The organism is Streptomyces sp. SAJ15, assembly GCF_007595705.1.
GTDB lineage: Bacteria > Actinomycetota > Actinomycetes > Streptomycetales > Streptomycetaceae > Streptomyces.
On sequence record NZ_NISY01000006.1, the window covers coordinates 344,507 to 459,849 of the forward strand.

75 protein-coding genes and 9 pseudogenes (2 of these 84 running past the window's edge) are annotated in these 115,343 nt (G+C 70.6%); 55 read left to right on the plus strand and 29 right to left on the minus strand.

Annotated elements, in window-relative coordinates; translation table 11 throughout:
- From CD790_RS36880 to CD790_RS18645, 7 genes and pseudogenes are all read left to right on the plus strand, one after another.
- Positions 1-12,773, plus strand: a pseudogene (locus tag CD790_RS36880) (type I polyketide synthase) (its annotated part extends 6,499 nt beyond the left edge of the window); the annotation flags it as partial.
- 44 nt (positions 12,774-12,817) lie between these two features.
- Positions 12,818-15,666: pseudogene (locus tag CD790_RS36885) on the plus strand (type I polyketide synthase); the annotation flags it as partial.
- Positions 15,658-15,852 (plus strand): annotated as a pseudogene (locus tag CD790_RS36890) (hypothetical protein); the annotation flags it as partial. The pseudogenes CD790_RS36885 and CD790_RS36890, both read left to right, overlap by 9 nt.
- A 189-nt stretch (positions 15,853-16,041) precedes the next feature.
- Positions 16,042-23,457, plus strand: coding sequence for an SDR family NAD(P)-dependent oxidoreductase (locus tag CD790_RS18630; protein WP_399217819.1), 7,416 nt, complete (start codon positions 16,042-16,044; stop codon positions 23,455-23,457).
- Positions 23,458-23,553: 96 nt separating this feature from the next.
- A pseudogene (locus tag CD790_RS36895) lies at positions 23,554-25,518 on the plus strand (type I polyketide synthase); the annotation flags it as partial.
- Between the two features lie 70 nt (positions 25,519-25,588).
- Positions 25,589-40,522 (plus strand): SDR family NAD(P)-dependent oxidoreductase, encoded by a 14,934-nt coding sequence (locus tag CD790_RS34680; RefSeq protein WP_399217784.1) that lies wholly within the window; start codon positions 25,589-25,591, stop codon positions 40,520-40,522.
- Between the two features lie 162 nt (positions 40,523-40,684).
- Positions 40,685-41,533, plus strand: coding sequence for a methyltransferase domain-containing protein (locus tag CD790_RS18645; RefSeq protein ID WP_144384401.1), 849 nt, complete (start codon positions 40,685-40,687; stop codon positions 41,531-41,533).
- Between the two features lie 389 nt (positions 41,534-41,922).
- Here the strand turns inward: CD790_RS18645 and CD790_RS18650 are convergent, their stop codons facing one another.
- Complete coding sequence (locus CD790_RS18650) at positions 41,923-43,041, minus strand: IS701 family transposase (RefSeq protein ID WP_260867687.1); 1,119 nt, start codon at positions 43,039-43,041, stop codon at positions 41,923-41,925.
- Positions 43,042-43,539: 498 nt separating this feature from the next.
- On the opposite strand from CD790_RS18650, the gene CD790_RS18655 reads away from it, so the two are divergent.
- Together CD790_RS18655 and infA are read left to right on the plus strand one after the other, a co-directional pair.
- The gene (locus CD790_RS18655; protein WP_144384504.1) at positions 43,540-44,331 is read left to right on the plus strand and encodes an N-acetyltransferase; all 792 of its coding nucleotides are present in this window, start codon (positions 43,540-43,542) and stop codon (positions 44,329-44,331) included.
- Positions 44,328-44,552, plus strand: a complete 225-nt coding sequence (gene infA / locus CD790_RS18660; RefSeq protein ID WP_010981942.1) for a translation initiation factor IF-1 — start codon at positions 44,328-44,330, stop codon at positions 44,550-44,552. Before CD790_RS18655 ends, infA begins: the two co-directional genes overlap by 4 nt.
- Positions 44,553-45,692: 1,140 nt before the next feature.
- Here the strand turns inward: infA and CD790_RS18665 are convergent.
- The 5 genes from CD790_RS18665 to CD790_RS18685 are packed head-to-tail and all read right to left on the minus strand — an operon-like array spanning position 45,693 to position 52,025.
- Positions 45,693-46,829, minus strand: coding sequence for an N-acetylmuramoyl-L-alanine amidase (locus CD790_RS18665; protein WP_144384403.1), 1,137 nt, complete (start codon positions 46,827-46,829; stop codon positions 45,693-45,695).
- Positions 46,826-48,142 (minus strand): hypothetical protein, encoded by a 1,317-nt coding sequence (locus tag CD790_RS18670; RefSeq protein ID WP_144384404.1) that lies wholly within the window; start codon positions 48,140-48,142, stop codon positions 46,826-46,828. Before CD790_RS18670 ends, CD790_RS18665 begins: the two co-directional genes overlap by 4 nt.
- An 11-nt stretch (positions 48,143-48,153) precedes the next feature.
- The gene (locus tag CD790_RS18675; protein ID WP_144384405.1) at positions 48,154-48,612 is read right to left on the minus strand and encodes a hypothetical protein; all 459 of its coding nucleotides are present in this window, start codon (positions 48,610-48,612) and stop codon (positions 48,154-48,156) included.
- The gene (locus tag CD790_RS18680) at positions 48,605-49,891 is read right to left on the minus strand and encodes a hypothetical protein (RefSeq protein ID WP_144384406.1); all 1,287 of its coding nucleotides are present in this window, start codon (positions 49,889-49,891) and stop codon (positions 48,605-48,607) included. The genes CD790_RS18675 and CD790_RS18680 overlap by 8 nt, the downstream gene beginning before the upstream one ends.
- Complete coding sequence (locus tag CD790_RS18685) at positions 49,884-52,025, minus strand: hypothetical protein (RefSeq protein WP_144384407.1); 2,142 nt, start codon at positions 52,023-52,025, stop codon at positions 49,884-49,886. Before CD790_RS18685 ends, CD790_RS18680 begins: the two co-directional genes overlap by 8 nt.
- A 267-nt stretch (positions 52,026-52,292) precedes the next feature.
- Here CD790_RS18685 and CD790_RS18690 point away from each other — a divergent pair, with 267 nt between their 5' ends.
- The 7 genes and pseudogenes from CD790_RS18690 to CD790_RS35915 form a co-directional block, all read left to right on the plus strand.
- Entirely contained in the window at positions 52,293-52,508 is a 216-nt protein-coding gene (locus CD790_RS18690) for a transposase (RefSeq protein ID WP_144384408.1), read from the plus strand.
- An 807-nt stretch (positions 52,509-53,315) separates the two neighbouring features.
- Positions 53,316-53,852 (plus strand): MauE/DoxX family redox-associated membrane protein, encoded by a 537-nt coding sequence (locus CD790_RS18695; protein ID WP_144384409.1) that lies wholly within the window; start codon positions 53,316-53,318, stop codon positions 53,850-53,852.
- Positions 53,853-53,877: 25 nt separating this feature from the next.
- On the plus strand, positions 53,878-54,432 hold the full coding sequence (locus CD790_RS18700) for a redoxin domain-containing protein (RefSeq protein ID WP_144384410.1): 555 nt from the start codon (positions 53,878-53,880) through the stop codon (positions 54,430-54,432).
- Positions 54,429-56,342, plus strand: a complete 1,914-nt coding sequence (locus tag CD790_RS18705) for an ABC transporter ATP-binding protein (RefSeq protein ID WP_144384411.1) — start codon at positions 54,429-54,431, stop codon at positions 56,340-56,342. Before CD790_RS18700 ends, CD790_RS18705 begins: the two co-directional genes overlap by 4 nt.
- Positions 56,343-56,370: 28 nt before the next feature.
- Complete coding sequence (locus tag CD790_RS18710; protein WP_144384412.1) at positions 56,371-56,883, plus strand: S26 family signal peptidase; 513 nt, start codon at positions 56,371-56,373, stop codon at positions 56,881-56,883.
- A gap of 134 nt (positions 56,884-57,017) precedes the next feature.
- The gene (locus CD790_RS18715) at positions 57,018-58,037 is read left to right on the plus strand and encodes a helix-turn-helix domain-containing protein (protein ID WP_144384413.1); all 1,020 of its coding nucleotides are present in this window, start codon (positions 57,018-57,020) and stop codon (positions 58,035-58,037) included.
- Positions 58,038-58,520: 483 nt separating this feature from the next.
- A pseudogene (locus tag CD790_RS35915) lies at positions 58,521-58,655 on the plus strand (hypothetical protein); the annotation flags it as partial.
- A gap of 290 nt (positions 58,656-58,945) precedes the next feature.
- Here the strand turns inward: CD790_RS35915 and CD790_RS18725 are convergent.
- Positions 58,946-59,797, minus strand: coding sequence for an SDR family NAD(P)-dependent oxidoreductase (locus CD790_RS18725; RefSeq protein ID WP_144384414.1), 852 nt, complete (start codon positions 59,795-59,797; stop codon positions 58,946-58,948).
- Between the two features lie 103 nt (positions 59,798-59,900).
- On the opposite strand from CD790_RS18725, the gene CD790_RS18730 reads away from it, so the two are divergent.
- Positions 59,901-60,512, plus strand: a complete 612-nt coding sequence (locus tag CD790_RS18730; protein WP_260867688.1) for a CGNR zinc finger domain-containing protein — start codon at positions 59,901-59,903, stop codon at positions 60,510-60,512.
- 287 nt (positions 60,513-60,799) lie between these two features.
- Here CD790_RS18730 and CD790_RS18735 read toward each other — a convergent pair whose 3' ends face one another.
- The 4 genes and pseudogenes from CD790_RS18735 to CD790_RS18750 all read right to left on the minus strand — a co-directional run bounded on the left by CD790_RS18735 (position 60,800) and on the right by CD790_RS18750 (position 64,191).
- On the minus strand, positions 60,800-62,065 hold the full coding sequence (locus CD790_RS18735) for an MFS transporter (protein ID WP_399217821.1): 1,266 nt from the start codon (positions 62,063-62,065) through the stop codon (positions 60,800-60,802).
- A 17-nt stretch (positions 62,066-62,082) separates the two neighbouring features.
- A complete protein-coding gene (locus CD790_RS18740) occupies positions 62,083-62,622 on the minus strand; it encodes a transcriptional regulator (RefSeq protein ID WP_144384417.1) in 540 nt (179 codons plus the stop codon).
- Positions 62,623-62,750: 128 nt separating this feature from the next.
- Positions 62,751-63,221 (minus strand): annotated as a pseudogene (locus tag CD790_RS18745) (transposase); the annotation flags it as partial.
- Positions 63,222-63,312: 91 nt separating this feature from the next.
- On the minus strand, positions 63,313-64,191 hold the full coding sequence (locus tag CD790_RS18750) for a LysR family transcriptional regulator (protein ID WP_144384418.1): 879 nt from the start codon (positions 64,189-64,191) through the stop codon (positions 63,313-63,315).
- A gap of 122 nt (positions 64,192-64,313) precedes the next feature.
- On the opposite strand from CD790_RS18750, the gene CD790_RS18755 reads away from it, so the two are divergent.
- Positions 64,314-64,922, plus strand: a complete 609-nt coding sequence (locus CD790_RS18755) for a short chain dehydrogenase (RefSeq protein ID WP_144384419.1) — start codon at positions 64,314-64,316, stop codon at positions 64,920-64,922.
- A gap of 42 nt (positions 64,923-64,964) precedes the next feature.
- Here CD790_RS18755 and CD790_RS35920 read toward each other — a convergent pair.
- Positions 64,965-65,160 (minus strand): annotated as a pseudogene (locus CD790_RS35920) (IS630 family transposase); the annotation flags it as partial.
- 336 nt (positions 65,161-65,496) lie between these two features.
- Here CD790_RS35920 and CD790_RS18765 point away from each other — a divergent pair.
- Positions 65,497-66,078 carry a restriction endonuclease gene (locus tag CD790_RS18765; RefSeq protein ID WP_144384420.1) on the plus strand — a complete coding sequence of 194 codons (582 nt, stop codon included), beginning with the start codon at positions 65,497-65,499 and terminating at the stop codon, positions 66,076-66,078.
- A 474-nt stretch (positions 66,079-66,552) separates the two neighbouring features.
- Positions 66,553-66,810, plus strand: a complete 258-nt coding sequence (locus tag CD790_RS18770) for a hypothetical protein (protein ID WP_144384421.1) — start codon at positions 66,553-66,555, stop codon at positions 66,808-66,810.
- Between the two features lie 386 nt (positions 66,811-67,196).
- Here CD790_RS18770 and CD790_RS18775 read toward each other — a convergent pair whose 3' ends face one another.
- Together CD790_RS18775 and CD790_RS18780 are read right to left on the minus strand one after the other, a co-directional pair.
- Complete coding sequence (locus tag CD790_RS18775; RefSeq protein ID WP_144384422.1) at positions 67,197-67,862, minus strand: response regulator transcription factor; 666 nt, start codon at positions 67,860-67,862, stop codon at positions 67,197-67,199.
- Positions 67,829-69,115, minus strand: coding sequence for a sensor histidine kinase (locus CD790_RS18780; RefSeq protein ID WP_144384423.1), 1,287 nt, complete (start codon positions 69,113-69,115; stop codon positions 67,829-67,831). Before CD790_RS18780 ends, CD790_RS18775 begins: the two co-directional genes overlap by 34 nt.
- 124 nt (positions 69,116-69,239) lie before the next feature.
- On the opposite strand from CD790_RS18780, the gene CD790_RS18785 reads away from it, so the two are divergent.
- The 3 genes from CD790_RS18785 (at position 69,240) to CD790_RS18795 (ending at position 73,883) form a co-directional block, all read left to right on the plus strand.
- On the plus strand, positions 69,240-71,135 hold the full coding sequence (locus CD790_RS18785) for an FtsX-like permease family protein (protein WP_144384424.1): 1,896 nt from the start codon (positions 69,240-69,242) through the stop codon (positions 71,133-71,135).
- Between the two features lie 335 nt (positions 71,136-71,470).
- Positions 71,471-72,679 (plus strand): RNA repair domain-containing protein, encoded by a 1,209-nt coding sequence (locus CD790_RS18790; RefSeq protein WP_186319102.1) that lies wholly within the window; start codon positions 71,471-71,473, stop codon positions 72,677-72,679.
- Positions 72,680-73,139: 460 nt separating this feature from the next.
- Complete coding sequence (locus CD790_RS18795; protein WP_144384425.1) at positions 73,140-73,883, plus strand: alpha/beta hydrolase; 744 nt, start codon at positions 73,140-73,142, stop codon at positions 73,881-73,883.
- A 275-nt stretch (positions 73,884-74,158) separates the two neighbouring features.
- Here CD790_RS18795 and CD790_RS18800 read toward each other — a convergent pair whose 3' ends face one another.
- A complete protein-coding gene (locus tag CD790_RS18800; protein ID WP_144384426.1) occupies positions 74,159-74,893 on the minus strand; it encodes a dienelactone hydrolase family protein in 735 nt (244 codons plus the stop codon).
- Between the two features lie 679 nt (positions 74,894-75,572).
- Between CD790_RS18800 and CD790_RS18805 the strand changes: the two genes are divergently transcribed.
- The 12 genes and pseudogenes from CD790_RS18805 to CD790_RS18865 all read left to right on the plus strand — a co-directional run.
- Positions 75,573-75,983 carry a VOC family protein gene (locus CD790_RS18805; RefSeq protein WP_144384427.1) on the plus strand — a complete coding sequence of 137 codons (411 nt, stop codon included), beginning with the start codon at positions 75,573-75,575 and terminating at the stop codon, positions 75,981-75,983.
- A gap of 292 nt (positions 75,984-76,275) precedes the next feature.
- The gene (locus CD790_RS18810) at positions 76,276-76,797 is read left to right on the plus strand and encodes a helix-turn-helix transcriptional regulator (protein ID WP_144384428.1); all 522 of its coding nucleotides are present in this window, start codon (positions 76,276-76,278) and stop codon (positions 76,795-76,797) included.
- The gene (locus CD790_RS18815; protein ID WP_222108274.1) at positions 76,797-77,462 is read left to right on the plus strand and encodes a glyoxalase; all 666 of its coding nucleotides are present in this window, start codon (positions 76,797-76,799) and stop codon (positions 77,460-77,462) included. Before CD790_RS18810 ends, CD790_RS18815 begins: the two co-directional genes overlap by 1 nt.
- Positions 77,463-77,531: 69 nt before the next feature.
- Positions 77,532-77,684: pseudogene (locus tag CD790_RS18820) on the plus strand (YdeI/OmpD-associated family protein); the annotation flags it as partial.
- A gap of 47 nt (positions 77,685-77,731) precedes the next feature.
- Positions 77,732-77,917 (plus strand): winged helix-turn-helix domain-containing protein, encoded by a 186-nt coding sequence (locus tag CD790_RS18825; RefSeq protein WP_186319104.1) that lies wholly within the window; start codon positions 77,732-77,734, stop codon positions 77,915-77,917.
- 30 nt (positions 77,918-77,947) lie between these two features.
- Positions 77,948-78,241 (plus strand): hypothetical protein, encoded by a 294-nt coding sequence (locus CD790_RS18830; RefSeq protein ID WP_144384431.1) that lies wholly within the window; start codon positions 77,948-77,950, stop codon positions 78,239-78,241.
- A gap of 161 nt (positions 78,242-78,402) precedes the next feature.
- Positions 78,403-79,104 (plus strand): aspartate/glutamate racemase family protein, encoded by a 702-nt coding sequence (locus tag CD790_RS18835; protein WP_144384432.1) that lies wholly within the window; start codon positions 78,403-78,405, stop codon positions 79,102-79,104.
- A 783-nt stretch (positions 79,105-79,887) separates the two neighbouring features.
- On the plus strand, positions 79,888-80,034 hold the full coding sequence (locus tag CD790_RS36900) for a Tn3 family transposase (protein ID WP_222108275.1): 147 nt from the start codon (positions 79,888-79,890) through the stop codon (positions 80,032-80,034).
- 445 nt (positions 80,035-80,479) lie between these two features.
- Positions 80,480-81,001, plus strand: coding sequence for a MarR family winged helix-turn-helix transcriptional regulator (locus tag CD790_RS18850; RefSeq protein ID WP_144384434.1), 522 nt, complete (start codon positions 80,480-80,482; stop codon positions 80,999-81,001).
- Between the two features lie 118 nt (positions 81,002-81,119).
- Entirely contained in the window at positions 81,120-81,581 is a 462-nt protein-coding gene (locus CD790_RS18855) for a hypothetical protein (protein WP_144384435.1), read from the plus strand.
- Between the two features lie 52 nt (positions 81,582-81,633).
- The gene (locus CD790_RS18860) at positions 81,634-82,500 is read left to right on the plus strand and encodes an NmrA family NAD(P)-binding protein (RefSeq protein ID WP_144384436.1); all 867 of its coding nucleotides are present in this window, start codon (positions 81,634-81,636) and stop codon (positions 82,498-82,500) included.
- A 67-nt stretch (positions 82,501-82,567) separates the two neighbouring features.
- Positions 82,568-83,248 (plus strand): annotated as a pseudogene (locus CD790_RS18865) (Tn3 family transposase); the annotation flags it as partial.
- 19 nt (positions 83,249-83,267) lie between these two features.
- Here the strand turns inward: CD790_RS18865 and CD790_RS18870 are convergent.
- A complete protein-coding gene (locus CD790_RS18870; protein ID WP_144384437.1) occupies positions 83,268-83,993 on the minus strand; it encodes a dienelactone hydrolase family protein in 726 nt (241 codons plus the stop codon).
- A 320-nt stretch (positions 83,994-84,313) separates the two neighbouring features.
- Between CD790_RS18870 and CD790_RS35930 the strand changes: the two genes are divergently transcribed.
- On the plus strand, positions 84,314-84,502 hold the full coding sequence (locus tag CD790_RS35930; protein WP_260867689.1) for an LOG family protein: 189 nt from the start codon (positions 84,314-84,316) through the stop codon (positions 84,500-84,502).
- Between the two features lie 69 nt (positions 84,503-84,571).
- Here the strand turns inward: CD790_RS35930 and CD790_RS34690 are convergent, their stop codons facing one another.
- The 6 genes from CD790_RS34690 to dnaK form a co-directional block, all read right to left on the minus strand.
- Entirely contained in the window at positions 84,572-84,949 is a 378-nt protein-coding gene (locus tag CD790_RS34690) for a hypothetical protein (protein WP_186319123.1), read from the minus strand.
- Positions 84,950-85,050: 101 nt separating this feature from the next.
- Positions 85,051-87,690: an ATP-dependent chaperone ClpB gene (gene clpB, locus CD790_RS18880; RefSeq protein WP_144384438.1), complete on the minus strand. Its 2,640-nt coding sequence runs from the start codon at positions 87,688-87,690 to the stop codon at positions 85,051-85,053.
- A 6-nt stretch (positions 87,691-87,696) separates the two neighbouring features.
- Positions 87,697-88,038, minus strand: coding sequence for a chaperone modulator CbpM (locus CD790_RS18885; protein ID WP_222108276.1), 342 nt, complete (start codon positions 88,036-88,038; stop codon positions 87,697-87,699).
- 6 nt (positions 88,039-88,044) lie between these two features.
- Positions 88,045-89,037 carry a DnaJ C-terminal domain-containing protein gene (locus tag CD790_RS18890; protein ID WP_144384439.1) on the minus strand — a complete coding sequence of 331 codons (993 nt, stop codon included), beginning with the start codon at positions 89,035-89,037 and terminating at the stop codon, positions 88,045-88,047.
- Between the two features lie 45 nt (positions 89,038-89,082).
- Entirely contained in the window at positions 89,083-89,589 is a 507-nt protein-coding gene (locus CD790_RS18895) for a nucleotide exchange factor GrpE (RefSeq protein ID WP_144384440.1), read from the minus strand.
- Positions 89,590-89,784: 195 nt separating this feature from the next.
- Positions 89,785-91,710, minus strand: coding sequence for a molecular chaperone DnaK (gene dnaK, locus CD790_RS18900; RefSeq protein WP_144384441.1), 1,926 nt, complete (start codon positions 91,708-91,710; stop codon positions 89,785-89,787).
- A gap of 251 nt (positions 91,711-91,961) precedes the next feature.
- Here dnaK and CD790_RS18905 point away from each other — a divergent pair, with 251 nt between their 5' ends.
- On the plus strand, positions 91,962-92,213 hold the full coding sequence (locus tag CD790_RS18905; protein ID WP_144384442.1) for a hypothetical protein: 252 nt from the start codon (positions 91,962-91,964) through the stop codon (positions 92,211-92,213).
- A 49-nt stretch (positions 92,214-92,262) separates the two neighbouring features.
- Here the strand turns inward: CD790_RS18905 and CD790_RS18910 are convergent, their stop codons facing one another.
- Complete coding sequence (locus CD790_RS18910) at positions 92,263-92,511, minus strand: hypothetical protein (protein WP_186319105.1); 249 nt, start codon at positions 92,509-92,511, stop codon at positions 92,263-92,265.
- Positions 92,512-92,719: 208 nt separating this feature from the next.
- The gene (locus CD790_RS18915; RefSeq protein ID WP_144384444.1) at positions 92,720-93,082 is read right to left on the minus strand and encodes a DUF5335 family protein; all 363 of its coding nucleotides are present in this window, start codon (positions 93,080-93,082) and stop codon (positions 92,720-92,722) included.
- A 408-nt stretch (positions 93,083-93,490) separates the two neighbouring features.
- On the opposite strand from CD790_RS18915, the gene CD790_RS18920 reads away from it, so the two are divergent.
- The 3 genes from CD790_RS18920 (at position 93,491) to CD790_RS18930 (ending at position 95,284) form a co-directional block, all read left to right on the plus strand.
- The gene (locus tag CD790_RS18920; protein WP_144384445.1) at positions 93,491-93,883 is read left to right on the plus strand and encodes a DUF2267 domain-containing protein; all 393 of its coding nucleotides are present in this window, start codon (positions 93,491-93,493) and stop codon (positions 93,881-93,883) included.
- A gap of 125 nt (positions 93,884-94,008) precedes the next feature.
- The gene (locus tag CD790_RS18925) at positions 94,009-94,854 is read left to right on the plus strand and encodes an alpha/beta fold hydrolase (protein ID WP_399217800.1); all 846 of its coding nucleotides are present in this window, start codon (positions 94,009-94,011) and stop codon (positions 94,852-94,854) included.
- A complete protein-coding gene (locus tag CD790_RS18930; RefSeq protein ID WP_144384447.1) occupies positions 94,832-95,284 on the plus strand; it encodes an Hsp20/alpha crystallin family protein in 453 nt (150 codons plus the stop codon). The genes CD790_RS18925 and CD790_RS18930 overlap by 23 nt, the downstream gene beginning before the upstream one ends.
- Before the next feature lie 47 nt (positions 95,285-95,331).
- Here CD790_RS18930 and CD790_RS18935 read toward each other — a convergent pair whose 3' ends face one another.
- On the minus strand, positions 95,332-95,787 hold the full coding sequence (locus CD790_RS18935; protein WP_144384448.1) for a co-chaperone YbbN: 456 nt from the start codon (positions 95,785-95,787) through the stop codon (positions 95,332-95,334).
- 143 nt (positions 95,788-95,930) lie between these two features.
- On the opposite strand from CD790_RS18935, the gene CD790_RS34695 reads away from it, so the two are divergent.
- Positions 95,931-96,080, plus strand: coding sequence for a hypothetical protein (locus tag CD790_RS34695; RefSeq protein WP_186319107.1), 150 nt, complete (start codon positions 95,931-95,933; stop codon positions 96,078-96,080).
- Positions 96,081-96,461: 381 nt separating this feature from the next.
- Here CD790_RS34695 and CD790_RS35935 read toward each other — a convergent pair whose 3' ends face one another.
- Positions 96,462-97,118 carry a hypothetical protein gene (locus CD790_RS35935; protein ID WP_186319108.1) on the minus strand — a complete coding sequence of 219 codons (657 nt, stop codon included), beginning with the start codon at positions 97,116-97,118 and terminating at the stop codon, positions 96,462-96,464.
- On the opposite strand from CD790_RS35935, the gene CD790_RS34700 reads away from it, so the two are divergent.
- The 5 genes from CD790_RS34700 (at position 97,080) to CD790_RS34705 (ending at position 103,121) form a co-directional block, all read left to right on the plus strand.
- Positions 97,080-97,994: a hypothetical protein gene (locus CD790_RS34700; RefSeq protein WP_186319109.1), complete on the plus strand. Its 915-nt coding sequence runs from the start codon at positions 97,080-97,082 to the stop codon at positions 97,992-97,994. The genes CD790_RS35935 and CD790_RS34700 overlap by 39 nt on opposite strands.
- A 282-nt stretch (positions 97,995-98,276) precedes the next feature.
- Positions 98,277-98,543, plus strand: a complete 267-nt coding sequence (locus CD790_RS18945; RefSeq protein WP_260867691.1) for a hypothetical protein — start codon at positions 98,277-98,279, stop codon at positions 98,541-98,543.
- A 126-nt stretch (positions 98,544-98,669) separates the two neighbouring features.
- Positions 98,670-99,323, plus strand: a complete 654-nt coding sequence (locus CD790_RS18950; RefSeq protein WP_260867692.1) for a GNAT family N-acetyltransferase — start codon at positions 98,670-98,672, stop codon at positions 99,321-99,323.
- Positions 99,324-99,414: 91 nt separating this feature from the next.
- Positions 99,415-101,748: an Orn/Lys/Arg decarboxylase N-terminal domain-containing protein gene (locus CD790_RS18955; protein ID WP_144384449.1), complete on the plus strand. Its 2,334-nt coding sequence runs from the start codon at positions 99,415-99,417 to the stop codon at positions 101,746-101,748.
- An 851-nt stretch (positions 101,749-102,599) separates the two neighbouring features.
- A complete protein-coding gene (locus CD790_RS34705) occupies positions 102,600-103,121 on the plus strand; it encodes a hypothetical protein (protein WP_186319110.1) in 522 nt (173 codons plus the stop codon).
- A 250-nt stretch (positions 103,122-103,371) separates the two neighbouring features.
- Here CD790_RS34705 and CD790_RS18970 read toward each other — a convergent pair whose 3' ends face one another.
- Positions 103,372-103,509, minus strand: coding sequence for a helicase associated domain-containing protein (locus CD790_RS18970; protein ID WP_313956519.1), 138 nt, complete (start codon positions 103,507-103,509; stop codon positions 103,372-103,374).
- 440 nt (positions 103,510-103,949) lie between these two features.
- The gene (locus CD790_RS18975; RefSeq protein ID WP_144384450.1) at positions 103,950-104,888 is read right to left on the minus strand and encodes an AraC family transcriptional regulator; all 939 of its coding nucleotides are present in this window, start codon (positions 104,886-104,888) and stop codon (positions 103,950-103,952) included.
- A 104-nt stretch (positions 104,889-104,992) separates the two neighbouring features.
- Here CD790_RS18975 and CD790_RS18980 point away from each other — a divergent pair, with 104 nt between their 5' ends.
- The 3 genes from CD790_RS18980 (at position 104,993) to CD790_RS18995 (ending at position 108,723) form a co-directional block, all read left to right on the plus strand.
- Positions 104,993-105,673, plus strand: a complete 681-nt coding sequence (locus CD790_RS18980) for an NAD(P)H oxidoreductase (RefSeq protein ID WP_186319111.1) — start codon at positions 104,993-104,995, stop codon at positions 105,671-105,673.
- Positions 105,674-106,616: 943 nt separating this feature from the next.
- Positions 106,617-107,237 (plus strand): replication-relaxation family protein, encoded by a 621-nt coding sequence (locus tag CD790_RS18990; RefSeq protein ID WP_260867710.1) that lies wholly within the window; start codon positions 106,617-106,619, stop codon positions 107,235-107,237.
- A 451-nt stretch (positions 107,238-107,688) separates the two neighbouring features.
- Positions 107,689-108,723 (plus strand): protein kinase domain-containing protein, encoded by a 1,035-nt coding sequence (locus tag CD790_RS18995; RefSeq protein WP_260867711.1) that lies wholly within the window; start codon positions 107,689-107,691, stop codon positions 108,721-108,723.
- A gap of 125 nt (positions 108,724-108,848) precedes the next feature.
- Here CD790_RS18995 and CD790_RS19000 read toward each other — a convergent pair whose 3' ends face one another.
- Positions 108,849-109,157, minus strand: a complete 309-nt coding sequence (locus tag CD790_RS19000) for a hypothetical protein (protein ID WP_260867693.1) — start codon at positions 109,155-109,157, stop codon at positions 108,849-108,851.
- Positions 109,158-109,496: 339 nt separating this feature from the next.
- Here CD790_RS19000 and CD790_RS19005 point away from each other — a divergent pair, with 339 nt between their 5' ends.
- The 6 genes from CD790_RS19005 to CD790_RS19030 form a co-directional block, all read left to right on the plus strand.
- Positions 109,497-109,709 (plus strand): putative ATP-grasp-modified RiPP, encoded by a 213-nt coding sequence (locus CD790_RS19005; protein WP_260867712.1) that lies wholly within the window; start codon positions 109,497-109,499, stop codon positions 109,707-109,709.
- A complete protein-coding gene (gene tgmB, locus CD790_RS19010; RefSeq protein WP_144384454.1) occupies positions 109,706-110,674 on the plus strand; it encodes an ATP-grasp ribosomal peptide maturase in 969 nt (322 codons plus the stop codon). The genes CD790_RS19005 and tgmB overlap by 4 nt, the downstream gene beginning before the upstream one ends.
- The gene (tgmC, locus tag CD790_RS19015) at positions 110,671-111,804 is read left to right on the plus strand and encodes an ATP-grasp peptide maturase system methyltransferase (RefSeq protein ID WP_144384455.1); all 1,134 of its coding nucleotides are present in this window, start codon (positions 110,671-110,673) and stop codon (positions 111,802-111,804) included. The genes tgmB and tgmC overlap by 4 nt, the downstream gene beginning before the upstream one ends.
- A gap of 324 nt (positions 111,805-112,128) precedes the next feature.
- Positions 112,129-112,710 carry a hypothetical protein gene (locus CD790_RS19020; RefSeq protein ID WP_144384456.1) on the plus strand — a complete coding sequence of 194 codons (582 nt, stop codon included), beginning with the start codon at positions 112,129-112,131 and terminating at the stop codon, positions 112,708-112,710.
- Complete coding sequence (locus tag CD790_RS35945; RefSeq protein WP_260867694.1) at positions 112,710-113,669, plus strand: hypothetical protein; 960 nt, start codon at positions 112,710-112,712, stop codon at positions 113,667-113,669. Before CD790_RS19020 ends, CD790_RS35945 begins: the two co-directional genes overlap by 1 nt.
- A gap of 1,262 nt (positions 113,670-114,931) precedes the next feature.
- Positions 114,932-115,343, plus strand: partial view of a Cmx/CmrA family chloramphenicol efflux MFS transporter gene (locus tag CD790_RS19030; protein WP_144384457.1) — the beginning only. The gene runs 785 nt beyond the window's last position; only the first 412 of its 1,197 coding nucleotides appear in the window; it begins with the start codon at positions 114,932-114,934; the stop codon falls past the right edge of the window.

A 115,343-nucleotide genomic window follows, 5' to 3' on the forward strand; every position in this document is an offset into this window, starting at 1 on the left:
GTCTTCGAGGGTGGCGATGCTTTGGACGCGACGGGGTTCACGCAGTGTGGTCTGTTCGCTCTGGAGGTGGCGCTTTACCGGCTGACGTCGTCGTGGGGTGTGACGCCCGATTTTGTGGCCGGTCACTCGATCGGTGAGATCGCTGCGGCGTATGTGGCGGGGGTGTGGTCGCTGGAGGACGCGTGTGCTCTGGTGGCGGCGCGTGGTCGGTTGATGCAGGCGCTGCCTTCGGGTGGTGTGATGGTGTCGGTGCGGGCGTCGGAAGCCGATGTTCTGCCGTTGGTGGAAGGCCACGGTGAGGTGGGTGTGGCGGCGGTCAACGGTCCGTCGTCCGTGGTGATCTCGGGCGCTGAGGCCGCGGTGGCCGTTGTGGTGGAGCGGCTGGAGCAGCGGGGTGTGAGGACACGGAAGCTGCGGGTGTCGCACGCCTTCCACTCCCCGTTGATGGAGCCGATGCTGGCGGAGTTCCGGCAGGTCGTCGAGGGGTTGTCGTACGAGGTGCCGCGGATCCCGTTGGTCTCGAACCTGACCGGAGAGCTGGCCACCGCGCAGGAGGTGTGTGACCCGGAGTACTGGGTGCGGCACGTCCGTGAAGCGGTCCGCTTCGCCGATGGCATCTCCGACCTCACCACCCACGGTGTGACGGCTTGTCTGGAGCTGGGCCCGGACGGCGTCCTGTCCTCGATGGGCCAGGACAGTGCCCCGGAGACGTTGTTCGCCCCGGTGCTGCGCAAGGATCGCGACGAAACCACCTCTCTGGTGGAGGCGCTGGCCGGAATCTACGTCCAGGGCCACAGTGTGGACTGGGCCGCTTACCTCGCCCCTTCCCGTCCTCGGCGGGTGGACCTGCCCACCTACGCCTTCCAGCGGGACCGGTACTGGATGGGATCGGCCGCGCAGACCGGCGATGACATCCCCGAGACGGTTGATTCCGGTTTCTGGGACGCGGTGGAGCGTGGGGATGTGTCGGGGCTGGCGGATCTGCTGGCGTTGCCGGGGGATGAGTCGCTGTCGGCGGTGTTGCCCGCGTTGTCGGCCTGGCGTCGTCGGGGTCGTGAGCGGTCGACGGTCGACGGTTGGCGTTATCGGGTGGCGTGGTCGCCGTTGGTTGGGGTTTCTGGTGTGTTGTCGGGGGCGTGGTTGGTGGTTGTGCCGGCCGGGCTCGCTGGCGATGTGTGGGTGGGTGAGTGTGTGGCGGGTCTGGCGCGTGGTGGTGCCCGGCCGGTGGCGTTGGAACTCGACGTGGATGAGTGTGGTCGTGAGCGGGTCGCTGAGCGGCTGCGTGGGGTGTTGGAGGGTGAGGCGGGGTTCGCGGGTGTGGTCTCGCTCCTCGCGTTGGCGTCGGGTCGGGACGCTGTGTTCGGGTCCGTGCCTGCCGGGCTCGCCCTGACGCTCGGCTTGGTCCAGGCGTTGGGTGATGTCGGTGTTGAGGCTCCGTTGTGGTGTGTGACCCGGGGTGCGGTCGCGGTGACGGACTCGGAGCGTGTGACGGATCTCGATCAGGCTCAGTTGTGGGGTCTGGGGCGGGTGGCTGGTTTGGAGTTGGCCGGTCGTTGGGGTGGTGTGGTTGACCTTCCTGAGGTGGTGGATGCGCGTTTGGTGGGGCGTCTGGCCGGTGTGCTCGCCTCGGGCGAGGCTGAGGGGGAGGTCGCACTGCGCGCCGCCGGGGTGTTCGGTCGGCGTGTGGTCCGTTCCGCGGGGTCTGGCGGCGGTTCCTGGCAGGCGTCGGGGACGGTGTTGGTGACCGGTGGTACCGGTGGTGTGGGTCGGCATGTGGCGCGGTGGTTGGCGCGGGCGGGGGCGGAGCATGTGGTGTTGGCTTCGCGGCGTGGTCCCGCTGCTGATGGTGTGGCGGAGTTGCGGGCTGAGATCGCGGAGTTGGGAGCGCGGTTGTCGGTGGTGGCCTGTGATATCGGCGATCGTGATGCGGTGGCTGCTCTGTTGGCGGGTGTTCCGGCTGAGGTGCCGTTGACGGCGGTGGTGCATGCGGCGGGTGTGTTGACGGGCTGAGGGGCTGCCGGCGACCTCGATCGCGTGGGGCCCCTGGGCCGAAGACGGCATGGCAGTGAGCAGTGCCGAGGTCAGTCGTACTCTCCGGCGTACCGGCATGCTCCCCATGAACCCGGACCTTGCGGTGAAGGCTCTGGAGCAGGCCCTGGTCGTGGACGACACCGCCATCGCCGTCGTCGACGCCGATTGGAAGCACTTCGCCGGCACCTTTGAGGCCCGGCAGCTGTCCCGCATGCTCAGCGGAATCCCGGAAGTCGTCCGAGTGACCGAGGCAGCCGAAACCACGCCGGTGGACACGCCGCACGCCGAAGGGGCGTCCGCTCTCGTACGGAAGCTGGCAGGGCTGCCCGAGGCCGAGCGGCACCGCGTCGTGCTGGAACTCGTGCGTGCCCACGTGGCCGCCGTACTCGGGTACGCCGGAGCTGATGTGATCGCGCCCGCCCGCGCGTTCATGGAGATCGGATTCGACTCCCTGACAGCCGTCAATCTGCGCAACAGGCTCATCGAAGCCACTGACATGCAGCTGTCGGCCACCCTGGTCTTCGACTACCCCACGCCGGCCGCGCTGGCCGACCACCTGCTCACCGAGCTGCTCGGTTCGCGCGATGAGGAAGCCGTCCCGACGCTCCCCGCGACGGTGGCCGCCGCTGACGAGCCACTGGCGATCGTCGCGATGAGCTGCCGCTTCCCCGGAGGCGTGGGGACCGCGGAAGAACTGTGGGATCTGCTCGCCGTCGGCAAGGACGCCATCTCCGACTTCCCGACGGACCGCGGCTGGGATCTCGACGGCCTGTACGACGCCGACCCGGACGCGCTCGGCAAGAGCTACGTCCGCGAAGGCGCCTTCCTCTCCGAAGTGAGCGGATTCGACGCCGACTTCTTCGGCATCTCGCCGCGTGAGGCGCTGGCGATGGACCCGCAGCAGCGGCTGCTGCTTGAGACCGCCTGGGAGCTGTGGGAGCGGGCCGGGGTCGACCCCGAGTCCGTGCGCGGCAGCCGGACGGGTGTGTTCATCGGCACCAACGGCCAGGAGTATGTCTCCCTCGTCGACCAGGGCCCGAACGTGACCGAGGGCTATGTCGCCACCGGTAACGCGGCCAGTGTCGTATCGGGGCGTATCTCGTACACGTTCGGCCTCGAAGGCCCCGCGGTCAGTGTGGACACCGCGTGCTCGTCGTCCCTGGTCGCGCTGCACCTGGCTGCGCAGTCCCTGCGTCAGGGCGAGTGCTCCCGCGCGATCGTCGGCGGTGTCTCGCTGATGGTCTCGCCGCGTGGTTTCGTGGAGTTCAGCCGTCAGCGGGGTCTCGCTCCGGACGGTCGTTGCAAGGCGTTCGCGGCGGGCGCGGACGGCACCGGGTGGGGTGAGGGCGTCGGCCTGCTCCTGTTGGAGCGGTTGTCGGACGCGGAGCGTAACGGTCACCGGGTGCTGGCGGTGGTGCGTGGTTCGGCCGTCAATCAGGATGGTGCGAGCAACGGTCTGACGGCACCGAATGGCCCGTCGCAGCAGCGGGTGATCCGGGCCGCGCTCGCGAGTGCTGGGCTCACCGCCGGCCAGGTGGATGTGGTCGAGGCGCACGGTACGGGCACGAAGCTCGGCGACCCCATCGAGGCGCAGGCGCTGCTGGCGACCTACGGCCAGGACCGGCCGGAGGACCGGCCACTGTGGCTGGGTTCGATCAAGTCGAACATCGGGCACACCCAGGCCGCGGCCGGCGTCGCCGGGATCATCAAGATGGTCCTGGCGATGCGGAACGGATTGCTGCCGCAGACGCTGCATGTGGACGAGCCCACCCCGCACGTCGACTGGTCGTCCGGCAGCCTGCGGCTGCTGACCGAGGCCACTCCGTGGCCGGAGGCCGAGGAGCCCCGTCGGGCCGGTGTGTCGGCGTTCGGCGTCAGCGGCACGAACGCGCACGTGATCCTTGAGCAGGCTCCGGCCTCGGTTTCGGAGGAGGAGCCTTCGCAGGGTGTGCCGCCGGTGGTGGTGCCGTGGGTGGTGTCGGCGAAGTCCGAGGCCGCGCTGAGGGCGCAGGCCGAACGACTGGCCTCGTTCCTCGGGGAGCGTCCGGAACGTCCGGAGCTCGGGGCTGCGGGCGTGGCGTCGTCACTGGTGACTGGACGTTCGGTGTTCGAGCATCGGGCTGTGGTGGTCGGAACCACGCTGGGCGGTCTGGCCGGCGGGCTGGAGGCGCTGGCCGAGGGCCGTGAGGCCGCGGGTGTGGTGCGGGGGAGTGCCGGCGGCTCGGATGGGCGTGCCGTGTTCGTCTTCCCTGGTCAGGGCTCGCAGTGGGTCGGTATGGCGGCTGAGCTGTTGGATTCGTCGCCGGTGTTCGCTCAGCGGATCGGTGAGTGCGCTGCCGCCCTGTCGCCGTACGTGGACTGGTCGCTGACGGACATCCTGCGGGACACCGAGAGCGAGGCATGGCTGGAGCGGGTCGATGTCGTGCAGCCCGTGCTGTGGGCGGTGATGGTCTCCCTGGCCGAGGTGTGGCGGTCGTACGGTGTCGAGCCGGCCGCGGTGATCGGTCACTCGCAGGGTGAGATCGCTGCCGCTGCTGTGGCGGGTGCGTTGTCGCTTGAGGACGCGGCGAAGGTGGTGGCTCTGCGGAGTAAGGCCATTCGGGCGTTGTCCGGGCGTGGCGGCATGGTGTCCGTCTCGCTCGGCGTGGAAGAAGTTCAGGAGCGTCTGGGGGCTTGGGAGGGTCGTCTGGCGGTCGCGGCGGTCAACGGCCCGGCCGTGGTGGTCGTGTCCGGTGACGCCGACGCTCTGGACGAGCTGCTCGCTGCGTGTGAGGCCGAGGGGGTGCGGGCTCGCCGGGTCGCGGTGGACTACGCCTCCCACTGCGCGCACGTGGAGGAGATCGAGGACGTTCTCCTGCGCGACCTGGCGGACATCGCTCCCCGAGCCGCGTCGGTGCCCTTCTACTCGACGGTGACCACTGAGGTCCTGGACACCACCGGCTTGGACGCGGGCTACTGGTATCGCAACCTGCGCCAGACGGTCCGCTTCGCCGACACCGTCCGTGCCCTGCTCGACGACGGCTTCCGCCTCTTCATCGAGTCCAGCGCGCACCCGGTGCTCACGATGGGCATCGAGCAGACCGCCGAGACGCACACCAACACCCCGGTCACCGCGGTCGGGTCGCTGCGCCGCGATGAGGGTGGACTGGAACGCTTCGTGGTCTCGGTGGCGGAGGCGTTCGTCGGTGGCGCGGCTGTCGACTGGGCCGGAGTGTTCGAGGGCACGGGCGCCACTCGCGTCGACCTCCCCACCTACGCCTTCCAGCACCAGCGCTACTGGATCGAGCCGTCCACCGCCCGCCAGGGAGACGTCACATCGCTCGGTCTCTCGTCCGCCGATCACCCGTTGCTCGGCGCGGCCGTCACTCTGCCGGATTCCGGCGGACACCTCTTCACCGGGCGACTCGCGATGCGGTCGCACCCCTGGCTCGCGGATCACGTTCTCCACGGCAAGGCGGTGCTCCCGGCCTCCGTCTTCGTCGAGTTGGCGCTGCGAGCGGGTGACGCGGTCGGTTGCGACCGGTTGGACGAGCTGATGCCTCAAGCGCCGCTGGCGCTGCCAGACAGTGGGGCGGTCCAGCTCCAGCTCACGGTGAGCGGACCGGACGATTCCGGCCGCCGTACGGTGAGGGTCTACTCGCGCCACGAGGAGGGCGCGGCGGATCTCCCGTGGACCCTGCATGCCCGTGGTGTGCTGGCGATGGGGGCGCCGGTGGGTTCGGAGACGGCACGTGCGCTCGGCCAGTGGCCTCCGGCTGACGCCGACCAGATCGACGCGGCGGCGCTGTACGACGACGGCGAGGAAGGTGTCGGCCTCGTCCGCGGCTCCGCGTTCCAGGGGCTGCGCCAGGCGTGGCGCCGGGGTGAGGAGATCTTCGCCGAGGTGACGCTGCCGGAGGAGCAGCGCGCGGACGCCGGGCGCTATGGCCTGCACCCGGCGCTGCTGGACGCCGCTCTCCACGCCGCAGCGGGAAGGACGGCCGACATTGCCGAGGGCACGGTCGCGCTCCCACACGCGTGGAGCGGCGTGTCCCTGTACGCAACCGGTGCGACCACACTGCGCGTGCGTCTCTCGCCGGGGGTCGGGGACGGTGTCGTGGTGCTGTTGGCCGACGAGTCCGGCCAGGTGGTGGCCACCGTGGAGACCGTGACGACCCGGAGCTTCACACCGGACGACGTGACCGGTCGGGAACGGGTGCCGTACGAGTCGCTGTTCCACGTGGAGTGGGCGGCTCTCCCGGCCGCCTCCATGGCCGCGGTGGAGGACGACGGAGCCCGCCTTGCGGTCGTCGGTCCCGACGCGGCCGAGCTTCGCCGTCTGTTCGCGGACGCCGACCAGCACATCGATGTGTACGCCGGTATCCGTGACGCGGCGATGTCCGGCGAGGCCGCGCCCCCGTGCTTGTTGCTGCCGTTCCTCTCCGGCTCCCGCCCCGGTGGGTGCGTCGTCGATCCGGTGGGTGTGCGCTTGGCGACACACCGTGCCTTGGAGGCGTTGCAGGAGTGGCTGGCGGAGGAGCGGTTCGCCGGTTCGCGGTTGGTCGTGGTGACCCGGGGCGCGGTGTCCGCCGATGCCGGGGAGGACGTGACCGATCTGGCGGCGGCGGCCGTGTGGGGTCTGGTGCGCTCGGCGCAGGCCGAGCACCCGGACCGGTTCGTCCTGCTCGACCTGGATGGGAATGACGTGTCCGGCGCCGCGCTCGAGGCGGTACTCGCCGGTGGGGAGTCGCAGGTCGCCGTACGCGAGGGGCGGGTGTACATCCCGCGCCTGGCCAGGGCGATGGTCCCTGCCGTCCGCACAGCGCCGGCCGTGTGGGACGCCGACGGGTCCGTGCTGATCACCGGCGCGAGCGGTGTGCTGGGCCGACTGGTGGCGCGGCACCTGGTCGCCGAACACGGGGTCAGGAGCGTGGTCCTGGCCTCACGACGCGGGCGCGATGTGTCCGGCGCGACCGAACTCGAAGCAGAACTCGGCGCGTTGGGTGCCGCGGTGATGTTCGAGGCGTGTGACGTGACGGACCGCGACGCGCTGGCCGGCCTGCTGGCACGGATTCCCGTGCACCGCCCACTGCGCGGCGTGGTACACGCGGCGGGTGTCCTGGACGACGGCCTCATCGAGTCGCAGACGCCGGAACGGTTGGACGCCGTGCTGCGGCCCAAGGTGGACGCCGCCGTGCATCTGCACGAGTTGACCCGGGACCTGGGGCTGACGGCCTTCGTCCTGTTCTCCTCCGCGGCCGCGACGTTCGGCGCCGCCGGCCAGGGCAACTACGCCGCGGCCAACATGTTCCTGGACGGCCTGGCGGCGCACCGGCGGGCGCACGGCCTGCCGGCGATCTCGTTGGCCTGGGGTTTCTGGGCCGAACGTAGCGAGATGACCGGCCACCTGGGTGATGTCGACATGGCCCGCATGGCCCGCTTCGGCATGACGCCACTGCACGCCGACGAGGGACTGGCGCTGTTCGACGCGGCGCCCACGACGGACGAGTTCCTCCTCGTGCCGACGCGCATGGACGTCGCCGTGCTGCGCGCCAACGCGCGGCCCGGGACCGTACCCCCGATCCTGCGGCACCTCATCGGAGCCCCGGTCCGCCGGGTCGTCGAGTCGGCCGCCGCCGACGACGGAACCCCCGCCCTCGTGCGGCGCCTCGTCGGCCTCACGCCGGACGAGCGCCAGGAGGTACTGCTGGAGCTGGTGGCCGAGAGCGTGGCGGCCGTCCTGGGCCACACGGACGCGGTCGCGGCCGAGCGTGCCTTCAAGGACCTCGGGTTCGACTCGCTCACGGCGGTCGAACTCCGGAACCGCCTGAACGCGGCGACCGGCCTGCGGCTCTCGGCCACGCTCGTGTTCGACTACCCGACCCCGGCCGCTGCCGCCCGCCACATCGCCGGCGAGCTGCTGGGCTCGGACCAGACGGACGGCGAGCAGCGGGCCGCCGCCCCGAACCTGGCGACGACGACGCCACGGACCGTTCCCAACGACGAACCGATTGCCATCGTGGGCATGGGCTGCCGCTTCCCCGGCGGCGTACGTACCCCCGAGGAGCTGTGGCAACTGCTTGTCAACGACGGCGACGCGGTGTCCGGCCTGCCCACCGACCGTGGCTGGGACCTGGAGGCGCTGTATCACCCGGACCCCGAGCACAAGGGCACGGCGTACGCCCGCGAGGGCGGTTTCCTCTACGACGCGGGCGAGTTCGATCCGGCGTTCTTCGGGATCTCGCCGCGTGAGGCGTTGGCGATGGATCCGCAGCAGCGGTTGTTGCTGGAGACGTCGTGGGAGGCGCTGGAGCGGGCGGGTATCGACCCGGCGACCGTGCGCGGCAGCCAGACCGGCGTGTTCTGCGGCCTGACCTACCACGACTACGGCGACCTGGTCCACCAGGCGGGGGAGGCGTCGGAGGGTTACCTGATGACCGGCAATGCCGGCAGCGTCGCCTCGGGCCGCATCTCGTACACCTTCGGCTTCGAGGGGCCCGCGGTGACCGTGGACACCGCGTGCTCGTCGTCGCTGGTCGCCCTGCACTGGGCAGCTCAGGCGCTGCGCCAGGGCGAGTGCACGCTCGCTCTCGCCGGCGGGGCGACGGTCATGGCCAGCCCCGTCGCCTTCGTGGAGTTCAGCCGTCAGCGGGGCCTCGCTCCGGACGGCCGCTGCAAGGCGTTCGCGGCGGGCGCGGACGGCACCGGCTGGGCCGAGGGCGTCGGCATGCTCCTGCTGGAGCGCCTGTCGGACGCGCGCCGCAACGGACACCCGGTCCTGGCCGTGGTCCGAGGCTCCGCCCTGAACCAGGACGGTGCGAGCAACGGCCTGTCCGCGCCGAATGGTCCGTCGCAGCAGCGGGTGATTCGGGCGGCGCTGGCGAATGCCCGGGTGTCGGCTGCCGATGTGGATGTGGTGGAGGCGCACGGTACGGGTACGAAGTTGGGTGATCCGATCGAGGCGCAGGCGTTGCTGGCGACGTATGGGCAGGATCGGCCGGAGGGCCGGCCGCTGTGGCTGGGGTCGATCAAGTCGAACATCGGGCACACGCAGGCGGCGGCCGGTGTCGCCGGTGTGATGAAGATGGTGCTGGCGATGCGGCACGGTGTGCTGCCGCGGACGCTGCATGTGGATGAGCCGTCGCCGCATGTCGACTGGACGATGGGTTCGGTCGAGCTGCTGACGGAGTCGGTGGCGTGGCCTGAGGGTGGTCAGCCGCGGCGTGCGGGTGTGTCGTCGTTCGGTATCAGTGGCACGAACGCGCATGTGATTCTTGAGCAGGCTCCCGTCAAGGATGAGGAGCCGGCTGGGGATGTCGCGCCGCCGCCGGCCGTGGTGCCGTGGGTGGTGTCGGGCAGGTCGCAGAGCGCGTTGCGGGGGCAGGCGGAGCGACTGGTGTCGTTCGTCGGCGAGCGTGCCGACCTCGCGCCTGTGGATGTGGCGCTGTCGCTTGCGGCTGGGCGGTCGGTGTTCGAGCACCGGGCTGTGGTGTTGGCCGCTGACGGGGCTGGTTTCGCGGGTGGGTTGTCCGCGTTGGTGGCGGGTGAGCCGCGGGCAGGGCAGTCAGCGGGCCGGTATGGGTCGGGACCTGTACGCGGCGTTCCCTGTGTTCGCTGAGGCTTTCGATGAGGTGTGTGCGGGGTTCGATGGGTTGCTGGAGCGGCCGTTGCGTGAGGTCGTCTTCGAGGACGGCGATGCTCTGGACGCGACGGGGTTCACGCAGTGTGGTCTGTTCGCTCTGGAGGTGGCGCTTTACCGGCTGACCTCGTCGTGGGGTGTGACGCCCGATTTTGTGGCCGGTCACTCGATCGGTGAGATCGCCGCGGCGTATGTCGCCGGTGTCTGGTCGCTGGAGGACGCGTGTGCTCTGGTGGCGGCGCGTGGTCGGTTGATGCAGGCGCTGCCCGAGGGCGGTGCGATGTTGGCGGTGGAGGCTGACGAGGCGTCCGTGCGGACTACGTTGGCCGGGCGGGCTGCGGTGGACGTGGCGGCGGTCAACGGGCCCTCCTCCGTGGTCGTTTCCGGTGCTGAAGCGGCCGTGGCGGAGCTGGAGCGGGTGTGGCGGGCCGAGGGGCGGCGGGTACGCCGACTGCGGGTGTCGCATGCGTTCCACTCCCCGCTGATGGAGCCGATGCTGGCGGAGTTCCGGCAGGTCGTCGAGCGGCTGACGTACGAGGTGCCGCGCATCCCGCTGGTCTCGAACCTGACCGGTGAGCTGGCCACCGCGCAGGAGGTGTGTGACCCGGAGTACTGGGTGCGGCACGTCCGTGAAGCGGTGCGGTTCGCCGACGGCGTCTCCCACCTCACCGCCCAGGGTGTGACGGCTTTCCTGGAGTTGGGCCCGGACGGAGTGTTGTCCTCGATGGGCCAGGACAGTGCCCCGGAGATGGTGTTCGCGCCGGTGCTGCGTAAGGACCGCGACGAAACCAACTCTCTGGTGGAGGCGTTGGCCGGGATCTACGTACAGGGCCACAGCGTGGACTGGGCCGCCTACCTCGCCCCTTCCCGTCCTCGGCGGGTGGAACTGCCCACCTACGCCTTCCAGCGGGACCGCTACTGGGTCCAGCCGGTCCGGCCCGAGTCGGAGACCTCGTTCGACGTACAGGACTCGGCTGATTCCGGCTTCTGGGACGCGGTGGAGCGCGGGGCTGCCTCGGAGCTGGCGGATCTGCTGGCCCTGCCGGGGGATGAGCCGCTGTCGGCGGTGTTGCCCGCCTTGTCGGCCTGGCGTCGTCGGGATCGTGAGCGGTCGACGGTCGATGGCTGGCGGTACCGCGTGGCGTGGTCCCCGGTGGCGGATGCTTCCGGTGTGTTGTCGGGGGCGTGGCTGGTGGTTGTGCCGGCCGGGCTTGCCGGTGATGCCTGGGTTGGGGAGTGTGTGGCGGGTCTGGGGCGTAGTGGCGCCCAGCCGGTGATGCTCGAACTCGACGTGGATCAGACTCGCCGTGAGCAGATAGCCGAGCGACTGCGTGACGTCCTCGACGGAGAAGCCGGGTTCACGGGCGTGGTCTCGCTGCTGGCGCTGGCTTCGAGCCGGGACGCGGTGTTCAGGTCCGTGCCTTCCGGACTCGCCCTGACGCTCGGCTTGGTCCAGGCGCTCGGTGATGCCGGGGTCGAGGCTCCGTTGTGGTGTGTCACCCGGGGGGCGGTCGCGGTGACCGACTCCGAGCGCGTCATCGACCTCGACCAGGCCCAGGTGTGGGGCCTCGGCCGAGTCGCTGCCACCGAGGGAACTGAGCGGTGGGGCGGCTTGATCGACCTTCCTGAGGTGGTGGATGCGCGTTTGGTGGGGCGTCTGGCCGGTGTGCTCGCCGCGGGCGAGGCCGAGGGAGAGGTCGCACTGCGCGCCGCCGGGGTGTTCGGTCGGCGTGTGGTCCGTTGCGCGGGGTCTGGCGGCGGTTCCTGGCAGGCGTCGGGGACGGTGTTGGTGACCGGTGGTACGGGTGGTGTGGGTCGGCATGTGGCGCGGTGGTTGGCGCGGGCGGGGGCGGAGCATGTGGTGTTGGCTTCGCGGCGTGGTCCCGCCGCTGATGGTGTGGCGGAGTTGCGGGCTGAGATGGCCGAGTTGGGAGCGCGGTTGTCGGTGGTGGCCTGTGACATCGGCGATCGTGATGCGGTGGCTGCTCTGTTGGCCGGTGTTTCGGCTGAGGTGCCGTTGACGGCGGTGGTGCATGCGGCGGGTGTGTTGGATGACGGTGTGCTGGACGGGCTGTCGGTGGAGCGGTTCGAGTCGGTGCTTCGGGTGAAGGCGGAGGGTGCCCGGCATCTGCATGAGTTGACCCGTGATCTGGGTCTGTCGGCGTTCGTGTTGTTCTCGTCGTTCTCGGCGACGGTGGGTGGTGCGGGGCAGGGTAACTATGCTGCGGCGAACGCGTATCTGGACGCGTTGGCCGAGGTGCGGCGGGCTGAGGGGCTGCCGGCGACCTCGATCGCGTGGGGCCCCTGGGCCGAAGCCGGTATGGCGGCTGAGAACGCCCTGGTCAGCGGCCGTATGGAGCGGTTCGGCCTGCCGCCCATGAACCCGGAGCTCGCCGTCAAGGCACTGGAGCAGGCACTCAGTGGCTCCGAGACCTGCCCGGTGATCACCGACGTCGACTGGTCGCGGTTCGCCAAGGAGCTGAGCGGATCCCGCACCAGCGCACTCTTCGGTGAGATCGCCGAGGTACGGGAGCTGTATCGGACGGTCGAGGGCTCTTCCGAAGACGGTCCCACCGAGCCGACCTCGGCGCTCGCCGAGACCCTGGCCGCTCTTCCCGTGGCCGAACGCGAGTCGGTGCTGCTCGACCTGATCCGGAAGCACACGGCCACAGTGCTGGGATACGCGGCTCAGGCGGGGATCGACGCGGAGCGGGGCTTCTTCGAGATGGGCCTCGACTCGCTCACCGCGGTGGAACTGCGCAACCGTCTGAACACGGCGAGCGGCCTGCGGCTGCCGTCCACCGCCCTGTTCGACTACGCGTCCCCCGCCGCGCTGGCCCGCCACCTCATGGCAGAGCTGGCACCGGACCAGAGCGCGCCGGAGAACGCGCTGCCCGCCGAGATCGATCGCCTTGAGTCGACTCTCTCGGCACTCCCGGAGGACGACCTGGCACGGGCCAGGGCCGTGGTCCGGCTTCAGTCCATGCTCGCGAAGTTGAGCCAGGCCGGTGCCACCTCCGGTGCACACGGGGCAGCGGGCGTCGACGCCGTGGACGACGACCTCGACGGTGCGTCGGTCGACGAGCTCTTCGACGTCATCGACCGAGAACTCGGGGATTCCTAAGAATGATCAAGAACCGTATGGTGTCCACGAGGGGGCAGGGCTAAGTGTCTAACGAAGAGAAGCTTGTCGAGTACCTGAAGCGGGTCATGGCCGATCTGCGTCAGACACAACGCCGCCTTCGTGACGTCGAGGACAAGGCCCAGGAGCCGATCGCGATCGTCGGGATGAGCTGCCGCTTCCCCGGGGGTGTCCGGTCCCCGGAGGAGCTGTGGGAGCTGCTCGCCGGCGGTGGCGACACCGTCGCCCGGTTCCCGGACGACCGGGGCTGGGACCTCGCCGCCCTATACGACCCGGACCCGGACCGGGCCGGTACCTCGTACGTGAAGGAAGGCGCCTTCCTGTCCGACGCCGGCGCCTTCGACCCGGCGTTCTTCGGGATCTCGCCGCGTGAGGCGCTGGCGATGGATCCGCAGCAGCGGCTGTTGCTGGAGACGTCGTGGGAGGCTATGGAGCGAGCCGGCATCGCACCCGCGTCAGTGCGCGGCAGCAAGGCCGGAGTCTTCGTCGGCACCAACGGCCAGGACTACATCGAGGCCCTGCGTCAGGCACCGAAGGGCGTCGAGGGCTATCTGGCCACCAGCAGCGCAGCCAGCGTGATGTCCGGCCGGCTCTCGTACACCTTCGGTTTCGAGGGCCCCGCCGTGACGGTGGACACGGCCTGTTCGTCGTCGCTGGTCGCCCTGCACCTGGCCGTACAGTCACTGCGGCAGGGCGAGTGCTCTGTCGCCTTCGCCGGCGGCGTCACCGTGATGACGACACCCGGACTCTTCGTGGAGTTCAGCCGGCAGCGAGGGCTCGCCGCCGACGGACGCTGCAAGGCGTTCGCGGGCGGCGCGGACGGCACCGGGTGGGGCGAGGGCGTGGGCATGCTCCTGCTGGAGCGCCTGTCCGACGCGCAGCGCAACGGCCACCCCGTGCTCGCCGTGGTCCGGGGCTCCGCCGTCAACCAGGACGGCACCAGCAGCGGCCTGACAGTACCCAACGGCATCTCCCAGCAACGGGTGATTCTGCAGGCACTCGCGAACGCCCGTCTGTCCTCGGTCGACATCGATGCCGTCGAGGCGCACGGTACGGGCACGACCCTGGGCGACCCGATCGAGGCGCAGGCGCTGCTCGCGACGTACGGCCAGGACCGGCCCGAGGGCCGGCCGCTGCGGCTGGGCTCGATCAAGTCGAACATCGGGCACACCCAGGCCGCGGCCGGTGTCGCCGGTGTCATGAAGATGGTGCTGGCGATGCGCAACGGGCTGCTGCCGCGGACGCTGCACGTCGACGAGCCCACTCCCCACGTCGACTGGTCGGCGGGCGCCGTCGAGCTGCTGACCGAGGCCACGCCGTGGCCTGAGACCGAGGAACCCCGCCGGGCAGGTGTGTCGGCGTTCGGCGTCAGTGGCACGAACGCGCACGTGATCCTTGAGCAGGCTCCGGTTGGGGGTGCGGAGGAGGCGGCGGCGGGGGAGCCGGCTGGGGATGTCGAGGCGCCGGTGGTGGTGCCGTGGGTGGTGTCGGGTAAGTCGGAGGCCGCGCTGCGGGGGCAGGCGGCGCGCCTGGCTTCTCACGTCCCTGGGCTGTCGCCGGTGGATGTCGGGTTCTCGCTGGCTACGACGCGGTCGGTGTTCGAGCACCGGGCTGTGGTTCTCGGTGATCTGGCCGGCGGGCTGGAGGCGTTGGCCGAGGGCCGTGAGGCCGTGGGTGTGGTGCGGGGGAGTGCCGGCGGCTCGGATGGGCGTGCCGTGTTCGTCTTCCCTGGTCAGGGCTCGCAGTGGCTGGGGATGGCGGCTGAGCTGTTGGATTCGTCGCCGGTGTTCGCTCAGCGGATCGGTGAGTGTGCGTCCGCGTTGGCGCCGTTCGTGGACTGGTCGCTGACGGACATCCTGCGGGACACCGATGGTGAGGCATGGCTGGAGCGGGTCGATGTCGTGCAGCCGGTGTTGTGGGCGGTGATGGTCTCGCTGGCGGAGGTGTGGCGGTCGTACGGTGTCGAGCCGGCTGCGGTGATCGGTCATTCGCAGGGTGAGATCGGGCCGCGTGCGTGGCCGGTGCGCTGTCGTTGCAGGACGCGGCGAAGGTGGTGGCTCTGCGGAGCAAGGCCATTCGGGCGTTGTCCGGGCGTGGCGGCATGGTCTCGGTCTCCCTCGGCGTGGAAGAAGTTCAGGAGCGTCTGGGGGCTTGGGAGGGTCGCCTTGCGGTCGCGGCGGTCAACGGTCCGGCCGTGGTCGTGGTGTCCGGTGACGCGGACGCCCTGGACGAGCTGCTCGCTGCCTGCGAGACGGAGGGGGTGCGGGCGCGGCGTATCGCGGTGGACTACGCCTCCCACTGCGGGCATGTGGAGGAGATCGAGGACGTTCTCCTGCGGGAACTGGCGGACATCGCTCCCCAGACGGCATCCGTCCCCTTCTACTCGACGGTCACTGCCGAGGTCCTGGACACCACCGGCCTGGACGCGGGCTACTGGTATCGCAACCTGCGCCAGACGGTGCGTTTCGCCGAAACCGTCCGCACTCTGCTCGACGACGGCTTCCGCCTCTTCATCGAGTCCAGCGCGCACCCGGTGCTGACCATGGGCGTCGAGCAGACCGCCGAAGCCCACGCAGACACCGCTGTCACGACCGTCGGTTCACTGCGTCGCGACGAGGGCGGACTGCTTCGCTTCCTCACCTCGGCCGCCGAAGCCTTCGTCGGCGGCGCGGCCGTCGACTGGGCCGGTGTCTACGCAGATACCGGCGCGACCCGCGTCGACCTCCCCACCTACGCCTTCCAACACCAGCACTACTGGCTCAAGTCGCCCGCCTCCGGCGTCGGTGATGTGGCGGCCGTCGGTCTCGGGTCGGCAGATCACGCCTTGCTGGGAGCCGTGGTGTCGCTGGCGGATGCGAACGGGCTGGTGTTGACCGGCCGGTTGGCGCTGGCGGCTCAGCCCTGGCTGGCCGACCACCTCGTGCTGGGCAGGGTCGTGGTGCCGGGAACCGCGTTCGTGGAGCTGGCACTGCGGGCGGCGGACGCGGCAGGGTGCCGGAGCCTGGAGGAGCTGACGCTTCAGGCACCGTTGGTGCTGCCGGAGGACGGCGCGGTGCAGGTGCAGGTCGTCGTGGGCGGTACGGAGGATCCGGACCGCCGCGATGTGGGCGTGTACTCACGCGTTGAGGGTGACGACGACGAAGCCTGGACCTGCCACGCCAGAGGCGTGCTCGTGCTGGCCGATTCCGAAGGCGCCGCAGACGCGGGCGAGCTGGCCGTATGGCCTCCGGACGGCTCCACGCCGCTCGCGGTGGACGGCTTGTACGAGCGGCTGGCCGGACTGGGACTCGAGTACGGGCCGGTCTTCCGTGGCGTACGGGCGGCCTGGCGACGCGGCGACGACGTGTTCGCCGAGGTCGCCCTCCCGGAGGAGCACTGGGCGGAGGCGGAACGCTACGGCATCCACCCGGCGCTGCTGGACGCCGCGCTGCACGTGACCGGCATCGGTCACCTGACCGGTCAGGACGCCATCGATGCCGAGGAGACGGGTGCGGCACGGCTGCCGTTCGCGTGGAGCGGGGTGTCCCTACACGCGACGGGCGCGACCATGCTCCGGGTGCGCCTGTCCAGGGCGGGAGCGGACGGTGTGTCGGTGCTGGTGGCCGATGTGACCGGGGCGCCGGTGGCCTCTGTCGGATCGCTGGTGGGCCGCCCCGTCTCGCCGGAGCTGCTCGACGCCGCCGCGACGCGGTCGTCGCTGGATTCGTTGTTCGGTCTGCGCTGGGAGGCGGTCCCGGCCGTGGCCGCGACGGCCGCCGCGGATGACTGGGCGGTGCTCGGGGCGGAGTCCTCGGCCACCGGGGTGGTACGCGAATCGGCCGGGCGGCTGGTGCCGTCGATCGCCGAGCTGGCCTCGACCACGGACGAAACCTTCCCGCGGGTCGTGCTCCTGCCGTGCTTCTCCCCGGTGGGTACGGACAGGGGCACGGAGGAGCTGGCCGCCGCGACACGTGACGTGACGCACCGAGCGCTGCACGCCGTCCAGGAATGGCTCGGCAGCGTGGCCGCCGCCTCGTCGAGGCTGGTGTTCCTCACCCGGGGCGCGGTGGCGACCGAGCCCGGCGAGGATGTGACGGACCCGGCGGCAGCCGCCGTGTGGGGCCTGGTCCGGTCCGCGCAGACAGAACACCCGGACCGGTTCCACCTGGTCGACCTCGACACCCTGCCCGACATCGACACCTGGAACGGCGCCGCCGACGCGGCGCACGCGGCCCTAGCATCCGACGAGCCCCAGATCGCCGTACGCGCGGGCGAGGTCCGCGCTCCCCGACTGGTCCGGGCGGCGTCCACGTCGGCGCCGGCCGGAGCGTCCAGGCCCTGGGGCGCCGACGGGACCGTGCTGATCACTGGAGCGAGTGGTGTACTGGGCGGCCTGGTCGCCCGCCACCTGGCAGCCGAACACGGCGTACGGCGCCTCGTGCTGGTGTCACGCCGGGGCGTGGACGCCCCCGAGGCGCCGGAGCTGGCGTCGGATCTGGCGGCGTTGGGCGCGCAGGCCGTGTTCGAGACATGTGACGTGACGGACCGCGAGGCACTGGCCGGCGTGCTGGCACGCATCCCCCAGGACATGCCCCTGCGAGGGGTGGTGCACGCGGCGGGCGCGCTGGACGACGGGGTGGTGGACGCGCTCACACCACAGCGCGTGGACGCCGTACTGCGCCCGAAGGCGGACGCGGCCCTGCTCCTGCACGAACTGACCCGGGACCTGGACCTGTCGGCGTTCGTGCTCTTCTCCTCCGCGGCAGCGACCTTCGGAGCGGCCGGACAGGCCAACTACGCGGCGGCGAACGCCTTCCTGGACGCCCTCGCCCAGCACCGCCACGCCCAGGGCTTGCCGGCGGTCTCGCTGGCCTGGGGCTTCTGGGGCGAACGCAGCGAGATGACCGGCCACCTGGCCGACACCGACCTCGCCCGAATGGCGCGCGGGGGCGTCGTACCGCTGTCGTCGCAGGAGGGACTGGCCCTCTTCGACGCGGCGACCGCCGCGGACGAGGCACTGCTGGTTCCGGTGCGGCTCGCCGGCACGGTGCTGCGGGGCGGGAACGGCCCCGTACCGCCGCTGCTGCGCCGGCTGGTCCGCGCGTCGGCACGGCGCACCGCGGCAGCGTCCGCGACCGGTACGGCGGACGGCCTCGTCGGCGACCTTGCCGGGCTGCCGGAGACCGAGCGGGAACAGGTCGTACTGGAGCTGGTACGCACCCACGTCGGCGCCGTACTGGGCCATGGACCAGGCGACGAGATCGCCTCCGACCGCGCCTTCCGCGAGCTCGGTTTCGACTCGTTGACGGCGGTGGAGCTGCGGAACCGGCTGAACGCGGCCACGGGGCTGCGACTGTCGGCCACGCTGGTCTTCGACTATCCCTCGCCGGCCGTGCTCGCACGCCATCTGTTGGCGGAGCTGACGGCGAGGGGCGACGTGGACGGTGCCACCACCGCGCGCCCGGCGCTCCCGGCCGTCAGGGCGACGACGGTGGACGAGCCGATCGCGATCGTCGCCATGAGCTGCCGCTACCCGGGCGGCATACGCACCCCCGAGGACCTGTGGTCCCTGCTCACCAGCGGCGACGACGCCATGGCCGCGTTCCCGGACGACCGTGGCTGGGACCTGGAGGCGCTGTATCACCCGGACCCCGAGCACAAGGGCACGGCGTACGCCCGCGAGGGCGGTTTCCTCTACGATGCGGGCGATTTCGATCCGGCGTTCTTCGGGATCTCGCCGCGTGAGGCGTTGGCGATGGATCCGCAGCAGCGGTTGTTGCTGGAGACGTCGTGGGAGGCGCTGGAGCGGGCGGGTATCGACCCGGCGACCGTGCGCGGCAGCCAGACCGGCGTGTTCGCCGGGATCATGCACCACGACTACGGGTCCTTGTCGGTCCCGGAAGGCGTCGAGGGATACATCGGCAACGGCACCGCCGGCAGCATCGCCTCGGGCCGTATCTCGTACACGTTCGGGTTCGAGGGTCCCGCGGTGACGGTGGACACGGCGTGCTCGTCGTCGTTGGTGGCGCTGCACCTGGCGGTGCAGTCGCTGCGGCAGGGTGAGTGCTCGCTGGCGTTGGCCGGTGGTGTGACCGTGATGGCGACTCCGGCGTTGTTCGTGGAGTTCAGCCGTCAGCGGGGTCTCGCTCCGGACGGGCGCTGCAAGGCGTTCGCGGAGGGCGCGGACGGCACCGGGTTCTCCGAGGGCGCGGGGATGCTGCTCCTTGAGCGGCTGTCGGACGCGGAGCGTAACGGTCACCGGGTGCTGGCGGTCGTCCGTGGTTCGGCTGTCAACCAGGATGGTGCGAGCAATGGTCTGACGGCGCCGAATGGTCCGTCGCAGCAGCGGGTGATCCGCGCCGCGCTGGCGAACGCCCGGGTGTCGGCTGCTGATGTGGATGTGGTGGAGGCGCACGGTACCGGTACGAAGCTGGGTGACCCGATCGAGGCTCAGGCGCTGCTGGCCACCTATGGGCAGGACCGGCCGGAGGGCCAGCCGCTGTGGTTGGGCTCGGTCAAGTCGAACATCGGGCACACGCAGGCCGCGGCCGGTGTCGCCGGTGTGATGAAGATGGTGCTGGCCATGCGGCACGGGCTTGTACCGCGGACGCTGCACGTCGACGAGCCGTCACCGCACGTCGACTGGACGATGGGTTCGGTCGAGTTGGTGACCGAGGCCACGCCGTGGCCGGAGACCGGCCGACCCCGCCGGGCGGGTGTGTCGTCGTTCGGCGCCAGCGGGACGAACGCGCACGTGGTCCTGGAGCTCGAGCCGGCGCCGGACACGGCTGCCGACGATCGTGCCGGAGCTGGACCGGTGGTGGTGCCGTGGGTGGTGTCGGCGAAGTCCGAGACGGCGTTGCGGGGGCAGGCGGCGCGGCTGGCTGCTTCTGCGGGTGAGTTGTCGCCTGTGGATGTGGGGTTCTCGTTGGCCACGACTCGGTCGGTGTTCGAGCACCGGGCTGTGGTGTTGGCCGCTGACGGCGAAGGCTTTGCGGGTGGGTTGTCCGCGTTGGTGGCGGGTGAGCCGGCTGCTGGTGTGGTGCGGGGGCAGGTGGTGCCGGGGAAGCTGGCGGTGCTGTTCTCCGGGCAGGGCAGTCAGCGGGCCGGTATGGGTCGGGACCTGTACGAGGCCTTCCCTGTGTTCGCTGAGGCTTTCGATGAGGTGTGTGCGGGGTTCGATGGGTTGCTGGAGCGGCCGTTGCGTGAGGTCGTCTTCGAGGACGGGCTGGAGCAGCGGGGTGTGAGGACACGGAAGCTGCGGGTGTCGCATGCCTTCCACTCCCCGTTGATGGAGCCGATGCTGGCGGAGTTCCGGCAGGTCGTCGAGCGGCTGACGTACGAGGTGCCGCGGATCCCGTTGGTCTCGAACCTGACCGGAGAGCTGGCCACCGCGCAGGAGGTGTGTGACCCGGAGTACTGGGTGCGGCACGTCCGTGAAGCGGTCCGCTTCGCCGATGGCATCACCCACCTCACCACCCACGGTGTGACGGCTTGTCTGGAGCTGGGCCCGGACGGCGTCCTGTCCTCGATGGGCCAGGACAGTGCCCCAGACATGCTGTTCGCCCCGGCCCTGCGCAAGGATCGCGACGAAACCACCTCTCTGGTGGAGGCGCTGGCCGGAATCTACGTCCAGGGCCACAGCGTGGACTGGGGCGCCTACCTCGCCCCTTCCCGTCCTCGGCGGGTGGAACTGCCCACCTACGCCTTCCAACGGGACCGCTACTGGCTGGAGGCGGCGCCGACAGTCGGCGATGTCTCCTCGGTCGGGCTGGGTGCGGCGGATCACCCGTTGCTCGGTGCGGCCGTGACGTTGCCCGATTCCGGCGGCTGCCTGTTCACCGGCCGGGTGTCCGCGCGTACGCAGCCGTGGCTGGCGGATCACGCGGTGCTGGGCGCCGTGCTGGTGCCGGGGACGGCCTTCGTGGACCTTGCCCTTCACGCGGGTGACCGGTTCGGTTGCACGCGGGTGGACGACCTTGTTCTGGAGGCTCCCCTGGTCCTGCCGGAGAACGGTGGGGTCCAGCTCCAGGTCGTTGTCGGCGGCCCGGACGACAGTGGCCGCCGCCCGGTCAACATGTACGCGCGTCAGGAGTCCGGCGACCCGGACCAGCCGTGGACGCGGCACGCCGGCGCTGTGCTGACCAAGGGTGCCGCCGAGATGGCGGAGTCGGTGTCGGACGAGCCGGGCGTGTGGCCGCCGGCCGGGGCCAAGGCGCTGGACATCGAGGGCATGTATGAGCGGTTCGCGCTGGGCGGACTGGCGTACGGGCCGGTGTTCCAGGGGGTACGGGCGGCCTGGCGGCGCGGCGACGAGGTGTTCGCCGAGATCGCGCTGCCGGAGGAGCACGCGGTGGAGGCCGTGCGCTTCGGACTCCACCCGGCGCTGCTGGACGCGGCCCTGCACGTGGCCGGGCCGGGCGGCCTGACCGAGCCGGGTGGGGAGGATCGGGATCAGATCCGGTTGCCGTTCGTCTGGAATGGCGTCTGCCTGTACGCCACCGGCGCGAGCAGGATCCGGGTACGGCTCTCCGCTGCCGGGGCCGACGGTGTGTCCGCGGTCGTGGCGGACGAGTCCGGCCGGCTGGTGGCCTCCGTGGACGAGCTGGTGACGCGCCCGGTCATGGCCGAGCAGATCGACACCGCCCGGAGTGCCGCCCCGCGTGAGTCGATGTTCCGGCTCGACTGGCACACCATGCCGCTCCCGACGCCCGACGTGCCCTCCGCGCTCCGCTGTGCCGTGGTCGGAGAACCGAGCGACGCCGGCCTGGCGGCCGGCCTGCGGTCGCGCGGCTGGGACGTGGCGACGCATGCGGACCTGAAGAGCCTGGGCGAGGCCCCAACCGGCTCGCACGCGGAGGGCGACGGCGCGTCCCTTCCGGAGTGGGTCTTCCTCCCCGTGTCGGGCGCGCTCCACACCGGCACGGGCGAGGGTGAGCGACTGCGGTCCGCGGTGGCCGGGACGCTGGCGTGGGTGCAGGACTGGCTGGCGGACGACCGGTTCGCTGACGCGCGCCTGGTGATCGTCACCCAGGGTGCGGTGAACACCGCACCGCTCGCCGTGGACCCCGCCGAGCAGGTCGTGGGTGACGCGGCCGGGGCCGCCGTGTGGGGCTTGGTGCGCTCGGCGCAGGCGGAGCACCCCGACCGGCTGTTCCTCCTCGACGTCGACGACCCGGCCGAGGCCGCGTCCGCACCCGTGGCCGCCGCCCTCGCCTCGGGCGAGCCGCAGTCGGCCGTACGCGCGGGACGTGTCCTGCTGCCCAGACTCGTCCGCGCCACGGAGACCGGACCGGCCCCGGAGTCCAGCTCGCCCGTGGCCGGCGGACCGGCCGCGACCTGGGACCCGCGGGGCACCGTGCTGATCACCGGCGCGAGTGGCACTCTCGCCGGTCTCGTGGCCCGGCACCTCGTGGCCGAGCACGGGATACGGCACCTGCTGCTGCTCAGCCGCAGGGGTGCCGAGGCGGACGGGGCGGCGGAGCTCACGGCGCAACTCACCGACGCGGGCGCCTCGGTGACGTGGGCGGCCTGCGACGTGGCGGACCGAGACGCCCTCGGTAAGGTGCTCGCGGACATCCCCGCCGAACACCCGCTGAAGGGCGTGGTGCACGCGGCAGCCGTGCTGGACGACGGAGTCGTCACCTCGCTGAACCCGCGGCGGATCGGCGCGGTACTGCGCCCGAAGGCGGAGGCGGCTGCCCTCCTTCACGAACTGACGGCCGACGCCGACCTCACCGCGTTCGTGCTCTTCTCCTCGGCGGCGGGCACGCTGGGCGCCGCCGGGCAGGGCAACTACGCCGCCGCGAACGCGTTCCTCGACGCACTCGTGACCCGGCGCCGCGCCCAGGGCCTGCCCGGTCTCTCGCTGGCCTGGGGGCTGTGGGAGCAGCGCAGCGCGCTGACCGGCGGCCTGGGCGAGGCGGACCAGCGACGCATGACCGGCATCGGGCTCGGCGGACTGCCGACGGCCGAGGGACTCGCGCTGTTCGACGCCTGCTGCGCCGGCGAGGCCCCGGTGGTCGCCCCGATGCGGCTGGACGTGGCGGCCGTACGGGCGTCGGTCGGTGCGAGCGGCGGTGACGTTCCGCACGTCCTGCGGGAGTTGGTGGCGCTGCCCCGGCAGCGGCAGGCCGCGGATACCGCCGGGACGGCGACGGGTCTGCGGGAACGGCTGGCCGGTGCGTCGGCGACGGAACGCGAACGTATCGTGCTGGACGTCGTACGCCGCGATGTCGCGGCCGTACTCGGCCACGGGGGAATGGAAGCCGTGGAACCGGGCCGCGCCTTCAAGGATTTCGGATTCGACTCCCTGACGGCGGTGGAACTGCGCAACCGGCTGAACGCGGTCACCGGAATGCGTCTGCCCGCCACCCTCGTGTTCGACTATCCGACACCGACGGCCCTGGCTGCCTTCCTGCACCAGGAGCTGGCTCCCCAGGGCGCACTCGGCGGTGACACCGACGACGTGCCCGTGTCGGTGGGCCTCGACCGGCTCGAAGCCGGGCTGTCGGCCATGACCCTGGAGGAGATTGGCCGCACCGACGTGGTCGAACGGCTGCGGAACCTCCTCTCGAAATACGGCGACACACAGGAAGGAACGGAAGGCGCCGATCTCGTCGACAAGCTCGAATCGGCGACGGACGGCGACCTCTTCAAGATGGTGGACGATCTCGGAATCAGCTGAACCGACCGTCCCTGACATACGAGCGACCACCCTCGGTCGAAGTCCAACCCTTTCCGCCGACTGCCTTGTGGCGACTGCTTTTGATGGGAAAGCACCATGAGTAACGAAGACAAGCTCCGGGATTACCTCAAGCGCGTCATCGCCGAACTGCACCAGACGCGGCAACGCCTGCAGGAGGCGGAGACCGCGGATCACGAGCCGATCGCCATCGTCGCGATGAGCTGCCGGTACCCGGGCGGCGTGCGCTCCCCGGAGGAGCTGTGGCAGCTGGTGTCGGCCGGCGCCGACGCCGTCTCGGGCTTCCCCGAGGACCGCGGCTGGGACGTGGAGGGGCTGTACGACCCGGATCCGAACGCCGTGGGCAAGAGTTACGCGCGCGAAGGCGGCTTCCTGCACGCCGCCGGCGACTTCGACCCGGCGTTCTTCGGTATCTCGCCGCGCGAGGCCCTGGCCATGGACCCGCAGCAGCGCCTGCTGCTGGAGACCAGCTGGGAGGCTTTCGAACGCGCGGGCATCGACCCGGCCTCGGTGCGCGGCACCCGCACCGGCGTCTTCACCGGCGTCATGTACCACGACTACGGCGCCGGCCTCGACGCCGTCCCCGCCGGCCTGGAGGGCTACCTCGGCAACGGCACCGCCGGCAGCATCGCCTCCGGCCGGGTGTCCTACACGCTGGGCCTGGAGGGCCCGGCCGTGACCATCGACACGGCCTGCTCTTCGTCCCTGGTGGCCCTGCACTGGGCCGCCCAGGCGCTCCGCCGGCGCGAGTGCACGCTCGCGCTGGCCGGTGGCGTCACGGTGATGTCCACTCCCGGGACTTTCGTGGAGTTCAGCCGGCAGCGAGGGCTCGCCGCCGACGGACGCTGCAAGGCGTTCGCGGCGGGCGCGGACGGCACCGGGTGGGGCGAGGGCGTGGGCATGCTCCTGCTGGAGCGCCTGTCCGACGCGCGCCGCAACGGCCACCCCGTACTCGCCGTGGTCCGTGGCTCCGCTCTCAACCAGGACGGCGCGAGCAACGGTCTCACGGCACCGAACGGCCCCTCCCAGCAGCGGGTGATCCGGGCGGCCCTCGCGGACGCCAGACTCTCCGCCAAGCAGGTCGACGTGGTGGAGGCGCATGGTACGGGCACGACTCTGGGTGACCCGATCGAGGCGCAGGCTTTGCTCGCGACGTATGGGCAGGACCGGCCCGAGGGCCGGCCGCTGTGGCTGGGCTCGGTCAAGTCGAACATCGGGCACACCCAGGCGGCGGCCGGTGTCGCCGGTGTGATGAAGATGGTGCTGGCGATGCGGCACGGTGTGCTGCCGCGGACGCTGCACGTCGACGAGCCCACCCCGCACGTCGACTGGTCGGCGGGCGCCGTCGAGCTACTGACCGAGGCCACCCCGTGGCCGGAGACCGAGGAGCCCCGTCGGGCCGGCGTGTCGTCCTTCGGTATCAGCGGCACCAACGCCCACATCATCCTCGAGGAAGCTCCGGCGCCGGCTCCGGAGGAGGAGCCTTCGCAGGGTGTGCCGCCGGTGGTGGTGCCGTGGATGGTGTCGGGCAAGTCGGAGGCCGCGCTGCGGGGGCAGGCCGCACGGCTGGCTGCCCGTGTGCCTGGGCTGTCGCCGGTGGATGTCGGGTTCTCGCTGGCTACGACGCGGTCGGTGTTCGAGCACCGGGCTGTGGTTCTCGGTGATCTGGCTGGCGGGCTGGAGGCGCTGGCCGAGGGCCGTGAGGCCGCGGGTGTGCTGCGGGGGAGCGCCGGCGGCTCGGATGGGCGTGCCGTGTTCGTCTTCCCCGGTCAGGGCTCGCAGTGGGTCGGCATGGCGGCTGAGCTGTTGGATTCGTCGCCGGTGTTCGCTCAGCGGATCGGTGAGTGCGCTGCCGCGTTGGCGCCGTTCGTGGACTGGTCGCTGATCGATGTCCTGCGGGACAGCGACTCCGAGGGCCGGCTGGAGCGGGTCGATGTCGTGCAGCCGGTGCTGTGGGCGGTGATGGTCTCGCTGGCCGAGGTGTGGCGGTCGTACGGTGTTGAGCCGGCCGCGGTGATCGGTCATTCGCAGGGTGAGATCGCGGCCGCGTGCGTGGCCGGTGCGCTGTCGTTGCAGGACGCGGCGAAGGTGGTGGCTCTGCGTCTCGCTCGGCGTGGAAGAAGTTCAGGAGCGTCTGGCGGCTTGGGACGGCCGCCTTGCGGTCGCGGCGGTCAACGGTCCGGCCGTGGTCGTGGTGTCCGGCGACGCCGATGCCCTGGACGAGCTGCTCGCTGCCTGCGAGACGGAGGGGGTGCGGGCGCGGCGTATCGCGGTGGACTACGCCTCCCACTGCGCCCATGTGGAGGAGATCGAGGACGTTCTCCTGCGCGACCTGGCGGACATCGCTCCCCAGACGGCATCCGTGCCCTTCTACTCGACGGTGACCGCCGAGGTCGTGGACACCACCGGCTTGGACGCGGGCTACTGGTACCGCAATCTCCGACAGACCGTGCGTTTCGCTGACACCGTCCGCGCCCTGTTGGACGACGGCTTCCGCCTGTTCATCGAGTCCAGCGCGCACCCGGTGCTGACGATGGGCGTCGAGCAGACCGCCGAGGCACACACCAACGCCCCCGTCACTGCCGTGGGTTCGCTACGTCGTGACGAGGGTGGACTGCTTCGCTTCCTGACCTCGGCCGCCGAGGCGTTCGTCGGTGGCGCGGCCGTCGACTGGGCCGGTGTCTTCACGGGTACGGGCGCCCGTCGCGTCGACCTGCCCACCTACGCCTTCCAGCGCGACCACTACTGGCTGGAGACCACCGGCCCGGTGGTGAGCCAGACCGCCGCTGCCGGTCTGGGGCTCGGGTCCGCCGATCATCCGCTCCTGGGAGCGGTCGTGGCGCTGGCCGACGCGGAAGGGTTCCTGCTGACGGGCCGGCTGTCCGTGCGTACGCACCCGTGGCTGGCCGATCACGCGGTTGCCGAGACGACGCTGCTGCCGGGGACGGCGTTCGTGGAGCTGGCGCTGCGCGCCGGAGACGCGGTCGGTTGTGACCGGCTGGAGGAACTCACCCTGGAAGCGCCGCTGGTGCTGCCCGACGACGGCGCCGTACAGGTGCAGTTGACGGTCGGCGGACCGGACGCGGCGGGGCGGCGGCCGGTGGCGGTGTACTCGCGGCCTGAGGACGCCTCCGAGGGATCCTGGACGCGGCACGCCACAGGCGCGCTGACCGACGACCGGGCCGGTAGCGGCGGCGAGGCCGCGGTCGCCGCCGAACTGGACGTCTGGCCGCCGGCCGGCGCGGAGCCGGTCGCGGTGGACGATCTGTACGAGCGGCTCGCGGCCACGGGGCTGCAGTACGGTGCCGCCTTCCAGGGCGTACGGGCGGCTTGGCGGCGCGGCGAAGAGGTGTTCGCCGAAGTGGCCCTCGCCGAGGAGCAGCGCGCCGACGCGGGCCGCTTCGGGCTGCACCCCGCTCTGTTGGACTCCGCCCTGCACGCCATGGCGTCGGGACCGGACGACCCGGAGCGGAGCACCGGTGAACGGCGTGCCGGGCTTCCGTTCGTCTGGGGCGGGGTGTCCCTGTTCGCCACGGGTGCGGACGCGCTGCGCGTTCGGCTCGCCCCGGCCGGAACGGACGCGGTGTCCGTGTTCGTCGCCGACACCACGGGGGCGCCGGTCGCGGCGGTGACGTCCTTGGTGACGCGTACCGTGTCACCGGAGCGGCTGGGGGCCGCGGCGCGGGTCACCGACGAGGCGCTGTTCCGCGTCACGTGGCGCAAGATCGCGCTGCGCACCCCGGCGCCGTCCCCGGCGACCCTGGTCTGCCCGGACCTGGAGGAGCTGCGCGCTGCCGTGGCGGCGGGAACCCAGGCCGTGCCGGACGTGGTGCTGGCCTCCTTCACGACGCACACGGACGACAGCCCCAGTGCGGGTGTCGGCGATCCGGCGTCCGTGCGGTCGGTGACCCTGCGTGCGCTGGAGGCGCTTCAGACGTGGCTGGCGGAGGAGCGGTTCGCCGGTTCGCGGTTGGTCGTGATGACGCGGGGTGCGGTGTCGGCCGTTCCGGGTGAGGACGTGACCGACCTGGCGGCTGCCGGGGTGTGGGGTCTGGTGCGGTCGGCGCAGGCCGAGCACCCGGACCGCTTGGTGCTGCTCGACCTGGACGAGCAGGAGATGCCCGGTGCGATGCTGGACGCCGTGCTCGCCACCGGTGAGCCGCAGATCGCCGTACGGTCGGGAGAACCGCTCGCCCCGAGACTGGCGCGAGCCACGGCCGAGACCCTGGCCGGATCCGGTTCCAGGTCCGGATCCGGAACTGGTTCTGGTGCCGATTCCGTGTCGGCCGGCTCCTGGAACCCGGACGGCACCGTACTGCTGACGGGCGCCACCGGCACACTGGGTGCCCTCGTGGCGCGCCACCTGGTCGCCGAGCACGGTGTACGGCATCTGCTGCTGGTCTCCCGACGCGGCCGTACGGCACCGGGTGCGTCCGAACTCGCGGCCGAACTGGGCGAGTTGGGTGCCTCGGTGACGGTCGCCGCCTGCGACACCGCCGACCGGGCGGCGCTCGCGGAGCTGCTGCGGGCCGTGCCCGCCGAGCACCCGCTGACCGCGGTCGTGCACGCGGCAGGCGTCCTGGACGACGGTGTCGTGGAATCGCTGACGCCGGAACAGATCGACGCGGTCCTGCGGCCCAAGGTGGACGCGGCCGTCCACCTCCACGAGCTGACCCGGGACCTGGAGCTGTCGGCGTTCGTGCTCTTCTCCTCCGCCGCCGGGACGTTCGGCGGCGCAGGGCAGGGCAACTATGCGGCGGCGAACGCGTTCGTCGACGCCCTGGCCGCCCACCGACGTGCCCAGGGCCTGCCCGCCGTCTCGCTGGGCTGGGGCTTCTGGGCCGAACGCAGTGGAATGACCGGCCACTTGGCCGACACGGACGTACGACGCATGCGCCGCGCCGGCATCGCCGCCCTCACGTCGGACGAGGGCCTCGCCCTGTTCGACGCCACGGCGACCTCGGCGGTCGACTCGGCAGCCACGGCGGACGCGGTCCTGCTGCCGATACGCCTCGACCTGCCCGCCCTGCGCGCCCAGGCCGCCTCCGGCGTCGTACCGACGCTGCTGCGGGACCTGCTGCGCATCCCCACCCGCCGTACGGTGGAGGTGTCCGGCGCCGGTACCGGCACCTCGGCGCTGTGGCAGCGCCTGGCGCGACTGCCGGAGGCCGCACAGGACGAGGTCCTGCGGACGCTGGTGTGCGCCCATGTCGCCGCGGTCCTGGGCCACACCGACGAGAGTGCGGTGGACGGCGACCGCGCGTTCAAGGAGCTTGGTTTCGACTCGTTGACGGCGGTGGAGCTGCGCAACCGGCTGAACGCGGCCACGGGGCTGCGGCTGCCGGCCACGCTGGTCTTCGACTATCCCTCGCCAGCCGTGCTCGCCCGCCACCTGCTGGCGGAGCTGACGGCGGCGAACGCCACGACCGGCGCCGGCGCCACCCGCTCGGCGCTCCCGGCCGCCGGAACGGCGACGGCGGTGGACGAGCCGATCGCGATCGTGGCCATGAGCTGCCGCTTCCCCGGCGGCGTACGCACCCCCGAGGAGCTGTGGCAGCTCCTCGAGCGCGGCACGGACGCCATGGCCCCGTTCCCGGACGACCGCGGCTGGGACATCGAGGAACTCTACGAACCCGGTTCGGAAACCCCAGGGAAGATCCATGCCCGCGAGGGCGGTTTCCTCTATGACGCGGGCGACTTCGACCCGGCGTTCTTCGGTATTTCGCCGCGTGAGGCGCTGGCGATGGACCCGCAGCAGCGGCTGCTGCTGGAGACGTCGTGGGAGGCGCTGGAGCGGGCGGGTATCGACCCGGCGTCGGTGCGCGGCAGCCAGACCGGTGTGTTCGCCGGGATCATGCACCACGACTACGGCCTTCTGCGGGGCCCCGACGGCACTCCGGGCTCGCCCAGCCCCGGCAGCATCGTCTCCGGACGGGTGTCCTACACGTTCGGGTTCGAGGGTCCCGCGGTGACGGTGGACACGGCGTGTTCGTCGTCGCTGGTGGCCCTGCATCTGGCGGTGCAGTCGCTGCGGCAGGGCGAGTGCTCGCTGGCGCTGGCCGGTGGTGTGACGGTGATGGCGACGCCGGCGCTGTTCGTGGAGTTCAGCCGTCAGCGGGGCCTCGCACCCGACGGCCGCTGCAAGGCGTTCGCCGGGGGCGCGGACGGCACCGGGTTCTCCGAGGGCGCGGGAATGCTGCTCTTGGAGCGGCTGTCGGACGCGCGCCGCAACGGTCATCGGGTGCTGGCGGTGGTCCGTGGCTCGGCCGTCAATCAGGACGGTGCGAGCAACGGTCTGACGGCGCCGAATGGTCCGTCCCAGCAGCGGGTGATCCGGGCCGCGCTGGCGAACGCCCGGGTGTCGGCCACCGAGGTCGACGTGGTGGAGGCGCACGGTACGGGTACGAAGCTTGGTGACCCGATCGAGGCGCAGGCGCTGCTGGCGACGTACGGGCAGGACCGGCCGGAGGACCGTCCGCTGCTGCTGGGCTCGGTGAAGTCCAACATCGGGCACACCCAGGCTGCGGCTGGTGTGGCTGGTGTGATGAAGATGGTGCTGGCGATGCGGCACGGGCTTGTGCCGCAGACGCTCCACGTGGACGAGCCCACCCCGCACGTCGACTGGTCGGCTGGGGCTGTTGAGCTGGCGACGGAGTCGGTGGTGTGGCCGGAGAGTGGTCGGCCGCGGCGGGCGGGTGTGTCGTCGTTCGGTATCAGTGGCACGAACGCGCATGTGATTTTGGAGCAGGCTCCGGTTTCGGTTCCGCAGGAGGAGTCGGCTGAGGCTGTCGCGCCGCCGGTGGTGCCGTGGGTGGTGTCGGGCAAGTCCGAGGCGGCGTTGCGGGCGCAGGCGGAGCGGCTGGCCGCGTGTGTGTCTGATCTGTCGCCGGTGGATGTCGGGTTCTCGCTTGCTGCGACTCGGTCGGTGTTTGAGCACCGGGCTGTGGTGCTGGGTGATCTGGCCGGTGGGCTGGAGGCGTTGGCCGAGGGCCGTGAGGCTGCTGGTGTGGTTCAGGGGCAGGTGGCGTCGGGGAAGCTGGCGGTGCTTTTCTCCGGGCAGGGCAGTCAGCGGGCGGGGATGGGCCGGGAGTTGTATGAGGCCTTCCCGTTGTTTGCCGAGGCCTTTGATGAGGTGTGTGCGCGGTTCGAGGGGCTGCTGGAGCGGCCGTTGCGTCAGGTCGTCTTCGAGGACGGTGATGCTCTGGACGCCACGGTGTACACGCAGTGCGGGTTGTTCGCTCTTGAGGTGGCGCTGTATCGGCTTGTGTCGTCGTGGGGTGTGGCGCCGGACTTTGTGGGTGGGCATTCGATCGGTGAGATCGCTGCCGCGTTTGTGGCGGGGGTGTGGTCGCTTGAGGACGCGTGTGCGTTGGTGGCGGCGCGTGGCCGGTTGATGCAGGCGCTGCCTTCGGGTGGTGTGATGGTGTCGGTGCGGGCGGCGGAGGCTGATGTTCTTCCGTTGCTGGAGGGCCGTGACGGGGTTGGGGTGGCTGCGGTCAACGGCCCGTCGTCGGTGGTGGTTTCCGGTGCTGAGGCTGCGGTGGCCGCGGTGGTGGAGCAGCTCGAGGACCGGGGTGTGAGGACGCGTCGGCTGCGGGTGTCGCATGCGTTCCACTCGCCGTTGATGGAGCCGATGCTTGCCGAGTTCCGCGAGACCGTGGAGCGGCTGACGTTTGAGGTTCCGCGGGTTGCGCTGGTGTCGAACCTGACGGGTGGGCTTGTCGGGGATGAGGTGTGTGACCCGGAGTACTGGGTGCGGCACGTGCGTGAGGCGGTCCGCTTCGCCGACGGGGTGACGAGTCTCGCCGCTCACGGTGTGACGGCCTGCCTGGAGCTGGGCCCGGACGGGGTGCTGTCCTCGATGGGCCAGGACAGTGCCCGGGAGGTGCTGTTCGCTCCGGTGCTGCGCAGGGACCGGGACGAGAACGGCTCTCTGCTGGAGGCGTTGGCGCAGGTCTACGTCCGCGGTCAGAGCGTGGACTGGGCCGCCTACCTCGCCCCCTCCCGCCCCCGCCGGGTGGCACTGCCCACCTACGCCTTCCAGCGGGAGCGGTACTGGCTGGAGGCGGTGCCGGCCGCGGGTGATGTGACGTCGGTGGGTCTGGGTGCGGCGGATCATCCGTTGCTCGGTGCGGCCGTGACGTTGCCCGACTCCGACGGCTGCCTGTTCACCGGCCGACTGTCCTTGGCGTCGCACGGTTGGCTGGCTGACCACCGGGTCATGGGGGCGGTGCTGCTGCCGGGGACCGCGTTCGTCGAACTCGCGGTGCACGCCGGTGGCTGGGTCGGGTGCGCGCGGCTCGAGGAGCTGACGCTCGAGGCGCCGCTCGTGCTGCCGGAGCAGGGCGGCGTCCAGGTGCGGGTGGCGGTCGCCGACGCCGATGAGTCGGGCTGCCGGACGCTGACCGTGCACTCGCGCCCGGACGACGAGGGCGAGCCGTGGATCCGGCACGCCACGGGCAGGGTCGCGCCGGAAGAGGCGCGCCCGGACGCCGGGGAGCGGGTGTGGCCGCCGCAGGGCGCCGAGGCTGTCAACCTGGACGGGTACTACGAGCGGGCCGCCGGTACGGGCCTGCAGTACGGGCCGGTCTTCCAGGGCCTGCGGGCCGTATGGCGGCGCGGTGACGAGGTGTTCGCCGAGGTCGCGCCGCCGGAGGAGACGGAAGCCGAGTCGAGCCGCTTCGGTGTGCACCCGGCTCTGCTGGACGCCGCCCTGCACGCGATGGGGGCCGCGGCGGACCCGTCGGAGGCGTCGGACTCATCGAAGTCGCCGGAGTCGTCGGCCGGAATCCGGCTGCCTTTCTCCTGGAGTGGCGTGTCGGTGTACGCGAGGGGCGCCTCGGTGCTCCGCGTGCGCCTGAGCCCTGGCGGAGCCGGCGGTTCGGAGCTGTCCATGGAGGTGATGGACCAGGCCGGCGGGCTCGTGGCCGACGTGCGGTCGCTGGTGACGCGTCCCGTCTCCGCCGAGCAGATCAGCGCGGCGGGCGGTGTGCTCCACCAGTCGCTGTTCCGGCTGGGATGGCGCCGCGTGCCGGGTGCCGCCGAAGCGCAGGCTCGGCACACCGGGGCCGTGCCGGTCCTGCTGGGCGGCGTCGGACGGGCGTCCTGGGACGCGGGGGCGGATGGAGTGCTCGCCCGGACGTCGTACCACGAGGACCTCGACGCGCTGCGCGCCGCGGTCGACGCCGGTACGGCCGTACCGCCGGTGGTCGCCTGCGTCCTGCCGTCCGCGTCGGGTGTGGACGCCGACGCGGTGCGACACACCGTGCACCGGGGCCTGGAGCTGGTGCAGGGCTGGCTGGCGGAGGAACGGTTCGCCGACTCGCGCCTGCTGATCGTCACGCGCGGTGTGGTCGCGGTCGAGGACGGCGACGACGTCCCGGACCTCGCCGCAGCCGCCGTATGGGGGTTGGTGCGGAGCGCGCAGAGCGAGCACCCTGGCCGGTTCGTGCTGGTCGACCTGGAAGCGGGCGAGGAGCGCCCGAACGCTGCCGAGCCGTGGGCGCTGACCGTGGACGACTTGCCGTTCCTGTCTGCCGCTGCGGCCGACGGCGAGCCCCAGGTGGCGGTCCGGGGCGGGACCCTGCTGGCCGCGCGCCTGGACCGGGTGCGCGCCACCGAGGCGGCTGCCAAGCCCTCGGCGACCTGGGACGCGCGCGGTACGGTTCTGGTGACCGGCGCCGGCGGCACGCTGGGCAGGCTGGTCGCACGCCATCTCGTCACCGAGTTCGGCGTCCGGAGCCTGCTGCTCGTGAGCCGACGGGGCGCGGATGTCGACGGTGCTCACGAGCTGGAGTCGGAGCTGTCGGCCGCCGGCGCCTCCGTGACCTGGGCGGCCTGTGACGTGGCGGACCGGGCGGCACTGGCGGCCGTACTGGAGAGCGTTCCGGCGGATCGTCCGCTGCGCGCGGTGGTGCACACCGCCGGAGTGCTCGACGACGGTGTCATCGACTCGCTCACCCCGGAACGCGTCGACGCGGTCCTGCGGCCGAAGGTGGCCGCGGCGGTCAACCTCCACGAACTGACGCACGGTGCCGACCTGTCGGCGTTCGTGCTGTTCTCCTCGGCCGCGGGCACGTTCGGCACCGCCGGCCAGGCCAACTATGCCGCCGCCAACGCGTTCCTCGACGCGCTCGTACGGCACCGCCGCGCGGCCGGCCTGCCCGGGCTCTCCCTCGCCTGGGGCCTGTGGGACACGGCCCACGGCATGGCGGGCGGACTGGCCGCCACCGATCTGCGCCGCATCGAGCAGTCCGGTGTCCTGGGTCTGGCCCCCGAAGAGGGCCTGACCCTGTTCGACACCGCCTGCGCGGCGGCCACACCGGTGGTGGTCCCGCTGCGGCTGGACCCGGCGCAGGCCGGCCGCACCGGCGAAGTAGCCCACGTACTGCGTGACTTGGTACGGTCCACAAACCGCCGCTCCGCCGACACCATCCGTGCCGCGGGATCCTCGCAGCTGCGCGAACAGCTCGCCGGAGCCTCGGCCGCGGACGGTGAACGACTGGTCCTGAACGTCGTACGCCGGAACGTGGCCGCTGTCCTGGGACACGCGGAGGCGGAGGCGGTGGAACCGGGCCGGGCCTTCAACGACTTCGGCTTCGACTCGCTGACGGCCGTGGAACTGCGCAACCGGCTCACCACGGCCACCGGACTGCGCCTGCCCGCCACCCTGGTCTTCGACTACCCGTCCCCCCTGGCCCTCGCCCAGTACCTCTACGGGGAACTGACCGGCCGCGACGACACCGCACATCCCACGGCGCCCGCGCTTTCCTCCGGTCCGTCCGGTGGGGACGGCGAGGACGACCCGGTGGTCATCATCTCCATGGGCTGCCGCTTCCCGGGCGGCGTCCGCACACCCGAAGAACTATGGAACCTGCTCGCTGCGGGCGAGGACGCCATTTCGGGCTTCCCCGAGGGGCGCGGCTGGGACATGGAAGAGCTGTACGACGCCGACGCCGACTCGGACGGCAAGAGCTACGTCCGCGAAGGCGGCTTCCTGCACGGGGCCGGTGACTTCGACCCCGCGTTCTTCGGTATATCGCCGCGCGAAGCCCTGGCCATGGACCCCCAGCAGAGGCTGCTCCTGGAGACCGCCTGGGAGACCTTCGAACGGGCCGGTATCGACCCGGTGTCCCTGCGGGGCAGCACGACCGGCGTCTTCGCGGGCCTCATGTACCACGACTACGGTTCCCAGCTGCAGAGCATCCCCGAAGGCGCCGAGGGCTACCTCGCGACGGGCGGGTCCGGGAGCATCGCCTCCGGCCGGGTGTCCTACACCTTCGGCCTGGAAGGCCCCGCGGTGACCATCGACACCGCCTGCTCGTCCTCGCTCGTGGCCCTGCACCTGGCGGCCCAGTCGCTGCGCCAGGGCGAGTGCTCGCTGGCGCTGGCCGGCGGTGTGACGGTGATGTCCACTCCCGCAACCTTCGTGGAGTTCAGCCGCCAGCGCGGCCTCGCCACGAATGGCCGCTGCAAGCCGTTCGCGGCGGCTGCCGACGGCACCGGCTGGGGTGAGGGCGTCGGCCTGCTCCTGCTGGAGCGGCTGTCGGACGCCGAGCGCAACGGTCACCAGGTGCTGGCGGTGGTCCGTGGCTCCGCCGTCAATCAGGATGGTGCGAGCAACGGTCTGACGGCGCCGAACGGTCCTTCGCAGCAGCGGGTGATCCGGGCCGCGCTGGCGAACGCCCGGGTGTCGGCGGCCGACGTGGACGTGGTGGAGGCGCACGGTACGGGTACGAAGCTGGGTGACCCGATCGAGGCGCAGGCGCTGCTGGCGACGTACGGGCAGGACCGGCCGGAGGACAAGCCGCTGCTGCTGGGCTCGGTGAAGTCGAACATCGGGCATACGCAGGCCGCGGCCGGTGTCGCCGGGATCATCAAGATGGTCCTCGCGATGCGCAACGGGCTGCTGCCGCAGACGCTCCACGTCGACGAGCCCACCCCGCACGTCGACTGGACTGCCGGGGCCGTCGAACTGCTCACCGAGCCCACGCCATGGCCCGAAACCGGCCGACCGCGCCGGGCAGGCGTCTCATCCTTCGGTCTCAGCGGCACCAACGCCCACATCATCCTCGAAGAGGCTCCCGCCAAGGCTCCAGAGGAGCAGACTTCGCAGAGTGTGCCGCCGGTGGTGGTGCCGTGGGTGGTGTCGGCGAAGTCCGAGGCCGCGTTGCGTGCGCAGGCGGAGCGGCTGGCCGCCTGTGTGTCTGACCTGTCGCCGGTGGATGTCGGGTTCTCGCTTGCTGCGACTCGGTCGGTGTTCGAGCACCGGGCTGTGGTTCTGGGTGATCTGGCCGGTGGGCTGGAGGCGTTGGCCGAGGGTCGTGAGGCTGCGGGTGTGGTGCGGGGAAGCGCCGGTGGTGCGGATGGCCGTGCGGTGTTCGTGTTCCCCGGTCAGGGTTCGCAGTGGGTCGGCATGGCGGCTGAGCTGTTGGAGTCCTCGCCGGTGTTCGCTGAGCGGATCGGTGAGTGTGCGGCTGCGTTGGCGCCGTTCGTGGACTGGTCGCTGAGGGAGATCCTGCGGGACGCCGGCAGTGAGGGCTGGCTGGAGCAGGTCGACGTCGTGCAGCCCGTGTTGTGGGCGGTGATGGTCTCCCTGGCTGAGGTGTGGCGGTCGTACGGTGTGGAGCCGGCTGCGGTGATCGGTCACTCGCAGGGTGAGATCGCTGCTGCGGCTGTGGCGGGTGCGCTGTCGCTTGAGGATGCGGCGAAGGTGGTGGCTCTGCGGAGCAAGGCCATTCGGGCGCTGTCCGGGCGCGGCGGCATGGTGTCCGTCTCCCTCAGTACGGAAGAAGTGCAGGAGCGGCTTACCGCCTGGGACGGCCGTCTCGCGGTCGCGGCGGTCAACGGCCCGGCCATGGCCGTGGTTTCCGGCGACGCGGACGCACTGGACGAACTGCTCCAGCGCTGTGAGGCCGACGGTGTGCGGGCTCGCCGTATCGCCGTGGACTACGCCTCGCACTGCGCGCATGTGGAGGAGATCGAGGACGTTCTCCTGCGTGAGCTTGCGGGCATCGCTCCTCAGGCGTCGTCGGTGCCGTTCTACTCGACGGTGACCGCGGAGGTGCTGGACACCTCTGCTCTGGATGCGGGCTACTGGTACCGCAACCTCCGCCAGACGGTCCGCTTCGCCGACACCGTCCGCGCCCTCCTCGATGACGGTTTCCGCCTGTTCGTGGAGTCCAGCGCTCACCCGGTGCTGACGATGGGCATCGAGCAGACCGCCGAGGCCCACACGAACACCCCGGTCACTGCGGTCGGTTCGCTGCGCCGTAACGAGGGCGGACTGCTCCGTTTCCTGACCTCGGCTGCCGAGGCGTTCGTCGGCGGGGCGAGCGTCGACTGGGCCGGGCTGTTCCAGGGCACGGGTGCCAGCCGCGTCGATCTGCCCACCTACGCCTTCCAGCGCGAGCGCTACTGGCTGGAGTCGGAGTCGGCCACCGTGGCTGATGTCACCTCGGCGGGTCTCTCCTCCGCCGATCACCCGTTGCTCGGTGCTGCCGTCACGCTGCCCGCGTCGGACGGGGCGCTGCTGACGGGCCGGCTGTCGCTGCGTACGCACCCCTGGCTGGCCGAACATGCCGTGGCCGGGGTGACGTTGCTGCCGGGGACGGCGTTCGTGGAGCTGGCGCTGCGCGCCGGGGACGCGGTCGGCTGCGACCGGGTGGAGGAGCTGACGCTGGAGGCGCCGCTGGTGCTGCCCGAGGACGGTGCGGTGTCCGTGCAGGTCTCCGTCGGCGGTCCCGACGAGTCCGGGCGGCGCGCGCTGAGCGTGTACTCACAGGCGGACGGCGGCCCCTGGACGCGGCACGCCGTCGGCGCTCTCGCGGGCGGCGGCGGATCGGCGGCCTGGGCGGACGCCGGTCAGGTGTGGCCGCCGGCGGACTCGGAAGCCGTGGACGTGGAGGGCCTGTACGAGACGTTCGCGCGGAACGGGTTCGGGTACGGGCCGGCGTTCCAGGGGCTGCGGGCCGTGTGGCGCCGTGGTGACGAGGTGTTCGCGGAGGTCCGGCTGCCCGAGGAGCAGTGGTCCGAGGCCCGGAACCTGGGTGTTCATCCGGCGCTGCTGGACGCGGCGCTGCACGCGATGGCGTTCGGCGGGTTCGTGCGGCTGCCCGGTTCCGTCACCCCGGACGGGGACACGGGACGGGTGCGGCTTCCCTTCGCCTGGAACGGTGTGTCCCTGCACGCCCAGGGTGCGTCCGCGCTGCGGGTTCGGCTGGCCCCGGCGGGGCCGGACGCGGTGGCGGTGACCGCCGTGGACGAGTCGGGCCGGTCGGTGCTGTCGGTGGACTCGCTGGTCACCCGGGCGATCTCGCGTCAGCAGCTCAGCCGGGCCCAAGGCACGTTCCACGAGTCGCTGTTCCGGCTCGACTGGACCTCGGTGGCGGTGGCCGCCGGGCCCGGTGCGTCGGGCAGGTGGGCGGTGCTGGGCGACGACGGCACGTCGCTGCCGACGGCTCTGAAGTCGGCCGGTGCGGCCGGGGCGCAGGCCGAGCGGTACGCGGATCTGGCGGCGCTGACCGAGGCCGTGGCAGCGGGCGGGGGCGTTCCGGACCTGGTGTTCGTACCGTTCACGTCGTCGCTCGACGGCGGTGCGCCGGGTGAGCTGTCCGCGGACCGGGTGCGCTCCCTGACGCACCGGGCGTTGCGGCTGGCGCAGGCGTGGCAGAGCGCGGAGGGCCTCGCGGGTTCCCGTCTGGTGTTCGTGACCCGCGGGGCGGTCGCCGCCGGCTCCGGGGAGCGGGTGCCGGATCCGGCCTGCGCGGCGGTATGGGGTCTGGTGCGGGCGGCGCAGTCGGAGAATCCCGACCGGTTCGTGCTGCTGGACCTGGATGACCAGGAGGCCTCGTTCGCGGTGCTGCCGCAGGTCCTGGCCGGTGCGGAGCCGCAGCTGGCGGTGCGGGCCGGGCGGGCGTTCGCGCCACGGCTGGCCCGGGTGCGCGCGGAGCGGCCGGCGGCCGGTGCCGGGCCGGACACGGTGGACGAGGGCACGCCCGGCTCGTCGGTGTGGTCTCCGGAGGGCACGGTGCTGATTACCGGGGCGACCGGTGTGCTGGGGTCCCTCGTGGCCCGGCATCTGGTGGCCGAGCACGGTGTACGGCATCTGCTGCTGACCAGCCGCAGTGGCCGCGCGGCCGCCGGTGCCGCCGAGCTGGCGGACGAGCTGACCGCCCTGGGGGCGTCGGTGCGGCTGGCCGCCTGTGACGCGGCCGACCGTTCCGCGCTGGCGGAGCTGCTGGCGACGGTGCCGGCCGAGCATCCGCTGACGGGTGTGGTGCACGCGGCCGGTGCCCTCGACGACGGTGTCCTCGGGTCGCTGACGCCGGAGCGTGTGGACACGGTGCTGCGGCCCAAGGGCGACGCGGCGGTCAACCTGCATGAGCTGACCCGGGGGTTGCCGCTCACGGCGTTCGTGCTGTTCTCGTCGGCGGCGGGAGTGTTCGGCGCCGCCGGGCAGGCCAACTACGCGGCGGCCAACGCGTTTGTGGACGCGCTGGCGCAGCACCGCAGGGCGGCGGGGCTGCCCGCGGCCTCCCTGGCCTGGGGCCTGTGGGCCGAACGCAGCGCCATGACGGGGCACATGGACGACGGTGATGTGCAGCGGCTGAACCGGTCCGGGGTGGCCGCGCTCAGCTCCGCGGAGGGCCTTGCCCTCTTCGACCTGGCGGTGGCGCTGACGGCCGGTGCCGAGGGCGCCGGTTCCGACGTGGACCCGCTGCTGGTGCCCATGCGGCTGGACGTTGCCGCCTTGCAGGCGCAGGCGGCCTCGGTCGGCACGCCCTCTCTGCTGCGGGGGCTGGTCCGAGTGCCGGTGCGCCGGATGGCCGACCGTGCCTCCGGCCGGGGTGAGGGCGAGCCGGGGCAGGTGCCGCTCGGGCAGCGGCTGGCCGGGCTGACACCCGCGGAGCAGCTGCGGACGCTGACCGAGCTGGTGCGGACGCATACCGCGACGGTGCTGGGCCACGACTCCGTGGACCCGGTCGAGGAGAGCCACGCCTTCCTGGAACTGGGCATCACCTCGCTCACCGCGGTGGAGATCCGGAACCGGCTCAACCACGTCACCGGTCTGACGCTCCCCGCGACGCTGCTGTTCGACCACACCACCCCCGCCGCGCTCGCCGGCTATCTGCGCACCCAGGTGGTGCCGGGGGCCGCGTCGGAGCCGGCGGCGCCCGCCGCCGGGACCGGCGGACCCGGGCAGCCGGCGGCCCCCGCGGCCGGGGGCGGTTCGACGATCGAGTCGCTCTACCGGCAGGCCTGCGCCGACGGCGAGTACGTCGCCGGCACCCAGCTGCTGATGGCGGCGGCCCGGCTGCGCCCCTCGTTCCGTACGGCCGCCGAGCTGACCAGCCCGCCCAAGCTGGTGCGGCTGTCCAAGGGCAGCACGGCGCCGGGCCTGGTGTGCTTCCCGTCGCTGGTGGCGATCTCGGGGGCCCGCGAGTACGCCCGTTTCGCGGCGGGCTTCCGGGGCCGCCGGGATGTCACCGTGCTGCCCGAACCCGGTTTCGGCAAGGGCGAGTTGCTGCCGGCCAGCGTCGACGCGGTGGTGGAGATGCAGGCGGAGGCGGTGCTGCGGACCGTGGGGGAGTGCCCGTTCGTGCTCGTCGGCCGGTCGTCGGGCGGATGGATCGCCCAGGCGGTCGCGGGGCTGCTGGAGGAGCGCGGGAGCGCCCCGTCGGCGGTCGTCATGCTGGACACGTATCTGCCCCGCAGTGAGGCCCTGCCGTGGATCCAGACCAACCTGTCCGGGAAGATGTTCGATCGCGAGAAGATGTTCGGCGTGGTGGACGAGGGCCGGCTCACCGCGATGGGCGGCTACCTGCGCCTCTTCTCCGACTGGGGGCCGGAACCGATCGGCGCGCCGATCCTCGCGGTGAAGGCCGAGGAGACCTTCACGGGATCGGAGCAGACCTCCGACGAGGAGGCGGCGTGGGGTGCCCGGGTCGCCCGGATCGAAGTGCCCGGCGACCACTTCACCATGATGGAGGATCATGCCGGCGCCACCGCCGGTGCCGTCCTCGACTGGCTTGCGGAGAACGTGTGATGTGAGCGCCCGGCTTCCTGCCGGGCCCCGGATCGCTCGTCGCGAGAAAGACGGAAGCCCGAAGGGCGCGCAGCGTGCCGCTGTCGCCGCTCATGTGCCCTTCGGCTTCCCGACATTGCAGATCACAGAGTGCTTGTGCACGTAGATTCAACAGGAGATGAAGTGACCTCTTCGGGTTTCACCGCCGTCGGTGAGCAGGTCGGCCAGTTCTACGACCAGCTGATGGGTGCGTTCGACGCCTCGCTGTACGGCCCCAACATCCACGTGGGCTTCTGGAACAGCCAGGAGGACGCCACCGGCCTGGAGGACGCCGCCAACCGGCTCACGGACATGATGATCGAGCGCCTGCAGGTCGGCCCCGGCGACCGGGTGCTGGACATCGGCTGTGGCCTCGGCGGGCCGGCGATCCGGCTCGCGCAGGCGACGGGTGCCGAGGTGGTGGGCATCAGCGTCAGCCGCAAGCAGGTGGAGAAGGCCAACGAGCTGGCCGAGGCGGCCGGTGTGAGCGGCAAGGTCAGCTTCCAGCACGGCGACGCGATGAACCTGCCGTTCGACGACGCCTCGTTCAGCGCTGTGTGGATGCTGGAGTCCGTCATGCAGATGCCCGACCGGACGGCCGCGCTCACCGAGGCGGCCCGGGTGCTGCGGCCGGGCGGCCGGCTCGCGCTCACGGACAACTACGAGCGGGAGCCCATCTCGGAGGAGCGGCGCCCGGTGATCGAGGGCATCCTCAAGCGGTACCTCACCCAGTCGCCGGCGTCCTTCGAGGCGTACCCCGCGATGCTGCGCGAGGCGGGGCTGCGCTGTGCGGAGCTCATCGACGTGAGTGAGAACACCACGCGTCAGTCGGTCAAGCGGCTCGGCGAGGCGCTTGCCAAGAACATGGAGCAGCTGGCCGCCAAGGTCGACCCGGAGGTCTTCGCCAAGCTGAAGCCCGCCGAGGGGGAGAACCTGGAGATGCCCGAGTTGGGTTACCTGATCGTGACCGCACGGCGGCCCGTGTCCGCGTAACCGTTCCACGACCGCGAAGTGCCGCCCGGCCCGGTTCTCTCCGGGCCGGGCGGCAGGTTCGGGGAAGGCGCCCCCCGGGGGTGCGGTCAGCCGTGTGGTCGCCAGGCCCACGCTGTCGCCCGGCCGCTCGAGGGGACGAGCGACCGCCCCCCGAGTCGGCTCCGTCGTCGGGCCAGAGAATCAGGTACCCCAGGTACGCCGTCCTCGGCGCGTGTGCGAACGGCTAGTACTGCAACGGTGCTTGTTCTGAGTGCTGGGCAGATTTCAGGGGCTGTGTCCGCGTCGTTTGTAGTGACTCAGGCGGGCTTGATGTTGGCGTCGTCGGCGCCACGTCGACCATCGCAGAATGTGCTCGATCGGTGCTGGCCGGCGGTCCGTGAGGCGGGTGATCAGGCGTCGAATCTCGGCGAGGCTGAGGTGGATGAGCTGGGAGGATCCGTTTCTGCTTTGTCCGTGTCCATCTGTCGGGCCCGCAGGACGGTCAGGCAGGCGTGGGCAGCCATCGCCAAGGTCATGTGGCGGTGCCAGCCGGGATAGCGGCGGACCTGGTAGTCGTCCAGGCCGCATTCCTGTTTGGCGGTCTGGAAGCACTCCTCAACAGCCCATCGACTGCCCGCGACACGGATCAGCTCGTCCAAGGTCGTCGTGGCCGGACAGTAGGCGATGTAGTAGGAGAACTCCTCGGGCCTGCTGACACTGCGGCGGGCGAGAACCCAGTGCCGGCGATCCTCGCGGTGCCAGGGCCGCACTTCGACGCGGGCCCAGTCGTAGAACCGCCGGCCGTGGGCCCCCTGCCCGCAGGAACGACGCTTCCACTTCTGTCGGGGAAGGCCGGGAAACAGCTCGTGCACGGGGTGGTCGATGGACCAGCGGGTGACGACGGTGTCGTGCCGGGTGGTGGCCATGACGTGGAACACGTCGGCCTGCTCCAGCTCGAACCGCCAGCCCTTGCCGTAGCCGTAAGCGGCGTCCGCCGTCACCCAGCCGAACGGGACCTTGTCGGCGATGGCCCGGCGGACCATCGCCTTGGCCATGGCCACCTTCGTCTCGAAGCCGACGGTGTCGTCGATCCCCGCCCGGCGGCAGCGTTCCCGGTCATCGGTCCAGGAGGGGGGCAGATACAGCCGCCGGTCGATCAGTATGCGTCCGCGGTCGGTGGCGTAGGCGAGGAACACGCCGATCTGGCAGTTCTCCGTGCGTCCGGCGGTGCCGGAGTACTGCCTTTGCACCCCGGCTGAGCGGATGCCCTTCTTCAGGAAGCCGGTGTCATCGACCACCAGAACGGCCTCGCGGTCGCCGAGGTGTTCCACGACGTAGTCACGTACGTCGTCCAGGACCTCATCAGCGTCCCACTCGATCCGGTTCAGCAACCGGTGAATGCGATCAGGACCTGCATGCCCGGCCTCCTCCGCCAGCGTCCAGCCGTTCTTCCGCTGCAGCGGCGCAACCAGCCCCCGCATGTAAGCCAGCGCCGACTGCCGCGGCTCCTCCCGGTTGAACCGGTGCACGAACCGCTCATGCAGAGCGTCCAGCTCACCCGCCCACAACCTGACACCAGCAAGGTCCCCACCCATGACTACACCAACGACTGAGCTGGCCAGCAGTCACGACAAGCACCGTTGCAGTACTAAGGCGCGACGCCCCGCCAAGGGTGCTCGCGGGTGCCGGCCCCGTGCAGGCCGCAGGCGGGCGGGTCGCCGCCCAGCGGCCGAGCAGGATCGCGCGCGTACTGAACTCCACGACTCCTGCCACTCGTTGGCTTGCAGCCTCACCTGCTGGAGACGCCTCAAGAAGACCGGATCAGGGTCACGCTACGAGCTCATAGGAAAGGATTTGAGCGAGCCGGGCCCCGCTGCTACGTTCGTGGTGGACCGTGAAGTCGTCGTATGGAGGTGAGCCCCGTGAACACAGTTACCCATGGGTGCTCCCTCAACCCGTCACGGTCCGGCGGCTGACGTCCGGTGTCGCCAGGAGCGCCTGAGATCGAGGCACTCCAGGAGACTCCGATGAACACGAAGCCTTTCCCATCTGACCTGAGCGAGAACGCGGTGGTGATCACGCGCGTCGCGGACAGGCAATGGCATGCACTGGATGACGACCTGGTGGTCGGCCGCGGGCTTGCGGAGCACCGGCCCGACGGACGCCTGTTCGTCAGCATCGACACCTGGCACGACGCCACCTTCGACCGGCTCGCCGAGGCGATGCTGGCGGAACTGCCAGCGCCGCTGTACACGGTGGTCGACGAAGCCGACGTCGAGCTGACGGCCGGCTGGTGGCGGGCCGGTTTCACGATCCGGCGCCGCGAGTGGGAGTACGCCGTGCCGACCGACCCGCGGGTCACAGGACTCGAAGCAGTCCTGCCGCCTTCGGGCGTGACGATCGTGCCCGCCGGTCAGGCGGACGAGAGGCTGCTGCGGGCGGTGGACCGCGCGATCCGTGACGAAGTCGAGGCCACCGTCGGGTGGCAGTCGATGCCCGCGGAAGTGATTCCCCGCCCCCAAGGCGACACCATCGTCGACCCGTCGAAGTACGCCGTGGCCGCGGCCCCGGACCGCTACCTGGGTCTGATCCGGGTGGTGACGGTGAACCGGCCGCGCATCGGGCTGGTCGCGGTCCGGGCCGGCGAGCAGCGCCGCGGCATCGCGCGAGCGCTGCTGGCCCACGCGCTGGGAACGCTGCACAGCTCCGGGTTCACCGCGGCCTGGACCGAAGTCCACGAGTCCAACCAAGCAGCCTCGGCGCTGTTCGAGGGCATCGGCGCCCGGCCGATGAGCAGCAACCTGGAACTGGTGCGATGACGAAGAACAAGAACGTCATCGAAGTCGAGGGCAAGGTCGTCGAGTGCCTGCGCAGCGCCATGTTCACCGTGGAGCTCGAGAACGGCCACCAGGTGCTCGCGCACATCAGCGGGAAGATCCGCAAGAACTACATCAAGATCATGCTGGAAGACCGGGTGCTGGTGGAGCTCCCGCCGTACGACCTGACGCGCGGCCGGATCGTGTTCCGGTACCGGAACTAGCGGCGGTCGGCGCCTTCCGCGGTGGCTGATCCTGGGGCCCCGGTCACGGCGTTTCCGTGACCGGGGCCCCGGTGATGGCTCGCACGGCCGCGGCGGCCACCGCTCCAGCCGACAGCAGGTCTGACCCGAGCCGAAACCCCCGATCCAGCGCCCACAGGTCATCGTCCGTCCACGGTCGGGTAGCCACACCATCCCGAACGGTCGAATCGTCACACCGGACACGGCCGAACAGGACCCTGCCCGGCAGGTCGCCGCAGCTCAGGCCGTGCCGAGGCCGCGGCTGCGCAGCCGGCCGACGAGGTCCCGGCCGCTCCGGTCGCCCCGGTCGTACTGTCTGCCCGCCCGCCCGGCCGTTGTCGTCCCGGCCCTGGCCCTGGGGCTCGCTGACGTCGACGACCACGACCAGGAGCTGGTTTTCGAGGACCTGACCCACGAGCAAGTGCTGGACCTGGCGCACCCGCGTCGCGCACGACCACGAGACCCGCACGCGGCGAAGCCGCCCGGTTCCACATGGTCGGCCACCGCGACCCGGGCTGTCCCCTGCCACCACGCGCCCTGCTGGAGCACTGCGGCCTGTCCGCCGCCCTCCACACCCGCGCCCAGACGATCCTCACAGGAGCAGCCGCACGATGACCACCCCGGCCAGCGGCAGATCGCACATGGACGGTTCGGCTTCCGGGGCCGGCAGCGCCGCCCGGGTCTGAATCAGTACAGGCCAGAATGGAACCGGGTAGCGCGGCTGCGGAGCGTCCCAGTACCTCGGTACGAGCCGGCCATCAGCAAGCTGGGGGTCGGACGCGTCGTTGTGCGCACGGCAGTGAAAGACAAGGAGGTGGTCTCCGCCGAAAGGCTCCAGGTCCAGGGGATGTCGAACTGGAAGAAACAGTGCCTCCCGCTCACCACAGAAGCACTCGGGCCAGTCCTGAGCCTCGTCGAGGAAGGGCCAGCCTCCCACCGAGTTCCGCGCCGGACGGATCAGCGGTTCGGTCCCAACCTCGACCGCTCAGGCAGGCAGCACCGTCCGCGTCCTCCTCGTCGAACATCCGCTCAGCCTAATAGCGCCCTGTGACAGCTGGTCGCGGTGATCTCAAGGGGGCCGAGAGAAAGCCCTCGGTCAGCACGAGCTCATAGGATGAGCTGTCAGCGGCTGTATCCGACCGTCTCCTCAAGCGGCTCGGCCATCTGCTCCTCGTACAAATCGGTGAATGACTCCTCTGACTCTTCTGGCTCCTCGTAGGAACCGGAGAGCGACTCCCGGCCCGGCACCGGCGCACCGCGCTGGATGCGCTCGATGGCTTGGTAGACATACTCCCAGTCAAAGTACGGCTGCTTGCGCAGGTAACCAGGGTCCCAGCCGCCGTGCTTGTCGTGCCGCGTCAGCGGCGTGAGGTCCTCGTGACCGAGCAACCGGGGGCTGCGCCACCAGCGCTCACTCGCGGGCCAGCCGTTGCGCGTCGCGATATCGCAAGCTAGGAGTGCGACGGTATCGTGCTGTGCCCGGGTGAATCGCAAGCCTGGACGTAGCGGTTCGTCGGCGGAGACATGCTTGCCGGCGCAGCTGTAGACGCAGGGAACGCACTCCACGTGCACGTAACAGGCATTGGCCGAACGCCTTCCCGACGGCTGGGACTCCGGCAGCAGCGCGAGCGAGTGCGGGTAACCCGGCCATCGGGCGCGCCAGCGCCTCACCAGGTCCGGCGGGAGATCGGCCTCGAAGCGGTCGAGGTCGATCGAGCGGCTCTGGTCGGCTGCTGGATTCGGGTTGCTGATGCCCACACCCTTGGCCTGCTCACGCTCGTTCGCGACCTGAAGCAGATCACCGCCGGCCGCCCCCTTCCATCCATTGACGTAGTGGGTGCCGTGCGTACGGGTGTAATAGCCGACGGCCTGAACGGTGTGGTAGCGGCCAGCCGTATGCGCGGCGCAGGGCAGTCCCCCGCCCGTGGTGTGCACTACGAGCCCGTAGACCCGGCCTTGCCATCGTTTCGGCCGGTCACGGGCGTCCCACAGCTTGGCCGCCCTGATCGCCAGCGGGGAGAAACCCGACGGCAGTGAGGCCGCGTCTCCCCTCTCCCGATCCTCTTCGGTCTCTCCGGTCTCTTCGGAATCGCCTTCGGTCTCGGTCGGCTCGACGGGCAGTGACTCGGTCCACCAGTGCGAGGCAGAGATCGGGGGACCCGTCGGCCCTTCCTCGGCGGCGCTCCACGCCGGAGCCTCGGGGTCGAAGGGCGTCAGCAACCCGTCGCTGCTGGCCGCTGCGGACCACCCGGCCGTCATGGCCGCTCACCGCGCTGACCGTTGCCGCTCGCCGGGCCGACAGCAGCCTGGAACGGTTCGGGGCTCAGGCTTGGACCCGAAACCGTCGGACCCGGATCCGCCCCAGGCAGCCGCAGCGGCTGAGCACTGGTCTGCTGCCGCCCGCCCACGACCACCGCCGGCCGCTCCTTGACCCTGTCTCCCGTGGCGGACTGCCAGAGATCGATGATGCGGTTCACGTCCGCACGCAGCTGTGCATTTCCGGCCGTCGGGAGGAAAAGCAACTGTGCCAGGGTGCCGGTGTCGAACATTCCAAGCTCGATGGAGCGCAGGAAGGCGGACATCAGATCGGCAAGGTCGAACAGTTCGCGTGCGCGTGGCGCCGGAGTCATTCCGACCCGCTGGGCGATCCGGGCGAGCCGGTCGGACGGGTGCGCCCCTTCGCACTTCAAGTCCCTGACAATCGAAGTATTCTGCTCCAGGGTGAGGTGAAACCAACTCATCGTCGTGACATGCACGAACTCTTCGCGTGCCAACCGTCCGCCGATTCGGCGCATGGCCAGCATGTCCTTGATGGCCTTGCACAAAAAGCCCACGTATTCGCTGTCGGTGGGGTTCGGCCCGATGCCGTTGTTCTGGTTCTCAACCCCGAGCCATATCTGGCGTAGCAGTTCGGACCACTTTTCTCTGAACCCGACATTGACTCCGTCTCCGATATCAACCTTCCACGGGACCGCACCCACACCACCCGGCATGGCCCAACGCGGAGGGACCGGATGCGGAAGATCGAATCCGAACATGATCCAGTACGCCCGTCGGGTCTCGACCCTGATGTCCGGACGGAATCGGCTGTGTATCCCTCCGATCGTGAACAACGGGGGATCGCGGAAGAAGAGCTCCTCGGTCGCGCGGGCCCATTGGAGGCCCTCCGGGGAGACGGCGTTCAGGGTTTCCCCAAGTGCCAGTCTGCGCACCACCTCAGACAGAACCTCATATGCGCCCGTGGCCTCGATGAGGTAGGCGTAGATCAACTGATGGACAATCAGTGGTTTGCGGATGAACACCTGATCGTTGAAGAGATCTGGGTTGGCGAGGTTGATTCCTGAGGGCAGCGGTGGCCGAGCCCCCGCCGTCGGATCGGGTAGAGCCAGGTCAGTGATGACGGTGTTGCTACCGAGGAAGGGGGGATGGCTGAGCGACGTGGACCCAAGAACGGGGGCTCCCACCGGGGCCGTCCATGCCTCGTCGAGCCAGCGGCTGAGTTGCAGCGGGTGGACAAGGAACACTTGATCTTGCCTGTCCGGTCCAAACTGCTTGGCGAGTGAACGGAACACGGCGCGCCTCCTCAGGGCTTGCGAGGAATTCCGGGGGGAGGTGGTGGCGCGGGGGGCAATCGCCGACCCAGTCCGACAGGAACGCCATCCCCCCTTTGTAGTTCGACACGGATCAGTGACTTCTCTTTTGACACCTTGGTCAGCTGCGCTCGATTCTTCTTGATTCTGACAGTTTCGGATTCGCCTCCCTCCGAGGTAGCCGCGACTTTCACCGCTCCCGCCGGGACGCCTTCTGGGAATTCGATCGCGTTGTCGTGAGTCCGCTTCATGGCCACCAGCGCGACGCGCTTCCCCTCCAGTTCGAGGAGCCCGGTGAGGACGCCGTAGTCGAGGATGACGCGGGCCTGTTCAGCTGACGGCTTGCGTTCATTGATCACCGCCTGGTTCGAGACGGTGTCGGTCAGGCCCTTGAGCGCGTCGAGGATCTGCTGCGTGGTCACAGCGCTGGATGCCTTCTTCGTCTTAGCCATGGTCCCTCCTTTCTCCACTTGCGACCCAGGCTGATCGAGCCGACTGCCCGGCGCCCAGGGCGACGAGCCAGTCCTGCAGTCGGCGCCGACAGGCAGCTGCGGCGGATGGGTCAAGGACCGCACGGGTGACCAGCGCCGCAAGAATCCGGACGGATTCGCGGCGGGCCAGGTACTGCGAAGTCAGCAGCGAGGGTCCGGCCCGCTCGGCGAGTTCGGCGAGCGCCTTCGGCGATGCCAGCAGCGGATTGGCCAGCGCACACAGCGGGCGTCCACCGAACGCTTCCATCGGACGGCGGGTGCACGCCTCGACAATGTCCCCCAGCGCACCGATGCTGGCTCTTGCGATCCAGTGCGCGCCATCGGATCCCGTCGGCGGGTGCCGTTCGCACCACGTTCTGGCGAGCGTGGTCCACGGGCCGTTACGGCCGAACCACCCCTGGCAGAGAGCTGTGTTGAGCAACACTCTGATCACGGGGAACGGGTGAGGATCCCCCGGAGGCATGCGGTACACGGCGGTCGAAGTGCCGTCCACCACATGAGCCAATGCGGGAACCGGTGCCCAGCCGGCCAAAGCGAACGCGTGGACATCGCCGACGACTTCACCGGCCCAGGAGCGCCAAACCTCCGCCAGCTCGCGTGAGCGACGGACAAGAAGATTCCACAGGGAATCGGCGAGTTCGGCCGACCAACCGGTCGCATGGCCGACTTGATGGCCCGTCTCATGGAAAAGTGCCGTAGGGTGCCCGAGGTTATGGCGTGTCAGTTTGATTGCCGCGACCGGCGAGGGATGACTGTTGTTGAAGAGTCCTATACCGGCGCGCATTATTGCCGCACCCATTCCCTTGTCCAAGTACACGAGTATGGGCGGCGGTTGTATGCCAAGTGGGCGCAGCACGTTGTCCATGCTGTCGGCTGCCACGGTATCGAGCCCGCGCAACAATGCCGAGAGTCTGGTGCTGGTGCGGGAGTTGACCGCATCGGCGAAGAAATCGATCAAGGTCTCCGCCTGAACGTACCGCTCCCGTAGGCGAAGCAGTCGGCGACGCAGTTCGGCGGGATCTCCCTCGGCGGCCAGCGCGGCGTGCAGATCGGATGCCTCGCCCCGCAGGGTGCCGACGACGGCGAGCAGCCGGTCGCGCAGTCGGAGCCGGGTGTAGCTCTCCAACCCGGCCCATGCGTCCGCGCTCGCCACTACCTCGAGGTCGGCGAGCGCGTCCGCTGCCTGGCGCCAGTGGGCGATTTCCAAGGCGAGCTGGTCGCGGACCGCGGTCTCAGTCACTGCGGTACCCGGGTCTGATCGTGAGCGTCGGCGCCGCCTCCGGCATCCCGGACTTCAGGCTGCCCTTGTCGGCGAAGGAGAACGTGAACGACAGGGTGAGGCCGGATGCCGGGTCCTGTGCGGCCGTACGCACCGTCGCCGCCGCTTTCGGCAGCTCTTTGGCGAGTGTGCTGAGGATCGCCTCGCTGATGTGCTCGGCCAGCGCGCCGGCTCGCTCAGCGGGGAAGGCCCCGCCGGGCAGCCGCTCCGACCCCTTGGCGAGACGGCGGGCGAGGCCGCGCCGGGCTGCGGGGCTCAGGGCCGCGCGTATGCATACGACCACCTGTCTCATGGCCGCCCCGGCCAGATGGCCGGTGAGCTCATGGGCCTCTCGCTCACCGAGCCGGAAGTGCACCCGCAGCAATGGCTTGGCAGCCGTCGGATCGATGCGCACGACGAATCGGGAGGTCCGCCTGCGACGCCGGGGAACTCCTGGTACGACAAGGCGGAACAGCCGCCTCGGCGGCCCGCCGCCGGGCTGCCACGTCGGCACCCGACGGCCCATGCCCGGTCGCCCCACGAGCAGCGCGGCGGCCTCCGGGGTGAACTCCTCGAAGTCCTCGGCCGACGCTCCGTCTTCGAAGGCCGCGAGGTGCCCGGCGTGGGTGCCCGGGAGCGTCTCGTACAGGTGGAGGTCCGCTTCTACCGGCCAGCTCCGTACCCCGGCGTCGAGGAGGTGCCCCTCCAAGGTCTCACCGGTCCGCAACAGGATCTCGCCCGCCTGTATGCGGCTGATCGACAGCGGCAGCACTCGGCTCAGCTTCTTGTACCGAAAGCAAGGCCGGGTCGCCCTCGGCATGAACAGCCAGACGGCACCGTCTTGGGCCTCGGCCCTCGCGCCCGAGGGGAGATCGGCCCGCAACACCTCGCGCGGCAGGTGCCGGGCGGCGGACTCGGCGAACGCCTCCTGCAGCTCCGCTTCGACCCGCAGCGGTTCGTCCAGCGACTCCTGCGGCAGGGAGAGCACATGCCGTACGGTGTCCTCCAGCGTGGCGACCATCGCCTCGGCACCGAGCAGTTCCGCCGACTCGGCCTCCAGCCGCAGCGCTCGCATGCCGACATCCACGATCGGCCTGGCGAGTGCCTTCGCAGCGGCCGGCCCCACATAGCCTGAGATGAGCTTCGCCAGCCCTGCCTCCAGGAACCTGGCCACTCGCTCGCGCCCGCCGATCAGGCCCACACCGGCCCGTATCACAGGCATCGCGGCCATGACCGCGGGCACGAACTGCTGCAACTGGGCGGCCGGCGGCTCACCGGACGCCGCCTCCGCGAGCTGGCCGACGAGGCGGGCGCGTGCCTCGTCCAGCTCCTGGACCGGGTCATGCTCGCTCCATTCGGCCTCCTGTACGGCATCCGCCACGGTCTGCTCGGCCGCGCTGTCGCTCGGCGCCAGCACGACCTCCGCGAGCTGGGTGTCGAACCGGTGTGACGCCTCTCCGACCGAGTCGAGATCGGTACGGGGGCCCTGCGCCCCATCACCTGGCGCGGATTCACGCAGCACTCGCTTGGCCAGCGCTGAAGCGGCCGGGCGCAGACTCACCGGCAACCGGTTGGTGGCCTTGCGCAGGACCCATCGCAGCAGCGGATCGAGGAGCTTTCGCAACGCCGCGAGGATCACGCCGGTTGGCAGCACCTTCCCGACCGCGGCCAGTCCGGCCTTGGCGATGCCCTTGCCGATGCCGGCCACCTTGCGGACCAGGCTGCCGAACAGTTGCTGCATCGCCGGGTACTCAAGGTCCCGCTGCTCGAGCAGCTCTTGAGTGGCAGTATCCACCTCTTCGACGGACAGCGAGTCCGCCGGGCGATCGGCGAACCGCTCACCGAGCCGGCCGAGTACATCGTCGGCCTCGGAGAGCCGCCTGGCCAGCCACCCCTCGAACTCCGACGCGGGTAGCACGGGCGCCGAGGCATCGGGCGACCACGGGGTGGCTGCGCGCAGATGCGCGGCCGCGACTTCGCCGACCAGTGCCTGCAGGGCCTCCTCGAAACGTTCATCGCCGAGCTCGGAGAGGAGGGCCGCCGTCGTCAAGGCATCCCTGTCCGCCTCCTCCGCACTGACGAATCCGTCGGAGAACGGAGAGGAGAGTGATGCCATGGGGACTGTGGCGCCAACCGCGTCGCTCCGCGCGGCCTCCACGCTCACATGTGCCGCCGCGAAGGGAGCAGCTGTCGTATCGCCCTCATACGCGTCATTCGGGAGCGTACTCACCCTGGTCACCTCACTTCCCCGGGAGACATTGATCCGGGGCCGTAACCGAGAACGGGCGTACTGCCGGTAACTCGATGCTCCAGCCCCTTGGGGAGCAACGCAACTCGAACGGACTAAGCCGTTTCTTTCAGATCATCCGATCGCTGGTCTGGTGTGTCGTTGACTGACGCCCAGTGGGCCCGCATCGAACCGTTGCTGCCGGACCGGACGCCCCGGCGGGGTGGGCGGTGGCGGGACCATCGTCAGGTGGTCGACGCGATCGCGTTCAAGCACCGCACGGGCACTCCGTGGATGGACCTGCCCGAGCACTTCGGCTCGTGGAAGGGTGCCCACAACCGGCTGCGGATGTGGGCGACCGACGGAACCTGAGAGAAGGTCTTCACCGCCCTCTTCGCCCAAGGGGACGCGGACAGCGACCTCGATGGGGTCGTCGCGGTCGACTCCACGATCGTGCGTGCCCACCAGCACGCCGCCGGAGCCCGTCAAAAGGGGCCCCGGCCGGCGAGCCAGCCGACCAGCGCTGGACCACTGCCGATACGGGGCCTGAGCGGCGTCTGCCCTGCCTGCGCCTCGTCGGGTGCAGCGCCGCCCAGCGCGAGGTCGTCGCAGAGACCCTCCTCTACGCCCCCGTCGTCACAGGTCGCTGCGACGCCGCCCGGCACCTCCTGGAACAGCGTCTGGACCGCCGCTCCTCGCCACTGGACCGAGGCGGCTGGCGGACCTGCCGTCCTGAGCCGGCGTCCGGCCCACCCTTCCGTGCCCGAACCGACAAGCACTGTGCGCGGATGGTCAAGGACTTCCACCGCGAAGCTCAGCATCCTCGTGTGTACGTCCACGGACCATCGAGAGCGCCGTTCAGGGCCCCGTGGAACCAGCGGAACCACACCTGACGAAGGGATAGCGCAGGATGAAGACCATGCGTGGCCTCGCCGACCGGATGCTGGAACGCCTCGCGCCGCGGGAGACGGCGGGCGCGTGCTACTGGTACCCCGTCTGCATCCGGAATCAGCCGTGCGCCAACTTCTATGAGTACACACAGCGCCGCAATTCGTGCACCGGCGAAAGGCAGTACTTGTTCTGCGGCTGTTCGTAAGACCACCGGATGGCCGCCGTGGCCCGGGCCGGCTCCGGCCGGGGCCGGGCCACGGCTCTCTCACAGGAGAGCCTGTGGAATTCGTGTCGGCAACATGCCAGGCCCTGCTCGTTCTCGTCTTCGGAGCCGCCGTCGTCGGCAAGGCACGGAACGCCGCGTCGTTCACCGCTTTCACGGACGCCGTGGCGGTCCTGGGTCGGGTACCCGCCGGGCGGGCCGGCGCCTTGGCGGCGGCGATCGTCGGCTCGGAGGCAGTAACCTCACTCCTCCTGGTCACACCGCGGTTCCGAGGTGCCGGTCTGTTGGCGGCGGCCGGCCTGCTGAGCGCGTTCACCTACGCCGTCGCCCGCGCGCTGCGCTCCGGATCGCCGGTGTCCTGCCGATGCTTCGGAGCCTCGGCGGGCCCTGTCGGCCCACCCCAACTCCTACGTAACGCCGTGCTGCTCGTGGCTGTGGCCATGGCCCTCCCGGGGCTGCCGGGTTCCGGCCAGCTGTCCTGGCAGGGGCAGTTCGCGGCCTGGCTGTCCGGTGCCACGGCCGCTCTCCTCCTCGTCGTCGGGGACGAACTGGCGTCGCTCCTGCGGCCGCGCCCCGCCGCCCGTGAGAACGGTAGTCCCTGACCCTCCTACCGGAAGAGGCCCCGCCATGGTCTACCTGGCCATAGCCCTCGTGGCTGTCGCTGCCCTGTGCGCACTGGACCTGATGCTGACGCTCGCCGTTCTCCGCAGACTCCGCGACCATCCCTCCGGTCCGGCCGCCGCCGACGAAGGCGGCATCGCCGTGGGAGCGGCCGTGGGAACCTTCGCGACACAGTGCGTCGAAGGCGCCCCGCTCACCGAGAAGGACCTCGGGGACGGTGCCGTGGTGTCGTTCTTCTCCCCAGGCTGCTCGCCGTGCCGGCACAAGCTGCCTGTCTTCGTCAAGCAGGCCGCCGCCCTCCAGGGCCGCCGTCAGGTGATCGCCGTGGTGGTGACGTCGAGCGGCCGGCGGGACGAGGAGGCGGAGGCGCACACCATGGCGGAACAGCTCGCCGCCGTCACACGTGTGGTCAGGGAGGACGCCGAGGGCCCCTGCACGACCGCCTTCGGAGTGCACGCCTTTCCGTCCCAGTTCACCATCTCGGCCCCGGACGGTGCGTCGCCCACGGTGGCGGCGGTCGGAGACGCCGTCCTCACCGCCCTGCCCGTCGGGTCGGCATGAGCCCCGCACCCGCCGACCCGCCCGGGCGGCAGCGGGCCGGCCGCGCGGTGGGCCCGGCCCTCGGTCTCGCGTTCCGCGCCGCGCCCTGGGTGCTGGTCTGCCATCTCTCGCTGACCCTGCTCTCGGCCGGCGCGCCGGTCGTACTCACCTGGCTGGTCAAGGACATTCTGGACAGCCTCGCCGACGGCGCCGTCATGCGGGAGCTCACCGGTCCGGCGTTCTCGCTCGCCGTCACCAGCGCGGTCATGGCCATCGCCCCCCAGATCACCGGTTACCTCCAGGCCCGGATGACACGGGCGACCAGTCTGCTGGTCAAGGAGAGGCTGCATGCCTCGGTCGACACCTTCGCGGGTCTGCGCCGCTTCGAGAACCCGGAGTTCATCGACCAGCTCAGACTGGCCCGGGAGACCGGTGGACTCGCCCCGTTCCAGGTGGTCCAAGGAGTGGCGGGCATCACTCGCAGCACCGTCCTGCTCGTCGGCTTCATCGGTTCCCTCGCGGTGCTCCATCCGTTGCTGGCCGTCGCTGTGACGCTGTCCGGCGTACCCGTGCTCTGGACGGAGATCACCCTCAGCCGTCGGCGCGCCCAGACCTTCTGGATCATCAGCCCCGCCGAACGCCGGGAGATCTTCTACGCGACGCTGCTGTCCGGCGTGGAGGCCGCGAAGGAGATCAGGCTCTACGACGCCGGGCGCTTCCTGCGGGAGCGGATGCTGACCGAACGCCGTAAGGCCGATGCGCTTCAGGAGGCGCTGGACCGCAAGGAACTGCGCATCCAGTCCGTACTCCAGATCACCTCGGCCGCTCTGGCCGGGGCCTCCCTGGTGTGGGCGGTCAGGGGCGCCTCGCGGGGAGCCATGACCGTCGGCGACGTCTCCATGCTCCTGACCGCGATACCCGCGGTTCAAAGTGGTATCGGCGGACTGGCCGGAGAGTTGGGGCAGGCTCATCACGCGCTGGCGATGTTCCACCACTACGTCACCGTCATCGGGCTCGGCCCCGACCTCCCCGCTCCCCGGTACCCGCGCCCCGCCCGGCCCCTGCGCGACGCCGTCGAGTTCCAGGACGTGTGGTTCCGCTACGAGGAGGGACTGCCGTGGGTGTTGCGGGGCGTCAGTCTGCGGATCGAGGCGGGCAAGGCGATCGCGCTCGTGGGGGTCAACGGTTCCGGGAAGTCCACGCTGGTCAAGCTGCTCTGCCGGTTCTACGACCCCACTCGTGGCCGGATCCTCTGGGACGGCACCGACCTCCGCGACATCCCGCCCACCGAACTCAGGGCGCGCATCGCCGCCACCTTCCAGGATCCGATGCGCTACGACCTCACCGCGCGCGAGAACATCGCCATCGGAGAGCTGAGCGCACTCGACGCTCCGCAGCGGTGCGAGGAGGCGGCACGGCTGGCGGGTCTGCACGAGGACATCGCCCGGCTGCCGCATGGCTACACGACCCTGCTGAGCCGCGCCTTCTGGGACGGTGACGACGAGAACGAGGTCGGCGTCCAGTTGTCCGGTGGGCAGTGGCAGCGGATGGGTCTCGCACGGTCGTTCCTCCGCGCGGACGCGGATCTGCTGATCCTGGACGAACCCAGTTCGGGCCTCGACGCGGTCGCCGAACACGAGATCCACACGCGGCTGCGGGCCCGCCGCGCCGGGCGCACCAGCGTGCTCATCTCCCACCGGCTGGGCGCCGTCAAGGACGCCGACACCCTCGCGGTGCTGGAGGGCGGGCGGATCACCGAACTCGGCGACCACCAGCGGCTTCTCGCTCACGGCGGGACCTACCACCGGATGTTCACCCTCCAGTCCCGCGGCTACCGCGACCGGACAGAGGACGCGGAGCCCACGAAGGGCGTGGAAACCACGGACGGGGACGCCCCCCGTGCCCCCTTCATGTCCCGCCACGGCTCATAACGGCCGAAGACCCGCGGAGGAGCCCCTCGTGCACACTCTGATGGTGACCGCCGCCGTACTCGCGGCCCTGACCCTGCCGACGGCGCTCGTCGTCCGCAGACGCTGCGTACTGCTCGACGTGAGCGGACTCAGCATGCTGCCCACCTACCGGGACGGAGACCGGCTACTGGCCGCCAGGGTGCCGATACGCCTGGTACGCCGGGGAACGGTCGTCGCGATCCGCCTGAAACCGACTGCATGCCCGTCCGCCGCGGACGACATCATGCCAGGCCGCCCCGTACCCACGTGCATGGTCAAGCGTGTCGTGGCCCTTCCGGGCGAGCGGCTGCCGCACGCCCTCGCCGCATCCCCGGCCGCCGTCACGAGCGTCGTGCCGCCCGGGCATGTCTTCGTCCTGGGCGACAACCGCGAGAACAGCTGGGACTCCCGCGAGATGGGACCGATACCCTTCGGCCGGCTCATGGGGGTGATCCTGTGCCGGGTCCGCCACAGTGGACCCACGCGGGCCACAGCTGACGGCATCGACCAAACCTGGCGGTGAGACCAGGGCCCGTCGGCCTGTTCGTGCCCGCCGGGCCGCGAAATACCGGAAATCGCACTCGCCCATCCGCAGCCACCCGTGCACCATGTTCAGTGCTGTGGGTGTGCCGGGTTCAGGGACGGGGGCGTGGGGCCATGTTGGTGACCGGGTTCAGCACCGAGGACGTGGCGGCGGAGGATCGGTTCGAGCGGTGGCTGGACTTCACCTCACAGTCGGTGAAGAGGGTTGCGCGGCCCGAGGACCGTGCGGAGGACTTTCGTGCTTCGCTCCGGGTGGTCGATCTGGGCGACGTGGGCGTAGCCGCGGTGTCCGGCTCGTCCGTGCGAGCTGCCCGGACGCCGAAGAACATCCGGCAGTCCGATCCGGAGGCGTACCTCGTCGAACTCGTCCTCAGCGGCAACGGAGTGCTCTCCCATGCCGGGCGTGAGTCGGTGTTCGGGGCCGGGGACGTCGTGATATCCGATACCAGCCGCCCCTTCCACATGTGGCGCTCCTGCTCACCGGACACCACTGCAAGCGTCGTCGTCCAGGTCTCTCACGCCATGATGCCCCTGCCTTCGAGTACGGCCGCATCGCTGCTGGCCGTTCCGATCTCCACCCGCGGCGGGTTGGCGGCGCTGTTCTCCCGCTGGCTCACCGACATCACCAAGCGCGCCGGGGACTTCACATCAGCCGACGCGCCCGCCTTGTCCTCAGTCGTCGTGGACCTGCTCGCCGCGATGCTGTCTCGCCAGACGGGGTCCGTGGTCGCGACGACGCCGGAGTCCCGCAGGCACGTCCTGTGCTTCCAGATCCGCGAGTTCATCCAGCATCGCCTCGACGACCCGGCCCTGTCCCCCAAGGTCGTCGCCGCGGCTCACCGGATCTCCCTGCGCCACCTGCACAAGGTGTTCGAGGAACAGGGCACCACGGTGGCGGCCTGGATACGCCGCTGCCGCCTGGAGCGCTGCCGCCGCGACCTGGCCAACCCCCTCCTGGGGTCCCACCCCGTACACGCCATCGCCAGCCGGTGGGGCTTCGCCGACGCGGCACACTTCAGCCGGGTCTTCCGCACGGCGTACGGCATGTCCCCCACGGAATACCGGCATTCGGTCCTGCGACTGCCGACGTCGCCCAGCGCGCCGACCGGCGACGCCGCCGGACGCCGCCTCTAGAGCACGTCCCTGGCAGAGTCGGCGATCTTACGACGCGGTGCGGGCCGCGGGCAGGACCGAGACCGCGCGCCGGCGGCCACCAGCGCGGCGGCGCCGACCAGCAGCAGGTGCCCGGGGCGGGCGTTTGGGCGATGCCGGCCCCCATACCACTGGAACGTCCTTGGAGGTCGATGAGCCACTCGGCGGCGAAGACCCCGAGGACCGTGCCGGTCACGGCGACCGTCAGGGCGACGAAGACGGTGGCCGCGGCGATCACCGCGGTGACCTGACGCGGGGTCAGCGACGAGCTGAACGCCGCCCGCTGGACCATCCGCGCACTCATGGCCCAGCTCAGCCGCGACCCGGCACGACGGCACTGAAAGTACTGGTCGGACACCGGACTGGGGTCCTTGGCCGCACTGCGGCGGGAGATCCACGAGGGCCTGTAGGTGGTGGAGAACCAACTTTGCCAACCACGACCTGCTCTACGGCAAGGACGGGGACCTGACCGGGGCCGACCGGGGGAGTCAGGAGGTCTCGATGCTCGCACTGGACCTGTTGCAGGCCGCCCTGGTCCACGTGAGCACCCTGCTGCAGGAGATCCTGGCCGAGCCGAAGGGGGTCGAGCGCCTCGGCGACGTCGATCGGCGCGCGCTGTCCCCGCTGTTCTGGACCCATGTCAAACCCTACGGCCGGTTCGAGCTCGACATGGGCAACCGGATCGACCTCCACCCGGCTGTGACCCTCCCGGGCCAGTGGGCGGACGAACCGCGGCCGCCGCCCGCCGGGGAGAGCGCGGAGCAGTGGTGGTACGGGGGTCTGTGTCGAAGCCGTCTGCCATGGCTTCGACCCGGACCCACTGGTCATGGCCGGGCGGTAAGGAGGGCCGGGCCCCTCCCCATGACCATGTTCCCGGCGGGATGCGTGGCTTACTCGCTGTCGACGGCGTCGGTCACATGCCGCCAGCTGTCCAGGTCTGCGATCCGTGCCTCCAAAGCGGGGCGCATGCCCGTCGCGCTGGAGGCGCCAAGAGCCAGGCGCAGCGGAGGGTTGGGGCTGTCGACCGCGGTCCGGATGCCTGCGGCGATCCGCGCCGCGGCGGAGAACGCGGACGCCGGCAGCTCTCCGATGCCCTTTTGAACCTCGCGGACGGTCTGGTCGTAGTCGCCCAGGCCGGCTGCGACATCGAGGTTGGCAAGGAAGGGGGTCGCGGTCATCCCGGGCTGGATGATCGTGACCTTGATGCCGAGCGGTGCGACCTCGGCCGCGAGCGCGTCCGACAGTCCCTCGACCGCGTACTTGGTGGCGGCCAGCAGACCCACGCCGGGATGGGCGGACTGCCCGTAGACCGACGAGCCCTGAAGGATGTGCCCGGACCGCTGGGCGCGGAGCACCGGCAGCGTTGCGCGGAGCACGTTGAGCACGCCGAAGACATTGGTGTCGAACACGGCACGGACCTGCGTGTCGGAGGCCTCCTCAACGGCTCCGAAGAGTCCGTATCCCGCGTTGTTGGCCACGACGTCGATACGGCCGAACCGTGCGAGCGTGCCTTCCACCGCGTCCCGGACGGCTCGCTCGTCACGTACGTCCGCCTGGAGGAGAAGCAGGCGCTCACCGTGCGCTTGCGCCAGTTCGTCCAGGGAGGAGGTGTCGCGGGCGAGGGCCGAGACGGCGTCGCCGTTCTCCAGTGCCTGGAGCGTCAGTTCGCGGCCGATGCCGGACGTCGCGCCGGTGATCAGCCATGTGCGGAGGTGGGTCTGGTGGTTGGATCTTCCGTTCATGTTGCGACCGTAAGTCGTTAGCTCGCAACGAGTCAAGTGAGATCGACTTGGGGGTTGCTCACTAGCTGGATTAGCGCCGCTCACGCTGATGTATTGTGGGAGGATGATCGATGCGGCAGCCGGATCCCCCAAGCCCAGCCCGCGCACCGTCACGCCCACGGTGGAGACCGTTCTCGCGTTCGTGAACACGCGCGCGGACGGATCGGGTCGCCGAGAGTTGTTCGGGGACGGGGAATCGTTCGCGGCGTGGCTGGCGGAGCGCGACGAGTTCGGTGGCGAAACCGTGGTGACCGACGCTGACGCCGCGGTCGCGCGCGAGCTGCGTGATGCCCTGGTGACCGTGCTGCTCGCGCACTCGGGCGATGAGGAAAGTCTGGGTGAGCCGCTGCTGCGTGCCGAGCGGCACCTGCGACGTGTGGGTTCGCTCTACCCGCTGGCGACGGTGGTCACGGCCGGCGGTGTAGAGCTGGCCTCGCCGCAGACGGGGGTGCCGCGCGTGTTCGGAACCGTACTGGCTGCGGTGACGACGTTTGCGCAAACCAGCGACTGGGGGCGCATCAAGGCGTGCCGGAACCCCCCATGCCATTTCGGTTTCTTCGACCGCACCCGCAATGGGGGAGGGCTGTACTGCAGTACTGGCTGCGGCTCTCAGGTGTCCATGCGCAAACACCGCCAGCGACAGCGCCAGGGCAGTGGAACGCCGTCCGAGGCGTGAGACCACCCTTCCAGCAAGGAAGGGTGGTCATCCCCACCGGCAAGCGCGAGGGCCAGAACCCTGGTCTGGCCGGCATCTACCGGGCACTCGCCGAGCGCCAGGAGCGCCAGGCGTATCCCGAAGCCAAGGAGTCCACCTCTCTCACGCGGCGACGAGGATTGACGGCGGCGCACCCGGTCCGCTGGGCCGCTCGTTGCTTGCCGTGGAGGCCGGCTGCCCGACGCTCCGGGACCGAGGCGAGGACAGCCGAGCTGGGCTTAGCGCTGGCTCAACGACCTCGCGGAGCCCTAAACGGCACCCTCGTGAACGGGATCCCGGGATTCGGGGTGATCTGGATCATCGGCCGGGGCGGCGGCACGCAGCGCGGCCTCGACTCGGCGGTTGCTGGTCATGGTCGAGGTGACGGCGGTCATGGTGAGGAGGAGGCCGGCGGCGGCGTAGAGCGGGGTGCGTACGTCATAGGCGGTGGCCAGCCAGCCGCCGAGGAAGGCACCGAACGGGGCGGCGCACATGGCGAGCATGCGGGAGGTGGAGGCGACCCGGCCCATCAGGTGGGCGGGGACGATCGCCTGCCGGAGGGAGGGGGCGAGCACCATCGTGGCGCCCATGCCCGCTCCGCAGATGGCGAGCGCGAGACCGGCGACGTACGGATTCGGGGCGACGGCAAGGCCCAGGATGGCGAGTCCCTCGACTGCGGCCGTGCAGGTCAGTGCTGTGCCGGTGCCGAGTCGTCGGCCGAGGAAGGAGGCGATGCCCGCGCCGAGCAGGCCGCCGGTGGCCTCCGCCGTGAGGAGGAGGCCGAATCCGAAGGTGCCGATGCCGAGACGATCGTGTGCGAAGAGGGCGAGTACGGTCTCCACGGCGAGGAAGGCGATGTTCCCGACCGCCGGACGCAGCGCGAGCCCGAGCAGCAGTTGATCCCGGAACACGTACGAGGCGCCGGCCCGCGCCTGCCGCAGCAGCGACTCACGGGCCTGTGGTACGGGCCGGGGTGCGGCAGGCAGCGACCGCACGAGCAGTGCGGAGAGCGCGAACGACACCGCGTCGGCGAGCAGCGGAACCGCGCGCCCCAGCGCGAGCAGGGCACTGCCCGCGGGTGGCCCCGCGAAGCCGGACGCGGCGGTCTGGGTGCCGCGCAGACGGGAGTTGGCGCGCTCCAGCAGCGCGGGGTCGCGACCGAGCAGGTCCGGCAGATAGGCCGTGGCGGCCGTGTCGAAGAAGAGTCCGCCGAGGCCGAGCAGGAAGGCGACGGCCGCGAGCAGTGGAATGCTCAGCACGTCGAGCGCGGCCGCTGCCGCCGGTATCGCGAGCAGGACCGCACGCGCCACGTCCGTGATCCACATCGTGCGCCGACGGTCCCAACGGTCCACCAACGCACCGCCGAGCACTCCGAAGAGCAGCCAGGGCAGCGTTCCGGCGGCCGTGACGACGGCGAGCGCCATCGGGTCCCGCGTCAACGTCAACGCGAGCAGCGGTAGGGCGGCATGTGACACTCCGTCACCGAGCGAGGACACCGTCTGCGCAGTCCACAGCCGTCCGAACCCGGTCGGCAACCTCTGGATTTCTGAGGTCACTTGGCGTCCCCTTCGGCCTGCTTGCGCGGTGCCGGGTGGAACAGTGCGAAGACGAGTGACGCGTCCGGCAGCGACGGATCGGACAGCTCCCGGTACTCGTCCGCCAGTGCCTGCAGCCGCGCCCCCAGCTCCGCGAACTGCTCCTCGGTAAGCCGCAGATGCGCCATCCGTACGTGCCGCTCGCCATTCGCCGGCGCTGCCTCCAGGTCCGCCACCGCATGCCGCATCAGCACATCCGGACCTCCCTCGCCCGGATCCGGCAGCACGATCGCCCGTGCGGCCATCGCGTAGTACCGCTCGGTGACCCCCCGCACCTTCCGCGTTCGTACCACCTTCACCAGACCGGCCCGCTCCAGCAGCCGCACGTGGTAGCTGGAACTCCCCTTCGCAAGGCCCACTCGCTCGGCGATCTGCGTGATCGTCGCGGGCTCGAAGCGGAGCACGGCCATGATCCGGTGACGCGTGAGATTGGAGACGGCGCGTAGCTGCTCGTCAGTGGTGACGTGGAACGTCTCGGGAAGATCATCGGTAGGCATGCACCAAATGGTCAACGTTTCTTGACCATTGGTCAAGGGGTTTTCGTTCATGCTTGAGAAATCGGCTGTCCAGCACGTGAGGCATCGGCTCCCGCACTCTCCTTCTGGACCTCGCTCAACCCGCACCCGGACGGCATCGCTCCGGCGAGTCGGCCTCGCCGCGGGCGGTGGCCGGCCTGGTCGAACGGCTGCGGGATGGCCGTACGGATGCCCCGGCGTCGCGGGTGGCTGCGGATGGCACGTGAGGAATACGCGCGGTCGGCCGGAACGGCCAGGGGCCGTGTCCGGGGCCTGCCCAGGCCTGTGCGGGGCACGCGGATGCGGGACATCACCGGCTCGAAGGCGGGTGCGTCACCTGCCTGGCCTGTGGTGACGCTGAAGGCGAGGGGCCGCGCGTGGCCGTCTGCGACCAGGTGGGCCTTGGTGCTCAGCCCGCCGCGGGAGGGTCCGAGCGCGTGATCGGTGGGCTCACCGGAGTGGGCCGCACCCTTTTTGAGTGCTCCGGCGGCGTGTTGGTGGGCCCGGACGATGGTGGAGTCGACCGATACGGTCCAGTCGATGTGGTCGGCGGCGTCCGCCGCCGCCGGGACGGCCGGGAACGAGTCGACGGCGGGCGGCCGGGTGTCGGGGTGCCGGCGGCGCAGCGGATACGCCTCGTCGTACACCGCGAACGCGCTGAGCCGGGACTCTTCAGGAGTCCGGCCACGCGCTCACCACGTCCCGGACTACCGCGAGGAACTCCTCGGTCCGCGGGTGCGTGGGGTGGGTGGGCCGGGCCAGGTAGACCGTGGTGGCGGGGGCGTCGGATACCGGGATGAAGCGGACGCCCGGATGGCCGTGGCTCTCCGCCGTGCCCGCCGCGCCCAGACCGAACGCGCCACCGATGGCGATGAGGTTCAGCCACTCGTCCACGTTGGCCACCTCGACAGTCCGGGCCGGGCGCCGTTCCAGGGGCCACAGGTCCGGTGAGGCGGTACCGGTGTCCGGCCACAGGGCCAGCGGGAGCTCCGGGCCGGCGGTGAGCTCGGCCAGCCGCACTCGGTCCCGGTCCGCGAGCGGGTGGTCGTCCGGTACAGCGGCGACCCGGTCCTCGGTATAGAGCGCCTCTGCGTGGATGCGCGGGTCGGCCGGGACGGTGCGCAGCACCGCCACGTCGGTGTCTCCGGTGGCCAGGCCCGCGGTGCTGTTGTCCCGCCGGACCACTTCGAGTGGGGAGTGCGGATGCGTACGGCGCCAGGAGCGGAGTAGGGGGACGGTCTGCCGCCCGAGTACCGCACAGGTGTAGCCCAGGCGTAGGGGGCGGGAGATCGTCCGGGTGTCGGCGAGGGCCGCGTCCAGGTGGGCGAGGATCGCCCGCCCGTGCCCGAGGAGGGTCTGTCCGGCGGGGGTCAGGGCCAGGTGCCGGGAGGAGCGGTCGACGAGCCGGACGCCGACGCGTGCCTCCAACTGGGCGAGTGTGCGGGAGAGGGCGGGCTGTGTCATGTGCAGCCGGGCCGCCGCGGCGGTGATGGTCCCCGCCTCGGCCACCGCGTCCAGGGCCCTGAGATGGCGCAGTTCCACATCATCCATGCGTGTGGAGCATAGTCCCTGCCCAGACGGCATTTCCGGGGCCGTGGGCGCGGCCTCTAGCGTCAAAGGCCCCGGGGCGATCTCCCCGGGCTCTGATTCCTCCTGGATATGGATGGTGGCTTGTGAGAATTCTTCTGGTCGGAGCGGGCGGCACGCTGGGCAGTGCGGTGCGCCAGGCACTCGCGGCGCGCGGGCACGAGGTGATCGGTGTCGGCCGCTCGGGCGGTGACCTCGTGGCCGACGTGAGCGACCCGGAGGAGGTGGCCCGGCTGTACACGGCGGCCGGCTCGCTGGACGCGGTGGCGGTCGCCGCGGGCGACGCCGTATTCCGGCCGCTGAGCGAACTGTCCGCGGGCGACTTGGAGACGACGTTCCGCGGCAAGGCGCTGAGCCAGCTGGAACTGGTCCGCCAAGGCGCCCGGCACGTGGCCGCGAACGGCTCGTTCACGCTGATCAGCGGGATCCTCACCGAGGAGCCGATCGTGGCCGGGGCAGCCGCGTCGGCGGCGAACGGCGCGGTGGAGGCGTTCGTACGAGCTGCCGCCATCGAACTGCCGCCCCAGCGGATCAACGCGGTGAGTCCGACCGTGGCCGAGGAGTCCCTGCCCGCATACGGCCCCTTCTTCGCCGGCATGGAAGCGGTCCCGGCGGCACGCGTGGCGACGGCCTACGTCCGCTCGGTCGAGGGCGCCCAGACCGGGCAGGTGTACCGGGTCCGCTCGGCGCTGTGACCGCATTGGTTCGCCGGGTGGGGTCAGGCCGCGGTTGACGAGGCGTCCGCCCCGCCGGGTCTCCCTCTCGCTGAGGATGCGGGCTCGTTCCCTGCGCTCGGCGGCCAGGACGTCGCGGTGGCGGGCGTCGGTGTCGCGCCACCGCAGGTAGGCAGGCGTGCAGGGTAGGTGTCTCCACGGTGTGGTCGGGGCGGCTGGAGCCGGCGATGGCGAACTGCCGCAGCGACCCGAAGTGTGCCCTGCCCACGCCGTGCCTGCGGCGTGCCTGCTGTACGTCCCGCCGGTGGACTCGACGGACGCGCTCGTGTCTTCCTCTGAGCAGGTCGACGGCGGCCGCGTCGTCGCCGAGCCGGGAGCCCGGGTTTGCCCCGTCTCTCCTCCAAGTCACCGGAGGCGAGGCGGGGTTCTCCGCAAGCGTGTCCGGCATGACCCAGGTTGCTGGGGATCCGCGTCCCCGGTAAGGGGGCTCCGCCGGCGTGAGTGCGCGGCGAGGCGTTGTCGCGCACGGGATAGACGGTTTCTCGGGTGGGGAGTTCTACCGCTGGTGGACAGCCGAACCACGGGAGGGGAGAGCATGGGAACGGGCACAGTGATGCTGGTGGTGTTAGCCGTCTTGGGCGCGGGCGCCTTGGTCGGGGGCCTGGTCCGGGCCGGGCGTCGCGAGGCCGAGGCGGAGAAAGCCCGGCTGGCGGAGGAGGCGCGGGTCCAGGCCGTGCGGTCGATGGAAGCGGTCTGGGCGATGGACCCCCTGGAGTTCGAGGAGTACGTCGCGGACCTCTGCCGCAGGGACGGCTGCACCGAGGTCCGCCGGGTTGGCGCCTCAAACGACCTGGGCGCCGATGTGATGGGTCGGCTGCCGGACGGGCGGAAGCTCGTGGTCCAGTGCAAGCGCTACGCCAAGCACCGCACCGTCGGCAGCCCGGACCTGCAGAAGTTCAACGGCACCGCTCGCAGCGAACACAAAGCGGACGTCCCGCTTTTCGTCGCCTCCTGCAAGTTCACCAAGCAGGCTCGGGCCTTCGCCGCCCGCCACGGCCTGGCCCTCGTCGACGTCGACCTCCTCGGCTTCTGGAACAGTGGCACGACCCTGACTGCGCTCCTCGACCTGGACATCGGCCGGTCCGGCACCAACCGGAAGCTGACCCCGGACAGCTGAGCCCCCAGGCCGAATCAGCGGCTGGCGTCGATGCCCGTCCAACCGTGCCCGAGGCCACGGCCCCGCCGCAGCGGCGGAGCCGCCGAAGTCGAGCGGGCGTTCGGCGCGTCGGGCACCTGCTGGGCGCTGTCGGGGGTGAGGCCGGCGGTGACGCGCCCGAGGCGAGGACGCGGGCGTACGTTCCCGGCCCGTCGGCGGCCAAAGCCACCGCGAGCGAGGCTGCGGCTGTCTCAGCCGGCCCGGTGCCCCACCGGAGTTCGTCCTCGGCGGCGGGTGCCTGGCGGGGGAGTCAGCGGCGGTCGGCAAGCAGTACGGCGAGGGCTTGGGGGTGAGCTGCGTCCCGCGTGACGGTCAGCAGAGCGGGGCCGAGCGGATGGACCCGATGACCGGCGAGGTTGCGCGCGGCGAGAGCCCGCCCCAGGCCGGTGCTCAGTACCGCCGGCTCTTCCGCGCGGTCGGCTCGGCCGGTCGTACGTGCCCGCGCTGACGCGACTCAGACAGCAGGGCTTCGCGTTGTTCGCCCTGACCGACTGCCTCGGCTCCTCGGTGCCCGACCCCGAACCGGCCGCGTTCCGGGAACTGCTGGACGGCGTCTTCTCCTCGGCCGGCACCGGCGCGATCAAGCCCGAGCGGCAGGCGTTCGCCGCCGTGGAGGTCGCCCTCGGAGCGCGGCCACAGGACGTGCCGCACGGGGGCGACCCGGCGGCGCCGACGTGGTGGGCACGTCGGTAGCCGGCTGGCACACCGCCTGGCACACCGCCTGGCTGGACCGGCATCCCACCACCGGACCGCTGCTCCCACCCGGCGCCACGGTCCGCCCGCACACCCTCACCACCCTCCCCTTACCGCTGGCGACCCCAGCGGCCACGACACCAGACGACACGGAGGTGGCCGCTGATGGAACCCTCCCGCACGCCCCGCCCGCCAGCGCCGCCGCTGGGCGACCCGGACCCGTTGGCCCGCTCGGACCCGCTGGCCCGCTCGGTGCCGCTGTTCGATCCCACCCGGATGCCACTGCGCACCGGGTGCGCGGTCAGCCGCGAGGACGCGGTGACGGGCCTGGTCCGCTGTCCCCGACAGCGACGTTCATCGGACGAGGAGTGCCGTGCCGGTCCCGCTCAGGCCCGCAGGAACTCCAGCACCGCCAGCACCCGGCGGTGGGTCTCCTCGGCCGGGGGCAGGTCCAGCTTCATCAGGATGTTGCCGATGTGCTTGCTCACCGCGGCGTCCGACACCACCAGCTCGCGGCAGATCGCCGCGTTGGACCGGCCCTCGGCCATGAGGGCCAGCACCTCTCGCTCGCGTGGGGTGAGGCGCTCCAGCGGGTCGCGGCGTCGGCGCAGCAACTGGCGCACCACCTCCTGGTCGACCACGGTGCCGCCGGCCGCCACCGTGTCGACCGCCGCCAGGAAGTCCTCGACCTGGCCGATCCGGTCCTTGAGGAGATAACCGACGGCCGAGCCGTTCCCCGAGTCCAACAGGTCGGCTGCGTAGGAGCGTTGGACGTACTGGCTGAGGACCAGCACCGGTAGCCCCGGCCGCTGCTGGCGCAGGGCGACGGCGGCGCGCAGCCCCTCGTCGGTCTGGCCCGGCGGCATCCGCACATCGGTGATCACGATGTCCGGCCCGTGCTCGGCGACGGCGGCGCGCAGGGCCTCGGCATCACCCACCGCGGCCACCACCCGGTGGCCGAAGCGGGCGAGCAGACCGATCAGCCCCTCGCGCAGCAGCACACCGTCCTCGGCCAGGACTACGCGGAGCGGGTCGGGCTCAGTGGGGTGCAAGGGATCTCCACGCACAGCAGGGTCGGTCCGCCGGGCGGGCTGCTCACCGTCAGCGAACCGTCCACCACCGAGACCCGGTCGGCCAGCCCGGTGAGCCCGGTACCGCCTGCCGGGTCGGCGCCGCCGCCCCCGTCGTCCGACACGTCGATCGTCAACAGTCCGTCAGCGTAGCGCCCCTCGATCCGGGCGGCCCCGGCACCGCTGTGCTTGGCGATGTTGGCCAGCGCCTCGGACACCGCGAAGTAGCCGGCCGACTCGACCGCCGGGGGCAGTCGTCCGGGCAGGTCGAACCGGACCTCGACGGGTACGGGTGAGCGGTCGGCGGCATCCGCGCAGGCGTCCGGCAGGCCGCGATCCGTGAGCACCTGGGGGTGGATGCCGTTGATCAGCTCTCTCAGCCCCAGGAGGGCTTCGCCCGCCTCCCGGTGCGCGGCGGCCAGCTGGGCGGCCAGCGCACTGCCCGGCGGAGCGTCCAACCGGGCCAGCCCCAGCGTCATCGAAAGGGCGACCAGCCGCTGTTGGGCGCCGTCGTGCAGATCGCGCTCGATCCGGCGCCGCTCCGCCTCGAAGGCGTCCACCAGCCTGGCCCGGGAGCTGACCAGCTCACCGATCCGCCGCTCCTGCCCTCCCGGCGACAGCATCAGCCGCACCAGCGCGGCCCGGCCCGCCGCCACCGCCGTCAGCGGATAGGCCGACAGCGCCAGCGCCAGCAGACCGGCGATCCCCAACGCACCCGCCACGGCCGGCGAATGGACCTCCCACAGCTTCAGGACGTTCACCTGCTCGCCGTCGGCCAGCAGCAGCGGCAGCGCCGCCAGCAGGTACGCCGGCACCACCAGCGCACAGCCCGCCACGACCAGGTCCACCGGCCACAGCACGAACGCCGCCAGCACGGTGAAGCCCAACTCCCGCCAGGTCGCCTGCTCCCGGTAGCGCAGCCGCAGCCAGGCCGACAGCCCGGGGCGGGTCGGCAGCCGATGCGGATCCGCCACCGGCGCGCCGTCCAACAGCCGCAACAGCCGCCGCTCCCACGCCGCGAACGGCACCCCCACCAGGGCCAGCCCCGCCAACAGCGGCAGCCCCACCAGCACCACCGCCAGCACCCCGGCGACGATGACCGCCACCAGCAAGCCCACGCAGAGCAACACCCCGGCCGCCCCGCTCAGCAGCAGGTACCCGGCGGCCCGCCACGGTATCGCCGACCACAGGAAACCCGGGCGTTTCAGCTCTTGCCAGACGCCGTTCTCGCGCATCCGCCCCCCTCTCCCGAGCCACCCTAGACACCGCCCCACGCCGCGCACGGTAGAGCGGGCCCTACCTTGCACAGTGGCCCCCGCCCCACTGATCCACCCCACCCGCGGCCGGTTGGGTTGCGGCATGAGGATGTTGCCGATTGCACTGAAGTCCCTCCGGGCCCGCTGGGTCTCGCTCATCGGAGCGTTCACCGCCCTCGCGCTCGGCGTCGCGATGACGACGGTCATGCTGCTCGGGCTGGCCACCGCGATGGCGCTGCCCGCCGACGAGACCGTGGTGTCGCTGGTGGCGGCGCTCGGCACGGCGGGCGGCGTGAGCGCCTTCGTGTCGGCGTTCGTCGTCGCCTCCACCTTCTCGTACACGGTGGCCCAGCGGCGGCGCGAACTCGGCCTGCTGCGCCTGGCCGGCGCCACCCGCGCCCAGGTGCGGCGCACCGTCCTCGCCGAGGCCCTCGTCCTCGGCGTCGTGGCCTCCGCCGTCGGCTGCGTACTGGGCCGGCTCGCGGCCCCCCGGATGGTGCGCTGGCTCGCGGACGTCGGCATGGCACCGCCCGACCTCACCCTCGGGCAGCGGAGCTGGCCCCTGCACGCCGCGTTCTGGACGGGCCTGCTGGTGGCCCTGGCCGGGGCGGCGGTGGCCGCCCGGCGCGCCGGCCGGCTCGGGCCGCTGGACGCGCTGCGCACCGCGGACCTCGACACCGGGGTGATGACCGCCGGCCGCTGGTTCTGGGGCCTGGGGCTGCTCCTCACCGCCGCCGCCCTGATCGGCAAGGCCCTGGTCACCGACCCCGCCGACCTGCTCCACCGCAAGACGTACACCGTGCAGCCGATGGTGCTGATCTCCGCGTGCGGACTGCTCGCCCCGGTCCTGGCGCGCCCGCTGCTGCGCGCGTTCGCCTGGCTGCCGGCCCGCTGGACCTCGTACGCCGGTCGGCTGGTGCGGGAGAACGCCTCGACGGCGCTGCGCCGCACGGGCGCCGTCGCCGCGCCCGTGCTGGTGTCGGTGGCGCTGACGGGCTCGCTGGCGGGGGCCCTGGACACGGTGAGCGCCGCCCGCACGGCCGAGGCCCGCTCGCGGACCGCCGCGGACTTCGTCGCCGTACCGCACACCGCCTCCCCCGATGCCCTCGCCGCCGCGCTGCGTGCCGTCCCGGGCGTCACCGTCTCCCCCTCCGCCCCCACCGAGCTCTCGGTGGTCGAAGCGGACGGCACCGTGGTCAGGTCAGAGGCCCGGACGGCCGATGATCCGGCCGCCCTGGCGACCACCGCCCGACTGCCCGTGCTCAAGGGCTCGGTGTCCGCACTGGACGACGACGGCATCGTGCTGCCCGAGGAGTGGGGCCAGACCACCGTCGGCGCCCCGGTACGGGTGGTGCGCGCGGACGGCAGCCGGGCGACCCTGCGGGTGGCCGCCGTCCTGCGCGACGGTCTGGGGGACAACGGGCTGTACGTCACCGCCCGCAACGCCCCGGGCGCTCGCGTCGACCGCATCGAGATCAGACTCACCGCCACGGCCGACGCCACCACCCCCGACCTGCTCCGCGCCGCCGCACACCGGTTCGGCGGCACGGTCGCCACCCGGGAGGAGTGGCTGGCCGCCACCGCCCCCGCCGCGAGCCGGGTCGCCTGGCTGCGGACCGTCCTCGTCCTGGGCCTCGCCCTGACCTACACCGGCATCGCGCTCGCCAACACCCTCGTGATGGCGACCGCCGACCGGCGCCGTGAACTGGCCCTGCTGCGCCTGGCCGGCGCCACCCGGGCTCAGGTGATACGGCTGGTGACCACCGAGTCGCTGTTGGTGGTGGCGGTCGGGTCGGCGCTGGGCTGCGCCGTGGCCGCCGTCCAACTGGGGACCATGCACGCCGGTTTGGCACTGCTCGGGGCAGGTGCGCCACTGGTCGTGCCCTGGCGCCCGCTCGGCCTGGTGACAGGGGCGTGTGTACTGATCGCGGCACCCTCCGCGGCACTGGCCGCCGCTTGGGCGCTGCGCCGCCGCCCGGTGGCCGCGGCAGCGCGTTAGGTCGAAGGGCGCGGGTGTCCGTGGGGAGCGGTCCGAGGCGGTGGATGATCATGCCGTCGTGGAGAGGTCCGGTCACGGTGTGCGATCGCCTGGCGGCCGCACGAACGAGTGCGGGCGACGGACGGCGGAGTTCGGGGGAGGGGCCAGGGCGATGGAGGACACCCGTGAAGGCGGCGGAGATCGCCATCTCGCGTGGCACTGTGGAAACGGGCCCCGACACGCCGGCGGGCGAAGCCGGCCGAGGGCGCCCCCGGTGGTGTCGCAGGGGTTCGGGTGCGCCGGGCCCGGCCGGCGCCTCGCGGGGCGGACCGTGCCCGGGGCGAGGAGGAGGTGTGATGCGCACCAGCGAGGAGATCTACCACCGGGTCTGCTGGGACCCACGGTTCGATCCCGCCAGGTTCGCGCTGGGGATCGCCGAGCGCCGGGCCGAACCCGTGCGGATCCCGCTGCCCGACTTCGTGCCCGGAGGCGAGATCCCGTGGCACCGCGTGCTCTTCATCGAAGCGGACGGTGAGGTGGTGTGGGACCGCACTACGGGTACGGACCGCATCGACGCGTCGGACGCCGGGCGGGTGCGGGACACGCGCCGCCTGCGAGCGCCGTTCTTCGCTGCCAGGACGCCCTACGTATGGGACGCGGCGGCAGGGTGGGGTCCTGCGGACCGCGCGTCCGGGGCGGCGTCACCGGTCGCCGGTCTGCGCGTGCTGACGTGGGACACGCTGGGGGACCGGTACGGCGGTGCGCGCATCGACCTCGCCCGGCGCCGCCGCCTCCTGCTGGCGATCCTGGACGACGCCGACGTCGACGTCATCGCGCTCCAGGACGTGGAGCCCGAGTTGCTCGCCCTGTTGTCGCGGACCCGGTGGGTGCGCGCCGGCTACACCCTGAGCACCGACCCGGTCGGCCGGGACATCGCCGACAGCGGGCTGTTGTTGCTCAGCCGGCTGCCCGTGCGGGAGGCGGGGTGGCACCTCCTCAACCCCCAGCGGGCCGTGGTCGCCATCGTCGTGGACACCCTCGCCGGCCCGCTCGTGGTGGCCACCACGCTCCTGACCGGCGACCGCTCCGACGACGGGCCGGACCGGCGGCTGGCCGAACTGACCCAGCTCGCCGAGGGGTTGGCCGGTGTCGAGGGTGATCTGATCCTGCTCGGCGACTTCAACGTCGGTGGCGACGGTGCGGCCGGGCCGGCCGCGGCGCTCGGACTGTGGGACGCCTGGACCGAGGTGCACGGACCACGCGACCGGACGCCGACGCTCGATCCCCGCGTCAACCCGCTGGCCGCGGCCTCCGCGCCCTCGGGCCGGGCCGCGCGGCTGGACCGGGTGCTGCTGCGTGCGGGTGCGCACGGCACGGACGGGTGCCGCGCGACCCGGGCGGCGCTGCGGGGGAACGCGCCCACCCTGGAGGGGATGTACCCGTCAGACCACTACGGTGTGGAAGTGGATCTGAGCCTCGGCGGGCACCGGCCTGCGGGGCGCCTACGGCAGGCGGACGACCCGCGTGACCTCCGCGGTGCCGCCCAGCCGGACCAGTGGACCTGACGGGCGGCGCCGTGCGGTCGAAGGTACCCCCCGACGCACGGAGGGTGGCCCGGTACCCCTCGCCCCCGGTGCGCCCGGCCAGGAAGGCCAGGGCGGCGACCGTCCCATGGCCGCACGCGGGCAGTTCCCCCTCGGCGGTGAAGAAGCGAAGGGAAACGCCGGGACTGCCGCCGGGACGGCCAGGATCGATGCGTTGCAAGACCTGTGCCCGATCGACAGAGAGCGCAGCCGCTCCCAGTCGACCTCGGGGTGGGCGAGGACGACCGCGGCGATGGACGCCGTGGTGTAGGGCGCGACGTCGGCAGCCCCGGCCCGGCTGGTGCCGAAGCGGACCTCGATCGACGGCGGGGAGCGGACCCAGCCGAGTCGCACCATGTGGGTTTCGACACTGCCGCATGAAACGGGCCGCCCGCCCCCGCGCTAGGGCCTGTCCGATGAGTCAGCCCCTAGCATGATCACCATGGCATCCGAGACGGGCACGGCAGTGGAGACAAAGCGTGGGCTGATATTCGGCCCGAGCGGCAAACGGCTCGATCTCTACCGCCCGGAGGGGGTGGCGCGTCCGGCGTCGACGGTGCTGCTCTGGCACGGCATCGGACCCGACGAGCGGGACGTCCTCGAACCTCTGGCGCGCACCGTGGCGGTGCACGGGCTGCTGGTCCTCGTACCGGACTGGCGTTCGGACCCCGCGGACGGCGGCCGGTCGCAGCTGCTGGACTCGCTGGCCTTCGTCCGCGAGGAGGCGGGCGGGCTGGGCGGCAGCGGAGAGTCGTTCGTGCTGGCCGGCTGGTCAGCCGGCGCCGGGGCCGCGCTGGGCGTCGCACTGCGACCCGAGGTGGCCGGTGGATGGCGGCCGGCCGCGGTGGTGGGTATGGCGGGCCGCTACGACCTGCCGGCGCGCACCACCGGCACCGCCCCACTGGACGATCTCGCCGCGGGCCTGGACCCGGCGGTGCCGGTCCACCTCGTCCACGGCGGCCGGGACACCGTCGTGCCCCCCTCGTTCTCCCGCGACCTGGCGGAGGCCCTGCGCACCGCGGGCCGGACGGTGACGCTCCGGGAGCCGGATACCGACCACGCGGGCGTGGTCATGACCGAGTACGACCCGGCGGCGGACCGCTGCGTCCCGACCACCGCCGAACACGCCGTATCGGCTGGCCAGTTGGCGGCCGGGGTGCTGGCCGCCGCCGGGGACAGGCCCTGAGGACTGTCTGGTGGATCACTAACGGATCCACAGCCGGATCGCGGTAACGGTGACTCCAGTCGAGCCCACTCTGCGTCCGAGAGATCACCCCGCCTCATAGGGGCCGGTACGACATGGGCACGGCTTCGTCACGTGAACCGTCGGACACTGCCTAGCGGGGGCGGCCCTGCGACTACGGTCGGTCACCGGTCGTTCTCGATGCGGGCGCGGCTCCAGGCGGCATCGGCCAGCAGTCGCAGAGCCGTGTACTTCAGGTTTGATTCCGAGCCGGAGCCTCAGCTGTTGCCCAGGGTGCGGTCCAGGAGGGGGAGCAGGTGGTCCCAGTGGCGCTTCAGTCCTGAGGCGCTGAAAGCGTCGGTGTCGGACATGGTGAAGCCGTGGATGGTGCCGGGGTAGATCTCGGAGGTGTAGCTGACACCTGCGGCGTCCAGGGCCTGGTTGAGCTCGCCGAGGGCCTCGGGTGTCATGTCGCCTTCGGCGTGGCCGAGGTGGACCTGGGCAGTGAGCTTGGAGAAGAGGTCGGGCCCATCGGCGCCCACGGGGCCGTGGAATGCGGCGATGGCGGCCACTTGGCCGGGGTGGGCGGCGGCGGTGCGCATCGCCAGGAGGCCGCCTATGCAGTAGCCGGTCACCGCGACCGGTCCGGCGCTGACCTCGGGCTGGGCGGTGAGGAACCTGAGGTAGGCGTCGGCGTCGCGCAGGACACGTTCGGGGGTGTGTGCCTCGATCAAGGGCATGAGCTGGGCGAAGATCGCGGGCCGGGCCTCTTCTCCGATGTGCTCGGGAAGTTCGATCACCGGTGCCGGGCCGTGCCGGTAGAAGAGGTTGGGGACGAGCACGTAGTACCCGTGCCCGGCCAGTTCGCGGGCCATCTCCTCCAGCACGGGCCGGATGCCGAAGCCGTCCGCGTACATCAGCACCCCTGGGTGCTGCTCGCCGCGGTCGGGGAAGGCGGCGAATGCATCGGCCTGGCCGTCCGCGGTGGGAATCTGCAGCGTTGTGGTGGGCATGAATTCTCCTGTCGTGGTTGATGTGTCGAGCCTGTGATCAACACGACGGAGGCGGAGCCCGCGCGGCAGCGCAAGATCCTCGATCGAGCAGCGGGCCCGCACTGGCCCGTACGGCGCTCAGAAGAGCACCGGGTCACCAATCCGTGTGTGGCGCAATGCCGTCCCGGTAGTCATCCCCACAACATAGTCCACAGCCTGATCACCCGGTGCGGCAACGTGACGACATGTTGAAGAAATGGGCGTACCGACGCCGATCTGGGCCGGAGGGTCCGGATGGTCATGTCTCGTGTCGCGTCGACCGCGGCGGCATCGACGCGGAGCCGGCGGCCCGTGCTTTCGTCTACAGGGCTTCACGGAGCAGGTCAGGCGTTTTCCCACAGTGGGGCTCGTGCCCCGGGAAACGATCGCGCCCCACGCCGTCCCCACAGGGCGGCGCCCGATCTCGTACGGCACCGTGGACTGCGAGCCCCCAGGAGCCCCTCGAACGTCGACCCGGGCAGGTGCTGTCGATTCGGGGCGGCCTACTCGGCCGCTCTGGAGGGCGGCTGACGGGGCATCGGGCGCACCGTCGCGGGAAGCGGGTGCGCTCCGCGTGACATGCCCGTGAACGTTCGGGTGTGCCCGGATCGATCAGGAATCGAGAAGCGCGGTTCACGGAGCCGCCTCTAGCCTGCTCATCATGGACATCACCATTCACACGACTTCTCTTCCGCACGACGACCCGGACGCGTCGCTCGCCTTCTACCGCGACATCCTCGGCTTCGAGGTCCGCAGCGATGTCGGGCAGGGCAGGATGCGCTGGGTCACGGTCGGCCCGGCCGGTCAGCCGGGCACCTCGATCCTTCTGGCACCGCCTGCCGTCGATCCCGGTATCACCGAGGACGAGCGCCGCACGATCACCGAGATGATGGCCAAGGGCACCTACGGCTGGATCCTGCTGGCCACCCCGGACCTCGACGCCACGTTCGAGAAGGTGCAGGCCGGTGATACCGAGGTCGTCCAGGAGCCGACCGAGCAGCCGTACGGCGTCCGCGACTGCGCGTTCCGCGACCCCGCGGGCAACCTGGTCCGCATCCAGGAGCTGCGCTGAGCTGTGCGGGTATCGATGCGGCTGTGCTGGCCGACATCGCGACCACCCATAAGGAAGGCGGGCGGCGCACCAGGGCAGAAGTGCCCGCCCTGCCGGTCGCCCGCCCGAGCCGCGCCCGGGGTCCTTGTTGAACCGGTCATGAGCCCGGACTCCGTCCCGCTGCTGTCCGGAAGTTGGTCGACCGGCGGCTGGTCGAGTCTGGAGGGCCGGTCCACACCACCGAGCGTCCGGGGTGCCCGCCGAGGCGGGCAGCCCAGACGATGAAAGATGAAAGACGAAGGGGAGGGTTCTCATGTGTAGGCCTGAATGGCGGCGTGCACGCGTGCAGGCGCAGCGCCTGGCTGATCTCGCGCGGCTGCGCCGCGTCCGCGACCGGATCGACAGGGAATACGCGCAGCCGCTGAACGTGGAGGCGCTCGCCCGTGATGTGAACATGTCTGCCGGGCACCTGAGTCGGCAGTTCCGGGCCGCCTACGGTGAGTCGCCGTACGCGTATCTGATGACACGTCGCATCGAGCGGGCGACGGCGCTGCTGCGGCGGGGCGACCTCAGCGTCACCGAGGTCTGCTTCGCGGTCGGCTGCGCTTCGCTCGGAACGTTCACCACCCGCTTCACCGAGCTGGTCGGCATGCCGCCCGGGGCATTCCGACGCCAGGCGGCGGATGCGGCGGCCGACCATGCCGATGCTGCGGGTACGGCCCGCGATGCGGCGTTGGCGATCAAGGTGGAGGGGATGCCGGCGTGCGTGGCGAAGCAAGTCTCAAGACCGGTCAGGAATCGAGAAGTCCCGGCCGCCGCGCAGCCCCTAGCGTGATGGTCATGGCAACCACCACTTCCACCGCAGCTATCACGTCCCTCGTGTCCGTCACCCTTGAGGTGGCCGACCTTGAGGCCGCTCGCCGCTTTTACCGCGCCTTCGGCGTGGACACGTACCTGCGCCTGCGAGCGTCCGAGGCGCACTCCACCGGCTTCCGCGGCTTCACCCTGGCGCTCACGGTGTCCGGGCCGGCCACCGTCGACGGCTTCTTCGGCGCCGCCGTGGACGCCGGCGCCACGGTCCTGAAGCCCGCCGCGAAGTCGCTGTGGGGCTACAGCGGCGTCGTCCAGGCCCCGGACGGGACGATCTGGAAGATCGCGACCTCGGCGAAGAAGGACACCGGCCCCGCCACCCGCGAGATCGACGAGGTCGTCCTGCTGCTCGGCGTCGAGGCCGTGAAGGCCACCAAGCAGTTCTACGTCGGCCGGGGCCTGGCCGTGGCCAAGAGCTTCGGTGGCAAGTACGTCGAGTTCGCCCCCGGTCAGTTCAGCCCCGTCAAGCTGGCGCTGTACAAGCGCCGCGCCCTTGCCAAGGACCTCGGCGTCCCCGTCGCCGGCACGGGCTCACACCGCATCGTCCTCGGCAGCACCGCCGACGCCTTCACCGACCTGGACGGGTTCGCCTGGGAGGCTGCCGCGTCGCTCGCTCCCACACCGTTCTGACTCCCGTCCCTGCCATACCCATTGACCGGCGAACAGGCGCCGATGTGACAGCCGGGCCCAGACTTCGCCCGAGCCCTGGACGACGACCCCGTCGCCCGCGCCGCATACGACACCCTTGCCTATAGCCGCAAGCACGAGCACGTGCGCGCCATCGAGAGCGCGAAGAGGCCCGACACGCGCCGACGGCGCATCGAGAAGGTCATCGCCACCCTGCGGGGCTGAAACCGGAGAAGCGAGACTCGGCCGGCTTGAAATCGCCGCGCGGAGGCTTGACCTGCCCAATTCCTCCTGAAGCGCCAAGCTTCCACGTCCGCTTCAGCTCGGCGCAGACCTGGCGCATCCTGCGCCAGATGGGTTTCACCGTGCAGGTCCCGCAGCGGCGGGCTGCCGAGCGGGACGAGGACGCGGTGGCCACGTGGATCAGGGAGACCTGGCCGCTGGTGGAAAGACGGTGAGGGACCAGGACGCGTGGCTGTGCTTCGCGGATGAGTCGGGGCAGGCTCCGGCCGCCGAAAGCACGGACCTGGTCCCCGCGCGGCCACACGCCCTGCGTCACCGTCCGGGCTGGAGGCTTCTTCCGCTTCCCCGCCTACACGCCCGACCTCAACCCGGCCGAGGGTGTGTGGGCACACCTGAAGAACGGTCTGGGCAGCCTGGCCCCGTGCAGCCTCGATGAACTCGCCGCACTGGCCCGCACACGCCTGAAACGCATGCGGTACAAGCCCGGCCTGCTGGACGGATTCATCGCCGAGACCGGACTCATCCCTGCCCCGCTGTGACGTCACCCCGGACCGAAAACCTCAGTAGTTGGGGTGTCAGCCCCTCACGGAAGGCCAGCCGCTCCCAAAGTAATCCTTTAGGGAAGTCCTGGAATCCCTTGAATTGCTTTGAGTGTCGCGCTCTTGCAGCATGTACGCATCGGCGGATCAAGGAGGCGGCGATGAAGACGATCGGACTCATCGGGGGCATGAGTTGGGAATCGACGGCGGAGTACTACCGGCTGCTCAATGAGTTCACGCGCCACCGGCTCGGCGGGTTGCACTCGGCCACGTGCGTGCTGTACTCGGTGGACTTCGCGGAGATCGAGCGGTTGCAGGTGCAGGGCCGTTGGGTCGAGGCCGGAGAGGTTCTCGCCGCGGCCGCTCGGTCGCTGGAACGTGCCGGCGCCGACATGGTGCTGATCTGCACCAACACCATGCACAAAGTCGCCGACCAGGTGGAGGCATCGGTCTCGGTCCCTCTGCTGCACCTGGCCGACGCCACGGCGGGCGCCGTGCGGGCCGCCGGCGTGCGCCGCGTCGGCCTGCTCGGCACGTCGTTCACCATGGAGCAGGACTTCTACCGCGACCGCCTTGCGGCGGGCGGACTGGACGTGCGCGTGCCGGACACCGAAGGGCGCGCGCTCGTGCACCGGGTGATCTACGAGGAGCTCTGCCTCGGCGTGGTCAGAGAGGACTCGCGCAAGGCCTACCAGGGGGTTATCGAGGAACTCGTCGCAGCGGGGGCGGAAGGCGTCATCCTGGGCTGCACCGAAATCGAGCTCCTCATCGGCCCCACGGACAGCCCGGTGCCGGTCTTCCCCACCGCGCGACTGCACGCACAGGCGGCCGTTGACGCCGCCCTGGCCGCATGCGCTTCCTGACTCCGCTGTTTCGTTCCGTGGTCCGTATCAATGCGGCTCGTGTGCGACAGGCGGGCGAGTTCCTTGACTCGAACCGCAGTTGCATTTCCAGCAAGCGCCGCGCGATCACCGTGGCCGCACAGTCTGGGCAGCCTGGCCCCGTGCAGCCTCGATGAACTCGCCGCACTGGCCCGCACACGCCTGAAACGCATGCGGTACAAGCCCGGCCTGCTGGACGGATTCATCGCCGAGACCGGATTCATCCCTGCCCCGCTATGACGTCACCCCGAACCGAAAACCTCAGTAGTCGCTGAAGCCGGAGGAAACTGGAGCCGATACGCCCCAGGCGGCCACGCACGATGACGCCCCGAGCCATCGGGGAGCCAGCCAGTCGGCTGTGCTCCACATCATGGCTGCCTGATGCTCCTGTCCAGCAAGCCCAGAGCCGAGTACAGGGGGACGGAAAGGGTCATACGTACGACGAAGGCCCCACCGCCGCAGAGCACTGCGCGAGGCGCGCTTCCGTCCGCTGCCCAAGACGGCACACCTGCGATGACCGCGACGAGCAGGGGAATTGCAGTTGTTCGGCCGGTCTCCTTGCGACTGACGGCCGCCAGCGACCTTCCGATCACCGCGCTGGCATCCCTCAGCGGTGTCTCCTCCTCAGGCTGAAGAACGTCGGCTCGGCGCGCCTGTACCGGCCGGCGGCCGGGGAAGACGAGAAGTGGCCGAGCCTGGCGCCGGTGCTGTCGACCAAGACGATCGACTGGGACCTGATCCGCCAGCCAGCAGTACGACCAGATCGTGAAGTACACTACCGCCCTGCGCCTGGGCACCGCCGAAGCCGAGCAGGTCCTACGGCGCTTCACCCGCGGCGGGCCCAAGCACCCCACCTACCGCGCGAGGCGGCTCACCGACGCCGACCGGCGGGCCCTGTCTCCGCTGTTCTGAACCCACGTGAACCCCTACGGCCGGTTCGAGCTGGACATGAACTCCCACCTCGACCTCTCCGCCGCGTCGGCCATGGTGCCCGGCCCCGCACTGCGCCCGAGGCGCAAGCAACCCGTTCGGCCGCGTACGGGGCGACGGGGTCGGCATCCGTGAAGGCCCGTACCCGCGGCGTCGCCGATGGGCGGCTGGATCGCTGACCGGGGGGAGGCGCAACACCTGGCGCCCTGCCTCCGATACGGGTGCCGAAAGACAGCCCCGCGCAAATGTCGGCCGGGTGCCGCGGACGACCGGGCACGTCACGCTCGTTCAGGGCACCGGTGACCAGGTCTGCGGTGAGGCCCCCGGGCGTGGCGGGCTGTAGTCAGGGGCGGAGCTGTCCGGAGTCTGCGGCTGCGGGGCTCGCGGCGACTTGACTGGCAGATAGTTAGCCGACATATTATTTCTCATGAGTGACGAGGATGCGAACCCCGGCGCTGCGCCCACGCTCGAACAGGCGCGGAAGCAGATCGCACGGTACGGGCTTGAGGCCGACCCGCAGGCTGTGCTTGTCGCGGTGCGCCTGATGGCTGCCGGGGCGCGCCTGGACCGGGCGTCCGAAGTGCACTTTGCGCGTTCCGGGCTGTCGACCGGGCGCTACCGCCTCCTGGTGGATCTCGAGGACAGTGACGGGGAGAAGTCGCCGTCGCAGCTCGCGAAGAGTCTTGGCGTCTCGCGCGCCACAGTGACCGGCCTGGTCGCTGGCCTGGAGCGAGAGGGGCTGGTGGCTCGCCGCGCCTCAACGGAGGACGGGCGGGGCGCAGTAGTCGTACTCACAGCGCGCGGCAGCCAGCGGTTGCGCGATATGGCCGCGGACCACTTCGCACGGCTTGAGGCGCTGGTCGGTGGACTGGCCGCCGACGAACGCGGGCTGTTCCTCGACCTCCTGGAGCGGATCACTCAGCGGATCGGCGCATTGACTGCCGAATAGCTGCGGCATCACTTCCGCGCGGGGGCGGCTGTCTCGACCGCGCGGCACCCTTTCCTATACCCCACTAGTTAGCTGCCTAATCAACTAGTTAGCCACCTAATTATTTTCGAGGAGTCCCATGAGTCCCCCTCCCAGAACCGCCCAGCGCGGTTTCGCCACGCGTCCGTTCACTCTGTGGAAGGAAGTCGCGACCGCCTACCTGGCCCCCGCGCTCACCGCCGGGCTCGGCGGATTCCTCAGCGGCCAGTCCGAACTGACCAGGGCCGCCTTCACCTCCATCGGGGCCACATCGGCCTTGGTGGCCTACATCGTCGGCGCATGGCTGCACCGCCGTGGCCGACCCCGACGCTGGACAGCCTCGGCGCCGCGACCGGTACTCACCCTCGGACTTGCCATGACAGCGGCCGGAATCGCCGGCCTGGCCGGATGGTTCGGATCCGACTGGCTGCCGTCGCACACACCGGTGCCCGATGCCGGATGGCTGGAGCGGCTGCGGATCGACCTGCCGCTGTCGGCCAGCCTGGCCGCCGCCATCGTCACCTGGCGGTGGCACGGCACGACATCCCGGCAACAGGCCTGACCCAGCCCCTCCCACCCGATTCTCCAGACCCCTCACCCACGAAAGGCACACTGTGATCACCATCATCGGCGCCACCGGCGCCACCGGCAGCGCCCTGCTCCGGCGACTCATCGAACTCCAAGTTCCTTGCCGCGCCGTCAGCCGTACGCCCGACAATCTGCGCGCCGCCATCGGCACAAACACGTCGGTCGAGATCGTCGGTGCGGACGCCGCAGACCCTCAGACGCTCCGCGACGCGTTCGAGGGCTCCACGCAACTGTTCCTCGCCATGGCCAACAGCCCGCGCCAAGCCGAGCTGGAGACCAACGTGATAGACGCCGCAGCCCACTGCGGGGTACGGCACGTGCTCAAACTCTCCGCCCCAGCAGCCGAGCCCGCCTCACCGGTGGCCATCTCGCGCAGCCACTGGCGGGTCGAGGAACACCTGGCGACCACCGAAATGACGGCTACGCTGCTCCGGCCCTACGCATTCATGCAAAAGCTGCTCCTGAACGCCCCAGCGATCGCCGAGGGCGTACTCATCGGGGCCATGCGCGAGGCACCCTGTAACTACATCGACGTCCGAGACATCGCCGACGTCGCCGCCGAGACCCTCCTGCGTCCCAGCCTTGCCGGCGCCACCTACACCCTGACCGGCCCGCGGGCCTTCAGCCACCCCGAGCTCGCCCGTCTACTCGGCGAGCTGACCTGCCGCCCCGTTCGCTACATCGACCTGCCGCCGAGCGAGTTCCACAGCCACCTCCTGTCCACCGCACATATGCCGCCCTGGCTCGCCAGCCACGTGGTAGAGATCCAGCAACTGGCCATCGCCCGCCCGGAATCTCCCAACGACACCATCGAGACCATCCTTGGCCGCCCCGCCAGGACACTGCACACCTTCCTCCGTGAACATCTCCACACGTTCACCAAGACCGCCTGACCGACCGCCCAACCGTCTGCCCCCGCCCGTCACCCTTCTCCGGGATACCGGTCCCGGCATCCCGGAGAAGGACGACCAGCGGTTCTGGCGGGCCACGATGCCCGGCGTCGAGACCGGCACGTACGACGCGGTGGAGGACCTTGCGCGCAACCGCGTGAACCTGAACAAGGTGGTCACGCACTGGCCGGACATGCTGAAGGCTGCCGGGTCCCTGGCCGCCAACCAGGTCCGTGCCTACGACCTGTTGCGCATGTTCGGACGCGAGGGGCGCACGACTCCGCTGGGGACGGCGTTCGCGGAGTACGGGCGGATCGCGAAGACCGAGCACCTGCTGCGGGTGGTCGACCCGGTGGACGACACCTACCGGCGTCAGATGAACCGGCAGCTCACCGTGCAGGAGTCCCGCCACAAGCTGGCCCGGGACGTGTGCCACGGCAAGCGCGGCACCATCCACCAGGCGTACCGCGACGGGATGGAGGACCAGCTGGGCGCGCTCGGCCTGGTCCTCAACGCCATCGTGCTCTGGACCACGAAGTACATCGACGCCGCCGTCGCCCAGCTTCGCGCCGAAGGCCACGAGATCCTAGACGAGGACATCGCCCGGCTCTCCCCGCTCAAGCACCGCAACCTGAACCTGCTCGGCCGCTACAGCTTCACCGCCTCCACCCCGGCCGTCGGCGCCCTGCGCCCGCTGCGCGACCCGGAGGCCCCAGAGCTGGACGAAGACGACGACGGCGGGCAGGAGTGAGTATCAGGAGCCGATCGGATCAATCCGTGACGGGCAGGCACTCGGCGAGCAGGGCGACGATGTCACGCCAGGCTCGCTGTGCGTGCCGTGGGTGGTAGCCGACGCCGGGAGGCACGGTGTGGTCGACCGATGGGTGGTGGAAGGCGTGAAGGGCTCCTCCGTAGACCACGAGGCGCCAGTCGACGCCCGCGGCCTGCATCTCTGCGGTGAACGCCTCCCGTTGCGCGGGCGGCATGATCGGGTCTTCCGACCCGACCCCGGCCCATACCGGGCAGCGAATGCGTGCCGCCTCGCCCGGTCGGCCCGTGGTCAGTGCGTTGACTGTCCCAATCGCGCGCAGGTCGACACCATCGCGACCGAGTTCCAGTGCGACTGCGCCCCCGGTGCCGTAGCCGACGGCGGCGGTCCGGTCGGGGTCGGCCCGTGGTTCGGCACGCAAGACGTTGAGCGCGGCGTGACCGATTCCTCGCATGCGGTCGGGATCGGCGAGCAGCGGCATGCAACGGGCCAACATTTCCTCTGGGTCTTCCAAATAGCGTCCGCCGTGGAGGTCGAAGGCCAGCGCCACGTACCCCAGCTCGGCCAGAGCCTCGGCCCGCCGGCGCTCGACATCGCTGAGCCCCATCCCCTCGGGTCCGATCAGGACTGCGGGCCGGCGCTCGGCACCGGCCGGGAGCGCGAGGTATCCGATCATCGTCAGGTTGTCGGCCGGGTATTCGACCGTATGGGTTGTGACCGTCGTCATGCGACTGGACGGTAATGACCGTTGCGCCCGCTCGGGGTGGTGTTCACCGATGGCAGACAGCGGTCTGTCCCGACTACATCACCCGGACGCGTCGGCTGTCTGTCGTCAAACGATCGTTTGACGACAGACAGTATCTCGGCCTCCATGGCCGCCCATCGGGATTGGTACACCCTGCGCCACGGCGGCTATAACGGGCTGATGAAGGCCGTGGCGCGCGGCGCCGCACGCCACGAGGTACCAGTCACCGCGGTCACGCTGGCCGACCGGTCCGACTGGGGAGCGCTCAACCCCACGTCACCACCACGGTGTACGCCCCGACCATGGGGGCGCGGCTGCACGCCTACCTCGACGACGCGAACCTGGTCGTGGCGATGGGCGGAGGGGTCGGCACGCTGCACGAACTCACCGCCGCCCTGTACTACGCCACCACGATCCGCCCGCTGCCCGTGCGGCTGCTCGGCCCACCGCGTGCCGCCTCAGCGCGTTCCTGCGGGCGCAGGGCTGGCTGACCCAGAGCCCCGCTCGGCCGCTGGGCTTCCTGCGGGAACTCCCCGACGCCGAAGAGCTCGCCGCTGATCTCAGAAGCCGTATCCCAACCGAACGTGATCCATTGATTTCTGCTGGTCAGGCATGGTGTAGCTCGGGCTCTCAAGGACTCCCGCGCTGCCGAGACCGAGTACCGACAGCGAGCGGAGCAGATGGCCCTCGCGGCAGACGTCCTCATCCTCCGGCAACTCGACAGCCAGGACCAACCTGCCCCAGAGGTTGGCGCTCGCGTGACGGGAGGTCAGTGAGGTGGCGGTCTCGTGGGCCAGGCGCATGCCGGTGTGGTGGATGCGCTGTGCCTGGGGGTGCCGGCGGGCGTCGAAGCACATCCAGCCGACCTGCTCGCTCAGCTCGATGTAGGCGGTCTGGAGCCGGTCGGTGAGGGGCCCTTGGCCGCGGGCCGGCGCCACGACCCGGGAGGCGCTCTGCCGAATACCGATGCCCCAGGTCGCCGCTGGCGCTGTACGACGATGTTCGCGTCCTCCACCACGACCCGCGCCATGGGAAACGCTCACCCCGTGGGCGCTGGCGTGGCTTGCGACGCGGGAGTGGTGTCGATGACCAAGTGCCCGTCCTTGGCGTCGGCGGTGATGGTGGAACCGTCGGGGATGTCACCGGCCAGCAGGGCGCGTCCGATGCGGGTCTCGACGTCGCGCTGGATGAACCGGCGCAGCGGCCGGGCTCCGTACACCGGGTCGAAACCCTCGGCCGCGATGTGACGGCGGGCGGCTTCGGTCAGGCGCAGTTCGAGGCGGCGGTCGGCGAGCCGGTGGCGCAGGTCTTCGGTCAGCAGGTCGACGACCCGTTCGATCTCCGGGAGCGTCAGTGGCTTGAAGAGGACCACGTCATCGACACGGTTGAGGAACTCGGGCCGGAAGTGGGCGCGCAGTTCCGCCATGACCGCGGCGCGCGCCTCCTCCTTGATCTCGCCGTCGGGTGTCACCCCTTCGAGCAGGTACTGCGATCCGATGTTGCTGGTCATCACCACCACGGTGTTGCGGAAGTCGACGGTGTGGCCCTGCGCGTCGGTCAGGCGCCCGTCGTCCAGTAGCTGGAGCAGGGTGTTGAAGACATCGGCGTGGGCCTTCTCCACCTCGTCCAGCAGCACCACGGAGTACGGCTTGCGGCGCACGGCCTCGGTGAGCTGGCCGCCTTCCTCGTAGCCGACGTAGCCGGGCGGGGCGCCCATCAGGCGGCTGACCGTGTGGCGTTCCTGGTACTCGCTCATGTCGAGACGGACCATGTTGTCCTCGGTGTCGAACAGCGCGGCGGCCAGGGTGCGGGCCAGCTCGGTCTTGCCGACGCCGGTGGGGCCGAGGAACAGGAACGAACCGATGGGCCGGCGCGGGTCCTTGACCCCCGAGCGGGCGCGGATGACGGCGTCCGCGACCAGCTGGACGGCCTCGTCCTGGCCGATGACCCGCTCGTGGAGGATCTCGTCCAACCGCAGCAGCTTCTGCCGTTCCCCCTCCAGAAGGCGGCTGACCGGGATGCCCGTCCAGCGGGCGACGATGGAGGCGATCTCGTCCTCGGTCACCACCTCGCGCAGCAGCCGGCGGCCGCCTTGCTTGGTGGCGAGCTGCTCCTCTTCCGCCTGGAGCCGCCGCTCGAGGTCGGGGAGCCGGCCGTGGCGCAGTTCGGCCGCGCGGCTCAGATCGTAGGACCGCTCTGCTTCATCGGCCTCGTACCGTGCGTGTTCGAGCTCCTCGCGCAGCGTCTGGACCTTGCGCAGGGCCTGGCGTTCGGCCTCCCACTGGGCGCGCAGGGCGTCGGCCTCGGCCCGGGCGTCGGCGAGTTCCTTGCGCAGCTCGGAGAGGCGGTCCCGGCTGGCGGGGTCGTCCTCCTTGGCCAGGGCCGCGTCCTCGATCTCCAGGCGGCGTACCCGGCGGGTGAGTTCGTCGAGCTCGGCAGGCATCGAGTCGATCTCCGTACGGAGCATGGCGCACGCCTCGTCGACCAGGTCGATGGCCTTGTCCGGTAGGAACCGGTCGGAGATGTAGCGGTGGGACAGGGTGACCGCGGCCACCAGGGCGCCATCCTGGATCTTCACGCCGTGGAAGACCTCCAGGCGCTCGCGCAGGCCGCGGAGGATGGAGACGGCGTCCTCCTCGCTCGGTTCGTCGATCATCACCGGCTGGAAGCGGCGTTCGAGGGCGGCGTCCTTCTCTACGTGCTTGCGGTACTCGTCCAGGGTGGTGGCGCCGATCATGTGCAGCTCACCGCGTGCGAGGAGCGGCTTGAGCATGTTCCCGGCGTCCATGGCGCCCTCGGCCGCCCCGGCGCCGACGACGGTGTGCAACTCGTCTACGAACAGCAGGATGCGTCCCTCGGCCGCGGTGACCTCGTGGAGGACGGCCTTGAGTCGCTCCTCGAACTCGCCGCGGTACTTCGCGCCCGCGACCAGCGAGCCCATGTCGAGGGCGAAGACGGTCTTGTCGCGCAGCCCCTCCGGCACGTCGCCGTGCGCGATGCGCTGCGCGAGCCCTTCGGCGATGGCGGTCTTGCCGACGCCGGGGTCGCCGATCAGTACGGGGTTGTTCTTGGTCTTGCGGGACAGGATCTGCACGACTCTGCGGATCTCGGTGTCTCGGCCGATGACCGGGTCGAGCTTTCCGGTGCGGGCCTCCGCGACCAGGTCGCGCCCGTACTTCTCCAGCGCCTCGTACGTGACCTCCGGCATTGCGGAGGTCACCCGCTGGTTGCCGCGCACCGAGGTGAGCGCGTCCAGGAACGTCTCGCGGCTGATGCCCTGTTCGTGCAGGATCCGCCCCGCCTGGCTGCCGGAGCCTTCCTCCAGCAGCGCCAACAGCAGGTGCTCGACGGAGACGTACTCGTCCTTGAGCCGCTTCGCCTCCTGCTCGGCGGCGTCCAGCAGCCGGGCCAGTCGCTGGGTGACGTACACCTGGCCGGGACCGGCCCCGGGGCCCGAGACGCTCGGGCGGCGGCCGAGGTCGGCCTCCACGGCGGCGCGCGCCCGCTCCGGGTCGGCGCCGGCGGCGGTGAGCAGGCGGGGAATCAGGCCCTCGCTCTGGTCGAGGAGGGCGAGCAGCAGGTGCTCCCCGTCGACCTCGACGTGGCCGAAGCGCAGCGCCTTGGTCTGGGCGTCCTGTAGCGCCTCCTGGGACTTCTGCGTGAGCCGGTTCATGTCCACGGGGGTTCACCTCCTACGCACGCGGCCGATGGTGGTATGCCGCCCGGCCAGGGCGGCTTCGAGTTCCTCGATACGGTCCAGCAGGTCGAGTACGACCCCGAGGGCGGCGTAGTTCAGGCCCAGGCCCGTTCGCAGCCGATGGATGCGGGCCACCCTCATCAACTGCGCCGTGCCGAACCACAGCCGGCCGTCGGGGCCGGTGTCGGGGTCGAGGAGACCCAGCGTGACGTAGCGGCGTACCAGCTCCGGGTGCAGGCCGGTGGCAGCGGCGAACTCCTCGATCGTGACGCCGGCACGGTAGGTGGCGACCACGCGGGCGAGTGGGTAGCGGCTCCGATTCTGCGCCACGTGTGCTCATCCCCTTCCGCTGCGGTTGCGGGGGTCGAATCCGGACTCCTTGGCGAGACGCTGGAACAGGTCCCGTTCCGTCGGCGTCGGCTCGGCCGGAACGACGATCTTCACCTCTGCGTAGAGGTCGCCTGGCTGGCCGCTCCGGCTAGGCATGCCGCGTCCGCGCAGCCGAAGTTTGCGCCCGCTGGACGAGCCCGGCGGCAGGTCCACCCTGGCGGTGCCGCCCGGGGTGTCCACGGGGACGGACGCGCCCAACGCGGCCTCCCACGGTGTGACCGGCAGATCGACGGTGATGTCGCGGCCGTCGACGCGGTATCGGGGGTGGGGTGCCAGTCGCACGATCAGGTAAAGATCGCCGGAGGGGCCGCCGCCGCTGCCCGTTCCGCCCTGTCCGGCGAGGCGGATGCGCTGGCCGTCGGTGACGCCGGGCGGGATGTTCACCTCGTAACCGCGCGGGCCGGCCGAGGTGTCGAGCGTGATGCGCCGGCGGCCTCCGGCGTACGCGTCCTCCACGCTGAGAGTGATCTCTGCCTCTTGGTCGGCGCCCGGCATCCGGCCGAAGCCGCCACGACCCGCACCGCCGCCGAAGAGGCCGCCGAAGAGGTCCTCGAAGCCCACACCCCCGGCGCCACCGAAGCCTCCGAAGTCTCCGAAGTCTCCGAAATGGCCTCCGCCGAAGCCGGGGCCGCCGCCGGTGTTCACGTACACCCGTCGGCCGCCGCCCGTCCCGAAGGGGCCGCCGGCTCCGGCCGTCGGCTCCTCGCGGGCCTGGCGCCAGGCCGGTCCGAAGCGGTCGTAGCGGGCGCGGCTGTCCGGGTCGGAGAGGGCCTCGTACGCCTCGCTGATCTCCTTGAACCGCTCCTCGGCTCCGGGATCCTTGTTGAGGTCGGGGTGCCAGCGGCGGGCGAGGTTGCGGTAGGCGCGCTGGATCTCCTCGGCGCTCGCGTTGCGGGCGACACCGAGCACGTCGTAGTAGTCACGGGTGGAGTTCGCCATCGACTACGTCACCGATCCCTGTCCTCGTGCTTCCCGTCCCGCCGCTCACTCCTCCGGTTTGGCCGCCACCGACACCACCGCCGGGCGCAGCAGGCCCCGTTCACTGCCGTAGCCGGCGCGCAGCACCTGAACGACGCTGCCCGGCGCGGCACCCGGCTCCTCGCGGACCTGCGCGGCCTCATGGACGGCGGGGTCGAAGGGCTCGCCGACACCGGCGATCCGCCGGTAGCCGAGCAGTGCCAGGAGCGCGTGCGCCTGCTGGCACACCGCCTCCACCCCCGGGATGACCGCCTTCGGATCGGCGGCGGCGTGCTGCAGGGCAAGCTCCAAGTGGTCCACGACCGGCAGCCACGCTGCGGTCACCCGGTCCTGCTCGGCACGGCGTACCTCGTCCATCTGCCGCTCGTAGCGTTTGCGGAGGTTCTCCGTCTCCGCCACCGCCCGCTGCCAGCGGTCTCGCAGGTCTTCCACGTCCAGCTCGGGGAGTACGGGGGCCCCACGCTTGCCGGCCGGGCCGTCCGTGCCGGCCTCGCGGTCGCTGTCAGCGGCCACTCCGCCCTCCGAGGCTTCGGCGGTCTCGGCGGGGGGTGCGGCCGCTCCGGCCGCCGCTGCCTCCACGGTGCCGCGGTCGGCCGCTACCTCCTCTGCCCAGTCTTCCGCAGGGCGCTCTGGCCTTTCGTGGCTCATGGTCACCTCACCCGTCCACTCGTCTCCGACCGCGTCGTCTGTTTCCGGATGCGCCGTGTGTCAGTCGGGCCGGAACTCCGCGTCGATCACGTCGTCCCCGCCGCCGGGGCCCGCCGGTCCCCCACCGGGTCCGCCCTGGGGCCCCGGCTCGGCAGCACCACCACCAGCGGCACCGGCACCACCAGGACCGCCCGCGCCGGCGGTCGCCAGTGCGTGCAGGACCTGCTGGAGATCTCCGGTCAGGGACCGCACTCGGTCCAGCGGAGCCTCTTCCTTGACGGCCTGCCGCGCATCGGCGACCAGCGTCTCGGCGCGCGCCTTCTCGTGTACGGCGACGGCGTCGCCCAGCTCCCCGAGCCGCCGCTCCACCTGGTACGCGACGCTGTCGAGCTCGTTGCGGGCCTCGACCTGCTCGCGGATACGGGTGTCCTCGGCACGGTTGCGCTCGGCGTCCTGGACCATCCGCTGGACCTCGGACTCGTCCAGGGTGCCGCTGCCGGAGACGGTGATGCTCTGCTCGGCGCCGGTGTCCTTGTCCTTGGCGGAGACGTTCAGGATTCCGTTGGCGTCGATGTCGAACGTCACCTCGATCTGCGGCACGCCCCGGGGCGCGGGACGGATGTCGTCCAGCCGTACCCGGCCGAGGACGCGGTTGTCGGCGGCCCGCTCGCGTTCGCCCTGCAGGACGACGACGTCGACGGCGGGCTGGTTGTCGTCGGCGGTGGTGAACACCTCGCTGCGCCGGGTCGGAATGGTCGTGTTGCGCTCGATCAGCTTGGTCATCAGCCCGCCGAGCGTCTCCACACCCAGAGACAGCGGGGTGACGTCGAGCAGCAGGACGTCCTTGACCTCGCCCTGGAGCACCGCCGCCTGGACGGCCGCGCCGAGGGCGACGACCTCGTCCGGGTTGACCGACATGTTGGGGTCCTTGCCGCCGGTCAGCCGGCGCACCAGCGTCTGCACCGCCGGGATGCGAGTGGAACCGCCGACCAGGATGACCTCGTCCAGGTCGTCGGCGGTGACCTTGCCGTCCGCCATCGCCTGCTGGACGGGGCCCATGCACCGCTCGACCAGGTCGGCGGTGATCTGCTCGAAGGTCGCCCGCGTCACGGTCGTGGTCAGGTGCTTGGGGCCGGAGGCGTCCGCGGTGACGAAGGGCAGGCTGATCTGAGTCTGGGCCGCGCTGGACAGCTCCACCTTCGCCTTCTCCGCCGCCTCGTAGAGGCGCTGAAGGGCCTGCGGGTCGCGTCGCAGGTCGATTCCGTTCTGGCGCTGGAAGTCCTCGGCCAGGTGGTCCACCAGGCGGCGGTCGAAGTCGTCGCCGCCCAGGTGGGTGTCACCGGCGGTGGAGCGGACCTCCACCACGCCGTCGCCGACGTCGAGGATGCTGACGTCGAAGGTGCCGCCCCCGAGGTCGAAGACGAGCACGGTCTCGTGCTTCTTCTTGTCCAGCCCGTACGCCAGCGCCGCCGCAGTCGGCTCGTTGACGATCCGCAGCACCTCCAGACCGGCGATGCGGCCGGCGTCCTTCGTCGCCTGGCGCTGGGCATCGTTGAAGTACGCCGGAACGGTGATCACCGCCTGGGTGATCTTCTCCCCGAGCTGCTTGGCCGCATCATCGACGAGCTTGCGGAGCACGGCGGCGGAGATCTCCTCGGGGGCGTACGACTTGCCCCGTACCGAGAACCGCGCCGCGTCGTCCGGGCCCGCGACCACCTCGTAGGAGACCTGCTCGGCCTCCGTGGTGATCTCGTTGAAGCGCCGACCGACGAACCGCTTCGCCGAATAGACAGTGCCACCGGGATTCAGTACGGCCTGACGCCGCGCCATCTGCCCGACCAGACGCTCACTGGTGTCGCTGAACGCCACCACCGACGGCGTCGTGCGCCCGCCCTCGGCATTGGTGATCACCCTGGGCTGGCCGCCCTCGTACACAGCGATCACCGAGTTCGTCGTTCCGAGATCGATACCCACAGCCTTCGCCATGGCCATCCCTCCACGCTGAAGTGCCTGATTCCTCCAGCCGCGTCTAGGTCCGCAGCGCGACACCAACGGCTCCTGCTCTGACGCAGGGAAGCCCACCACTCGCCCGAGGGACTCCCTTCCGCCCTCGGTGCACACATCTACCGTGATAAAACTTGAGCCCACCCTTGTCAAGAATCCAGCCAAGGAGCATATAAGGACCTCGGGCGAATCCGAGCGAAAGATAGGGAAAGACGCAGAGGGGGCGTGATCACATGCTGATGCGGACCGATCCCTTCCGTGCACTGGACCGACTCAGCCGGCAGCTCTTCAACGGCGCACAGCGCCCTGCGACGATGCCGATGGATGCCTGGCGCGAGGGCGGCTCGGTCTTGAGCCTGCGCATCCAGGTGACCGAGCAGGCCAAGCCGCGCAAGATCGAAATCAGCACCGGCAGCAACCGCACAGAGCTGCGGTCGCAGTCGTCAGGGAGCCGGAGTGCCTACCGGACCCGGAGGCACTCCTGACCGGTCCTGCGGCCCACATCAGGCCGCAGGACCGGTGCGCTCGGGGCACTCAATCCTCGAATCTGATCAAACGCGCCGCGCCGGTGTGGCGCAGGATCTCACGCGCCTGCTCGCGGGCACCGCGGACGTGCACGACGACGTCCGGCGAGGACGTCATCAACAGGGGCCTGACGAGGGCGTACGCGCAGATTGCATCCAGCCGTTCCGCCTCACTGAGGTCGAACACCCACTCGCTCACATCGCGCAGGGCCGGGTCGAGCATCACCTCCTCGATCTCTCTGGCCGCCGTACCGGTCACCTCTCCGCCGAGTGCGAGTTGAACGGCTCTCCCGTCGACAGCTACGGCACGGACGTGTCGCTCCTCAGACCCTTCCGGGCCTCCCACATGAGCAGCCATGCGATCTCCCTACCAGGACGACTCGAACCGGACCGGCTCCGGATCACCCGGTGCGCCCGACACACCTGAGTCGACAGCCAACCCATCGGCTGGTCGGGCGGCCTCGGGTTCAGGACTCTGTGCCGGATGTGACCGGGAAGAAGCTGATCAAGGTGGCGGTGTCCTCCTGGTCCAGCACCCGAACGGCCGCCTCTGGGACGCCCGCCGTCGCGACGTCGATCTCCTTCGGGTGCTGCACCATGTGCCGCAGCACGACGGGGTACTGCGACGACTGCCCACCCACGGCGACGATCACCACGTCGTCCTTCGGGTCGTAGCCGAGGTAGGAGAAGGGCAGTCGCTGCGCTTCGTACTGGTGGCCGATCTCCGGGTCCAGTACTTCAATGCTGACGCTTTCCCCGGCATGGGCTTCGGTGAGCTCGTCGAGCGCGGTCGTCCAGCGGCTGCGGTCGAGCAAGGGCGTCTCAGCCATGGAGTCGATCCTCCCTACGCGCTGCTTGTATCCGGTCGATCGGTTCCCCCAGTTCGGCGGTCATGCCCTCCGCGTCGGAGCCCCTGCGGCAGGTGGCGCGTTAGCCCGCCGGCGTTCCATGTCGCGTCATTCCGAGGTCGCTGGGGAGGCCGGCGCCCCCATCAACCCATGCATCCGTCCGCGGAGATCTTCCACTCCGCGCCACGGGTGTCACCGATGTTCTGGGGGTTCCCGCCGTACGGGAAGCGCCTTGCCGATCAACCTTCCAGAAGACCCGCAGTGGGCGTGACACGCGCATGTGTGCTCCGGAAGTCCCCCAGACCCGGGCCTTCAATCTTCATAATCTCCACCGATACAGCCCATATTCCTGCACCAACGCCGCCCCCAGTGGGGGACGGAAGGACTGCCATGAAGTACGACGGCTTTCTGGCCCGCGTCCGCGAGCGCGGCGAGTACACGGGCCCGGAGGAGGCTGCACAGGTCACCGCCGCAGTCCTCGAAGTCCTGGCCAGCCGCATCACCCCTGGCGAGGCCAAGGACCTCGCTTCACAGCTGCCTCACCCCCTGCAGGAGCCACTCACCAGAAATGGCGGGCGGCGGGCGGAGCACTTCGGGATCGAAGAGTTCTACCGCCGCGTCGCCGAACGCACCGGTGCCCGACCTCGTACCGCCTTGTGGGACGCCAGCGCGGTGCTGAGCACCGTGGCGGACGCCGTCTCCGGGGGAGAGCTGAATCAGATCATCAGCCAGCTTCCCTCCAGTTATGCCGTCCTCTTCGGCAAGCCCGACTTGGCCGACTGACCTCTTCCCCTGATAAGGACGAGGCGGCGAAGCACTACGAGCACTTGCCGGACATGGGTGCGTTCGCGTCGCGCTCGGAAGCCCCTGGCGCCGAGTAACGGGGCCGGTGGATCGGCCGGCGGCTGTTGGCACGCGGGCGGGGGCATGACCTCCGCCAGGAATTGACCCGGCCTGACCTAAGTTTCTTGCCCGGCTTCGGAGAGTCACCTGACGTGCACCCCTCGCTGTCACGCGATCTGACGACGACCGTGGCATGGATGGAGTCGGTGTTCGCAGGCCTCGGGATCGAGCGACCGCGCGTGGTGGGTCACTCCCTGGGAGGTTTGATCGCGCTGCGGCTGGCCCAGGCCGGGCTCGCGCGCACGGTGACCGCCCTCGCGCCGGCTGGATTCTGGACGGAGGCCGAGCGACGGTACGCGTACGCCGTGCTGATCATGGCCCGGCAGGGTGCACGACTGCTCCCGCAGACTGGCAAGGCGCCCGTCGCGCCCAAGTCCCTGAGCCCGCCCAATGCCCTCAACGGCCGGCTCGTGCCCCGGGGGACCGAGGCGCTGATCGCGGAACTGTGCACGCTTCGGCAGGCGGCTGCCTTCAAGGAGACACTGCGCGCCGGACGGGCACCGCACCTGTTCCCAGGGGACATCCCCGGCGTGCCGGTCACGATCGGATGGGGCAGCCGCGACCGGCTGCTGCCGCCCTGGCAGGCCCAGCGGGTCAAGGCCGCCATTCCCGGTGCCCGACCGGTGACGCTGCCGGGTTGCGGCCACGTCCCGATGGCCGACGCTCCCAAACGGGTCGCCCGGATGCTGTTGGAGGCAACGAGTCCGCCCTCGCTGACGCCTCCTTCCGCGCCTTCTGGCGTGGCACGAGGACTTTGGATAATCGAGACAGAGAAGCACTGCAGCGGTTCGCTGTCGGACGAGCAGCCTGAGGAGAGGGTGATCGGCCATGACAGTTCCTGTTCACCGTGAGGGCTCAACTCGGCGGGATCTTCTCCGGGAGTTCCAGGACCTCACCGACCGCATGGGCCGGCTGTGGGCGGCGGCCGTTCCCGGAGGTGGTGGGCTGGTGTCCGAGCATCCCTGGGAGCCGGCGGACGATGTCGAGGAGACCGATGACTCCTACGTGATCGAGCTCGATCTGCCAGGCCTGCGCAGGGATCAGATAACCGTCGAGGTTCTCGACTCGGAGCTCGCCGTCCACGGGGAGGTCAAGGAGAAGGAGCGCGTCGGTGTCCTTCGGCGGCAGACTCGAAGGATCGGACAGTTCGACTACCGGATGAGCCTGCCTGCCGACGCTGACGCCGAGCACATCAGCGCGGAACTGGCCCACGGGGTGCTCACCGTGCGCGTCCCCAGAACGCAGAGGGCGAAGCCCCGCCGCATCGAAATCACCGGTTGACCCGGAAATAGGGCGGCGGGGCGCGGCAGGACCACCATGGGGGCAGGTCAAGCGTCCGTTGTTGATCGACTTGTGCGTATGGCTTGCTCCACCCAGGCGCGAAGCGCCGGTGCGGGTGCGGCGCCGGTCGTGCGGGCGACGACCTTTCCGCGGTCGAGGATCAGAAGGGTGTGGACGGCCTGGATGGCGAAGCGGGCGCTGAGCTGTGGGCTGCGGTCGATGTCGATCTTGACGAGTTCGATGCGGCCCGCCATTTCTGTGGCGAGCTGCTCCACGGCGGGACTGGCCATGCGGCAGGGCCCGCACCAGGCGGCCCACAGGTCGACCAGTACATACGGCGGCGCCTGCTCGGCGACCTCGGCGGAATCATCGTCGGTGGCATGGGCGATCCAGGGCAGCGGTGCCCCACATGCGCCGCACCGCGGACGGCCATCGCCGGCGGCGGGCACCCTGTTACGACGCCCGCACGCGGGGCACCCGACGACTTCACTGCGCTGCGTCACATGGCCTCCTCATGGCCACGGCACGGCCGCGGGATCCTGCCGGTTGCGGCAGTGCCATTCGTCCACCTACCGGAAGGGCGTTGCGACCGGGCACCGCCGCCGCACACACTGAGCCGACCCGTCCCCGCAGGAAAGGCTCCGTTATGGGCGAGCACGTGCACGTCCGTCTCCAGGACGGCATGGACGTCTCAGCGGCCGGTGAACTGGTCGAGACCTACCACTGCCGTTGTGGCGACACCTGGACCAAGATCTACCAGGTCGAAGGCGGCCAAGCGGACGGACTGCCCGACTGAAGCCCCGCCGACCAGTCCGCCCTGTGACGCGGGTCGTTCGCGGCCGACGGACCACGCCACGTCCCCCGGTGAGGCCTTGGCCCTGCGTGCCCGTGCTTCCCTCAGCCGACCGGGTCCCCGCCATGCCCGAGGCACCGTGGGCCGCCTCGGCTCCCTGCATGCCCTCCGTGCCGCCGCCGGCCTGGAGGCCCTGCCCCTGTGGTTGGCCAGCCTCAGTACCTTGGAGCCCTGGCTCCGAAGCTCGATCTTGTGCCGCGTGCCTTCGGCCGTCTTGGGGATGCGAAGGGTGAGCAGGCCGTCACTGAGGTCCGCGTCGCACTCGTCCGCGTTCACCGTGCTGGGCAGGCTGGTGCGATAACTTGACAGGGAACTCTGCCCGTGTCAGCTGCAGGTTCCGATCACGGTGGTCCGTGGTGCGGGAATACCCCTGAGGGTCCCCAGCAGGGACCTGATCTCCTGAAGAAGCGTCTGGTAGCTCTCCCCGTAGGTTGCGACGGCCGCGTACACCGCGTCGAGGGCCGCCTGGAGTGGGTCAGTCTCCGCGGCGTCGAGGAGCGCGGGGAGGGCCATGTGCGGCTGGGACATCGGCAGCGACGGGGCCGGCCTGCCAGCCGTGGCCATCACCACGTACCCCTCCTCCGGCTGCGACGCCTCCGGGTCCGGAGTCATCATCACGGCGGCCACGACGCCCAGGAACTGCGGCATCTCCTCGGGCGGCATCGGTGTGGGCGGGCCGTCGTGGACGGGCGGCTGGAAGGGGGCCCGCTTGGGCGGGGTGGCCTGGACGATGGTCCTGTCAGGGACGCCCGGGTCGGATTCCAGGGCCTGCCACGCTCGGTCCGGGTCGTCGAGCGGTGGCGGTAGCGGCCGCCCCTCGGCCAAGGCGGTGAGGCCCGCGGCGATCCAGTCGAGCTGTGCGAGGCCGGCCGCCTCGCACGCGCGGCGCGCCGCCAGGAGGGCGACCGCGCGCTGGGCGGCGGGGCCGGCGTCGTCGATGGCGTGGACGAGGTCCGGATCGAAGTCGAGCAGGCCGAGCACGTTGCCGTCGACGTCGTGCAGGGCCTGACTGGGAAGCCTCCCGCCCCACTCCCATCGCTCATAGGCGAGCTCGAGTTCGCGCTCCGCCTCCTCGTGCGCCAGGCGGGCGCGGCGTTCGGCTTCGGCGCGTTCGGCGGGCGTGGGAGGGGGCGGCTGCTGGCGGGCGTGGTCGTGCCAGTAGGCGGCAGCCCTGGGGCATCGGGCCAGCCTCCTGAGAAGTCCCCCGGTGCTGGCTCACATTCCTCTCGGGAGCGCGGCTACGCGCCTCCTGTTGAGTGGACCGAACCGGACCGGTGGGCCGTTCTGCCGCGCGGTCAGCGTACCGACGTTCGCGGCAATACTGTGGGCTTCCCGCACACCACCGAGGGGGCGGTGGCCATGCTGGTGGAGACGAACGCCACGGAAGCCAAGGGCGACCAGAGCATGGCGGACGAGCTGATGGGCACCTTCGAGTCCTACACGAGCAAGGCTGACCAGACGGCTGAAAACAGGGAGAAAGCCAAGGCTCACGCCCTCAAGTCCGACCAGGCGCTGCGCCGGTCCCTGGGCATCCCCGCCAAGGGGGAGATGCCGGAGGGGTCGTATGTGCGTGCAACGGTGCTCGGTTTCCAGATTGTCGAGTCTTCGAGCGACGAGGTCAGCGTGTGGATGCTGTCCCGTGTCACGCTGCGTAGGGGAGAGCGTGCCAGGGAGGATGGCTCCTACACTCGCAACCTGCTTGCCGCGCAGTGGGAGGACGGAGACTGGAAGGTGACCGGCCGGTCGCAGCGCAGGGCGATCGAAGCGGTTGCCGGCAGGGGGCGGCCGGCAATCGTGGCGCCAGGGGATGCGAAGTTCAACCGTGCTCAATGGACAGCCATTCGGCAGGCATCGTGACGGTGGGGTGACCGCTGAGGCATCGGTGTGGCTCCGGCGTCTCGCCGCCACCTTTGCCCTGTCACGTTGGTGAGACGTATGCCGCCGTTTGTCCGCCGGACGAAGGTTCGGGACTACCGCGTAGGACGAGGGCCGGTCGTCGTCCGCCTCTCATGTGCCGCCGACGGCCGACGACACGGCCTCGTACCGGTGGACCAGCCGCTGAGAACTGACGGTGCTGATGAGCCTTCGGCCTGATCGAGCAGCTCTCGTGCCTTGTCGCCGGCGCCGCACTGGTGGACGGTGTCGGCCAGGTCGAGAACGGCGTGGAGCGACGTCTGGAGTCTGGGCGCCTCCCTGTTCTGGTGCTGGACCGGCCACCGCCCCGTCCCCTACGACGACAACCTCGACCGGCTGGAGAAGCTGGCCGTCATCGCCAACGGCACCACCGCCGCGCTGCGCGACGTGCGACCGTGGCCGTTCCCGACGTTCGAGGACGCCATCACCGGGTGCCTGGCCCCCGACCCCGCCGACCGGCCCACCGCGAAGGAGCTGACCGCCACATGGTGATCCTGCGCGCCCTGGGCCTCGACGACGCCCCCGCCCTCACCCGCGTCTACAGCGGCGCCTCCGTACGGCACACCACCGGCAGGCCCCTCATCCTGGACCAGGCCCACGACAAGATCCGCACAGCCCTTGCCCGAGCCGCCGAGACCCCGCGCGCGGTGGAGTTGGGGCATCCTCCACGAGGACGAGCTGATCGGCCTGTCCGTCCTACGGCGACGAACCCCTGCCATGGGCACCATCAGTTACATCCTCCGCGAGGACACTTGGGGCAACGGATACGCCACCGAGACCGCCAAACAGGTCGTCGTCGCCGCCTTCACCACCGCCGGCCTGGACCGGCTGGAGGCCATGCACCACCCTGACAACCCTGCCTCCGGCCGCGTCCTGGCCAAAGCCGGGTTTACCTCACCAGCACCTCCGACCGGCACGAGGACGGAACCACCGTGCCGTACCAGGTGTACGCCCTGCACCAGCGCACCCCGTGTGGTGAGTGGCCTCATCGAACGGCGCGGGGAGAGCCTCGACGTCGGGCTGGACCGGCTGGCCGGGACGGCGACCGGGACCGTCGGGCTCGACGCCCGGGGCACGTGTGACCTGCTCCTCCACCAGCAGCCCGATGCGGACCTGCCCGACGACCGGGCCCTGCTGATCGTCCGTTTCCCCGCCGGCTTCCGGGGCCGCGGGCTTCCGGGTCCGCGGGCTGACACACCCGCCGGCGGACCGGCGCCAGGCCGGTCCCCGCCGGAGCGGCCCCGGTCAACCGTGTGTCACCCCTGCGGGTGAAGCGCCCTGCGAAGATTGACATTCCGCTCCTTCCCTGCACAAAACTGTGCCGCGAGGCCGATGGGCCCACCTATTGCGGAAGGCGGACTGCATGGCGAACGGCACAGTGCTGCTGGCATTGCGGGAGAACCTCCTGGGCGGTGGCATCAGCACCGAGCAACTGCGCCGCATCGGAAAGGAGCTGGAGAACCAGGGGCTGGAGCTCCGGTGGGCCGCGAGCGCCCAGGAGGCCTGTGCGGCCCTCCACACCGAGTCCGGGCTCGCGGCGGCCGTCGTCGCCTGGGACCTGCCGGGCGACAGCGATTCGGCGGCGGAGGAGGACGGCGGCGGGGCCGAGGTCCTGCGCCGGATCGGGCGGCGGTTCAAGGACCTGCCGGTCTTCCTGCTGATGACGGACGATTCGGACCAGGACCTGGAGCGGCTGCCGCTGTGGGTGTCCGAGACGGTGGTCGGCTACATCTGGCCCCTGGAAGACACCGCCGCCTTCATCGCGGGCCGTGTCGTCACCGCCGCCCGCGCCTACCACCAGGACATCCTGCCGCCGTTCTTCAAGGCCCTCCGCCGCTTCGACGACGCGCACCAATACTCGTGGCACACGCCCGCGCACTCGGGTGGTGTCGCCTTCCTGAAATCCGCCGCGGGGCGGGCCTTCTTCGACTACTTCGGCGAGCGGCTCTTCCGCAGCGACCTGTCCATCTCGGTTGGAGAGCTGGGGTCGCTCTTCGAACACAACGGCCCGATCGGTGAGGCGGAACGCAACGCGGCCCGCGTATTCGGTGCCGACCGCACGTACTTCGTCCTGCACGGCGACTCCACCGCCGACCGCATGGTGGGGCACTACAGTGTCACCGCTGACGAAATCGCCCTGGTGGACCGCAACTGCCACAAGTCCGTCCTGCACGGCTTGGTGATCTCGGGCGCGCGTCCGGTGTACCTGGTGCCGACGCGCAACGGCTACGGCCTGGCCGGGCCGCTGCCGCCCACGGAGACCGACGCCGGGACGGTCGCAGGCCGGATCGACGCCAACCCGCTGACCGCCGGGGCTTTATCGCGCGAGGCGCAGTACGCGGTGCTGACCAACTCCACGTACGACGGACTGTGCTACGACACCGTCGCGACGGCCCGCGCCTTCGCCCCGAGTACGCCCCGTCTGCACTTCGACGAGGCGTGGTTCGCCTACGCCCGCTTCCACCCCCTGTACGCGGGACGCTACGGGATGGCCGTCGGCCCGGACACCTTTACCGGGCCCGAGCGGCCCACGGTCTTCTCCACCCAGTCCACCCACAAGCTGTTGGCCGCCCTCTCGCAGACCGCGATGGTCCATGTGAAGTCGGCGCCCCGGGCCCCCGTCGCGCACGAGCGGTTCAACGAGACGTTCATGATGCACGGCACCACCTCCCCGCTCTACCCGGCCATCGCCTCCCTGGACGTGGCGACCGCCATGATGGACGGCCCGCAGGGACAGTGGCTGATCGACGAGGCGGTGACCGAGGCCATCCGCTTCCGGCAGGCGGTCGTGCGCACCGCGCGGCGCATCGCCGGTGCGGGCGACCGGCCCGAGTGGTTCTTCGGCGTCTGGCAGCCCGAGACCGTCACCGACCCGGCCACCGGCGAGCGCGTCCCGTTCGCCGACGCCCCGGCGGCGCTGCTGCGCGACGAACCGCGCTGCTGGCACCTGGAGCCGGGTGCGCGGTGGCACGGCTTCCGCGGCCTGAGCGACGGCTACTGCATGCTCGACCCGATCAAGGTGACGCTGACCTGCCCGGGCGTGACCGCCACCGGCGAGACCTCCTCGTGGGGCATCCCGGCGCGTGTCCTGACCGCGTACCTGGCTACCCGGGGCATCGTCGTGGAAAAGACGGACAGCTACACCACACTCGTGCTGTTCTCCATGGGCATCACCAAGGGCAAATGGGGCACCCTGATGGACGCCCTCATGGACTTCAAGGCCCTCTACGACGCGGACGCCCCGCTCGACCGGGTGCTGCCCGGCCTGGTCGAGCAGTACCCGCGCCGGTACGCCGGCACCACGCTGAGCGGCCTGTGCCAGGACATGCACGAGCACCTCACCGGCGCCCAGCTGATCACCGCCCTCGACACCGTCTTCCAGCAGTTGCCGGAGCCGGTCGCTCCGCCCCAGCGCTGCTATCAGCAGCTGATCCGGGGCGGCACCGAACGGCTCCGGCTCAGCCATGCCGCCGAGCGCGTCGCCGCCGCGATGGTCACGGTCACCCCGCCGGGCATCCCGGTCCTGATGCCCGGGGAGTCCACCGGGGCGCCGGACGGGCCGCTGCTGCGCTACCTGGGCGCGCTGGAGGCGTTCGACCGGGCCTTCCCCGGCTTCCACAGCGAGGCCCACGGGGTGACCGTCGACCCCGAGACCGGTGACTACCTGATCGAGTGCGTGCGCCTGCCACAGGCCTGAGCGGAACGACGTTCGGCTGTGGGTCCGGAACCGGTCGCGACGGGCCGGTCCCACGGCGTAGACCGGAGGCGCGTCATCCGCTGCTACCCCGCGCGCCGCCACCCTCTGGCGTTCGACTGCGATGTGCCGGTTTGGTGTCAGTGGTTGGTGTCAGTGACGCATGTCAGGCCGGGGTGTTTTCGCTGCTCGATCCTTGAGTGGGGGAGGGGTGACTGTCGTGGGGTGGTGCATGCGAGGGGCACGGTTGTCATGGGGTGGTACACCCCGCCTCGTGCGGTTGTCTCGGGAACGGTACTTCTGATCCTTCCGAGGGCTGCGTGGCTGCACCGTGGTGGGTGTCGGTGTCCGCGGCGGAAGGGCGTGGGGTGAGCGAGCCGGGCGCGTGGGGTGAGGTCTCGGCGCGGGGCTGAGGGTGTCCAGGCCGGTGCTGGTGGCGCGGCTGTTGGAGCTCGATGTGGCCGGGGCGTTGACCGCGGCCCATGTGTGTGCGGGCGCGCAGGTCGGTGGGGTGACTGCGCGGACGGTGTGGCGGTGGCTGGAGGCTGCGCGGACTGAAGGTTGGCTTTGTACGTGAGTTGTGAGAGCACCTGCCGTTCGGCGGCGAGAGCACCCGCTGCTCCAGGTGAGCGATGACGCTGAGCCACGACCGGGGAACCCTGGTCGCCGTCCGGGCGGGCCTGGACCACCCGAAGACCGTTATGCACCTGGGCATCCTCGACATCGTTGCCGACGCTTCGAAACGTGGGAGGTCCTGCACGGCACGGGCGTCCTCAACTGCCGGTTTATTCCGCGTATATCGGCGCGTGTCACGGTGTTCCCGGCCCCAAGCCCCACCAGCGGACGGAGTACGCGTGACCACGGCAGCCGCTTACGCCAACCGGGCGATCCTGAAGTACCAGATCTCCTTCACCGCAGGCCCCGACCTCGAAGGAACGATCGAGCGCATGTCGGACACCACCGTGGTCGGGAGCACCTACTACCACGGACTGCCCGAGCCCAAGGGCAAGTTCGCGGGCCAGTACCGACACAACAAGGATCCGGAGAGGCAGACCATCAACCTCCTAGCCAACGCGGTCTTCGAGCGGCTCGGCTGCAACGACGACCAGTACCTGGCCGAGATCCTGGCGCAGGTCACCGGGGGCAGCATCGAGCTCGAATCCGATAAGGGCCCCTGCCACTCCTGCCGGGCGATCCTCAAGCAGTTCCTGCAGGACTACCCGATGATCGCTTCCTGCGTGGTGACCTACCGCACGACGGACGGACGGGGCCGGCCGATCCGGGCTCTCGAACCCGCCGGAGGCGACCTCTGCGGCTCCTACGGCTATGAGGACGCCGTGGAGGTCAACGGCAACTGGCGCAAGGTGCTGCGCTGACGCCGCTGGCCGTCGAACCGGAGCGTTCGACGGCGCGGCCGCACAGGCAACTGTTCGATCACTTCACAAACAGACACGGGGCCGTACAGGAGGCACCGACAGGCTCGACACCACCGTCGATTCGAGCCGGCGCTATCAGTTCTCATCAACATTTGCTGAGCTGCGAGCCCGCCACTGCTCTTGAAACCCGCCGACAAGTGCTCTCAGTTCTGACCCACGCAGCCAGTCCGCACGACGTCCACGAGCGCCATCAAGCCCGGCTCCAGGCCATGCCGAGCTTCTCCAGCCGCTTCGCGCGCAGCTCGCTCATCTGCCCGGCCGCGTACGCGCGTCGCTGCTCAGCGACCCACTGCCCAAGGGGGTAGGCGCTCTCCTCGCAGTAGCCCACTCCCTCAACGCTGGGGCCCCGGGGGATCGGCCATGACATCCGGGGGCCGTCATTGATTCGCGCTGTACAACGACAGCGCGATCCCAGCGACGGTGCGCGTTGCGAGCCGTCAGCCGTCAGCACCCGGCGACGGTTCGTATTGCAGGCAGTACGCGCAGCTGGCGGCTGAGTCGACGAGGCCCAAGCAGCGCCGACAGGTGCCGCGCTCCCGTACCGGCCCGCAGTCATACCCCGCATCCCGGGCACGTCATCACCGGCTGGCCAGCGCCGAAGGGCAAGGATGCTGAAGACGGTGGCTTGCCCGCGCTCCCGAGGCGCGGTGGAGTGGTGGGCAATCCTGGCCGGCCTCGCACAGAGCTGTCCGGGCGGGGGCGGCCTGGCACGCCGTACGCAGAGTGATACCCCTGCAGAAGGGCACCCCCTGGTCGCCGGAACGGAACTCAGGCCGCCGCGGCGCGGAAGGTGCTGGGGCTCAGGCCCTTGTGGCGTTTGAACGCGGCGCTGAAGCCGAAAGCGTCGGCATAGCCGACGGACCTTCCGATCTGGGCGATGCTGAGGTCGGTGTCGGTCAGAAGCGTCTCGGCCTCGTCCATGCGGCATTCCGTGAGGTAGGCGAGGGGCGGGCGGCCCATCAGCTTGGTGAAGCGCTTGGCGAACAGCGCCCGGGAGACGCCGGCTCGAGTGGCCAGCGACGCCACCGTCCAAGCCTCGGCGGGCCGGTCGTGGAAGGCCTGCAGTGCGGGGGCGAGGACTGGGTCGGCGAGGCCCCGGTACCAGCTGGGCGCGTCGGCACCGGCCTGGTCGAACCAGCTGCGCAACGTGCACACCAGGGCCCAGTCGAGGAGCCGGTCCATCAGTGCCTGCGAACCGGCCGAGAGACGGGCGGCGTCGGCGGCGGCCGTCTCCAGCCAGGCACAGACCTCGACGTCCTCCTTCATCACCAGGACGGGCGGCAGGGCACGCAGAAGCCGCTCGTGGCGGTGGCCAGAGGCGCGGTAGGCGCCCACGATCAGCGCGGTCGCCTCCTCCGAGTCGGTGCCCCAGCGGATACCGTCGAGTTCCTGGGCGGTGCACTCGGTGTCCGTGGTGAAGCAGGCGATCTCGTACGCGGCATGGGAGCTGTGGACAGTGGTGGGATGGTCCGCGAGATGGAACGGTGCGGGGCCCCGCACGATGACCGTGTCGCCCACGCCGACCGCTCGCTCGGTGCCGTCGGGCAGCAGCAGGGTGCCCCCGCCGCGCAACACGCTGATCATGGTGAGCGGTCCGTCGTCGGCGAAGCGGATGGTCCAGGGCGCCGTCAGTACGGCGTGGCTGACGACCGAGCCCTCGGCCCGGATGCCACTCAGTAGCGAACTCAAGGGATCCACGCCACGCATCGTAGACGATCTCCTATGCGCCAGAGCGTTTCTCCCATGGATCATCTACGTCACCGCGGCTGTACTGGATTCATCGAATCAACCGAGACCAGCCGGGAGACACCGTGACCCAGCACGACAGCCATGCCAAGACAGCCCTCGTGGTCGTCGCACACCACCGCACAGACTCCCTCACCACGCACACGGCCCGCCGTGCTGCCGCCCGACTCGAAGCCGCCGGATACCGCATCGACCTGCTCGACCTGCACGCCGAGGGGTTCGACCCACGGATGAACATGTCGGACCAGCCGGACTGGGGCAACAGGGAAAAGACGTATTCGGACGAAGCGCACGCCCATATGCAGCGCATCCTCGATGCCGATGTCGTCGTCGCCGTCTTCCCGGTGTACTGGCAGAGCGTGCCCGCCATCCTCAAGGGCTGGATCGACCGCGTATGGAACTACGGGTTTGCCTACGGCCGCAGCAAGCCCCGCCTCGCCGGCAAGCGCATGCTGTGGCTGGGCCTCGCTGGCGCTACCGCCGACGATCCCATCGTGGAAGGGATGCAAACCGTCCTCGAAACCAATCTGAGCGAAGGCATCGCCTACTACTGCGGCTTCTCCCATTCCACCGTCGGCCTGCTCACCGACGCGGAGGAGCGCCCGCAGCGCGTCGACGCCGAAGGAAACCTCCTTGTCGGCGAAGCGGTCTCGGGCGCTGAGCGAGAGGCACAGTACGCCGATCTCGACCGGCGTGCACGAGAGTTCGTGCAAAGGTTCGTCGCCGAGGGACTTGCGGCGACCTGACCGCCAGGATGCAGATGATCGAGGTCCCGGACCGGATCCGGGGCCGCGGACCCTCGCCGAGGCGGCCGAAGGTAGTTGGGATGTCAGCGTCGCGATCGCCCGCCGCGCCGGCGTCGACCGCACCTTCCGCTACCGCTACCGCTACGGAGATCTACTCGGCCAGATCCACGCTCGGGCCGCCGATCCCCCGCTGCCCCTGATGACCGCGAGCCCGCTGTCGGCCTGGCCTCCCTGCAGGCCGACCTGCTGGCGCCCGACGCCCGCAGTGCTCGCCTCGCTGCCCAGGGCGAGCGACTGGAAGCCTGCCTCAACGAGGCCCTCGGCGAACAGGCCCGGAGTCCCGCCGCGCGCTCGCCTCGGAAGGCTGGCCGATCCGCCGACCGGGCAGCAGCATCAGGCATGCACCGCACCGTGCGTGCGCCGCCGACCGACCGCTTGACCAGGTTTCGATGGGTGCGCGTCGTTCCTGGACCAGGTTCGCTACCTGGCACGTTTCCCCTTGTCAGCCCTGGTCCCGGCTGCCGATCAGGTCGCGGACAAGGGGGTGCGTGATATAGGAGCCCGGCCCGCCAGTTTGTGGTGCGCGTCCGGTGCGGCGTGGCGGGGCCGGCGGCGCGCACCGCGAATGTGCGGTGCGGTGTGGCGGTGCGCGCGGCGTGCTCCACCGTCCGGCGATGGTGCGCACCGGCTACGCCGAGCGCGTTGATATGTCTGGAGAAGCGTCCCGGCCCCGCGCAAGCAGCACGCCGGCGAAGGCCAGGGCGGACGTCCGCGGCGATGTCCTGCTCACCCTTGCTCAGCTCCGCCTGGCCAAGCCCCACCAGCTCAAGGCGCTTGTGCTGCCGCATCACCAGGACAGGGACCACGTCCGCCGCGCGCTGCGCGACTGGTCGGCCGGACCCACCGTGCCCAGCAGAGTTACTGGTACTGCACCCCGGCGGGCCTGGCCGAAGCCGCCGCCTCCGGTGAACACGCGCCGAAGGCCGGCCGGACCACCGGGCAGCGCGCGGCGGCGAAGACGGGCTTGCGTGAGCACGCCCTCGCCCTGGTCGACACCGTCATCGCCTTCCACCACGCCGGGGCGGCCGACCACACCGACTGGCAGGTGGAAGTCGCCCACCCCACGCCAGCCGGCTCCCTGGTTCCCGACGGCGTGGTGCTCCTGGCCGACGGCTCCCACGCGTTCGTGGAGATCGACCGCACCCTGTCCTACGCTCGCCTGCTCGCCAAGCTGGAGCGCTACGACGCCTACCGCAACGCACCTGCGTCCGGGCGCGGCAACGCCGCCCGCCCTCCGCGCTCACACTGGCAGCAGACCTATGCCGGGCCGTCGCTGGAGCGGCCCTTCCCGCTGCTGCTGTTTTCGCCCCCGCCCAGCGCCGCGCGGCCCCGGCAACGAGGGAGGCCCGCCTTCCACGACCGTGCCCGGCCGAACTGGCGGATCACGGTGGCGACGACGACCTTGCCCCTGTTGATCGCGCACGGGCCCGAGCGGCCGGTGTGGCGGGTTGTCGGCGACGGTGAGGACCGCCTGCCCTTGGCAGGGCTGCCGCAGCCGCGGTGAACGTGGCGGGCCGGCGCGCGGCCTTGCCACGGCTGGTGGGCAAACCCGAAGGGGAGCCTGGGCAAGCCGCCCCGGCGGCTTGCCCAGCCCGGCCGGGCCGCGCTGGAGTTCCCACGCTGTGGCCAGGCGCAGGGTGAAAGCGTCGAGGTAGATGACGTGGTCCATGCGTCCCGCCCGGCGCAGGCGCAGTCGGCCCTTGCTGCGGTCGAGGTCGGTTCGCCAGAGGTAGACGGGCTCTGGGCGCGGTTCCGTGAACCCCAGGTCAGTGGCGGGAGCGGCACTGGGGCAGACGTCGGCTCTGAGGCGGGGTACAGAGACACCCCCGGGAACCGCGTTGGGCACGTACGTTGTCTTTGCTCGGCGAAGCTGCGTCGAGTGTCGCCTACTGAGTGGGGGAACGGTGTTGCGGGAAGCACAGCCGGGAAAGGTAGTTGCCGGCCGATACCGCCTGGTGGTCAGACTCGGGTCCGGTGGCTTCGGGCATGTGTGGATGGCGCGCGATGAGTCTCTGCGCGTCGACGTGGCGGTCAAGGAGATCCGGCTGCCCGCATCATCTTCCGACACTGAGCAGGACGCCCTGCTGGCCCGCGCTGTCCGTGAGGCCCGCAATGCCGCGCGACTTCGTGACCACCCCCACGTCGTCGCCGTCCATGACATCGTCATGGAAGGCGACGTCCCCTGGATGGTCATGCAATTGGTCGACGGATGCTCACTACAGGATCATTTGACCAGGCATGAGCCATTGTCGGTGGACCGTGCCGCCGAAGTCGCCGTGGCTCTGCTGAGGGCCTTGGAGGCGGCGCACGCGATCGGCATCGTGCACCGGGACGTCAAGCCGGCCAACGTCATGCTCGCTCGAAGTGGCGAGGTGCTCCTCGCCGACTTCGGTATCGCAGTGCACTCTGCGGACACCCGGCTGACAGGGACCGGGATGTTCGTCGGCTCACCCGGGTACGCCGCCCCAGAGCGCGTACGCGGTGCCGACGGAGGAGGCGCGAGCGACCTGTTCTCCCTTGGTGTGACGCTGTATCAGGCAGTGGAGTGGCACACGCCATTCCGACTCGACGATCCAGCAGCAGTCGTCTTGGACGAGGCGCCTCCACCGCAGCAAGCAGGTCGGCTCACCGCCCTCATCACGCAACTGCTGGAGAAGAACCCAGATAGACGCCTTACAATCCCCCAGGCACTGGCCATGGTCGCCACGCCAACTTCGACGTTGCCCCCTGCGGCGGCGGGCGACTACGTGGTAGTTGTTCCCCCACTCGGCAAGAGGGTCACCGAGTGCACGGTCACGCGGTGGCTCAAGCGGGTCGGTGAACGCGTCAAGCAGGGCGAGCCCCTGGTGGAGCTTTCCACCGACAAGGTAGACACCGAGCTTCCCTCGCCGGCTACCGGAACCCTCAAGCTCCTCCTGGTCGCCGAAGACGAGACGGTAGCCATCGGCGTGCCCCTCGCCACCATCGACACCACGCAGACGCGCAGATAAAAGCGGCTGGCCACACGCGATGTGCCGACGGGCCGGGCGTCCTTCGAAAAGTCCTCCGCACCTGCGTCCTCACCCAGCCATGAGCCTCACAGAACCGCGGACAGAGCCAAGTTCGCGGGTTCCCATCACCGGCCCCGAGGTCGCCCCGCCCGCCGCGCTACTCGTGCGACGGCGCCCGCCCGCGCCGTCCTCCTGCTCGATACCGAGAGCCCGCAGGACCATTCGAGAAGGCGACTGGTGATCACGGAGTAGTGGACGCTGACCCGGCCCCGCTTCTTGTCCAGGATCTGTGGGGCCTCGTCCCGGTAGACGTAGCGGAGGTATCGGCGGCGGATCGGCGCTTCAGCTATCAGCAGCACTGGTGAGGAGATGAGGATGGCCACCGGGACCAGGGCTCTCACGACGGTGAGCTTCGCTTTCTCCTCGTATCGCATGCGTTCAGTGTGCTGACCCTGCATGTTGCTTGTCAGCCATACCCAGAACCCCTGGGTCCGACGATCTTACAAATGACCGCCTCAGACCCATGCTTGGAAGGTAGGACAAGCTCAGCGACGGGTGTGTGGTCTGCCCGGTGCAGCAGGGCACCAGCACGGTCCAGGGAGTGGATAGCCATACCGGTCCAACGGCAACCCGCACAAGGCAGACACCCGCGGTCTTTGGCCTTAGACGGTCTACCTCTGACGGCGGTGGACCATCACACTGATCACCTGTCTTCGATGATTGGGAGGTTGCCGGTGACGACTCTGGCTCCGAGGCCGTGGGGGCTGACCCGGATGAGGCCGTTCCCCGCGTCGGCTGCAGTGCCTGCGGCCACGGTCGTGCTGGACCCGGAGAAGCAGACCGGCCGGTGGGTTGGGCCGGATGGGCAAGGCGTGCCGAGCCTGGACCGGCACAAGCGCAGCGAGACCAACAAGGAGACGAAGCCCAAGACGTCCCTGGACGGCAACACGGATGAGGGCAGTGGCCAGCAGGGGGACAACGATTGACCGGCCCGTCAGCCGTGCTTGTCGTCACTCAGCTGGACGACGTGACGGCCGACGTCGTCATTGAGGAACTGGGGGAGCGGGGAGTGCCGGTGGTCCGGCTCGACCCCGCTGACTTTCCTGCCGCAGTGACCGTGAGGGCACGGGTCGGCGACTTCGGCCTTGCCGGCGAGATCCGCACAGGGACGCGGGTTGCTGCGTTGGACAGCGTGCGCTCGGTGTACTGGCGGCGGCCACGCCCCTACGCCGCGCCCACCGGCCTTGACGACCGTGACGCCCTGTGGTGCGTAGACCAGGCCCGCTACGGGCTCGGCGGCATCCTGGCATCGCTGCCGGGCGCGCACTATGTGAACCATCCGTGGCGCAACCGAGCCGCCGAGTACAAGCCCGCCCAGCTCGCTGCGGCTGCGCGGTGCGGGCTGCGCGTTCCGCCGACGCTCCTGACCAACGACGTGGACGAGGCCCGGCGATTCGTGGCCCAGCACGGGCCGGTCGTCTACAAGCCGCTCTACAACAGCGACTACACCGACCCGCAAGGGCGCGGATTGACGGTCTGGGTCGAGGAAGTCGCGGCGCAGGACCTGGACGCCGGGGTCAACAAGACAATGCACCTGTTCCAGCAACGGGTGGACAAAGTGGGAGACATCCGGCTCACCGCCGTCGGCGACCGCCTGTTCGCGGTGCGGATCGACGGCTCTCCCGGCCTGGACTGGCGCCGGCACTACGACGACCTCTCCTACGCCTTGATCAACACACCACCCGACGTGGCGAAGGGCGTACGCGACTACCTCGCGGCGTTCGGCCTGACGTACGGCGCCTTCGACTTCGGGCTCGACGCCTCCGGCAGGTGGCACTTCTACGAGTGCAACCCCAACGGCCAGTTCGCATGGTTCCCTACCCCGATCACCAGCCAGATCACCACAGCCATCGCCGACCAGCTCCAGCACCCCGACCGGGACCGCCGATGACCATCAGCACCTCTCTCCGCCAGGGCCTCGCCGACGAGCTTGCCCAAGGCGGCCAGCTCACCGACCCAGCTTGGCGATCAGCCGTCGAGGCCGTCCCCCGCGAAGTCTTCCTGGGGGACACCGTCTATCGACCGAACGGCACCCAGTGGGAACCCGTCCACCGCGACCAAGTCGGCGACGACGAGTGGCTCCGACGGGTCTATTCGGACACCACATGGGTGACCCAGGTCGAGGGCATCAGCGCCAGCAGCGCACCCGGCCCTGTGTCCGGACGCCCCACCTCCTCCAGCACCTTGCCGTCCCTCGTCCTGCGGATGCTCGAACTCGCCGACATCCGCGAGGGCGACAAGGTCCTGGAGATCGGCACGGGAACCGGCTACTCCACAGCCATCCTGTGTCACCGGCTCGGCGACGAGGCCGTGTACTCCGTGGAGTACGACGAGGGCCTGGCCGCGACCGCCGCACGGCGGCTCCAAGCCTCCGGCTGCTCTCCCCACCTCATCACCGGTGACGGTCTGCGCGGGTACCAGGACGGCGCCGACTACAACAGCGTTATTGCGACCTGCGCGGTGCGCACCATTCCGCCGTCGTGGCTGTGGCAGCTCCGCGATGGCGGCAGCATCGTCACCACGATCAGCGGCTGGATGCTCGCCTCCGGCCTGATCCGCCTCGTCCTCGACGAGGAAGGGGTCGCCCGCGGACGCTTCACCGGTGACAAGGTCTCGTACATGCTTGCCCGCCCCCACGAGCGCCCGCCCCGGCCCACCTTCTACCCGCATCCCGGAACCACCCGCAACGCGCGCGTCAGCCCGGAACTGCTGGACGACTGGACGGCCCAGTTCGTCGCGCAGCTAGCAGCCCCCTCGGCCGAGCTGGTGCGAACTGGAGAAGGCATCGCCCTCCTCGACGTGGCGACCGGTTCGCAGGCATGGACGGAGCCCAATGGTGACGGCTGGACCGTCCACCAGGACGGCCCACTGCAGTTGTGGGACCAGGTCGAGGACGCCCTTGCGCTGTGGGAGCAGGAGGGCGCGCCTGATCAGACGGCGTTCGGGATGACCGTCACCGAGTGGCACCAGACCGTGTGGCTCGGCGACCCGAAGGGACCGAGCTGGCGCCTGCCGACCTGACTCCTTCGTGGGACTCTCCGACTACGGCATCGCCCCCTCCCTGTGGTCCCGAGCCTGTGCCGCTTGCCGCACGCAGCAACTCGTGTGCGGCGCACAGGGCCGTTGGATGTGCCGCCTCGCCGCGCCGACGGGGGACGATCCGGCGGCGGCTCAGGGTTGTACCGGTCGGTGAGCCTTGCCGGAAGGGCCCGCGGCCTCGACCTGGTCGGCGCGCACCCAAGGACCCCTGCTGGGCGGAAAACGTCACGAGCCCTTCAGGAGAAAGATCGCGCCAGCTTCGCCCGAGATTCAGGGGTCTGTCATGCGACCGCACATGATCACCTCATGAGCGGGGCAGCAACCAAGCTGGAGAATGAGGGGGAACCAGTGCCCGCGACGGAACGCGAATTGCACGAGCAGCACCGGAGCATGACCAAGGAGCTAGCCGCCCGCCACGCTCGCGTCAAGGAACGTGACCCCGACGACCCGGAGAACGACAACCAGTACACCGAACTGGTCGAGCGCGCAGAGGAACTGCTGGAGTTCGAGCAGCAGCTGCCGGCCAGGCTCGCGGAACCCCAGCGGCTGAAGAGCGCAAGCATCGTGCGATGGGCGTGGCGGGTCCAGACCGCCGTAGCCGTAGGGCTCGCCATTGCTGCTCTCGCCCTCGGGCATACCGCTTGGTGGCTCGTGCTGCTCATTCCCCATCTGGCGGCCACGCTGATGGGCTGGTCGATCACCGTGACCGCCAAGCAGCACAAGCAACAGCGCACCATTGCGGTCGCCCTTCAAGTCGAGGGGCTCCTGGTCGTCCTCGTGGTGCTCGGCGTGATCTCTCCCTGGTGGATCATCGCTATCGTCATCGGCTGGATCGGCATCGGGGCGTTCTCGGAAGACAGCCCCGCGGGCCAGGGGGTGAAGAAGTAATGGAGGACGTGGACCGCCAGCTTCGCGACACCGACCGACACATGCGCGACCTGGACAGCCGTCTCGATGACCTCGAAACCGATCACCAGACCCTGAGCCGTAAGTTCGGCTACACCGAGGACCTGGACTACGAACTGCGCGACATCCGTGAGGACATATCCGGATGCGATGACAAGATCGACAAACTCGAAGAGGAACTCGACGACCGCATCGGGAGCACGGAACAAGACATCAAGCGACTCATGCAGCACGTGCGGCTACTCGAAGGGCAGATCAAGGTCGCTCAAGGGGTACCTGCGGCAGACCTGGACACCGTCACCAAGGACCAGCAAGCCCTCGCACGCACCATGGAGCGGGGCTGGAACGCCCGGAACCTCCTCCTCAGCGACCACGACCGCCGCACCCACCAGGTGCGTGTCCGACATCACCAGGACACCGCGGCCAAGCACCGGGCAGCGCGCACCGCGGTCGTCCAGGCTGTCGGCGCATTCACTGAAAGCCGCTACGGCACCAGTGACCACTCCGAGGCAGCGAGCCACCTCCGCACCCGGATCGCCGACGAAACGAGGCTGCGACAGGACCTCGTGCGGCAGGCACCCGCGGCCGAGGAATCCGCGAAGGCCCTTGCGGACGACGCTTCCACTCGCGCAGACCAACAGCCGGCGATGGCAGCTGGCGAGCGGGCGGAGAAGCGCCTCACCCTCGCCCTGCGCAGCCGCCTGACCGACGCCGTCAGCAGCCGATCACTGCTGCCAGCCTGGTTCGTCACCGTCCTTGGAGCAGCGCCGCCCGCCCGCCACACGGACCAGTGGTTGGAGACGGCCACCGGCGTCCTGCTGTACCGCCTCACCTACAAGATCACCGACCAAGTCGTCGCCCTCGGCCCTAAGCCGTCAGACATCGACCGGTACCGCCGCAGCTGGCACGAACAGCTGTCTAAGGGCCTGCGCCGCTGGTGACCAAGACAGTCCAGGGCAAGGCCACCTGCGCCATCGAGTCAACAGGCGCCGCTCACCCGGCCCGCGAACCAGCGCATACTCCCTTCTTCAGTCCATGCGGGGGAGCCGGCCCCGCGCGGCGACCCCGGTGCATGCCGGCCGGCTTTGACGATCGCCTGCCAGACCGGCGAAGCGACGGCGGCCGGCCGCCAGACACAGCAGGCCTTGCCGGCCGGTTGCCCCGGCCCCACTACGGCCAGCTGCTCATAGGTCGCACACATCTCCGGCTCGCGGTCGGGCGGGTCCTGACCGGCCCGCAGTCCGCCGCCCGGCCCGGTGTCGTGCGCAGAGTGAATGTCACTGCCGCGCAGAGTAGATGTCAGCGCTCCTTCGAGAGGTGATGCGCTGGCTCTCGCGACACATGTGGGTGACAGCCCCAAATCCGTGCCCGTCATCGGGGCTGGCGTCGTTCCGCGGGCTGGGTGGGTCAGCCGTGGTTGGGACCGACTGGCCCGGCAGCCGCTGACGTCCCGAATGCCGGACCGCGCCAGACTGCGCAGTGTGGGAGAGGTTGTCACAAGGTCCCGCCGCCCGGCTGGCGCCGACTTCGCGGTCCGGGCCGGGACGGCGGCCCGCCGATCGGGCCGACCGGAACCCCTCGACGCCGCGGCCCGCGTGGCCGCGACACCGCTGCGGCGTACGGCCGCGCGGACACGGCCCTACATCTGCTCGGGGAAGCGCACGATGAGCTGGGCACCGGCCCCGGCCGCCTGCGGCCATCCTGGACGCGTCCGGCATGGTGGCCCTGACCGCTGAAGTCGTTTCAACCACTGCGTCCCACGCAGGTCGTGTCGCTTTACACGGAGGCTGAGCCTCGGCGTTGTGCCGCGTTACGACGAGCCATCTTGTTCCTTTTCCGACTTCCTGCTGTGACGGAGATCACGGGTCTTGGTCTGCCGGGATCTGACCATATGTGGGGCGCGCTGACACCGAGGCCGGCTCGACGATCCCGCTCAGCTGGTTCGGCGCGTGGTTGTGGCGTTCCTCCGTCGCCTGTGAAACCGAGGTGCCCCGGACGGCATCAGTAGGGTACCGTGCGGGCCATGTCGAGCCCCGAGTCGGACACGGTGGGGGCTTTCGGTCACGCCGTCAGCCCCCTGAACCACTGAGTTCACAGCCTTTCCGCCACGCCGTGTTGTGCGGCCGGGCGAGCGCGCCCTTGGGCGCTGACCGCGGTGACGAGATGCCCTTCCTCGTGCTTCTTCTCGCCTCGGAGTCACTCGATGCCTCTTCCGCTGTACCTGCTTGCCATGGCGGTCTTCGCCATGGGCACCTCGGAATTCATGCTCGCCGGCCTCCTACCAGACATCGCCTCGGACTTTGATGTCACAGTCGGGACAGCAGGCATGCTCACCTCGGCCTTCGCGATCGGAATGATCGTCGGTGCCCCACTCATGGCCGGGCTTGCCCGCAACTGGCCCGGACGGTTCAGCCTGCTTGGATTCGTCTTCGTGTTCTCGGCTGCCCACGCCGTGGGCGCTGCCACTTCGAGCTTCTCTGTCCTGTTCGCGACCCGGGTCTTCGCAGCGCTCGCGAACGCGGGGTTCCTTGCCGTAGCTCTGACGACTGCGGGCACGCTGGTCTCTTCCGACAAGAAGGGACGCGCGCTCGCGGTGCTGCTGTCGGGCACCACGG

What these genes read in the sequence shown, in the direction of transcription:
- dnaK (WP_144384441.1), bottom strand. Translation starts at nt 91,710, where the DNA reads ATGGCGAAGGCTGTGGGTATCGATCTCGGAACGACGAACTCGGTGATC.
- CD790_RS18955 (WP_144384449.1), top strand. Translation starts at nt 99,415, where the DNA reads ATGGCGAACGGCACAGTGCTGCTGGCATTGCGGGAGAACCTCCTGGGC.
- CD790_RS18790 (WP_186319102.1), top strand. Translation starts at nt 71,471, where the DNA reads ATGCGCACCAGCGAGGAGATCTACCACCGGGTCTGCTGGGACCCACGG.
- CD790_RS18810 (WP_144384428.1), top strand. Translation starts at nt 76,276, where the DNA reads ATGTGTAGGCCTGAATGGCGGCGTGCACGCGTGCAGGCGCAGCGCCTG.
- CD790_RS18665 (WP_144384403.1), bottom strand. Translation starts at nt 46,829, where the DNA reads ATGACGGCCGGGTGGTCCGCAGCGGCCAGCAGCGACGGGTTGCTGACG.
- CD790_RS18800 (WP_144384426.1), bottom strand. Translation starts at nt 74,893, where the DNA reads ATGCCCACCACAACGCTGCAGATTCCCACCGCGGACGGCCAGGCCGAT.
- CD790_RS18675 (WP_144384405.1), bottom strand. Translation starts at nt 48,612, where the DNA reads ATGGCTAAGACGAAGAAGGCATCCAGCGCTGTGACCACGCAGCAGATC.
- CD790_RS18730 (WP_260867688.1), top strand. Translation starts at nt 59,901, where the DNA reads ATGATCGATGCGGCAGCCGGATCCCCCAAGCCCAGCCCGCGCACCGTC.
- CD790_RS18920 (WP_144384445.1), top strand. Translation starts at nt 93,491, where the DNA reads ATGAAGTACGACGGCTTTCTGGCCCGCGTCCGCGAGCGCGGCGAGTAC.
- CD790_RS18815 (WP_222108274.1), top strand. Translation starts at nt 76,797, where the DNA reads ATGGTCATGGCAACCACCACTTCCACCGCAGCTATCACGTCCCTCGTG.
- CD790_RS18890 (WP_144384439.1), bottom strand. Translation starts at nt 89,037, where the DNA reads ATGGCGAACTCCACCCGTGACTACTACGACGTGCTCGGTGTCGCCCGC.
- CD790_RS18905 (WP_144384442.1), top strand. Translation starts at nt 91,962, where the DNA reads ATGCTGATGCGGACCGATCCCTTCCGTGCACTGGACCGACTCAGCCGG.
- CD790_RS18805 (WP_144384427.1), top strand. Translation starts at nt 75,573, where the DNA reads ATGGACATCACCATTCACACGACTTCTCTTCCGCACGACGACCCGGAC.
- CD790_RS18765 (WP_144384420.1), top strand. Translation starts at nt 65,497, where the DNA reads ATGGGAACGGGCACAGTGATGCTGGTGGTGTTAGCCGTCTTGGGCGCG.
- CD790_RS18855 (WP_144384435.1), top strand. Translation starts at nt 81,120, where the DNA reads ATGAGTCCCCCTCCCAGAACCGCCCAGCGCGGTTTCGCCACGCGTCCG.
- CD790_RS35945 (WP_260867694.1), top strand. Translation starts at nt 112,710, where the DNA reads ATGGAGGACGTGGACCGCCAGCTTCGCGACACCGACCGACACATGCGC.
- CD790_RS18685 (WP_144384407.1), bottom strand. Translation starts at nt 52,025, where the DNA reads ATGGCATCACTCTCCTCTCCGTTCTCCGACGGATTCGTCAGTGCGGAG.
- CD790_RS18830 (WP_144384431.1), top strand. Translation starts at nt 77,948, where the DNA reads ATGAGTCGGGGCAGGCTCCGGCCGCCGAAAGCACGGACCTGGTCCCCG.
- CD790_RS19020 (WP_144384456.1), top strand. Translation starts at nt 112,129, where the DNA reads ATGAGCGGGGCAGCAACCAAGCTGGAGAATGAGGGGGAACCAGTGCCC.
- CD790_RS18715 (WP_144384413.1), top strand. Translation starts at nt 57,018, where the DNA reads ATGTTGGTGACCGGGTTCAGCACCGAGGACGTGGCGGCGGAGGATCGG.
- infA (WP_010981942.1), top strand. Translation starts at nt 44,328, where the DNA reads ATGACGAAGAACAAGAACGTCATCGAAGTCGAGGGCAAGGTCGTCGAG.
- CD790_RS18740 (WP_144384417.1), bottom strand. Translation starts at nt 62,622, where the DNA reads ATGCCTACCGATGATCTTCCCGAGACGTTCCACGTCACCACTGACGAG.
- CD790_RS18795 (WP_144384425.1), top strand. Translation starts at nt 73,140, where the DNA reads ATGGCATCCGAGACGGGCACGGCAGTGGAGACAAAGCGTGGGCTGATA.
- CD790_RS18705 (WP_144384411.1), top strand. Translation starts at nt 54,429, where the DNA reads ATGAGCCCCGCACCCGCCGACCCGCCCGGGCGGCAGCGGGCCGGCCGC.
- CD790_RS18750 (WP_144384418.1), bottom strand. Translation starts at nt 64,191, where the DNA reads ATGGATGATGTGGAACTGCGCCATCTCAGGGCCCTGGACGCGGTGGCC.
- CD790_RS18975 (WP_144384450.1), bottom strand. Translation starts at nt 104,888, where the DNA reads ATGCGTGGCGTGGATCCCTTGAGTTCGCTACTGAGTGGCATCCGGGCC.
- CD790_RS35930 (WP_260867689.1), top strand. Translation starts at nt 84,314, where the DNA reads ATGGGGGCGCGGCTGCACGCCTACCTCGACGACGCGAACCTGGTCGTG.
- CD790_RS18930 (WP_144384447.1), top strand. Translation starts at nt 94,832, where the DNA reads ATGACAGTTCCTGTTCACCGTGAGGGCTCAACTCGGCGGGATCTTCTC.
- CD790_RS19005 (WP_260867712.1), top strand. Translation starts at nt 109,497, where the DNA reads ATGAGGCCGTTCCCCGCGTCGGCTGCAGTGCCTGCGGCCACGGTCGTG.
- CD790_RS18835 (WP_144384432.1), top strand. Translation starts at nt 78,403, where the DNA reads ATGAAGACGATCGGACTCATCGGGGGCATGAGTTGGGAATCGACGGCG.
- CD790_RS18915 (WP_144384444.1), bottom strand. Translation starts at nt 93,082, where the DNA reads ATGGCTGAGACGCCCTTGCTCGACCGCAGCCGCTGGACGACCGCGCTC.
- CD790_RS18785 (WP_144384424.1), top strand. Translation starts at nt 69,240, where the DNA reads ATGAGGATGTTGCCGATTGCACTGAAGTCCCTCCGGGCCCGCTGGGTC.
- CD790_RS34695 (WP_186319107.1), top strand. Translation starts at nt 95,931, where the DNA reads ATGGGCGAGCACGTGCACGTCCGTCTCCAGGACGGCATGGACGTCTCA.
- CD790_RS18655 (WP_144384504.1), top strand. Translation starts at nt 43,540, where the DNA reads ATGAACACGAAGCCTTTCCCATCTGACCTGAGCGAGAACGCGGTGGTG.
- CD790_RS18725 (WP_144384414.1), bottom strand. Translation starts at nt 59,797, where the DNA reads ATGAACGGAAGATCCAACCACCAGACCCACCTCCGCACATGGCTGATC.
- CD790_RS18850 (WP_144384434.1), top strand. Translation starts at nt 80,480, where the DNA reads ATGAGTGACGAGGATGCGAACCCCGGCGCTGCGCCCACGCTCGAACAG.
- CD790_RS18870 (WP_144384437.1), bottom strand. Translation starts at nt 83,993, where the DNA reads ATGACGACGGTCACAACCCATACGGTCGAATACCCGGCCGACAACCTG.
- CD790_RS18700 (WP_144384410.1), top strand. Translation starts at nt 53,878, where the DNA reads ATGGTCTACCTGGCCATAGCCCTCGTGGCTGTCGCTGCCCTGTGCGCA.
- CD790_RS18780 (WP_144384423.1), bottom strand. Translation starts at nt 69,115, where the DNA reads ATGCGCGAGAACGGCGTCTGGCAAGAGCTGAAACGCCCGGGTTTCCTG.
- tgmC (WP_144384455.1), top strand. Translation starts at nt 110,671, where the DNA reads ATGACCATCAGCACCTCTCTCCGCCAGGGCCTCGCCGACGAGCTTGCC.
- CD790_RS19000 (WP_260867693.1), bottom strand. Translation starts at nt 109,157, where the DNA reads ATGCGATACGAGGAGAAAGCGAAGCTCACCGTCGTGAGAGCCCTGGTC.